This is a genomic window from Desulforamulus aquiferis (assembly GCF_030577015.1).
Lineage (GTDB): Bacteria > Bacillota > Desulfotomaculia > Desulfotomaculales > Desulfotomaculaceae > Desulfotomaculum > Desulfotomaculum aquiferis.
This window is the reverse complement of record NZ_JARPTC010000003.1, coordinates 57,298-163,717: the sequence shown is the minus strand read 5'-3', so window position 1 is coordinate 163,717 and position 106,420 is coordinate 57,298. Positions and strand designations below refer to the sequence as shown.

General features: G+C 44.2%; 101 protein-coding genes (1 of these 101 cut by a window edge). 90 read left to right on the top strand and 11 right to left on the bottom strand.

What is annotated here, in order from left to right:
* The first annotated feature begins 248 nt into the window (after nucleotides 1–248).
* Entirely contained in the window at nucleotides 249–1,184 is a 936-nt protein-coding gene (locus P6N53_RS03190) for an RluA family pseudouridine synthase (protein WP_304541127.1), read from the top strand.
* Here P6N53_RS03190 and P6N53_RS03185 read toward each other — a convergent pair.
* A complete protein-coding gene (locus P6N53_RS03185) occupies nucleotides 1,140–2,375 on the bottom strand; it encodes an NAD(P)/FAD-dependent oxidoreductase (RefSeq protein WP_304541126.1) in 1,236 nt (411 codons plus the stop codon). The two genes, P6N53_RS03190 and P6N53_RS03185, sit on opposite strands and share 45 nt — an antisense overlap.
* A 121-nt stretch (nucleotides 2,376–2,496) precedes the next feature.
* Between P6N53_RS03185 and P6N53_RS03180 the strand changes: the two genes are divergently transcribed.
* On the top strand, nucleotides 2,497–2,790 hold the full coding sequence (locus P6N53_RS03180) for a DUF5665 domain-containing protein (protein ID WP_304541125.1): 294 nt from the start codon (nucleotides 2,497–2,499) through the stop codon (nucleotides 2,788–2,790).
* Nucleotides 2,791–2,792: 2 nt separating this feature from the next.
* On the opposite strand, the gene P6N53_RS03175 is transcribed toward P6N53_RS03180, so the two are convergent.
* Both P6N53_RS03175 and P6N53_RS03170 read right to left on the bottom strand, forming a co-directional pair.
* The gene (locus P6N53_RS03175) at nucleotides 2,793–3,248 is read right to left on the bottom strand and encodes a DUF441 domain-containing protein (RefSeq protein ID WP_304541124.1); all 456 of its coding nucleotides are present in this window, start codon (nucleotides 3,246–3,248) and stop codon (nucleotides 2,793–2,795) included.
* Nucleotides 3,249–3,359: 111 nt separating this feature from the next.
* Complete coding sequence (locus tag P6N53_RS03170) at nucleotides 3,360–5,219, bottom strand: diguanylate cyclase domain-containing protein (protein ID WP_304541122.1); 1,860 nt, start codon at nucleotides 5,217–5,219, stop codon at nucleotides 3,360–3,362.
* A 338-nt stretch (nucleotides 5,220–5,557) separates the two neighbouring features.
* On the opposite strand from P6N53_RS03170, the gene mgtE reads away from it, so the two are divergent.
* The 4 genes from mgtE (at nucleotide 5,558) to P6N53_RS03150 (ending at nucleotide 12,093) form a co-directional block, all read left to right on the top strand.
* The gene (gene mgtE, locus P6N53_RS03165) at nucleotides 5,558–6,916 is read left to right on the top strand and encodes a magnesium transporter (RefSeq protein WP_304541120.1); all 1,359 of its coding nucleotides are present in this window, start codon (nucleotides 5,558–5,560) and stop codon (nucleotides 6,914–6,916) included.
* A 193-nt stretch (nucleotides 6,917–7,109) separates the two neighbouring features.
* Entirely contained in the window at nucleotides 7,110–9,800 is a 2,691-nt protein-coding gene (locus tag P6N53_RS03160; protein ID WP_304541119.1) for a response regulator, read from the top strand.
* A gap of 3 nt (nucleotides 9,801–9,803) precedes the next feature.
* The gene (locus tag P6N53_RS03155) at nucleotides 9,804–10,646 is read left to right on the top strand and encodes a CheR family methyltransferase (protein WP_304541135.1); all 843 of its coding nucleotides are present in this window, start codon (nucleotides 9,804–9,806) and stop codon (nucleotides 10,644–10,646) included.
* A 4-nt stretch (nucleotides 10,647–10,650) separates the two neighbouring features.
* The gene (locus tag P6N53_RS03150) at nucleotides 10,651–12,093 is read left to right on the top strand and encodes an ATP-binding response regulator (RefSeq protein ID WP_304541117.1); all 1,443 of its coding nucleotides are present in this window, start codon (nucleotides 10,651–10,653) and stop codon (nucleotides 12,091–12,093) included.
* 53 nt (nucleotides 12,094–12,146) lie between these two features.
* Here the strand turns inward: P6N53_RS03150 and comA are convergent, their stop codons facing one another.
* Together comA and P6N53_RS03140 are read right to left on the bottom strand one after the other, a co-directional pair.
* Nucleotides 12,147–12,959, bottom strand: coding sequence for a phosphosulfolactate synthase (comA, locus tag P6N53_RS03145; RefSeq protein WP_304541115.1), 813 nt, complete (start codon nucleotides 12,957–12,959; stop codon nucleotides 12,147–12,149).
* A gap of 120 nt (nucleotides 12,960–13,079) precedes the next feature.
* Nucleotides 13,080–14,522 (bottom strand): MFS transporter, encoded by a 1,443-nt coding sequence (locus P6N53_RS03140; protein ID WP_304541113.1) that lies wholly within the window; start codon nucleotides 14,520–14,522, stop codon nucleotides 13,080–13,082.
* Between the two features lie 129 nt (nucleotides 14,523–14,651).
* On the opposite strand from P6N53_RS03140, the gene P6N53_RS03135 reads away from it, so the two are divergent.
* From P6N53_RS03135 to P6N53_RS03080, 12 genes are all read left to right on the top strand, one after another.
* On the top strand, nucleotides 14,652–14,927 hold the full coding sequence (locus P6N53_RS03135) for a YqhV family protein (RefSeq protein ID WP_304541111.1): 276 nt from the start codon (nucleotides 14,652–14,654) through the stop codon (nucleotides 14,925–14,927).
* A gap of 197 nt (nucleotides 14,928–15,124) precedes the next feature.
* Nucleotides 15,125–15,679 carry a bifunctional pyr operon transcriptional regulator/uracil phosphoribosyltransferase PyrR gene (pyrR, locus tag P6N53_RS03130; protein WP_304541109.1) on the top strand — a complete coding sequence of 185 codons (555 nt, stop codon included), beginning with the start codon at nucleotides 15,125–15,127 and terminating at the stop codon, nucleotides 15,677–15,679.
* 221 nt (nucleotides 15,680–15,900) lie between these two features.
* Nucleotides 15,901–16,839 (top strand): aspartate carbamoyltransferase catalytic subunit, encoded by a 939-nt coding sequence (locus P6N53_RS03125; RefSeq protein ID WP_304541107.1) that lies wholly within the window; start codon nucleotides 15,901–15,903, stop codon nucleotides 16,837–16,839.
* On the top strand, nucleotides 16,823–18,109 hold the full coding sequence (locus tag P6N53_RS03120; protein ID WP_304541106.1) for a dihydroorotase: 1,287 nt from the start codon (nucleotides 16,823–16,825) through the stop codon (nucleotides 18,107–18,109). Before P6N53_RS03125 ends, P6N53_RS03120 begins: the two co-directional genes overlap by 17 nt.
* A 75-nt stretch (nucleotides 18,110–18,184) precedes the next feature.
* The gene (gene carA, locus P6N53_RS03115; protein ID WP_304541104.1) at nucleotides 18,185–19,273 is read left to right on the top strand and encodes a glutamine-hydrolyzing carbamoyl-phosphate synthase small subunit; all 1,089 of its coding nucleotides are present in this window, start codon (nucleotides 18,185–18,187) and stop codon (nucleotides 19,271–19,273) included.
* A gap of 3 nt (nucleotides 19,274–19,276) precedes the next feature.
* On the top strand, nucleotides 19,277–22,522 hold the full coding sequence (gene carB, locus P6N53_RS03110) for a carbamoyl-phosphate synthase large subunit (RefSeq protein WP_304541103.1): 3,246 nt from the start codon (nucleotides 19,277–19,279) through the stop codon (nucleotides 22,520–22,522).
* Between the two features lie 74 nt (nucleotides 22,523–22,596).
* Nucleotides 22,597–23,385, top strand: coding sequence for a dihydroorotate dehydrogenase electron transfer subunit (locus P6N53_RS03105; RefSeq protein WP_304541102.1), 789 nt, complete (start codon nucleotides 22,597–22,599; stop codon nucleotides 23,383–23,385).
* Nucleotides 23,382–24,299, top strand: coding sequence for a dihydroorotate dehydrogenase (locus P6N53_RS03100; RefSeq protein ID WP_304541101.1), 918 nt, complete (start codon nucleotides 23,382–23,384; stop codon nucleotides 24,297–24,299). Before P6N53_RS03105 ends, P6N53_RS03100 begins: the two co-directional genes overlap by 4 nt.
* A gap of 15 nt (nucleotides 24,300–24,314) precedes the next feature.
* Nucleotides 24,315–25,052: an orotidine-5'-phosphate decarboxylase gene (gene pyrF, locus P6N53_RS03095; protein ID WP_304541100.1), complete on the top strand. Its 738-nt coding sequence runs from the start codon at nucleotides 24,315–24,317 to the stop codon at nucleotides 25,050–25,052.
* A 2-nt stretch (nucleotides 25,053–25,054) separates the two neighbouring features.
* Nucleotides 25,055–25,504, top strand: a complete 450-nt coding sequence (lspA, locus tag P6N53_RS03090; RefSeq protein ID WP_304541099.1) for a signal peptidase II — start codon at nucleotides 25,055–25,057, stop codon at nucleotides 25,502–25,504.
* A 17-nt stretch (nucleotides 25,505–25,521) separates the two neighbouring features.
* Nucleotides 25,522–26,097 (top strand): orotate phosphoribosyltransferase, encoded by a 576-nt coding sequence (gene pyrE / locus P6N53_RS03085; protein WP_304541098.1) that lies wholly within the window; start codon nucleotides 25,522–25,524, stop codon nucleotides 26,095–26,097.
* Nucleotides 26,098–26,233: 136 nt separating this feature from the next.
* Nucleotides 26,234–27,721 (top strand): alkaline phosphatase family protein, encoded by a 1,488-nt coding sequence (locus P6N53_RS03080; RefSeq protein ID WP_304541134.1) that lies wholly within the window; start codon nucleotides 26,234–26,236, stop codon nucleotides 27,719–27,721.
* On the opposite strand, the gene P6N53_RS03075 is transcribed toward P6N53_RS03080, so the two are convergent.
* Nucleotides 27,705–29,483: an Rqc2 family fibronectin-binding protein gene (locus P6N53_RS03075; protein WP_304541096.1), complete on the bottom strand. Its 1,779-nt coding sequence runs from the start codon at nucleotides 29,481–29,483 to the stop codon at nucleotides 27,705–27,707. The genes P6N53_RS03080 and P6N53_RS03075 overlap by 17 nt on opposite strands.
* 165 nt (nucleotides 29,484–29,648) lie before the next feature.
* Here P6N53_RS03075 and P6N53_RS03070 point away from each other — a divergent pair, with 165 nt between their 5' ends.
* The 3 genes from P6N53_RS03070 (at nucleotide 29,649) to P6N53_RS03060 (ending at nucleotide 34,420) form a co-directional block, all read left to right on the top strand.
* Nucleotides 29,649–32,399: a calcium-transporting P-type ATPase, PMR1-type gene (locus tag P6N53_RS03070; protein WP_304541094.1), complete on the top strand. Its 2,751-nt coding sequence runs from the start codon at nucleotides 29,649–29,651 to the stop codon at nucleotides 32,397–32,399.
* Nucleotides 32,400–32,656: 257 nt separating this feature from the next.
* Entirely contained in the window at nucleotides 32,657–33,547 is an 891-nt protein-coding gene (locus tag P6N53_RS03065) for a hypothetical protein (RefSeq protein WP_304541093.1), read from the top strand.
* 123 nt (nucleotides 33,548–33,670) lie between these two features.
* The gene (locus P6N53_RS03060; RefSeq protein WP_304541091.1) at nucleotides 33,671–34,420 is read left to right on the top strand and encodes a transposase; all 750 of its coding nucleotides are present in this window, start codon (nucleotides 33,671–33,673) and stop codon (nucleotides 34,418–34,420) included.
* A 33-nt stretch (nucleotides 34,421–34,453) separates the two neighbouring features.
* Here the strand turns inward: P6N53_RS03060 and P6N53_RS03055 are convergent, their stop codons facing one another.
* Complete coding sequence (locus tag P6N53_RS03055; RefSeq protein WP_304541089.1) at nucleotides 34,454–35,242, bottom strand: alpha/beta fold hydrolase; 789 nt, start codon at nucleotides 35,240–35,242, stop codon at nucleotides 34,454–34,456.
* A gap of 381 nt (nucleotides 35,243–35,623) precedes the next feature.
* On the opposite strand from P6N53_RS03055, the gene dapF reads away from it, so the two are divergent.
* The 24 genes from dapF to P6N53_RS18710 all read left to right on the top strand — a co-directional run bounded on the left by dapF (nucleotide 35,624) and on the right by P6N53_RS18710 (nucleotide 58,705).
* Nucleotides 35,624–36,469 (top strand): diaminopimelate epimerase, encoded by an 846-nt coding sequence (dapF, locus tag P6N53_RS03050; protein ID WP_304541087.1) that lies wholly within the window; start codon nucleotides 35,624–35,626, stop codon nucleotides 36,467–36,469.
* A gap of 71 nt (nucleotides 36,470–36,540) precedes the next feature.
* A complete protein-coding gene (locus P6N53_RS03045; RefSeq protein ID WP_304541086.1) occupies nucleotides 36,541–37,719 on the top strand; it encodes an LL-diaminopimelate aminotransferase in 1,179 nt (392 codons plus the stop codon).
* Between the two features lie 111 nt (nucleotides 37,720–37,830).
* On the top strand, nucleotides 37,831–39,024 hold the full coding sequence (locus P6N53_RS03040; protein WP_304541085.1) for a pyridoxal phosphate-dependent aminotransferase: 1,194 nt from the start codon (nucleotides 37,831–37,833) through the stop codon (nucleotides 39,022–39,024).
* A 110-nt stretch (nucleotides 39,025–39,134) separates the two neighbouring features.
* The gene (locus P6N53_RS03035) at nucleotides 39,135–39,866 is read left to right on the top strand and encodes a TraR/DksA C4-type zinc finger protein (RefSeq protein WP_304541084.1); all 732 of its coding nucleotides are present in this window, start codon (nucleotides 39,135–39,137) and stop codon (nucleotides 39,864–39,866) included.
* Between the two features lie 164 nt (nucleotides 39,867–40,030).
* Nucleotides 40,031–40,912 carry a YicC/YloC family endoribonuclease gene (locus P6N53_RS03030; protein ID WP_304541083.1) on the top strand — a complete coding sequence of 294 codons (882 nt, stop codon included), beginning with the start codon at nucleotides 40,031–40,033 and terminating at the stop codon, nucleotides 40,910–40,912.
* A gap of 21 nt (nucleotides 40,913–40,933) precedes the next feature.
* Nucleotides 40,934–41,206, top strand: a complete 273-nt coding sequence (gene remA, locus P6N53_RS03025; RefSeq protein ID WP_013842320.1) for an extracellular matrix/biofilm regulator RemA — start codon at nucleotides 40,934–40,936, stop codon at nucleotides 41,204–41,206.
* A gap of 12 nt (nucleotides 41,207–41,218) precedes the next feature.
* Nucleotides 41,219–41,821 (top strand): guanylate kinase, encoded by a 603-nt coding sequence (gmk, locus tag P6N53_RS03020; RefSeq protein WP_304541078.1) that lies wholly within the window; start codon nucleotides 41,219–41,221, stop codon nucleotides 41,819–41,821.
* Between the two features lie 29 nt (nucleotides 41,822–41,850).
* Nucleotides 41,851–42,060 (top strand): DNA-directed RNA polymerase subunit omega, encoded by a 210-nt coding sequence (gene rpoZ, locus P6N53_RS03015; protein ID WP_304541076.1) that lies wholly within the window; start codon nucleotides 41,851–41,853, stop codon nucleotides 42,058–42,060.
* Nucleotides 42,061–42,077: 17 nt separating this feature from the next.
* A complete protein-coding gene (coaBC, locus tag P6N53_RS03010) occupies nucleotides 42,078–43,274 on the top strand; it encodes a bifunctional phosphopantothenoylcysteine decarboxylase/phosphopantothenate--cysteine ligase CoaBC (protein ID WP_304541074.1) in 1,197 nt (398 codons plus the stop codon).
* A 61-nt stretch (nucleotides 43,275–43,335) separates the two neighbouring features.
* Nucleotides 43,336–45,525, top strand: a complete 2,190-nt coding sequence (gene priA / locus P6N53_RS03005; RefSeq protein ID WP_304541073.1) for a primosomal protein N' — start codon at nucleotides 43,336–43,338, stop codon at nucleotides 45,523–45,525.
* 142 nt (nucleotides 45,526–45,667) lie between these two features.
* A complete protein-coding gene (def, locus tag P6N53_RS03000) occupies nucleotides 45,668–46,126 on the top strand; it encodes a peptide deformylase (protein ID WP_304541072.1) in 459 nt (152 codons plus the stop codon).
* Nucleotides 46,127–46,147: 21 nt separating this feature from the next.
* Nucleotides 46,148–47,083, top strand: a complete 936-nt coding sequence (gene fmt / locus P6N53_RS02995; RefSeq protein WP_304541071.1) for a methionyl-tRNA formyltransferase — start codon at nucleotides 46,148–46,150, stop codon at nucleotides 47,081–47,083.
* A gap of 16 nt (nucleotides 47,084–47,099) precedes the next feature.
* Nucleotides 47,100–47,906: a DUF116 domain-containing protein gene (locus P6N53_RS02990; RefSeq protein WP_304541070.1), complete on the top strand. Its 807-nt coding sequence runs from the start codon at nucleotides 47,100–47,102 to the stop codon at nucleotides 47,904–47,906.
* Entirely contained in the window at nucleotides 47,903–49,264 is a 1,362-nt protein-coding gene (gene rsmB, locus P6N53_RS02985; RefSeq protein ID WP_304541069.1) for a 16S rRNA (cytosine(967)-C(5))-methyltransferase RsmB, read from the top strand. The genes P6N53_RS02990 and rsmB overlap by 4 nt, the downstream gene beginning before the upstream one ends.
* Nucleotides 49,265–49,266: 2 nt before the next feature.
* Nucleotides 49,267–50,325 (top strand): dual-specificity RNA methyltransferase RlmN, encoded by a 1,059-nt coding sequence (gene rlmN, locus P6N53_RS02980; protein ID WP_304541067.1) that lies wholly within the window; start codon nucleotides 49,267–49,269, stop codon nucleotides 50,323–50,325.
* A gap of 27 nt (nucleotides 50,326–50,352) precedes the next feature.
* Nucleotides 50,353–51,144, top strand: coding sequence for an FHA domain-containing protein (locus tag P6N53_RS02975; protein WP_304541065.1), 792 nt, complete (start codon nucleotides 50,353–50,355; stop codon nucleotides 51,142–51,144).
* Between the two features lie 2 nt (nucleotides 51,145–51,146).
* Nucleotides 51,147–51,638 carry an FHA domain-containing protein gene (locus P6N53_RS02970; RefSeq protein WP_304541063.1) on the top strand — a complete coding sequence of 164 codons (492 nt, stop codon included), beginning with the start codon at nucleotides 51,147–51,149 and terminating at the stop codon, nucleotides 51,636–51,638.
* Entirely contained in the window at nucleotides 51,616–52,329 is a 714-nt protein-coding gene (locus P6N53_RS02965; RefSeq protein ID WP_304541061.1) for a Stp1/IreP family PP2C-type Ser/Thr phosphatase, read from the top strand. Before P6N53_RS02970 ends, P6N53_RS02965 begins: the two co-directional genes overlap by 23 nt.
* Before the next feature lie 18 nt (nucleotides 52,330–52,347).
* Complete coding sequence (locus P6N53_RS02960; protein ID WP_304541060.1) at nucleotides 52,348–53,658, top strand: FtsW/RodA/SpoVE family cell cycle protein; 1,311 nt, start codon at nucleotides 52,348–52,350, stop codon at nucleotides 53,656–53,658.
* Complete coding sequence (locus P6N53_RS02955; protein WP_304541059.1) at nucleotides 53,655–55,070, top strand: peptidoglycan D,D-transpeptidase FtsI family protein; 1,416 nt, start codon at nucleotides 53,655–53,657, stop codon at nucleotides 55,068–55,070. Before P6N53_RS02960 ends, P6N53_RS02955 begins: the two co-directional genes overlap by 4 nt.
* Nucleotides 55,071–55,110: 40 nt before the next feature.
* Nucleotides 55,111–56,970, top strand: coding sequence for a Stk1 family PASTA domain-containing Ser/Thr kinase (gene pknB / locus P6N53_RS02950; protein WP_304541057.1), 1,860 nt, complete (start codon nucleotides 55,111–55,113; stop codon nucleotides 56,968–56,970).
* Nucleotides 56,971–56,996: 26 nt separating this feature from the next.
* On the top strand, nucleotides 56,997–57,878 hold the full coding sequence (gene rsgA / locus P6N53_RS02945) for a ribosome small subunit-dependent GTPase A (protein ID WP_304541056.1): 882 nt from the start codon (nucleotides 56,997–56,999) through the stop codon (nucleotides 57,876–57,878).
* Between the two features lie 5 nt (nucleotides 57,879–57,883).
* Complete coding sequence (gene rpe / locus P6N53_RS02940; protein WP_304541055.1) at nucleotides 57,884–58,537, top strand: ribulose-phosphate 3-epimerase; 654 nt, start codon at nucleotides 57,884–57,886, stop codon at nucleotides 58,535–58,537.
* Between the two features lie 60 nt (nucleotides 58,538–58,597).
* A complete protein-coding gene (locus P6N53_RS18710) occupies nucleotides 58,598–58,705 on the top strand; it encodes an RCKP-type rubredoxin-like domain-containing protein (protein WP_373322975.1) in 108 nt (35 codons plus the stop codon).
* A gap of 72 nt (nucleotides 58,706–58,777) precedes the next feature.
* On the opposite strand, the gene P6N53_RS02935 is transcribed toward P6N53_RS18710, so the two are convergent.
* The gene (locus tag P6N53_RS02935; protein WP_304541054.1) at nucleotides 58,778–59,008 is read right to left on the bottom strand and encodes a hypothetical protein; all 231 of its coding nucleotides are present in this window, start codon (nucleotides 59,006–59,008) and stop codon (nucleotides 58,778–58,780) included.
* Nucleotides 59,009–59,184: 176 nt separating this feature from the next.
* Here P6N53_RS02935 and P6N53_RS02930 point away from each other — a divergent pair, with 176 nt between their 5' ends.
* From P6N53_RS02930 to P6N53_RS02740, 39 genes are all read left to right on the top strand, one after another.
* Entirely contained in the window at nucleotides 59,185–59,826 is a 642-nt protein-coding gene (locus P6N53_RS02930) for an adenylate kinase (RefSeq protein ID WP_304541053.1), read from the top strand.
* 419 nt (nucleotides 59,827–60,245) lie between these two features.
* Nucleotides 60,246–61,427: an ABC transporter substrate-binding protein gene (locus tag P6N53_RS02925; RefSeq protein ID WP_304541051.1), complete on the top strand. Its 1,182-nt coding sequence runs from the start codon at nucleotides 60,246–60,248 to the stop codon at nucleotides 61,425–61,427.
* A 93-nt stretch (nucleotides 61,428–61,520) separates the two neighbouring features.
* On the top strand, nucleotides 61,521–62,402 hold the full coding sequence (locus P6N53_RS02920) for a branched-chain amino acid ABC transporter permease (RefSeq protein ID WP_304541132.1): 882 nt from the start codon (nucleotides 61,521–61,523) through the stop codon (nucleotides 62,400–62,402).
* Between the two features lie 10 nt (nucleotides 62,403–62,412).
* Nucleotides 62,413–63,387, top strand: coding sequence for a branched-chain amino acid ABC transporter permease (locus P6N53_RS02915; protein WP_304541050.1), 975 nt, complete (start codon nucleotides 62,413–62,415; stop codon nucleotides 63,385–63,387).
* Nucleotides 63,365–64,132, top strand: coding sequence for an ABC transporter ATP-binding protein (locus P6N53_RS02910; protein WP_304541049.1), 768 nt, complete (start codon nucleotides 63,365–63,367; stop codon nucleotides 64,130–64,132). Before P6N53_RS02915 ends, P6N53_RS02910 begins: the two co-directional genes overlap by 23 nt.
* Nucleotides 64,132–64,836 carry an ABC transporter ATP-binding protein gene (locus P6N53_RS02905; protein WP_304541047.1) on the top strand — a complete coding sequence of 235 codons (705 nt, stop codon included), beginning with the start codon at nucleotides 64,132–64,134 and terminating at the stop codon, nucleotides 64,834–64,836. Before P6N53_RS02910 ends, P6N53_RS02905 begins: the two co-directional genes overlap by 1 nt.
* A gap of 218 nt (nucleotides 64,837–65,054) precedes the next feature.
* Nucleotides 65,055–66,806 (top strand): sigma-54 interaction domain-containing protein, encoded by a 1,752-nt coding sequence (locus tag P6N53_RS02900; protein WP_304541046.1) that lies wholly within the window; start codon nucleotides 65,055–65,057, stop codon nucleotides 66,804–66,806.
* A gap of 93 nt (nucleotides 66,807–66,899) precedes the next feature.
* Nucleotides 66,900–68,096 carry an ABC transporter substrate-binding protein gene (locus tag P6N53_RS02895; protein ID WP_304541045.1) on the top strand — a complete coding sequence of 399 codons (1,197 nt, stop codon included), beginning with the start codon at nucleotides 66,900–66,902 and terminating at the stop codon, nucleotides 68,094–68,096.
* A gap of 107 nt (nucleotides 68,097–68,203) precedes the next feature.
* Nucleotides 68,204–69,076, top strand: a complete 873-nt coding sequence (locus P6N53_RS02890; protein ID WP_304541044.1) for a branched-chain amino acid ABC transporter permease — start codon at nucleotides 68,204–68,206, stop codon at nucleotides 69,074–69,076.
* Between the two features lie 9 nt (nucleotides 69,077–69,085).
* A complete protein-coding gene (locus P6N53_RS02885) occupies nucleotides 69,086–69,985 on the top strand; it encodes a branched-chain amino acid ABC transporter permease (protein ID WP_304541043.1) in 900 nt (299 codons plus the stop codon).
* A gap of 12 nt (nucleotides 69,986–69,997) precedes the next feature.
* Nucleotides 69,998–70,768 (top strand): ABC transporter ATP-binding protein, encoded by a 771-nt coding sequence (locus P6N53_RS02880; RefSeq protein WP_304541042.1) that lies wholly within the window; start codon nucleotides 69,998–70,000, stop codon nucleotides 70,766–70,768.
* A gap of 3 nt (nucleotides 70,769–70,771) precedes the next feature.
* The gene (locus tag P6N53_RS02875; protein ID WP_304541041.1) at nucleotides 70,772–71,479 is read left to right on the top strand and encodes an ABC transporter ATP-binding protein; all 708 of its coding nucleotides are present in this window, start codon (nucleotides 70,772–70,774) and stop codon (nucleotides 71,477–71,479) included.
* 132 nt (nucleotides 71,480–71,611) lie between these two features.
* Nucleotides 71,612–73,339: a sigma 54-interacting transcriptional regulator gene (locus tag P6N53_RS02870; protein ID WP_304541040.1), complete on the top strand. Its 1,728-nt coding sequence runs from the start codon at nucleotides 71,612–71,614 to the stop codon at nucleotides 73,337–73,339.
* Between the two features lie 259 nt (nucleotides 73,340–73,598).
* Nucleotides 73,599–73,904, top strand: a complete 306-nt coding sequence (locus P6N53_RS02865; protein WP_304541039.1) for a (2Fe-2S)-binding protein — start codon at nucleotides 73,599–73,601, stop codon at nucleotides 73,902–73,904.
* On the top strand, nucleotides 73,901–74,977 hold the full coding sequence (locus P6N53_RS02860) for an NAD(P)/FAD-dependent oxidoreductase (RefSeq protein ID WP_304541038.1): 1,077 nt from the start codon (nucleotides 73,901–73,903) through the stop codon (nucleotides 74,975–74,977). Before P6N53_RS02865 ends, P6N53_RS02860 begins: the two co-directional genes overlap by 4 nt.
* Nucleotides 74,978–74,995: 18 nt before the next feature.
* Nucleotides 74,996–75,490, top strand: a complete 495-nt coding sequence (locus P6N53_RS02855; RefSeq protein ID WP_304541037.1) for a 4Fe-4S binding protein — start codon at nucleotides 74,996–74,998, stop codon at nucleotides 75,488–75,490.
* Nucleotides 75,491–75,492: 2 nt separating this feature from the next.
* Complete coding sequence (locus tag P6N53_RS02850) at nucleotides 75,493–75,780, top strand: (2Fe-2S)-binding protein (RefSeq protein ID WP_304541034.1); 288 nt, start codon at nucleotides 75,493–75,495, stop codon at nucleotides 75,778–75,780.
* Nucleotides 75,773–76,921 (top strand): NAD(P)/FAD-dependent oxidoreductase, encoded by a 1,149-nt coding sequence (locus P6N53_RS02845; protein WP_304541032.1) that lies wholly within the window; start codon nucleotides 75,773–75,775, stop codon nucleotides 76,919–76,921. The genes P6N53_RS02850 and P6N53_RS02845 overlap by 8 nt, the downstream gene beginning before the upstream one ends.
* Nucleotides 76,922–76,963: 42 nt before the next feature.
* On the top strand, nucleotides 76,964–78,508 hold the full coding sequence (pruA, locus tag P6N53_RS02840) for an L-glutamate gamma-semialdehyde dehydrogenase (RefSeq protein ID WP_304541030.1): 1,545 nt from the start codon (nucleotides 76,964–76,966) through the stop codon (nucleotides 78,506–78,508).
* Between the two features lie 222 nt (nucleotides 78,509–78,730).
* Nucleotides 78,731–78,958 carry a 4Fe-4S dicluster domain-containing protein gene (locus tag P6N53_RS02835; RefSeq protein ID WP_304541027.1) on the top strand — a complete coding sequence of 76 codons (228 nt, stop codon included), beginning with the start codon at nucleotides 78,731–78,733 and terminating at the stop codon, nucleotides 78,956–78,958.
* Nucleotides 78,955–80,088 (top strand): 2-oxoacid:acceptor oxidoreductase subunit alpha, encoded by a 1,134-nt coding sequence (locus tag P6N53_RS02830; RefSeq protein WP_304541026.1) that lies wholly within the window; start codon nucleotides 78,955–78,957, stop codon nucleotides 80,086–80,088. The genes P6N53_RS02835 and P6N53_RS02830 overlap by 4 nt, the downstream gene beginning before the upstream one ends.
* Before the next feature lies 1 nt (nucleotide 80,089).
* Nucleotides 80,090–80,905, top strand: a complete 816-nt coding sequence (locus P6N53_RS02825; RefSeq protein WP_304541025.1) for a 2-oxoacid:ferredoxin oxidoreductase subunit beta — start codon at nucleotides 80,090–80,092, stop codon at nucleotides 80,903–80,905.
* 5 nt (nucleotides 80,906–80,910) lie between these two features.
* The gene (locus P6N53_RS02820; RefSeq protein ID WP_304541023.1) at nucleotides 80,911–81,477 is read left to right on the top strand and encodes a 2-oxoacid:acceptor oxidoreductase family protein; all 567 of its coding nucleotides are present in this window, start codon (nucleotides 80,911–80,913) and stop codon (nucleotides 81,475–81,477) included.
* Between the two features lie 97 nt (nucleotides 81,478–81,574).
* The gene (locus P6N53_RS02815; protein WP_304541021.1) at nucleotides 81,575–83,509 is read left to right on the top strand and encodes a spore germination protein; all 1,935 of its coding nucleotides are present in this window, start codon (nucleotides 81,575–81,577) and stop codon (nucleotides 83,507–83,509) included.
* Nucleotides 83,506–84,627: a GerAB/ArcD/ProY family transporter gene (locus P6N53_RS02810; protein WP_304541020.1), complete on the top strand. Its 1,122-nt coding sequence runs from the start codon at nucleotides 83,506–83,508 to the stop codon at nucleotides 84,625–84,627. The genes P6N53_RS02815 and P6N53_RS02810 overlap by 4 nt, the downstream gene beginning before the upstream one ends.
* Nucleotides 84,605–85,864 (top strand): Ger(x)C family spore germination protein, encoded by a 1,260-nt coding sequence (locus P6N53_RS02805; RefSeq protein WP_304541018.1) that lies wholly within the window; start codon nucleotides 84,605–84,607, stop codon nucleotides 85,862–85,864. Before P6N53_RS02810 ends, P6N53_RS02805 begins: the two co-directional genes overlap by 23 nt.
* 4 nt (nucleotides 85,865–85,868) lie before the next feature.
* Nucleotides 85,869–86,045, top strand: coding sequence for a hypothetical protein (locus P6N53_RS02800; protein WP_304541016.1), 177 nt, complete (start codon nucleotides 85,869–85,871; stop codon nucleotides 86,043–86,045).
* An 80-nt stretch (nucleotides 86,046–86,125) separates the two neighbouring features.
* Nucleotides 86,126–87,589 carry a HEAT repeat domain-containing protein gene (locus P6N53_RS02795; protein ID WP_304541014.1) on the top strand — a complete coding sequence of 488 codons (1,464 nt, stop codon included), beginning with the start codon at nucleotides 86,126–86,128 and terminating at the stop codon, nucleotides 87,587–87,589.
* A 110-nt stretch (nucleotides 87,590–87,699) separates the two neighbouring features.
* Nucleotides 87,700–88,617, top strand: coding sequence for a thioredoxin-disulfide reductase (trxB, locus tag P6N53_RS02790; RefSeq protein WP_304541012.1), 918 nt, complete (start codon nucleotides 87,700–87,702; stop codon nucleotides 88,615–88,617).
* Nucleotides 88,618–89,053: 436 nt separating this feature from the next.
* Complete coding sequence (gene buk, locus P6N53_RS02785; RefSeq protein WP_304541010.1) at nucleotides 89,054–90,151, top strand: butyrate kinase; 1,098 nt, start codon at nucleotides 89,054–89,056, stop codon at nucleotides 90,149–90,151.
* A gap of 57 nt (nucleotides 90,152–90,208) precedes the next feature.
* Nucleotides 90,209–90,886, top strand: coding sequence for a nucleotide-binding protein (locus tag P6N53_RS02780; protein ID WP_304541130.1), 678 nt, complete (start codon nucleotides 90,209–90,211; stop codon nucleotides 90,884–90,886).
* 17 nt (nucleotides 90,887–90,903) lie between these two features.
* Nucleotides 90,904–91,128: a 4Fe-4S dicluster domain-containing protein gene (locus tag P6N53_RS02775; RefSeq protein ID WP_304541008.1), complete on the top strand. Its 225-nt coding sequence runs from the start codon at nucleotides 90,904–90,906 to the stop codon at nucleotides 91,126–91,128.
* Nucleotides 91,129–91,148: 20 nt separating this feature from the next.
* Nucleotides 91,149–92,219: a 3-methyl-2-oxobutanoate dehydrogenase subunit VorB gene (gene vorB / locus P6N53_RS02770; protein WP_304541005.1), complete on the top strand. Its 1,071-nt coding sequence runs from the start codon at nucleotides 91,149–91,151 to the stop codon at nucleotides 92,217–92,219.
* Between the two features lie 4 nt (nucleotides 92,220–92,223).
* The gene (locus P6N53_RS02765; RefSeq protein ID WP_304541003.1) at nucleotides 92,224–92,967 is read left to right on the top strand and encodes a thiamine pyrophosphate-dependent enzyme; all 744 of its coding nucleotides are present in this window, start codon (nucleotides 92,224–92,226) and stop codon (nucleotides 92,965–92,967) included.
* Between the two features lie 13 nt (nucleotides 92,968–92,980).
* Complete coding sequence (locus P6N53_RS02760) at nucleotides 92,981–93,532, top strand: 2-oxoacid:ferredoxin oxidoreductase subunit gamma family protein (RefSeq protein ID WP_304541002.1); 552 nt, start codon at nucleotides 92,981–92,983, stop codon at nucleotides 93,530–93,532.
* Between the two features lie 159 nt (nucleotides 93,533–93,691).
* The gene (gene sucC, locus P6N53_RS02755) at nucleotides 93,692–94,807 is read left to right on the top strand and encodes an ADP-forming succinate--CoA ligase subunit beta (protein WP_304541000.1); all 1,116 of its coding nucleotides are present in this window, start codon (nucleotides 93,692–93,694) and stop codon (nucleotides 94,805–94,807) included.
* A 5-nt stretch (nucleotides 94,808–94,812) separates the two neighbouring features.
* Nucleotides 94,813–95,676: a succinate--CoA ligase subunit alpha gene (gene sucD, locus P6N53_RS02750; protein ID WP_304540998.1), complete on the top strand. Its 864-nt coding sequence runs from the start codon at nucleotides 94,813–94,815 to the stop codon at nucleotides 95,674–95,676.
* A gap of 123 nt (nucleotides 95,677–95,799) precedes the next feature.
* Nucleotides 95,800–96,486, top strand: coding sequence for a metal-dependent hydrolase (locus P6N53_RS02745; RefSeq protein ID WP_304540996.1), 687 nt, complete (start codon nucleotides 95,800–95,802; stop codon nucleotides 96,484–96,486).
* A gap of 19 nt (nucleotides 96,487–96,505) precedes the next feature.
* A complete protein-coding gene (locus tag P6N53_RS02740) occupies nucleotides 96,506–96,937 on the top strand; it encodes a peptidylprolyl isomerase (protein ID WP_304540995.1) in 432 nt (143 codons plus the stop codon).
* Between the two features lie 33 nt (nucleotides 96,938–96,970).
* Here P6N53_RS02740 and P6N53_RS02735 read toward each other — a convergent pair whose 3' ends face one another.
* Nucleotides 96,971–97,312: a hypothetical protein gene (locus tag P6N53_RS02735; protein WP_304540994.1), complete on the bottom strand. Its 342-nt coding sequence runs from the start codon at nucleotides 97,310–97,312 to the stop codon at nucleotides 96,971–96,973.
* Nucleotides 97,313–97,531: 219 nt separating this feature from the next.
* Between P6N53_RS02735 and P6N53_RS02730 the strand changes: the two genes are divergently transcribed.
* The 3 genes from P6N53_RS02730 to P6N53_RS02720 all read left to right on the top strand — a co-directional run bounded on the left by P6N53_RS02730 (nucleotide 97,532) and on the right by P6N53_RS02720 (nucleotide 102,481).
* The gene (locus P6N53_RS02730; protein ID WP_304540993.1) at nucleotides 97,532–100,309 is read left to right on the top strand and encodes a helicase C-terminal domain-containing protein; all 2,778 of its coding nucleotides are present in this window, start codon (nucleotides 97,532–97,534) and stop codon (nucleotides 100,307–100,309) included.
* 92 nt (nucleotides 100,310–100,401) lie between these two features.
* On the top strand, nucleotides 100,402–100,905 hold the full coding sequence (gene pssA / locus P6N53_RS02725) for a CDP-diacylglycerol--serine O-phosphatidyltransferase (protein WP_304540992.1): 504 nt from the start codon (nucleotides 100,402–100,404) through the stop codon (nucleotides 100,903–100,905).
* Nucleotides 100,906–101,227: 322 nt separating this feature from the next.
* Entirely contained in the window at nucleotides 101,228–102,481 is a 1,254-nt protein-coding gene (locus tag P6N53_RS02720) for a two-component system sensor histidine kinase NtrB (RefSeq protein ID WP_304540990.1), read from the top strand.
* 6 nt (nucleotides 102,482–102,487) lie between these two features.
* Here P6N53_RS02720 and P6N53_RS02715 read toward each other — a convergent pair whose 3' ends face one another.
* Nucleotides 102,488–102,892, bottom strand: coding sequence for a TIGR04086 family membrane protein (locus P6N53_RS02715; RefSeq protein ID WP_304540989.1), 405 nt, complete (start codon nucleotides 102,890–102,892; stop codon nucleotides 102,488–102,490).
* A gap of 80 nt (nucleotides 102,893–102,972) precedes the next feature.
* Between P6N53_RS02715 and P6N53_RS02710 the strand changes: the two genes are divergently transcribed.
* Nucleotides 102,973–103,569, top strand: a complete 597-nt coding sequence (locus P6N53_RS02710; protein ID WP_304540987.1) for a TatD family nuclease-associated radical SAM protein — start codon at nucleotides 102,973–102,975, stop codon at nucleotides 103,567–103,569.
* Nucleotides 103,570–103,622: 53 nt separating this feature from the next.
* On the opposite strand, the gene P6N53_RS02705 is transcribed toward P6N53_RS02710, so the two are convergent.
* Entirely contained in the window at nucleotides 103,623–103,817 is a 195-nt protein-coding gene (locus tag P6N53_RS02705; protein WP_304540985.1) for an LAS seventeen-binding protein 3, read from the bottom strand.
* 122 nt (nucleotides 103,818–103,939) lie between these two features.
* Between P6N53_RS02705 and P6N53_RS02700 the strand changes: the two genes are divergently transcribed.
* Entirely contained in the window at nucleotides 103,940–104,464 is a 525-nt protein-coding gene (locus P6N53_RS02700; RefSeq protein ID WP_304540983.1) for a hypothetical protein, read from the top strand.
* 70 nt (nucleotides 104,465–104,534) lie between these two features.
* Nucleotides 104,535–106,420: the 5' portion of a heavy metal translocating P-type ATPase gene (locus P6N53_RS02695; RefSeq protein ID WP_304540982.1), read on the top strand. 520 nt of this gene lie beyond the right edge of the window; 1,886 of the gene's 2,406 nt are visible here — the first part of the coding sequence; the start codon lies at nucleotides 104,535–104,537; its stop codon lies beyond the right edge, outside the window.

Here is a 106,420-nt window from a genome sequence, read left to right as displayed (position 1 = left end):
CTGAGGATGCGAAAATGGGTGCCCGGACATGGACGTCCGGGCAAGCCTGAGGTAAACACGATGTTTACTCGAAGGCGGCCCATTTTCGCCCGAAGCGAGCGATTAGCGCTGTCCACTGCGGAGAGAGGAGTCGTGAGGGATTATTAAAACCCGAATATAGGTAGTTTCTCGACAGCCTGCAGCCCGGAATTTTTCTAAATTCCGGGCTTGTGCTATAATTTGGTATATGAATGAACCGGGGGGACATAATGGATTCTTATATCTTTGAAGTAGAAATGGATAGGGCCAAAACCAGATTGGATATTTTTATAACAGCTAAGTGTCCGGAGCTTAGCCGTAGTTATGTACAGAAGCTGATAGAAGAAGAGCTTGTTAGGGTAAATAACCAACCTGCTAAAGCTAATCATAAGCTAAGGGCAGGGGAAGTTGTGACGGTGGAGGTACCGGAAGCTGAAGAACTGAAAGTGGAACCGGAGAATATCCCCCTTGATATTTACTATGAAGATAGGGATTTAATTGTAGTCAACAAGCCCAGGGGGATGGTTGTGCATCCTGCCGAAGGGAATACCTCAGGCACCCTGGTAAATGCATTGCTGCATCATTGCCGGGACCTTTCCGGGATAAACGGTGTACTTAGGCCCGGAATTGTTCATCGTTTAGATAAAGACACCTCCGGATTAATTATGGCAGCTAAGAATGACCTGGCCCATAACTCACTGGCCCAGCAGCTCAAGGATCGAACAGTGGCCAGAAGATACCTGGCCTTAGTCCACAATGTTATTAAAGAAAATCAGGGTAAGATTGATGCCCCCATAGGTAGAGACCCTAAGGACAGGCAGAAAATGGCGGTTACCCAACGCAATTCAAAACCAGCCATTACAAACTATATTATTTTAGAAAGATTCCCTAAATACACTTTGGTGGAATGCCGCCTGGAAACAGGAAGAACACATCAGATTAGGGTGCATATGGCTTATCTTGGTTATCCGGTAGTTGGAGACCCAAAATACGGGCCAACAAAAGTCCATTTTAACTTGGACGGACAACTTCTCCATGCAGGAATATTAGGATTTACACATCCTACAACCAGAGAATACCGTGAATTTAATGCACCTCCACCTGAAATCTTTAAAAGAGTTTTAGAGGAGCTTAGGGTTGGACTGGTCAATTGTATTTCCCCTTAAGTCGGGAGATAACATCTTAAACCCTCCTATTGAATAAAGGTATTTACGGGGAATGACGGATTTTAGCAATGAAGCCGTAGTTCCCCTCAGTTTAATGGATTTTATCTCACCGACTCCCTTTTTGCGTCCGATGGAAATTATTGTGCCCAGGGAGGAGGGGTGATATATCCTTTTTTCTTTTCCAAATAAATCGGCATAAATATTGTTAGCTACCAATTCACCCTGTTGCAAGGCAGCCTGTGCAGTGGGCAGCACCGGTTTTCCTGAAGTAGGATTAACGGCAAGGGCGTTGTCACCCACAAGATAAACAAAGGGATCTTCTATATATTGTAAATATTGATTTACAGGGACCCGACCCTTTGAATCGGTTTTTAGGGAAGAGCGAGCTAGAATATTGTTTCCCCTAACCCCACCTGCCCAAATAAGCATTGAGTAGTTTAGAGAGCGACCGGATGCAAGGGCTATGGCAGTTTTAGAAACTTCTTTAATAAAATCTCCAGTAATAACCTCTACACCCGATTCCTCGAGAGCACTCAAACTATATGCGGATATATCTTCCGGGGAACCGGGCAGTAATTCCTTTGAGCCTTCCACCATAATTATTTTATAATCCCTGGGTATAAGGCCAGATTGTTTACTCATATGTCTCAAATGATAGGATAATTCGCCGGCAAATTCTACCCCCGTCAGTCCACCTCCACCTATTACAAAGGTCAGTGGCTCCTTATTACCTTCTAATGTATTCTTAGTATAGTCTGCTATTAATCTATCTATCTGCCGACGTATTTCCAGAGAAGAATACAAGCTGCGCAGACACATGCTATTTTCCTTTAAACCTGGAATGTCATAATACTCCGGTTCACTGCCTAGTGCTATAACCAGGTACTTAAAGGGAATTATCCTCGTGCCGTTATCAATAACAATATGTCTTTGCTCCAGGCTGATATCGTCCACCCAGCCCTTAATGAAGGTAATCCCCTTACCTTCTAAAACCCTCTCTATGGGTACCATTAGATCCTCAGCCTTACTGGTTCCAGTGGCAGTCTCATGTAATTGAGTCATTAGCATATGGTAGTTGTGTTTATTAATCAGAACAATACTAACTTCCTTATGCTGAGATATAAGCTCTGATAATTTTAATGTGGTCCTCAGGCCACCATAGCCAGCACCTAATATTACTATATAATGCAATGTTAAGCCTCCCCAGGGTAAATTATGTTTGGTTAATATTTTGCGCAATCTTGCCAATATTATTGGCGGGAGTGGGTTTTTATTGATTTGGCAACAATATAGCCAGGGAGGGAATCAAATTATGAATGAGATTAATCAAAGTAAAATAACTCTGCAGGATCGTATTGATCAACTGGCAGCTAATATGGAAAAGATGAAATTGGCTGAATACGTGGAGTTGTTGGGAAATACCAAACGTTTACTGTGGGTTAATTTTATATCTGGGATAGCCAGAGGTGTAGGTATTGCCGTTGGCTTTACAATTCTTGGGGCGATTCTTCTGTATTTTCTTCAGAAGTTGGTGGTGCTTAACCTACCGATAATTGGCGATTTTATTGCTCAAGTAGTACAAATGGTTCAAATCAAGATGTATTAAATTTACATAAACCAGTGTACTATCTCTAAAAATAGAGCTGCCACACCTGCAGCCATCAGAGGACCTACAGGCTGTCCATTAAAAAAGATAATGCCAATAACCGAGCCTACAATCAATCCAAAAATAATACCTGGATCTATTTGCATTAGCTTCAAGCCTTCACTATTTAAATGAGTAGCTAAGGCACCACCAATAATGGCAAAAATACCTGGTAGAGAGGTAATGTTATAAAGTAGGTCACGATTGCTAATTTTATCTGTCGCTACCGGAACTAAAATAGAGAGCAGGAGAAAGAGCAATCCAAGCTCAAGGCCATGGGTTTCTAAATAAGGAAAGATAAAGTCCAGCTTGCTAAACTGCAATATAAGCAAAATACAGGAACAAATTGAAATCAAATTGGAGCGGGCGGCAAGTCCAATAAGTAATAGCAGGATCATGGTAGTTTCCCCGGAGTGCATAGGTCTAGCTCCTTTACATAACCTTTTTCGTACATTATATGCAAATAGTGGAAGAACTAGCACGGGACAACCTTTCCATAATATTTACCCCAGATAATTAAAAGCCCCTAATTAATGGGGGCTTTTAATTATCTGGGACCTATCTTTAAATTTTCTTGTCACATGTGTAAATACCCGGACAAGTCCCGGGTCAAACTGGGTACCTGAACAGCGCTTAAGCTCTGCCACTGCTGCTTCCTGGGACATGGGGTTCCGATATGGACGAATGGTTGTCATGGCATCGTAGGCATCGGCTATGGATAAAATGCGGCATTCAGGGGGAATATCTTCACCCCTAAGGCCCAGGGGGAACCCTTTACCATTCCACCACTCGTGATGCTTTAATATCCAATCGGCAATGGGGGCAAGGTCTGGGGAGGACTTGGCAATACGATGGCCAATTTCGCAATGACGTTTCATTTCATTAGATTCCTCAGGTGTTAACGGGCCAGGCTTAAACAGAATTTTATCAGGTATACCAACCTTGCCAATGTCATGAAAATGGGCCAGCAATTGAAGATAAGCAAGCCTGTCATCTGATAGGCCTATATCCTCTGCCACGAAGGTCACAAGCTCATAAAGCCTATCAGCATGACCATCTGTAATAAAATCTCTTACCGCCAGCGCCTTCATAAGTGTTTGGACTATGGCCTTACGGGCTTCCTGTCCCCGTTCAATTTTTTCCCGATACATATTGTTGTCTGCTTCTTTAAATAGCTCTCCCATTACTGTCTGAGGGTTTGAACTAACAGCATAGCCCAGGGAAATGCTCATCAATATTTTAGGTTCTTTTTCATTATAGGCTGCGATAGCCCTGCGAATTCTTTGGCAACCACTTTCAACTGCCTGATAATCACAATTGGGTAGAAGGATGGCAAATTCATCCCCACCTATTCGAGCTACCATGTCCTCATCCCGGAAGGAATCCCTTAAAACGCTGGCAGCGGCCATGAGCAAGGTATCTCCTGCATCGTGGCCTAAGGTGTCATTAACTAGTTTTAAACCATTAACATCAGCAACTATTATGCCCACGGGCAGGAATCGACCACCCTCAATGCGGCACATTTCCTGCTCGAAATAGGTGCGGTTATAAAGGCTGGTCAAGGCATCATGAAGGCTTAAATACTTAAGCTGCTCCTCTGCTTTTTTTCGCTCAGTAATGTCACTGAGAACAATTATGAAACAGTGGCCTTCCTGAAAACTCATTTTCTCTGCAGATAGCAGAGCTACACGTTTATCACCACTTTTAGTGCTTATTACTATTTCTTTTTCCCGGAGTGAACCTTCCCGCTCTAAGTGTTCTTTAACAAAGGTATAGTCCTGCATAGTATCGTATATCTTTAATTCCTTCGCATATAAGCCTGAAATGTCAATACTGTTATAACCTATTAGGCTTAGGAAACTATCATTAACGTCCATAAATTTACCCTGTTCCGATAGCATGGCCATAGGACAAGGGCTGGCGTTGAAAGCTTTGGAAAAACGTTCTTCAGCTAAATGCAAAGACGCTTCAAAAGTATGGGATAAAACCCTGGCTGTATTTATTATCGAGGAGTGCCGCACAGTATGTTCCAGACTGATCATTTTACGGTCAGAAATATCAATGATTTGTCCTAAAATAGCCAACTCGCCTTTATATTTAACCTGAGAAAAGTGTCCTTGTACTAAGATAATTTTATTATGGCAGGTGACAATTCGAAATTCACATATAAGGGACTTTTCAAAAACCTTAAAGCTGAGGAGTTGGGGGATAATTAGTAATCTATCATCCTTATGTACTAATTTTAAAAAAGGCAAATCCACCAGATCACTGGAGGAATACCCTGTAGCCATAATCATTTTGCTATTGCCTAACCGTATAAAACCCTCCTGCAAAATAAAGAAGGGTAAGGGGGAATTATCAAAAATTTTTTTCCAATGGAGTTCAATCATATTTAAAATCCTACCCCATCATCAAATATTTAGCCATATTTTACCACATCACGGTCAAAGAAAATATATTTTATGATGAATTTACTAGATTTTTGCAATTATTTTTGTAAAAAAAGACATGATTAAGAAATTATGTCAGTTTAAATTATTTTTTAATAATATATTACAGAAATATAATCACTTATGCTTAAATTAATACCAGTTGTTTGACAAGCTGTGGGAATATGAGATATTCTAAAAATATTATCTTATAAGATATAAAACCCCTGTATCATACAGGGGTTCATTGTTGATTAAGATAATTAGATTATGGGAATATTGTCTTTGGCGGTGAAAACATGAATTATCACATGAACGATGACCAATTGCTTTTACTGGTGATTAAGAATTTAAAGGAAATAAAAAAAGATGGGCTACGACATATCATTGAGGAACTTCAACCCTATGATATAGCCCAGCTATATTTAGATCTTCCGGAAAAGCACCGCCACAAATTTTTATTATCCCTAAATTCAAGGGATATAGCTATGCTGCTCCAAGAACTGGAAAGTGATGTACAATTAGATATATTACATAAACTTGGCGTAGAGAAGTCTTCCCAAGTTATGGATATCATGCAGACCGACGATTTGGCAGACCTGCTGGGCGAACTTTCAGTGGAGAAAATTGAAGGGTTCCTGGCCATGATGAAAAAAGAGGAATCCCAGACCGTTCAGGATTTTATGAGGTATGCCCCGGATACTGCCGGTGGTATCATGACCAACAGGTACGTTTGGATTCGCCTTTACTATACGGTTGCCCAGGCAATTGAAAAGCTTAAGTCCTTTGCCAATATGGCAGAGACCATATACTACCTTTACGTATTGGATGAAGGAGGTAAACTTGTTGGGGTAGTTTCCTATAGGGATCTGCTCCTGGCCAATCATCAGGATAAAGTCAGTGAGATAATGTTCAATAGGGTTATTTCTGTTCAGGTTGATATGGACCAAGAAGAAGTGGCCCGCCTTATCCAAAGGTATGATTTTATTGCCATACCCGTTGTCAATGAAGAAAATAACTTAGTCGGTATTGTTACCGTTGATGATGTAATTGATGTGGTTATGGAGGAAGCTAATGAGGATATTGAGAAGTTCTCCGCCTCGGGTCACTCCATCGATTTTCAAACCAGTGCCTTTACTGCTTCCTTTCGAAGACTACCCTGGCTTATCCTACTGCTGTTTATTGGCCTAATATCCGGCAGTATCATTAGTGGCTTTGAGGATACCCTGGCCCAGGTGGTATCCCTGGCTTTTTTCATGCCCATGATTGCTGGAATGACCGGAAATACAGGTACACAATCACTGGCCGTGGTTATTAGGGGCCTGGTGGTGAATGATATTGACCGTAAAACCACCTTCAAACTGGTCCTTAGGGAACTGGGTGTTGGATGTATCATTGGGGTTGTCTGTGGCGCATTGATTTCAATCATTGCTTATCTCTGGCAGGGAGATCCTGTTTTAGGATTGGTTGTGGGCAGTTCATTATTTTTAACCCTAATCATTGGCACCTTGGCCGGGACAATAATACCTTTAATATTATATAGATTTAATGTGGATCCAGCAGTAGCCTCGGGTCCGCTAATCACTACCTTAAATGATGTATTTTCCTTGACCGTTTACTTTACCCTGGCAACTATTTTTATTACAAGACTAATGTAGCTTGACCCGAAAACAATATTATGAAATAAACCCTTTGCTAAATGATATGTTCCCCGGTCTACCCGATAGGGAGCGTTCAAAACATAAAGGGTTTATTTTTTATCTAAAATTTGCCAAAAATGGGCAGGAGAATAAAAGAAATGAAGAGAAAGAAGTAATATTATCAAATAATAAACAAACTAGGGGCAATATTATGAAACTTAGAACGAAATTATTTATCGGATTTGGTTCACTTTTTTTAGTAACATTTGTTCTATCCGTGCTGTATATATCCATACTGCAAGGTCTAAATAAAAATATAGACGAGGTAGTTAAGGATAGATACCAAAAGGTCAAATTGGCCGATACACTCCGCTATGAAGTAAGTAATATTAATAGTATTTTAAAAGAAATTACATTAGAGCTTGATAGTGAAAGGAATAAAGAGAATTATGCACAAATAGAAAAATCTCGTAAAATTGCCATAGCGGCCCTCAATGAATTAGATGAGCTAGAACTTGCCCCACATATGAGGGAGCTAGTAATTCAAGTAAAGGAATTATTCACTGCCTATAATCGTATTGAGGCAAATATTATTGAATTGTCCGGGAATGGCAGAAGAGAAGAAGCTACAGGTCTGCTGCTTAATGAGGGTAGGACTGTGAGGCTAGTTCTTTTTGGGGCCATAGAAGATCTTATATCCTATCAGGAAACCACCATGGATGAAATAGTATTAAATTCGGAGCAAGAATACCATAAGGCTAGAAATATTACCATATCCTTTGCCCTTGGCGGGTTCTTCCTTGGTGCCTTGATAGTCGGCTGGATTATAACGAATATATACGGAAGAATTACAAAGATTACTTCTGCCTTATCTCAAATGCCATTAACTGCTTCAGATGATAAAATGCCAAAAATTAATATTTCTTCCCGGGATGAATTTGGGGAGATAGCCCTGGCGTTTAATCAAATGTCAGCTAGTCTTGAGGAGCATAGCAAACAAGAAAAGGCCTACCTGGAAGCTATGCAGGAGCATAGCTTGTTAAAGACCAGAATGGCAGAAATTAGCAACCTCCAGCAGGGTGTCCTTAATCTAAAGGACTTGGCCCAGATACTAATCAATAAAATTACTCCATCAGTGGGTGCAAGTCATGGCATTTTTTACTTGCTGGAAGGAGAAGGAGACCAGAGGGTACTTAAGGAACTTGCTGCTTATGCTGCCGAGAGGCTGGAGGATGGACCGAGAAGGTTTCAAATAGGCGAAGGGCTAGTGGGTCAATGTGCTGTAGAAAGTAAGATTATTCATCTAACTAGGGTTACAGATAAACATATACAGATTACTACTGGAATAGTCAAATTAGCTCCCAAGAGCCTAATCCTTGTACCAGTGAAGTTTGAAAATCAGGTATTGGCGGTAATTGAACTAGCCTCCCTTGAGAATTTTAGCCAATTGCAACAAAACCTGCTTCACGAATTGGCAAACATCATTGGTGTAACTATTAACAGGGTAGCAGGACATATGCAGGTACAAAGATTGCTGAAGGAATCCCAGGAATTAACCGAGGAATTACAAATACAATCAGAAGAATTACAGCTACAGCAGGAGGAATTAAAGACCTTCAATGAAAAATTAGAGGAGCAATACCGGGAATCTGAGCAGAGGACAAAGGAATTGGAAAAAATAAAGGCTGACCTTGAGGACAAGGCTTATCAGTTAGAGCAGGCTTCTAGGTATAAATCGGAGTTTTTAGCCAATATGTCCCATGAGCTCAGGACTCCGTTGAATAGTATGTTAATACTTTCACAGCTCTTGGCCGAAAATCAGCAGGGCAACTTAACAGAAAAACAAATGGAATATGCCAGAACCATTATTACCTCCGGCAATGATCTACTTCAACTAATCAATGAGGTCCTTGATTTAGCAAAGATCGAATCAGGTAAGATGGATATTAACCAAGGGAGAATTAGATTAATTGATATAAAAGACTTTGCTGAGCGTCATTTTATTCCGGTTGCTAACAAAAAAAGACTCAACTTTGAGACTATAATAGACCACAGCTTGCCTGAGATTGTTTACACCGATGAACACAGATTAGAACAAATACTATTTAATCTCTTGTCCAATGCATTTAAGTTCACCGAGAAGGGCAGTGTTGTACTAACAATAAGATTAGCAGATGAAAAGTTACGATTAAACACTACATTGGAAGCAGAGCAATTCATGATAGCAATTTCTGTAACCGATACCGGTATCGGAATTCCCCCTGAAAAACAAGAGCTTATCTTTGAGGCCTTTTGTCAGGCCGATGGGACAACTAGTCGGAAGTATGGCGGTACCGGACTTGGCTTATCCATCAGCAGGGAATTGGCAGGGCTTCTAGGTGGGTTTATAGATGTTAAGTCTAACGAAGAGGGAAGCACCTTTACCCTGTATCTGCCGGTCCATTCGCAGGATTCAGGCCCGGATATTATTGAAAATGAATCCCAGGAACTGGTTAAGCCTGTAGAACAAAGCCAGGCCTTTCTTAAAGGGAAGAAAATCCTGATAGTGGATGATGATGTAAGGAATATTTTTGCTGTAACCACTGCATTGGAAAATCACCAGGTGGAGGTATATTTTGCCGAAAATGGCAGGGAAGGCCTGGACATGTTGGAGCTAAACCCTGATATTGACCTTATATTAATGGATATCATGATGCCCAATATGGATGGCTATGAAGCCATAAAGGCTATCAGGAATAAGCCTGAGTATGATAAATTGCCAATTATAGCTCTAACAGCAAAAACCATGAAAGCGGATCGTGAACAATGCTTTAGTGCAGGTGCCTCAGATTATATTACTAAGCCCATAAATACCGAACAACTTATGTCAATGCTTAGGGTTTGGCTATATAGGATGGTGTAGAAAATAAAAGAATCCCAAGAACAACAAACCGAGCAATTAGAGAATATCGAAATTGAGCTACTTTTGGAGGGCATATTTCGCCACTATGGCTATGATTTCAGAAACTATGTATTTTCTTCTATAAGGCGTAGAATTTTACACCGCATGCGGGAAGAACGCCTGCAAAGTATATCAGCTTTGCAGGCCCTGGTTCTGCATAACAAAAAATCAATGTCAAAGCTATTAGGTGATTTGTCCATTACCGTCACAGAGATGTTTCGTGATCCAAGCTTTTTTCTGACCTTTAGAAAAAACGTAGTGCCTCTTTTACGAAGATATCCCTTTATCCGTATTTGGCATGCAGGTTGTGCCACCGGTGAGGAGGTATTCTCTATGGCCATTCTTTTGTATGAGGAGAACCTTTACCATAAGACTACCATTTATGCCACCGATATAAATGAAGTTGCCTTAAAGGGAGCAAGTAGAGGGGTATTTCCCATAGATAAAATGCAAACCTATACCGCCAATTATCTTAAGGCTGGAGGAAGCAGATCCTTCTCTGAATATTATCGAGCTGAAGGAAGTGAAGTAATTTTCCATCCCTTTTTATCGGAAAGGGTTGTCTTTTCGCGCCATAATCTAGTAACTGACGGGTCCATAAACGAATTTAATGTAATAATCTGTCGCAATGTACTCATTTATTTTGATAAAACCCTACAGAACCGGGTCCATAAGCTGTTTTATGAAAGTTTAGGTGAGGAAGGGATCCTAGGACTTGGCAATAAAGAGAGTATTAGGTTTTCTGACCATCAAAACAGTTACGTGGAAATGGGTTCTAAGGATAAACTATATATCAAAAAAGGATAGGAATATGAAGAGTAGTGAAATAATCAACATTCTAATGGTAGATGACCGCCCCGAAAATTTATTGGCCTTGGAAGCGGTACTCTCGTCACCTGATTATAATTTAATAAAGGCCTACTCTGGGGAAGAGGCCTTAAAATGGGTTTTAAAGGAAGACGTGGCAGTTATTTTGCTGGATGTTCAAATGCCGGGTATAAATGGCTTTGAAACGGCCCAATTGATTAGGCAGAGGGAAAAATCACGACATATTCCTATAATCTTTATTACCGCCATTAGCCAGGCCTCTGAACATGTGCTTCAAGGATATTCTTTAGGTGCCATAGATTATATTTTTAAACCCTTTAATCATAAGACTTTGCAGCTAAAAATAGAGGGTTTTGTTAAGATTCACCAAAATTTAAGGGAAGAGATTAGACAGAGGAAAATAATTGCTGATCAATTAAGAAAATCCTCCCGGCAAATCACCAGTATTTTGGAGAGTATAACCGACGCCTTCTTTGCTGTGGATAAAGAGTGGAAGTTTACCTATATAAATAAAGAAGCCGAAAGGCAACTGGGTAAAAGTAAAGGACAGCTAATTGGTAAAAGTATCTGGACTGAATATGCTAATCCGCCGGAGCAAATGACCAGGGCCTTTACCCGGGCTATGGAGGAGCAGGTTCAGGTACAATTTGAGGTTTTTACCCAGGAACGGTGGAGGGATTTTCATATATATCCCTGGGAGGCAGGACTTTCGGTTTATTTAAAGGATATTACTAATCGTAAACAGATGGAGCAGGATATTGCCAGATTGGATAGGCTAAACCTTATTGGAGAGATGGCTGCCGGCATAAGCCATGAGGTCAGAAATCCGATGACAACCGTCAGGGGCTTTTTACAAATGCTATCTGAAAAGAATGGCTGTATTCAATATGAAGAATATTTTAAGATAATGATAGAAGAATTGGATAGAGCTAACTCCATAATTACCGAATTTTTATCAATAAGTAAAGTGAAATCAAAAGAGTTAGTAATGCAAAGCTTAAATCCCATTATTGAAGCACTATATCCCTTAATCCAGGCGGATGCCGTTGGTAGTGATAAGTATGTAAAAATAGAACTGGGAGTAATACCGGATTTAATGCTTGATGATAAAGAAATTCGTCAGGTCATTTTAAATTTAGCCCGGAATGGTTTAGATTCCATGGGTGAGGGAGGCTACTTGACAATTAAAACCTATCATGACGAAAATGAGGTTATCCTATCTGTAAGGGATCAGGGTAAGGGTATTAGCGAAGATATTCTGGAAAAGCTTGGTACTCCATTTTTTACAACTAAGGCAGAGGGAACCGGCTTGGGACTGGCTACCTGTTTCGGAATTGCGGCCAGGCACAATGCGGTAATTACCTTGGAAACTAGTCCTAGGGGCACAAACTTCCTTTTTAGATTTAATAATCCTGCAGGGATATAAATAAAAAACCCCTTGATGTTATACACCAAAGAGTTAATCATTAAATTATTATGCTACTTATATCTCCGGAGGACTGATTTAAGGGTGTCTGCTCTTAATCCAACACGGAGTGCTTCGAGGGCAAGGACCTCATGGGGGTTTATATTTACAATACTAACATCAGGGCCGAAACGAATAATTAGCTCCTGCTGCTGATCTTTAATGGGAGCTTCCCAGATTAGTTTGGATGGGTCGGTCACACTGTGGACTAACTCTTCAAGGTCAGATAGGATTATATTTCCTTGGTTGTCGTATAAGCCCACACCCTTACCGGACTCACGCCCTTCAACAATGACGTAGGATGCACCGTTAGACAGATCATCACTAACTAACTTAACAATATCTTTAATTTCAAAGTCATCGTGGGGATCCTTTTTCCCTACCTCCGTTAAAACGGTAAAGCCCATCTCGACAGCACGGGTAACAGCTTCTGCCCGGATTTTTGGGTTCAGATCCATGGTGCCATCGGAAACCTCAATAGCAGTAAATCCAAAGTCCCTAGCCATTGCCAAATATTCCCTTAGCTTGTCCTGTAATATTGCTACTTCTAAAAAAGTGCCTCCTGGATAGATCTCAACCCCATGGGAGGTTACCAAATTAATTTTTTCCTCAAGGACATGATTGTAATATAGTGCAGAAGTGCCAAAGCCCAGCTTAAAGAAGTCAATATAGTCTCCAGCTAGATTTAGCAAATCCCTGGTTTCACCCAGTCCCAAGCCCTTATCAATAACCATTGTTAACCCCTTTGTCCTTGGCTTTTCACATCTGGTTCCCATGGGGAAACTAAGGATTTCCTGCCACGTCTTTTTGAGCCCATCCTTGTTCATGCTGACAACTCCTTTCACGGTCCCGCTTAATAACGGGTCCGTCACAAACACCTCCCCTTTATCCCCCGTGATGAGATTAATTCGGTCATGACTTAAAATATGCATTTGATAAAACTGGGGTTACTCCTTTTGTTCATCACCATTATTTACCTGTCCAACCGTATTTAACCTATCCTCTTTTGGCATTGGCTTACGGGCCACCATACTAACATTATTTAAAGGGCGCCAGGCCAATGTATTATACATAAAAGTTGGCTGAGTTGCTGGCTCTAGAGTTATTTTTTCAGGCTTATGAGAATGTTGTCCCTTTGCTGCTGTTCCAGGGGGAGACTCTTTTATGGCTTTAACTTTTATGAAAAGGAATGCAGCTACGGCAGCCACCGCTGCCAACCCGGCTGATGCCCAAAACATTACATCAGGGCCAATGCCCACCAACCATCCAAAGAGAGGAGGGCCTGCAGCTACACCCAGAAATCTGACACTACCATATAGTGAAGTAACCAAACCTCTCTCGTCCTTTTCAGCAGAGCCGGTTATTAGGGTATTTAAACAAGGTAAAACTAAACCCGTACCCACTCCCGCTGCTGAAATACCGGCAAAGAAGGCATAGACATTATTAAAGAGAGGTAGGGTTACCAGAGAAGCCCCAATAATAACATGGCCAATTACCACCAGCCACTTCATTAAATTTATTTTTTTCTTAATAAGTGCACCGGTAAGATAGGAAGTAGTACTCATAAATAAAACTGGAATCGCTAAGGCTGCTCCTTTAATTACGCCATCAAGGCCGTACCTTTTTTCCAGAAAGTCTGAAAGGTAAAACAATACACCAAATAAAATCAGCAGGGCAGCAGAACCGGCAAAGAAGCTTGATAAAAGCAAAGGAGATTTCTTTTTAAATATCTTTTTAATGGAACCTATATATTCTTTAACTTTTTTAGGCTCTTTCTTGGCTTCAGGTTCCTTTGTTAAAAACCAAACCGCCAAAATAACAAAGGCTATTACAATGGGAAAGAAAAAGAAAATAGCCCACCAGGCAATTAGTCCCACAACAGCACCAAGGATAGGGCTTGTCACCTTACCCATTCCATTTGAGGCTTCAATGACCCCAAGGGATTTAGCCCTTTCTTTTCCCGCCCATAAATCCCCGCAAAAGGCCATGGCAATGGGGGCTGTGCCAGCTGCACCAATACCTTGAAGAACCCGACCTCCTAGGATCCAAGGATAAGCGTTTTCCCTAAAGATTAGAGCAGCTGCTCCAGCTAGGAGACCACCTAGGGCATAAAGAAACAGAGCTGGAATGATTACCTTTTTTCTACCGAATCGATCCGATAAAAAGCCGGCCAAAGGAATAACTAAACCTGCAGGAACAGAGAACATGGTTATAATAAGACTTATTTCCATTTGTGAAACCCTTAGTGCTGTTGCCATTTCGGGAAGTACCGGGATTAACATGGAGTTTCCCAAGACCATTATTAGCGGTACACCGGCCAGGGCTGCAAGTGTAAAGCCATTGGCATTATTTCCTTTGTTATTACCACCTGCTGCAGCGGCTTGTGACATTATAACCACGTCCTTTGGTTTACTTTAAATAAAAGGCACAATGTATTTTGTCTCTTTAACAGGCACTATATGCATTAGTCTTGTCTAACCAGCATACTTTTTAAAGTATAACGAAAGCGGGGGGATAACATGTTTTTTATTACTGATAGAATTGTTTTTGCCATGGCCATGCTTCGTTGCCTATCTGCAACCATTGAATTTTCTGCAGCAATGCTAATGTTGAAATTTGGCAGAGTGGAATCTGCATTAAAAATTAACGCTGTTTTAGCCATGGTTGGACCCACGGTAATGGTTTTGGTAACAACCTTAGGTTTAGTTGGGTTGGCCGGAAAGGTATCCATTTCAAAAATGGCTATCATATTTTCTGGCGTACTACTTATTTTTTATGGAATAAACAAGTCCTAGTAATACTGATAAGCACGAACAAATTTGCCTTGACACTCGCCCAAATGAGATGGTAGACTTATACAGATAAAACCTTTAATTGGGTCCCGAGAGGCCGGTAAGGAAACATAGAATTAATCATTTAGGGTTAAACTATGCCTGCTTACCGAATAGGGTAAGCATTTTTAGTATGTATTGTTATTTTTGGAGGTGGGTTAATGAACGAGAAGGATCTAAAAGAAAAAGCCCAGATACTTGATGACAAGGGTATGAGAAGAGCCATGGTTCGGATCGCCCATGAGATAATTGAGCGCAATAAGGGCGTCGAAAACTTAGCCTTAATTGGTGTTAGACGTAGGGGCGTTCCCTTAGCCCAGCGCTTGGCAAAATACATTAATGAAATTGAAGGCACTACAGTACCTGTTGGTATTCTTGATATTACCCTGTATCGTGATGACCTGACCACCCTGGCTAACCAGCCTCAAGTTCACCAAACAGAAGTTACCTTTTCTGTCACTGACAAAAAATTAGTTTTAATAGATGATGTTTTGTACACTGGTCGTACTGTTAGGGCTGCCTTGGATGCAATTATGGATTTAGGCAGACCTGAGGTGGTACAACTGGCAGTTTTAATAGACCGTGGTCACAGGGAGATACCAATCCGGGCAGATTATGTTGGTAAGAATGTTCCTACCTCCCGTAAAGAAGTTATCTCTGTTAGGTTATCGGAGATAGATAATGAAGAGCGGGTAATAATTTTAGAGGGGAATTAAATATGGGTTCCTGAATGATACCTTTAAAATCGGTCCTGTGAGGCCGGCAAGGTAATCCCGATAAAAAGGGATTCAGGCAAAGAAGGGCTTATGGTTAATTTTTAAGCCTTGCCAGACTGCCGGCCTCAGTGGGGTATTATTACCTTGCTGGGGCTATATTTTTTGTGACTAGTAATAATGGAAGTAATTTAAGTAGAAATTATTAAAAGGGGGTTATATTAATGGGATGGCAAAGGAAGGACCTCCTGGGTCTGCGTAATCTTACAGCAGAAGAAATTAAGCTGGTGCTGGATACAGCAGTTCCCATGAAGGAAATTATCGGCAGAAAGATTAAAAAAACTCCCACCCTGCGGGGACGTAGCGTGATAACACTTTTTTATGAGAACAGCACCAGAACCAGATCCTCCTTTGATTTAGCGGCAAAATACCTTAGTGCAGACACAGTGGGACTAACTGCTTCAAGCAGTTCAGTGTCAAAGGGAGAAAGTTTAAGGGATACTGGTTTGACACTAAATTCCATGGGAGTGGATGTTGTGGTAATGCGTCATCCGGCCAGTGGAGCTGCTGAATACCTGGCAGGTTGCATTCCAGCCTCGGTGGTAAATGCGGGGGATGGGACCCATGAGCATCCAACCCAGGGACTATTAGATATGTTTACCATTAGGGAGAAAAAGGGCAATTTTGCTGGCCTTAAGGTGGCTATTGTAGGGGATATTCTCCACAGCAGAGTGGCTAGGTCAAATATTTGGGGATTAACTAAAATGGGGGCGGAGGTAAGGGTGGTGGGACCAACCACCTTGATGCCACCGGAAATTCAGCAGATGGGGGCTAAAGTATATCATAAATTGGACGAAGCCTTAGAGGGGGTAGACGTGGTCAATGTGCTGCGTATTCAATTGGAAAGACAGCAGCAGGGTTTATTCCCATCACTCAGAGAGTACAGCAGGTTGTTTGGAGTTACCCAGAAGCATCTGGGGCTTTTGGCTAAGGATGCTCTAATTTTGCATCCAGGGCCAATGAACCGGGGCGTGGAAATTAGCCCGGAGGTTGCCTACGGTAATCATTCAGTGATAACTGAGCAGGTCACCAACGGTGTGGCAATAAGAATGGCTGTATTATATCTGTTAACCGGAGGTGAAGCCAATGCGCTATCTAATTAAGGGCGGAATTATTGTGGACCCGGTTAAGGAGACCTTGGCACAGCAAGATCTGCTAATAGATCAAGGACTTATAGTAAATATAGGAGCAGATATCTCTGATCAGGAGGCTAAGGTGATTGAGGCCACCGGTCGCTATGTTTGCCCGGGGCTGTTGGACATGCACGTACATCTGAGGGAACCTGGTTATGAGTATAAGGAAGACATAGCCAGCGGAACCAGGGCTGCGGCCATGGGAGGCTTTACGGCAGTGGCCTGCATGCCAAACACCAATCCGGTGGCAGATAACGGGTCAGTAATTAGTTATATCCTGCAAAGGGCCCAGGGTATGCCCTCTAAGGTTTACCCTATTGGTGCCCTTACCAAGGGATCAGCTGGTAAAGAACTTACAGAAATGGCAGATTTAAAGGAAAGTGGAGCGGTGGCATTCTCCGATGACGGTCAGCCTGTAATGGATGCGGGAATGATGTACCGGGTTATGCAGTATGCTGCTATGCTTGACCTGCCGGTTATTTCCCATTGTGAAGATTTGAGTCTGGCCGGTGGCGGGTTGATGCATGAGGGTCCAATCTCCGCTATGCTGGGATTAAAGGGTATACCTGCCGCTGCCGAAGAGGCTATGGTGGCTAGGGATATATTGCTGGCTGAGGCCACTGGCTGCAAGTTACATTTAGCCCACATTAGTACAGTGGGAAGTGTCCGAATGGTACGTCAGGCAAAGGAGCGGGGTTTAAAGGTCACTGCTGAAGTAGGACCACACCACTTTACCCTAACCGAGGAAGCTGTGCAGGGCTTCAACACAAACGCCAAGGTTAATCCACCCCTGCGAAGCATGAAAGATGTTGAGGCCATCAAAGAGGGGCTAAAGGACGGGGTAATAGATGTGATAGCCACAGACCATGCACCCCACGCCTTTCATGAAAAGGATGCAGAATTTCAATATGCTCCCAATGGCCTGATAGGCTTGGAAACTGCTGTGGGACTGGTATTTACTGAGTTGGTCCATACAGGTATATTATCGGTGCCCCAGGCAGTGGCAAGATTATGCACTAATCCACGTAAGATATTAGGTCTGCCGGGAGGTTTTCTGGATATCGGAGGAGTGGCGGATATCACCATCATTGACCCGGAGCTAAGTGATGTAGTGGACCCAGGTAAGATGCAGAGTAAGAGTAAAAACACACCCTTTGGGGGTCGCAGGCTTACGGGTTGGCCGGTTGCTACCCTTTGCGGTGGAGTGCTGGTCATGGAAAATAGACAGCTCCAGGAGTAAATTTACACTAGATAAAAATGCAGCATGATGTATAATTATACAATGGAAGTTTATTGACGGAGGTGTCTTATCATAATGCAAGCTTTACTAGTACTAGAAGACGGAACCGTATTTACCGGCAAGGCCTTTGGGGCCACAGGGGAGCAATGGGGAGAAGTGGTTTTTAATACTGGAATGACCGGCTACCAAGAAGTACTAACAGATCCATCCTATTGTGGACAAATAGTGGTCATGACCTATCCCCTAATTGGCAATTACGGTATCAATAAAGATGATTTTGAAGCCAAACGTTCCTTTGTAAGGGGCTTTGTGGTCAAGGAAGAGTGCGATAGACCCAGCAACTGGCGTGTTAGCAATAAAATAGATGAGTTCTTAGCCCGGGAAGGTGTCATTGGTATATCTGGAATTGACACCAGGGCTTTAACCAGGAGAATACGTAATCACGGTACCATGAGAGGTATTATTAGCACCCAGATTACCGACCCGGCAATACTTATTGAAAAAGCTAAAAATACCCCGGGAATTTCCGGTCAGGAGCTCGTTCCCACAGTGGCCACCAAGGAGATATATACCGTGTCCGGCGAGGGGCATCGGGTAGTCCTTATAGATTTTGGGGCTAAGGCTAATATTGTAAGGTGCCTGAATAACCGTCAATGTGAGGTGGTGGTGGTTCCACCCACCACAAGCCCGGAAGAAATCCTGGCCATGAATCCCAAGGGTTTAATGCTATCTAACGGACCTGGAGACCCCACGGACGTTCCTTATGCCGTTAAGACTGTTAAAAGTTTAATAGACAAACTGCCGGTTTTTGGTATTTGCCTGGGTCACCAAATTATAGGTCTGGCAGTGGGAGGTAAAACCTATAAGCTTAAGTTTGGCCATAGGGGTGCAAATCACCCTGTTAAGGATTTGGCCAGTGGCAGAGTTTACATTACCTCACAAAACCACGGATACACAGTAGATAAGGATAGCTTGCCTTCGGATATGGAGGTTTCCCATATCAATCTTAACGATAATACCGTAGAGGGCTTACGTCACAAGAGCCTGCCTGTATTCTCGGTACAGTACCATCCTGAGGCTGCACCTGGCCCCATGGATTCTGAATATCTTTTTGATCGCTTCCTAGACAATATTAATAACTTTGTAGCCAGTGAGGGGAGGTAACCCATGCCTAAAAAGCAGGGTATAAAAAAAGTATTAGTAATAGGTTCCGGCCCCATTGTTATCGGTCAGGCCGCTGAATTTGACTATGCCGGAACCCAGGCTTGCCGTTCCCTGAAAGAAGAGGGACTTGAGGTAGTGCTGGTAAACTCTAACCCGGCTACCATCATGACAGATGCCAATATGGCTGATCGGGTATATATTGAGCCTTTAACACCAGAGTTTGTTACCAGGGTAATTCGTCAGGAGAAGCCCGATGGTCTTTTGCCAACCCTGGGTGGACAAGTTGGTCTAAATATAGCTATGCAATTGGCTGAGAGGGGCGTGCTGGATGAAGAGGGTGTAATCCTGCTGGGAACTCCCCTGGACGCCATACGTAAAGCAGAAGATAGAGAAATGTTTAAATTAATGATGGAGCAAATAGGTGAACCTGTACCTGAATCAACCATTGTTTGTTCTGTTAGGGAAGCAATTGAGTTTGCAGACTCCATCGGATACCCAGTTATCGTTAGACCCGCCTATACCATGGGAGGTACAGGGGGAGGCATCGCCAAAAGTAGAGAGGAATTAACAGCAGTAGCCATTCGTGGACTTAAGCACAGCCTAATTGGGCAAATCCTGGTTGAACGCAGTGTAGCTGGCTGGAAAGAAATTGAGTATGAAGTAATGCGTGATGCCGCTGATAACTGCATCACAGTTTGTAATATGGAAAACCTAGATCCTGTAGGTGTGCATACAGGAGACAGCATCGTGGTAGCACCCTCCCAGACCCTTAGTGACCGGGAATACCAGATGCTGCGCAGTGCTTCCTTGAAAATTATCCGGGCCTTGGGTATCGAAGGCGGCTGCAATGTGCAATACGCCCTTGACCCCCACAGCTATAAATATATCGTTATAGAAGTTAATCCAAGGGTTTCCAGGTCCTCGGCCCTAGCCTCCAAGGCAACTGGTTATCCAATCGCCAAGGTGGCCTCTAAAATTGCCATTGGCCTTACCCTGGATGAAATACGTAATTCGGTAACAGGCAAAACCTATGCTTGTTTTGAGCCAACCCTGGATTATTGTGTAATAAAGTTCCCCCGCTGGCCCTTTGATAAATTTATAAGTGCAGATAGGACCCTGGGAACTCAAATGAAAGCCACCGGGGAGGTCATGTCCATTGACCGAACCTTTGAGTCAGCCTTGATGAAGGCCATTCGCTCCCTGGAGATTGGCTTATTTGGTCTGCAAATTCCAGAATTTCAGGCTCTGTCCCAGGAAGAGCTAGAGCAAAAATTAGTTAAGGCTGAGGATCAGAGGCTCTTTGCTGTGGCTGAGTTTTTCAGAAGGGGAGGTACAGTTAATCAGGCTGCCAGCTTATCGGCCATTGATGTATTCTTCCTGGAGAAAATTTATCAGGTTGTAGCCTTTGAGGAAACCCTTAGACGGGATGTACCATTAACCGGCTTGACCAGGGAGAGGTTGTTGCAGGCCAAGGCCTACGGATTAGCTGATAGGTATATTGGCCAGATAACCGGATTATCCGAAGGAGAGGTCAGGGAAGCTAGGCAGGTTCAGGGAATTAATGCTGTCTATAAGATGGTTGATACCTGTGCTGCAGAGTTTGAAGCCATTACCCCATACTATTATTCCAGCTATGAGTTTGAGGATGAGGCTACCCCCACCGACAGGCCCAAGGTTGTGGTGCTGGGCTCAGGGCCCATTCGCATTGGGCAGGGTATAGAGTTTGACTACTGCTCGGTACATTCGGTCTGGGCCCTCAGGGAAGAGGGTATTGAGGCCATCACCATCAACAATAACCCGGAAACTGTAAGTACAGACTTTGATACTGCCGATAGGTTGTATTTTGAACCACTTGTTACAGAGGATGTACTAAATATATTGGAAAAGGAGAAGCCCCAGGGAGTTATAGTACAGTTTGGCGGCCAAACTGCCATTAACCTGGCCAAGCCACTGGAGCGGGCAGGAATAAAGATTATCGGCACCTCGGTGGATGCCATTGACGTGGCCGAGGACCGTGAACGCTTTGACAAGCTGCTGGTGGAGCTTGCCATACCTAAGCCCCCTGGCAGGACTGCCTTTTCTGTTCAAGAGGCTGCTAAGATTGCCGATGAGGTGGGCTTCCCGGTACTTGTACGACCTTCCTACGTATTAGGTGGACGGGCCATGGAGATTGTTTACTCCCAGGAGGAACTTCTTTCCTACATGCAAAGGGCTGTGAAGGTTACCCCGGATCACCCTGTGTTGGTGGACCGTTATATGGTTGGCCAGGAGTTTGAGGTTGATGCCATCTGTGACGGAACCACTGTGCTGATTCCGGGTATCATGGAACATGTTGAGAGAGCAGGGGTTCACTCAGGTGACAGTATTGCAGTCTATCCCGCCCAAACCTTAACCCAGGAACAAGCAGACCAGATGATAGAATATACCGAACGACTTGCCCTGGCTTTAGGGGTAAGGGGACTGGTTAATATACAGTATGTTCTGCATGAAGGACAGGTTTACGTTATTGAGGTTAACCCACGGTCCAGCCGGACAGTACCATACCTTAGCAAAGTAACAGGTATTCCTATGGTCAGCCTCGGCACCAAATGTGCCCTGGGTAAAACCTTGGTTGAGATGGGCTATCAAGGGGGACTTTACCCGGATAGCGGTCTTGTGGCGGTTAAGGCCCCGGTATTCTCCTTTGGTAAACTCCTGGATGTGGACGTATCCCTAGGACCAGAGATGAAATCTACGGGTGAAGTATTAGGTGTTAACGGTGACTTCTCAACGGCCCTTTATAAAGCGCTGCTGGCCGCAGGAACCCAGTTTCCAAGACAGGGAACGGTCCTTGCCACCATTGCCGATAGGGATAAGGAAGAGGCACTGCCGGTCATTGAAGGACTTGTGGAACTGGGTTATAAGGTTTGTGCCACCCGGGGAACAGCCAGCTTCCTGCAAAGCCGTGGTATCCAGGTGGAAGCAGTCAATAAAGTAGGCGAGGGCGGGGAGACAATTGTCGACCTGATTAAGGCTAATCGCATCAATTTGGTAATTAATACAATCAGCCGGGGTAAAGAACCTGAGCGGGACGGTTTTAAGATTAGGAGATCTGCAGTTGAGCACGGTATACCCTGCTTAACCTCTATGGATACAGCCTGGGTCATGTTGGAGGTACTTTACGGCATTCAGGAAGGTGAAGTGCCGGATTTAATTCCCCTCCAGAATTATCTCGATAAAAGGGAGAAAAAGTTGCCAGAGTTGGGTTAAATGGGTAAACTAGAGTTATTATCGGACACAGGGGTTAGCCCCTGTGTCTAACCGAATTGCTGGAGGGGATATACATGTCTAAGATAATGGATGCCAAGGTGCTTGGAGTTTACCCGGTGGCACCGGCTACCTACTATATGGAGCTGGAAGCTCCTGACATTGCCCGGCTGGCTGTGCCGGGCCAATTTGTGCACGTCCGCTGCAGTGATTCCCAGGACCCGCTGCTTAGGAGACCCATCTCTATTCATATGGTTAGCCGTCCAAAGGGTGTACTGGCCCTGCTGTTTCGGGTGGTGGGTAAAGGGACAGAACTGCTAGCCCAGAGCAAGGTGGGAGATATCATAAACCTAATGGGTCCCTTAGGCAAGGGCTTTACCATGCCGCTGCCAGGTTCCCGTGTGGCTGTGGCTGCCGGGGGTATTGGTGCCGCACCCCTGGTATTTTTAGTCCAGGAACTGGCCCATATGAAGTGTCAGGTAACTGTCTATCTTGGTGCCAAAGACAAGAAGAGCTTACTTTGTGATGGACAGTTTGAGCAGATGGAAGCCGAGGTGGTAATTGCCACCGACGATGGCTCCCTGGGTTATAAGGGCACAGTGCCAGGGGTGATGAGCAAACACGCGGACTGGAAAAGGACTGCCATCACTTATATGTGTGGACCTAAGCCTATGATGCGGGATATAGCTTCTATGTTGGCAGAGGCCGATGTGCCGGGGGAAGCTTCCCTGGAAGAGCATATGGGTTGTGGTATAGGGGCTTGTCTTTCCTGCGCAACTAAAATTAGTCATCATGGGGAAGTAACTAATAAAAGGGTTTGTGCCGATGGACCGGTATTTCCCTCCTGGCAGGTGGTTTGGGAATGAGGCCAAATCTGCAGGTAAACATCGGCGGTATAATTATGAAAAATCCGGTGACCACTGCTTCTGGAACCTTTGGTTTTGGTCCGGAGTATTCACCCTATCTGGATATTAATAAGCTGGGTGCCATAGTGGTTAAGGGCACTACCCTGGAGCCAAGGGAGGGTAATATTACCCCCAGAATGGCAGAGACCCCGGCTGGTATGCTGAATTCCATAGGTTTACAAAACCCTGGGGCAGATTACTTAATAGAAAAATACAGTCCCTATTTTGCAGGGCTGACAACTAAAGTCATAGTAAATATTTCAGGCAATACTGTGGAGGAATATGCCAAATTGGCAGCAAAGCTTGACGGCGTACCTGGGATAGCAGGCCTTGAGGTGAACATCTCCTGCCCCAATGTAAAAATGGGCGGCATGGCCTTTGGGGCAGATGCGACCAGCGCCGCCGAGGTCACCAGGGCAGTTAAGGGGTCTACAAACCTGCCTGCCATTGTAAAGCTATCTCCTAATGTGACGGACATTGCCGGGATCGCCAGGGCAGTTGAAGGAGCCGGAGCGGATGCACTATCCCTGATAAACACCCTACTCGGCATGAGCATTGATATTCATCGGAGAAAACCTGTCCTGGGCAACATTATGGGGGGACTTTCAGGACCGGCAGTTAAGCCTGTGGCGGTTAGGTCAGTTTGGCAGGTGTACCAGGCAGTAAAAATTCCTTTGGTGGGAATGGGTGGTATTGTAACTGCACAAGATGCCCTGGAATTTATTTTAGCCGGGGCCACTGCCGTGGCTGTGGGTACAGCTAATTTCATTAATCCTTTAGCCACCCTGGAAGTTGTGCAGGGTATTGAAGATTATTTAATTAAACAGGGAATTAGTGATATTACTGAATTGGTGGGAGCTGCCCACAGGTCATAATAACTGGAGGAAAAAATGGACAATAAAATGCAACTGGCAAAGGATAAGCTAATAGTAGCCCTGGATGTGGATACCATAGAACGTGCCGAGGCTTTGGTCAAACAGTTAAATGGTACTGTGGGCATGTTTAAGGTGGGAATGCAGCTATTTTATAGTGCCGGACCTGATATCGTCCGACGTTTAAAGGAGCAGGGGGTTAAAGTATTCTTGGATCTTAAACTGCATGATATTCCCAATACTGTGGGACAGGCAGCCAAGGCCCTTGCCGGCTTAGGTGCGGATATTATTAATGTCCATGCCTCAGGTGGCTCTGCCATGATGAGGGCAGCGGCCGAGGCCCTTCAAGAAGGTGCCGGAGTATTGAATATTCCTGCCCCCAAATTGATCTCAGTAACGATTCTTACCAGCATTGACCAAAACACCTTTAGTGGAGAGATTGGACTTCCCGGAGATATTAAGGATAAGGTGAGGGATTGGGCACTGTTGACCAAAGGTGCAGGCTTACAGGGTGTGGTTTGTTCTCCGCGGGAGATTGAAATAATTCGTGAAGCTTGTGGCCAAGAATTTGAAATAATAACTCCAGGCATAAGACCAAGTTGGTCTGTTACCGGGGATCAGAAGAGAATTATGACCCCAGCTGAGGCAATAGGGCTGGGTGCCAGCTATTTAGTGGTTGGCAGACCGATTACAGGTGCAGCAGACCCGTTTGATGCTGCTGGGCGTGTACTGGTTGAAATGACAGAGGGGATTTAATTATGATTCGATTAGCTATCGTAATGGGTGTTACTTTATTTCTGGATTATTACACAAAGCTTATTGTAATCAACAAGATGGCACTGGGGGAATCGATACCGGTTTGGCCAGGTGTATTTCACCTAACCTATATCCAAAATCCTGGTGCTGCCTTTGGTATGCTGGCTGGAAAGACATGGTTTTTTATTGCAGTGACTTCCTTGGTGTTGCTGGGCATGCTGGTGGCCTACCGCTGGATCAATAGGGCAGGTCCTATGTACCAATGGGCCTTGGGCTTAGTGGCCGGTGGTGCACTGGGAAACTTAATCGATCGCATAAGATTTACCAAGGTAATTGACTTCCTTGATTTTCGTATTTGGCCTGTCTTCAATCTAGCTGATACAGCAATTTCCATCGGGGTTGCTTTGATTTTGCTGGATGCCTTTAGGGAGTTTAAACGTGGTTCTCATTAAAAGGAGTGTAGCTTAATATGACCAGAGAAGAGGTTCTTGATATTTTTTCCAAAACAGAGGCAATGCTTACCGGGCATTTTAGGCTGACCTCTGGAAAACATAGTAACAGATATTTTCAGTGTGCCCAGGTACTTCAACATCCACAGTACACAGGAATGCTTTGTCAGGAATTGGCCAAGGATTTTGCTGACCAAGGTGTACAAACTGTAATTGGTCCTGCCATGGGTGGAATTATCGTTTCCTATGAGGTAGGGCGAGCCTTGGGAGTACGCAGTATCTTCACTGAAAGGGAAAACGGCAAGATGGCCCTAAGAAGGAATTTTCACATCGAACCAGGGGAAAAGGTTTTAGTAGTTGAGGACGTAATCACCACAGGTGGTTCGGTGGCTGAAGTTATAGAGGTTGTTAAGGCTCTTGGCGGAGAAGTAGTAGGGGTTGGCGTCCTGGTGGACCGCAGCAACGGCAAAGCTGACTTGGGCGTACCCACCAAAGCACTGCTTACCGTAACAGTAGAAACCTACGAGCCCGATAACTGCCCCCTGTGCGCCCAAGGCCTCCCTGCCATCAAACCCGGCAGCCGCCAAGTCCCTTAGAATGAGTCACGGTTCTCTGACTCACTGAATTCTGGTAAAACTAGTGGTATCAAATGAGACAAAGAACCGTCCACGCTTATGGGTAGATTTCCCCCCTTTAGCATATGCTAAGGGGGAATTTTATTTTGTGGGAGTGATGCCATTGGCCAGTAAGGGAGTTATTTATATTGTAATAGATTCTTTCCACCCCAGGGCTTTGCGTCATTGCCGGGAAAAGGGAAAGCTGCCGGCCTTGTCCTTTTTAATTGAAAGGGGACATTTAGATGAAAGTTGCATTTCAATTTTCCCCACCGTGACTCCTTCTTGTACCAGTACATTAGCTACAGGTGACCATCCGGCTCAGCATGGGATTCCGGGAATGGTTTGGTATCATCGTGGTGAGAGGCGCATTATTTGCTACGGTGCCAACTGGCTGTCCATCTTAAAAAGTGGCGTTTATCAGTCAAGTATGGATTTCTTTTTTAATCTCAACCATAAACATCTTGGTTGGGATGTGCGTACTATTTACGAGGATTTAGAGTCCCAGGGTATCACTACTGCAGCTGCCAATCCATTTATTTACCGGGGTAACGACGAATATGATGCAAAAATCCCCCTAAGTATTAAACTTACTACACTTTTTGAGTTGGATAAAGGTAAGATACATGGACCAAAGAAGCTTTGTCTTGGACAGCTTCACCAGCCCCCGGGAAACCTGGATTTGGTAACTGAAGATGTTCGCTATTGGAAGAATTTTGGTATTAATGATAAGGTATCTGTGGCCGCAGCTACTTGGTTTTTACAGCAAGATGAAAGACCGGATTTGTTAACCATATACTTCCCGGATACAGATAGTGTGGCCCATTCAGAGAATGCAGATTGCTGTGAACCATGTCTGACAAATGTGGATAAGCATCTTTCAAAAATACTGGATTGCTTTGATTCTTGGGAACAGGCCTTGGAAGAATATGTATTTGTATTGGTTGGGGATCATGCCCAGTCAACTTTGGAAAAGGGCAAAAGGGCTTTTATCAAGATTCCAGAAATATTAAAGCAATATTCCCAGGCCAGACTTGGTGAAAACCCTGTTGAGGGTAAAGATATAGCAATTTGCTCCAACGCTCGTACTGCCTATATCTATATACTTCAGCACAGGCAAGGCATGAGAAAAGATATAATGAAAAAATTGTTGGCCGAGCCTAATATCGATCAGGTGATTTGGAAAGATGAAGCATGGTATCATGTGGCAAAGGCGGGAAAGGAGATGCTTTCCTTCTCCCGTGGCAATGATGCGGGAGACGACTACGGTAACAAATGGACCCTTAGGGGTGATTTGGGTTGCCTTGACATGGGGATAATGGATGGGGCCATAAAGTATGGTTGCTATCCTAACGCACTGGAACGAATAACTGGCTGTCTGGATAATCCCAATGCCGGAGATATGATTGTCACAGCGGAGCCTGGTTATATACTGGGGGGTGAGGGAGGAGCGTTCAAGGTTAAAATTGGAAACCACGGCTCCCTCCATAGGGAGGACTCACTGGTGCCCCTAATAATTAGCGGAACCCCCCAAGGTATAGAGAGGCCCCGCTTGGTTGATGTGGTTCCCTTTGTAAAATCACTCTTGCTTACTCCCCAGGTGTAAGCTTTTCGACTAATTCCTCGTTGGGAGTCACTGAAAGGGTGCGCTGATTATCGTAAATGACCATGCCGGGCTTGGCTCCCCTCGGCTTACGAACATTACGTCTTTGTGTATAGTCCACTGGGACTTTGCCGGATTGACGGGCCTTGCTGAACCAGGCTGCTAGGCTTGCAGCCTCTAAAAGGGTCTGATCCGGCACGTCAGGATTTGCCTGGCATCTAATAATAACGTGGGAACCGGGTATATCCTTTGTGTGCAGCCAGATGTCCTCGTCCCGAGCCAGACGTAAGGTTAAATAATCATTTTGTTTATTGTTTTTACCCACAAAGATTGTAAAGCCGTCGGTTGAAACAAAAGAAAGGGGCTGTGGTTTTTGCTGCTCCTTTTTTGCTTTTTTCCGTGCTCCCGCCCTAGGCTTAAGATAGGCCTGCTCCTCTAATTCCCCTCGAATCTCCTCAAGATCTGCTATTTCCGAGGCATTGCTCAGGGCATTTTCCACTGCTTCAAGATAGGACAGCTCTGATTCTGCCTGCTCCAATTGACCCAGTACAGCCTCCCGGGTATTTTTCGCTTTAAGATACTTTTTAAAATAAGATTGAGCATTTTCCGAGGGAGTTCGGGAAGACTCCATAGGAATAATAACTTCTGCACAATCAGGATCATAAAAATTTTCCACCCTGGCCTCGGGTCCCTGCTCCAGGTTATAGAGGTTGGCAGTAATTAGTTCTCCGTAAACCCTATAAATATCGGCCTTTTCAGCAGCAGCCAAGCTTTTTGTGTATATTGCAGTTTTCTTTTGTAGACGGTCAATCTCCCTTTTTACCGTTTGCAATATAGACTGTCGAGCAGATTCCAGGCTGCGACGATGTCCCAGGCTTTGATAGTAGCGATCTAATACCTCGCTGATGGTGCCATGCTCTCGTTTGTGAGCCGTAATATGGGATAAGTCCAGGGCGGCAAACTCAAGGGGGGTCCCCCTTCTATCTAATAATAAAGTGGGCTGGAAGTTACCGGCTTCAATCATTTGCCCTAGCCAATTGATTTGCTGCCATAGCTGCCTAAACTCATATTCACCGCAAAACTCCAGTGCATAGTCCGGGCTAAGTCCAGCCCGGACCACCAGTTCCCGGCAGGTTTGGGGTCCAACTCCTGCCATAAGTCTTAACAGGGCAGACATAACAGAGGATGACAAGTCACCAGTCTGGATAATTAGTGAAGGGAACTGTTCCTCAGTTATTTTCCTAGGGTCAAGTTTACTTTGCTCAGGCGGTGGCAGGTAAGGACGATTGGGGAGAACCTCCCTATAGCGGGACACTGAGTGGGAATAACGATTAACACCATCGACGATGCTATTGCTCTCAGGATCAACCAGTACAATATTACTATGCTTGCCCATAACCTCACAAATAAGGAGTTTTTCTGATGGTCGTCCTAGCTCATCTCTTGAATCTATGGACAACTCCAGAACCCTTTCCAGCTCCACCTGTCTAATAGAACGAATCCGGCTTCCCTCCAGATGTTTGCGCAGCACCATACAAAAAATTGGTGGGGCCAGGGGATTTACATAAGACTTATCTGATAGATGAATCCGGGCGTCCCGGGAATCTGCTGATAAAAGAAGTCTCTGTTTTCCCAGACCCCTGGTATGAATTACTAAAATTACTTCGCTAGGTCCAGGTTGATGTATTTTTTCTATTCTTCCGCCAATAAGCTTGCTTTCAAGTTCCTGGGCCACAGCTGACATAACCAAACCATCGAAGGCCATAATATCTTCTCCTCTCCATTACCTATTGTAACTAAAAAACAACTGGTAGCCAATGGAAAATCTTTAATGCTTACCATAGTTAAATCTTAAATTAGGGTCTTTTTTAGGGACAGGCAGAATAAGTTTTTATATATAAAGGACAAACCTGTTTGGAGGGGTGACACAATGACCACGCGTTGGTTTGAAATGGGGAGGCAAGAAGTAATAGAAAAACTTGGCACCTGTGCTGAAAAGGGGTTGGACGAGCAGTCTGCCAAAGAAAGATTAGAGCAATATGGGCCTAATAAACTGGCCTCAGCAGGTAGAACACCGCCTTGGCTCATGTTTGTAAACCAGTTTAAAGATTTCATGGTTTTAATACTGTTGGCGGCTACCCTGGTGTCCGGGTTGTTAGGGGAATGGGCCGATGCCATTACCATCATGATTATAGTGGTAATTAATGCCATCTTAGGTTTTGTTCAGGAATTTAGGGCTGAGAAATCCATGGAGGCCCTAAGGGCCCTTACTGCACCGGAAGCAAGGGCGATAAGAAATGGTTTGGAAAGAAAAGTGAGGGCGTCGGATATTGTTCCAGGAGATATAGTATTGCTTGATACGGGGGATAAGGTACCGGCTGATTTGCGGCTTTTATCCCTTTCAAATCTGGAAGTGGAGGAATCAGCCCTGACAGGAGAGTCCAATCCCGTTAAAAAACGAGTTGCCAACATGGCTGGTCAAGAAGAGGTAAGCCTGGGTGATACCCGTAACATGGCCTATATGGGAACGGTGGTTGTCAGGGGGAGGGCTAAAGGTGTTGTAGTATCCACAGGTATGCACACAGAAATGGGCCATATCACAAAAATGATTCAGGAGGCAGAAGATGATCAAACGCCCCTGCAGAGACGTCTTGAGCATTTAGGTAAATCATTAGTTATCTTTTGCTTAGGAGTATGTGCCCTTGTGGTGGTTCTGGGTATCTGGCGGGGCGAGCCCATGTATCATATGTTTCTAGCCGGTGTTAGTCTTGCTGTGGCAGCAATTCCCGAGGGACTGCCGGCCATAGTAACCATCGCCCTGGCCATTGGCGTACAGCGTATGATCAGACGAAATGCTATAATCAGGCGGTTGCCCGCGGTAGAGACTCTGGGTTGTGCTACGGTTATATGCAGTGATAAAACCGGAACCTTAACTGAAAATCAAATGACAGTTCGCAGTGTTATGGTAGGAAACAGTACTGTCAGGATAACGGGAGAAGGGTATGACCCTAAGGGAGAATTTCATTTCGACGGTTCAAAGGGAAGCGAATTTAATAAGCTATTAAAATGTGCAGCCCTCTGTAATAATGCGGTACTAACCAAAGGTGAAGTATCAGTGGGAGGGATGTTCCGAAATCTAAAGACCGGCAATTTGGGCAGAATCTGGGGCGTTAATGGAGACCCCACCGAAGGTGCCCTGATGGTTTTAGCTGCTAAGGGTAAGATTTGGCGTAATGAGCTGGAGAAAAAGGAAAACAGACTATTTGAAGCTCCCTTTGACAGTGATCGTAAACGCATGTCTGTAGTTTATCAAGATGCTTCGGGTTCCTTGACGGGCTATGTAAAGGGTGCACCTGATGTAATGCTGGAGCTCTGCACCCATATATATAGGGATGGCCGGGTGGTACCCTTAAGTGGATCTGCCAAGGAAGAGATATTAAAGAGAAATTCTGAGATGGCTAGAGATGCCCTACGGGTATTGGCCCTGGCTTACTCAGAAGTAAGTCCTTTAAAACCAGGTGAAGAACTGACTGAGGAAGCGGTAGAAAAGGATCTGGTCTTTTTAGGACTAGCAGGAATGATTGATCCGCCACGTCCAGCAGCTATCCAAGCTATTCAAACCTGCCGTCGGGCTGGTATTAGAACTGTCATGATCACAGGGGATCATCAACTTACAGCCCAGGCTGTGGGCAAGGAATTGGGCCTAATTACATCAGGAAGTAAAGTTCTTACCGGGGCTCAATTAGATAAGATGGATGATCAAGAACTTCAATTGGAGGCAGAGAAAGCCTCGGTTTATGCCAGGGTGACACCAAAACATAAACTTCGAATCGTGCGGGCACTGAAGAGAAACGGACACGTTGTGGCCATGACCGGGGACGGAGTAAATGATGCACCGGCTGTGAAAGAAGCTGATATTGGAATTGCCATGGGCAAATCAGGGACAGATGTTACCAAAGAGGCCTCAGCTATGGTGCTGGCCGATGATAACTTTAAGACAATAGCAGCAGCCATTGAAGAAGGTCGAGCTATTTATAACAACATCAGAAAGTTTATCCGCTATCTGTTATCTTGTAATGTTGGTGAAGTGCTGGTAATGTTTCTGGCAGTCCTAATGGGAATGCCGTTACCACTGGTTCCCATACAGATTTTGTGGATGAACCTGGTCACTGACGGATTGCCGGCCATGGCCCTCGGGGTGGACCCGGCCGAGAAAGATATCATGTATCGGAGACCCAGGGACCCACAGGAAAGTGTATTTTCAGACGGTCTCTCCTGGCGGATTCTTGGTACAGGCACTCTATTCGCCATAGGGACCCTAATGGCCTTTGCCCTGGGGCTGATGCTGGGTCCAGTGGAGCTAGCAAGAACTATGGCCTTTAATACCCTGGTGTTTTTCCAACTGTTCTTTGTGTTTTCCTGCCGCTCAGAGCGTCACTCTATTTTAGAAGTAGGACTGTTCGGTAACCCACAGCTGGTGCTGGCAGTAATGATATCGGCCGCACTACAGTTAAGTGTCAACTATATCGGTTTCCTTCAGCCAATTTTCCAAACAGTACCACTGGAGCTTAAACACTGGGTAATCATTATCTCAATAGCCCTGGTGCCCCAGGTTTTAGGGGTTACTTTTAAGGCAATCAAGGACAGGGCTAAGGAAAAAATAATGTACATTCGGGCATAGTCGTACAATAAATAAAGGCTCACTGTTACTTTGCTAATAGTGGGCCTTAAAATATTGCCAAAAATTTCTTGTGACATTTTACAAACTAAATCGTTATTTAAGGTGAAGGGTATATAAATTTCCATGATTTAAGATAGCCGGGAAGAAGGTGCAAATAAATAATATAGGCAGTGCATTGACTTTAGTTTGTAGATATCATAGGAAATCTTGTTTTTGTGTACTTGATAAGTGAGTAAATGATTAAGGGAGGATTAAATTTGTTTAAGAAACTAGCATTTATATTTATTAGTTTTGGTCTGGTGTTATTTGCCAGTGGATGTGCCGCAGAAAAGCAGGTTGACAAGCCAATAGAATCAAAGCCAAATGCCATTATGAATGATTTTAATAGCTTGGTACAAAAGGACTCCGCTGTTGATGAGATTGCCAATTTTATAAACAATAACATATCTGATGTATCTAAAGAAGATGCTTCAAGGATGGTAGACAAATTTGAAATAATTCATAAAAAGAATCTTTCACAGCTAGAAAATATGTTTTTTGAAGACAGCGTACAAAACAAAATTAATCTTGAATATAAAGCTATTATTGCGCAAACTGATATTAAAGACGCCGAACTCAAAGAACTGTTAGCTAAAACAAAAAATAGCGGCTACAAAATTGAAACAGCCGAGGGGTCCTATTTCCCAATTATTGATTATGACTTTTATAAAAATTTCAGCTCCTATGTAACGTCCGATATGAAAGATTATATTGATATAATGGCTGTGGAGTCCAACAAAGTCCCGGCGAAAGACGGGGCGCTAGTTATTGAGTGGGATGAGGTATTGAAGAGGGCATTGAATCAGGAGAAATTTATTCAAACCCACAAGGATTCTGTGAAAATTAATGAAATAAAGCAACTGCACAAAAAATATGCTACCTTTGCCCTATATGGTTTAAACAATACACCCCTTTTTAGTTATGACACTAAAACCCTAGACCCAAAGGCCAGAGAAGTTTATCTAAACACGGTAACAAATGCCGGCGACAGTGATTTTTTGAAGACATTAGATGGCTTTTTGAATTTGGTCAAGGATAATAACTTTATGCTAACTAATGAAGCCGAAAAATATCGAGAGAACGTTGTCGAAAAATTAGATCAAAGCTAAAAAGTTACAATACACGAAGAATACACGAAGGAACCCCCCCCGCGGTGGTTTCCTTCGTGTCATGGGGACGTTTCCTTTGCCACACTACTATTTGTGGAGTATAATCAAAATGGGTGACATTTTATGGCAAGGAAAGCAAGGGAAAAAAGTACCACAGGGATTTATCATATCATGCTTAGGGGAATTGATAAGAGAGATATATTTTTAGATGATGAGGATCGCGAAAAATTTTTAGACTATTTAGCTAAGGCAAAAGAGAAGGCAACATGTCTTATTTATGGGTATTGTTTAATGGATAATCATGTTCATTTATTAATCGAGGAAGGGCATGAACATATTGGGGAATCAATAAAAAGAGTAGCCGTCGGGTATGTATACTGGCATAATGAAAAATACTCAAGAACTGGTCACTTATTTCAGAATAGGTATAAAAGTGAAGTGGTTGAAGATGATACCTATTTTATTACTGTTCTACGATATATTCACCAAAATCCCATAAAGGCAGGTTTAGTGCAGGATATTTCCCATTACAAGTGGAGTAGTTATATTCACTATATTGAAGGGTCTGAAGATCTAATTAATCTAGATATAGCAATGAACTTTTTCATTAGCCAGGATAAATTCATAGAGTTTATGAGAACACCTAGCAGCGAACAGTGTCTTGAAGAAAACATCAAAGTTAGATACTCAGACAAACAATTAAAAGAAATAATTTTAAAGCTTTACCCTAAACAAGACTTGATTTCTAACCTAACCAAGGAAAAAAGGGACGAATTTATAAGAAGAATAAAACAATACACAAACGCAAGCAATCGCCAAATTAGCAGGGTGTTAGGCATTGGGAGGGGAATAGTCGAACGTGTTGACAAGTGATGTGGCAAACGAAACGTCCCCCTGCCACCAAGGCTAGTTTATATTAATCTTATTGAGAAATGTTTGTATCTCTTGATTTACAGTTGCTGGATTATCAAGATTGGTACTGTGTTGAGCATTGGGAATTGTTTTTAATTCAGAACCTTTAATATGTTGATGAATATAGGGTTGTTGATAATTGGTCATATAATCGTGATCACCAATTAGTATCAAAGTAGGACATTTCACTTTATGAAGATCATATTTACTTTCCATTCTTGTAACAGCAGACCATATTCTGATCCAATTATTATGCGGTATCATAGAAAATGCCTCAACTATATATTGGTAATTTGAAGAGTTAAATTTGGATAACATTTTTGCTTGTAGTTTAACACTAGTTTTCATAGATAACCACTTGCTGCAAAATCGGTTAATCGGAACAAATATCCTTTCGTATAAATTAAATGTATTACTACATGGAGTACCAATAAGTATTAAGCCTTTAACTCTATCTGGATATCGAATTGCTGTTTGTAAGGAGATATGCCCTCCCATTGAAAGTCCACATAAAATGGCCTCTTTTACATTTAGATGATCCATCAATGTAATCAAATCAGCACTGAAATCCTCTGAATCTACAGGACCTTCTGGTAGAGAGGAATAACCATGCCCTCTGACATCCCATGTTATTACCATGTTGTAATTTTTAAAATAATTGACTTGATTTTTCCATTGAAAGTGGTTCCATGATGCACCATGCGTGAAAAGAATAGGGTAGCCTTCTCCAGATATTTCATAATATAATGTTGAATTATTGCTGTTAAAATATGGTATTTGCATTACCTCCTCATTATCTATTGAATAAGTTTAATGGAAAGGGTTTGAAACCGCCATTTATTTTTACCTTTATTATTCCTTGAACCTGTTAATGGGAGTCAAATACTCATACAATTTTAAAATATTTTTTAAGATTTGTTGTAAAGGTATTAGACATTGGAGGAGTAGTGTGTCTAAAAAAGATGTGGCAAAGGAAACGTCCCCTTGCCACGCACCCTTGCCACGCACCCCACGTGATTGTTTGTTGTTAAACAGATATACAATGTACATTGGGAAGATGGCAGGAATTTGATATTCTTAGTAGAAATCTACCGAACGAGGGACATACTACATTAAAATATCCCGGACATATGATGTGATAATAAGCTTCAAGGAGGTAGTATATTGCATTTTACCAAGGTTCACGGTTTGGGTAATGATTTTATAATAGTTAATGTAGGTATTGGTGAGGGATTTCCCGATGATTGGAGTTCCCTGGGGCGTGAAATGTGCGACCGAAAATTCGGTATTGGTGCAGATGGTCTGGTACTGCTCCTTGATTCAGGACAGGCTGATGTACGTATGAAGATAGTTAATTCAGATGGCAGCGAAGCGGAGATGTGTGGCAATGCTATTCGCTGTGTGGCGAAATATCTCTATGAGCGGGGGATAGTCAAAAAAGAGGAAATTAGGGTAGAGACCCTGGCTGGAATTATGGTGCCTAAGATCATACAAAATAATGGTGTTGTTGAAGCTGTCAGGGTTGATATGGGGGCACCTAGATTGGAGAGGGAACTGATACCTATGGTTGGCCCGGTGGGTCAGGTGATTAATGAGGCCCTAGAGGTTAATGGACAAATTATTAATATTACTGCTGTATCCATGGGCAATCCCCATTGCGTAATATTTGTGCCTGACCTGAAGGATATTCCCTTTAGCCAGTTGGGACCGATTATTGAAGCCCATCCTGCCTTCCCCCGCAAGACTAATGTTGAATTTGTCCAGGTATTAAGTCCCACTGAGGTAAGGATGCTGGTTTGGGAGAGGGGTGCCGGTCCTACCATGGCCTGTGGTACAGGAGCTTGTGCCGTTGGAGTAGCTGGGGTGTTAAATGGCCTGACAGACAAAGCAGTAACTGTACACCTGCCCGGCGGTCCGCTATACATTGAATGGGATGGTGTAGGGTCGGTTTATATGACCGGTCCAGCCACAGAGGTATTTAACGGTGAATATACAGTATACAAACACTAATACTGTTGAATAAAACTGTTTCAATTGCTATACTTTTCACGAATTGGACCAAGTAAAAGGAGGAGAAAGAATTGCGCTTTGAAGAAGCTAGCAGGATAAAAAACTTACCACCCTATTTATTTGCCCGTATTGAAAAGGTTATCGCCCAGAAGAAGGAAGAGGGAATTGATGTAATTAGTCTGGGTATAGGTGATCCTGATATGCCTACCCCGGAACATATAATTGAAGAGGCTAGAAGGCAGGTTGGCGTAGCGGAGAATCACCAGTATCCCTCCTCAGTGGGAATGCTTTCCTACCGCCAGGCAGTGGCTAATTTCTATGCTAAGAGATTCAATGTGGAGCTGGATCCCAAGACAGAGGTTGTTTCCCTAATTGGCTCCAAGGAAGGTATCGCCCATATTTCCTGGTGTTATCTAAATCCCGGCGATGTAGTGTTAGTTCCAGATCCAGGCTACCCGGTATATAGCGGTGGGGCCATTTTAGCAGGTGCGGAGCCTTATTACATGCCCCTTACTGCTGAAAAGGGGTTTTTACCTGATTTTGCAGCCATTCCTGAGGATATTGCTAAAAAGGCAAAGATGATGTTCTTAAATTATCCCAACAACCCCACCGGGGCTGTTGCTGATGAGGAATTTTATAAAGAGGCCATAGCCTTTGCAAAGAAATATGAAATACTCCTTTGCCATGATAATGCCTACTCTGAGGTTGCATTTGAAGGATATAAACCCCTTTCCTTCTTGCAGATTCCGGGGGCGAAGGAAGTTGGTATTGAGTTTAGCTCGGTTTCTAAGGCCTATAACATGACTGGCTGGCGTATCGGCTGGGCAGTGGGTAATCCAGATGTTATAGAAGCCCTTGGTCGTTTTAAAACCAATATTGACTCAGGCCAATTCCAGGCAGTTCAATGTGCTGCCGCAGTTGGATTAAACGGTCTCCAGGATGCTGTGGAAGCTAATAACGAAATATATCGCGAGCGCCGTGACATCGTGGTGGACGGACTAAATGCCATGGGTTGGAATTTACCAAAGCCTAAGGCCACCTTCTACATCTGGGCACCTGTTCCCAAGGGTTTTAACTCTGCATCCTTTGCTGAATTCGTCATTGAAAAGGCTGGAGTGGTTGTTACGCCTGGTAACGGCTACGGTGATCAGGGTGAAGGCTACTTCCGCATTTCTATTACCATGCCCAAGGAGAGAATTGCTGAGGCATTGGAACGCATGAAGGAGAAGATTGGTAAGGTTGAATTTTAGCGGAATGCAAAGACCGGAGAAACTTCTAATTGCTTTTGAGTAAGGTAGGCGGTTTTCCAGAAGTTACTCCTTCAAAATATATTAATTTAAAAAAGTTGGGAGAGACAAAGTATGAGATTAGCCGAACGGGCAGCAGGTATTAGCCCTTCGCCAACCCTGTCCATTGATGCCAAGGCCAAACAAATGAAAGCCTCCGGAGTTAAGGTGATTAGCTTTGGGGTAGGGGAGCCGGATTTTGATACTCCGGAACATATTAAAGAAGCGGCCATTGAAGCCATAAAAGGTGGGGATACCCGCTATACTCCTGCCGGTGGAACTTTAAAGCTGAAACAGGCCATTATTGAGAAGTTTCGTCGGGAAAACGGGTTGGAATACCAGGCTAATCAAATTGTTGTATCGGTGGGTGCAAAGCACTCCCTGTATAATGCCTTCCAGGTGCTCTGCCAACCGGGAGACGAAGTTATCCTTCCTGCACCCTACTGGGTTAGCTATCTTGAGCAGATTAAGCTGTCCGGTGCGGAAGCTATAATTGTTCAAACCAGAGAGGAAAACGGCTTTAAATTAACACCTGAAGAATTAAGGGCTGTGATTACTCCAAAATCCAGGGTATTCCTACTGAATAGCCCCAGCAACCCCACAGGCGGTGTTTATTCTAGAGAAGAATTGGCTGCACTGGGAGATGTACTGCTGGAAAACAACCTAACCATTGTTTCCGACGAGATTTATGAAAAGTTGATGTATGATGGCCTGGAGCATGTGAGTATTGCTTCCATAAGCCCTGAGTTAAAAGAGAATACAGTGGTAATTAACGGTGTATCTAAGGCCTATGCCATGACTGGCTGGCGTATCGGCTACGCTGCCGCACCTGCTCCTGTGGCCAAGGCCATTACCGACCTGCAATCCCATTCAACTTCAAATCCTACCTCCATTGCCCAGGCAGCAAGTGTAGCGGCCCTGAATGGACCCCAGGAACCGGTGGCAGCCATGGTGGTTGAGTTTGTTAAGCGCAGGGACTATATGCTGGAAAGGTTAAATGCCATTCCGGGAGTAACTTGTCCCAAGCCGGGCGGAGCTTTTTACTTATACCCCAATGTAAGCTCCTACTTTGGTAAGGTCTATCAGGGAACACCTGTAAATAATGCCACTGATATGGCAAATCTGTTGCTAGAGGTAGCGGAAGTGGCTGTAGTGCCAGGCATTGCCTTCGGCGGCGATGATTTCATTAGATTATCCTACGCAACCTCTATGGAAAACATAAAAGAAGGCATCGACCGTATCGAGAAATTTTTGTCAGAATTAGCTTAGACAAAGTAATGTAATAGAAAATATTATTGATAGCACCTGGGCAAATTATATTTAAATTTGCTCAGGTGTTTTTTTCATACTTAATCTTAATTTAGAAAAGGGGAATAGCGGTGCTAACAAGACAGCAGTTAGATGACTATAAATACCGCCTAATGAATATGCGCGACCATATGCTGGACAGAATCGAGAGATTTAATGATACTGGTTTAGGTGATTCCATGAGTAAATCCACCTCTGAGCTCTCAACCTATGATAATCACCCGGCAGATGTAGGCACAGAGATGTTTGAGCGCAGTAAAGACTTTGCCTTAAGGGAGCAGGCCATGCTTACTGTGGGTGCCATAGATGACGCCCTGGAAAAAATGAATAACGGTCAATATGGAAAATGCGAAGTTTGTGGAAAGGACATTAACCCTGATAGGCTTGATGCCGTACCATATACCACTCAGTGTGTAGCTTGCAAATCCCAGGACGAAGATTTGCCTAAATCCCATGAACGAACTGCCGAAGAAGATGTATTAGAAAATCCTTTCAGCAGATCCTGGAAGGATAAGGATGAGGATGGTTATACAGCCTTCGACGGGGAGGATTCCTGGGAGGAGGTAGCTGGCTGGAATGAACATGCTGCACGCTCCCAAGCAGGTGCCTACTATGGTGATACGGAGGTTGAGGAGGAGGAAGATGTAGGATTTGTGCAGGAAATCGAAAACATTCCCTATGAAGTGGGGGACGATGGTGTCTTTTATAAGGATTTCAGGGGAATTGATGATGATAAGTCACCCTATGAAAAAATAGATATTGGTTATGAACATCATGAGCCGGGCGAACCAGTAAAATATTAACTTTATATTCTAATTTAGGGCTAGGTCGGGCATAACTATGAAATAGGAGGTTATGGGTAGAACCTAGCCCATATTGTTTAAATTTCTAGATTTTAGGCTAAATTTAAAGGAATAATCCCATTCCAGGTAGAAGAAGATTAGAAACTAATATAGGTGGTGGGTACTTGATTAGAAGTATGACCGGTTACGGACGGGGAGAGGCTTGTACGGATGGTCGCAGGTTTACTGTGGAGCTAAAATCAGTTAATAATCGTTTCTGTGAGGTGATTCTGCGCCAACCCCGGGTCTTAACACAAATTGAGGATAAAATTAAAAGACGCATACAAGATAAGGTGAACCGGGGAAGGGTCGATGGATATATTTCCATTGAAGAAACCGGAGAGGTAACTCCTACGGTAAAAGTTGACAAAGCCCTAGCTGTGGCGTATCATAATTCAATGGAAGAATTAATGGCAGATCTGTCAATCACTGATAAGATTGCCATTAAGGACTTAATTTCCTTGCCAAACGTTATTTCCCTGGAACAGCCGGAGGAAGATATTGAAAAGTGGTATCCTGCAGTTGAACAGGCATGCGTTGAAGCTTTAACCGGTCTTTTGTCAATGCGTGAAAACGAAGGGGCAAGGCTAAAACAGGACATACTGCAAAGGGCAGACCAAATCCGAGATTTAATCCTTGGACAAGTAGCAGAGAGAGCACCCCTGGTGGTTCAGGAGCACCGCGAAAAGCTCTCCCAGCGGTTAGCAGAGTGGCTTGACTCAGGGGTAATAGACGAAAGTAGATTGGCTGCTGAGGTGGCTATCTTTACTGACAGGGCTGATATTTCTGAGGAAATTGTTAGGTTGGCAAGCCATTTGGAACAGTTAGGGCAAATATTAGGTGAGGGTGGCCCGGTTGGCAGAAAACTAGACTTCCTAGTACAGGAAATGAACAGAGAAATTAATACTATTGGCTCTAAGGCTAACGACTTAGTAATTACCAACTCAGTGGTAAATGCTAAAAGTGAGCTGGAAAAAATAAGAGAACAAGTGCAAAATATTGAATAACCTATTTAGGGGGAACTGAATATGGATATTAAGCTTATAAATATTGGCTTTGGCAATATTGTTTCGGCTAACCGGATCATCGCCATTGTCAGCCCCGAATCTGCTCCCATCAAGCGTATTATTACTGAAGCAAGGGACAGGGGAATGCTAATTGATGCTACCTACGGACGCCGCACCCGCGCAGTAATTATTACTGATAGTGACCATGTAATCCTCTCTGCCGTGCAGCCGGAAACCGTTGCCAACCGTTTGGTCAGCAAGGAAGCAGCACAGGTTGATGATCCTACGGATTAGGTGGCGTAATAAATGTCAAAAGAGGGACTGCTATTAGTTATTTCCGGACCTTCCGGAGCCGGAAAAGGTACTATCTGTCAAGGCTTGTTAAAGAGGGACGAATCCATATGTTTGTCCATATCCTGCACCACCAGACAGCCTAGAACCGGCGAGCAGGATGGGGTTAATTACTTCTTTTTAAAAAAAGGTGATTTTGAAAAATTGATAGAAGAGGATCAGCTTCTAGAATATGCACAGGTTTATGATAATTACTACGGCACACCACGCAGTTATGTATTAGATAAGCTGCAAAGGGGAGAAGATGTGATCCTGGAAATAGATATACAAGGGGCAATGCAGATTAAGCAAAAGTTTCCCCAGGGAGTGCTGGTGTTTATTGTTCCCCCATGTTTATCTATATTGAGAGAAAGATTAACTAAAAGAGGCACAGACTCTATGGAATCAATAGAGAAACGCCTGCATAGTGTATGTGAGGAATTAACCCATACCGAGCGCTACGATTACCTTGTTGTGAATGATAATTTAGAACAGGCACTAGACCAGGTCGAGGCTATTATCAGGGCAGAAAAAAGTCGACCTTACAGATTTGATCTAAAAAAATTTATGAAATGCTAAAAATATAAACAGCGGAGGAAACAATTCCTATGATGAATAAACCTTCCCTGGATGAGTTAATGGGCAAAGTAGACAGCCGTTACACCCTGGTGGTGGCTGCAGCCAAAAGGGCTCGTATGCTAACCGAGGATGAAATGAAAACCAACCAGCCCCTGAGGGTAAAACCAGTAACCTTAGCTTTAGAAGAGATTTCTGACGGTTATGTATGTTACAAGCGCATTAAAGCTGGACAGAAATAGCAGGAGGTGTTAGCAGATTGCCGGCAGGAAAGCGAATAACAGTTGGGGTAACCGGCGGCATTGCAGTATACAAGGCTGCAGAAATTGTCAGTACCCTTGTTAAAGCCGGTGCGGATGTACAGGTGGTGATGACTCCTTCAGCCTGTGAATTTGTAACACCTTTAACCTTCGAAACTCTTTCCGGCAACCCGGTACACACCAAAATGTTTCATGCCGGAACTGATGGCGGAGTACTTCATATTGACCTGGCTCAAAAATCTGATTTAATATTAATTGTACCTGCTACTGCCAATATCATTGGCAAAGCAGCAGCGGGTATAGCCGATGATCTTGTAGCTACCATAATTATAGCGGCAACTTGTCCGGTGCTTTTTTGTCCGGCAATGAATACAGCCATGTATGCAAATCCTGTGGTACAACGCAATCTAGCCCTTTTAAAGGAACTTGGTTACAACTTTGTCGACCCAGGTTCTGGCAGATTAGCCTGTGGGGCCACAGGTCAGGGCCGACTGGCGGAAATAGACGTTATATTACATAGCATAAAAAAACTTCTAACCCCCCAGGATCTGGCGGGGTTAACCGTTCTTGTTACCGCGGGACCCACAAGGGAACCCCTTGACCCAGTTCGCTATCTAACCAACAGGAGTTCTGGGAAAATGGGCTATGCCCTGGCAGAGGCAGCTAGCCAAAGGGGGGCCAAGGTAATCCTCGTAAGTGGTCCAACCTCCCTCAAGGCACCTCCCATAGAGGAAGTTATCCAGGTTGAAACAGCCATTCAAATGTATCAGGCGGTGGCGGATAGATTTTCCCGGGCGAATATTCTGGTTAAGGCAGCAGCAGTGGCAGATTACCGCCCTGATAATATTTGTGATCAAAAGATAAAAAAAGCTGCAGGGGAAATGAACATAGAATTGGTGGCCAACCCTGATATTCTCGCCCATATGGGTTCACGGAAATCAGACAAGCAGTTTTTAGTAGGCTTTGCTGCAGAGACAAATGACTTGGATAAAAATGCCCTTAGCAAATTAGAGAAGAAGAACCTAGATCTTCTCATTGCAAATGATGTGACACAACCAGGAGCTGGCTTTGACTATGATACCAATGCGGTTCGCATTTTTTCAAAAACAGGTACAATAAAGGAAATACCTGTAATTAGTAAAAATATTGTTGCTCACAAAATCTTGGATGCTGTGGTCGAATTTAGGAATTGTTAAGGGAAAATGACAAACTCGAAGAACTAGGAATATTGTGCCGAAAGGTGTGCTTGGGGGAACTATGCAATTTGCGGAAGTAGCAGTATCAGTTCCGGTGCGTGGGAACCAAAGTTTTCATTACAGGGTGCCTGAAGCCCTTGCTGAAGAAATAATTAGATTCAGCAGGGTAGAGGTACCCTTTTCAGGTAGATTGGTACAAGGCTTTGTCTTAGCTTTTAACAATCCACCTGATTTGAAAAAGATCAAAGAAATCAAAAGGGTTGTTGAACAACAACCCTTCTTAGATGATCAATTACTGGTTCTGGCCCAGTGGATGGAACAGAGATATCTTTGTGGTCTAGGGGATGCCCTGCAAAGTATAGCCGGCTCTGCCATCGGCAAAGCCACTGGAACCAAAGAACAGGATGTAATTATAGCAACCCCACCAGATAATGCAATAGAGGGTTTGGCCAGAGCTCCCAAGCAAAGGAAGGTTCTGGAGGTAGCTCTGTCGAGACCTGAACACACGAAAACTGAATTGGCAAAACTTGCAGGAGTGAACCTGCAGGTGGTTAATTCGCTGATAAAGAAAGGATATTTATCAGTTAAAGCCACCGAGCCAAGGGTAGAGCTTACCCCTTCACTACCTGTTTTGACCAAAGAACAGGAACATGCCCTTGCAAAAATACGGGATGCCATGGAAAAACAAAAGCCCCAGGCCATACTTTTGCATGGAGTCACTGGTAGTGGTAAAACAGAGGTGTACTTACGGTCAATCGCAGATACCATGTCAAAGGGCAGACAATCGATTATTCTAATTCCAGAAATATCTTTAACCCCCCAAATGGTGGCTAGATTTAAAGATCGCTTCGGTAATTTAGTGGCAGTTCTGCACAGTTCCATGTCTAATGGTGAGAGATATGCAGAAAAGAAAAGAATTAGGGATGGATTAGCCCAGGTCATACTAGGAGCCCGCTCGGCTATATTTGCTCCAACCGAAAGATTAGGGCTGATAATAATAGATGAGGAGCATGAACCCTCTTATAAACAGGATGAGAATCCAAAGTATCATGCCCGGGAGGTAGCCCTTAAAAGGGCTGCCCAAAATGATGCTGTTGTTATATTGGGAAGCGCAACTCCAGCCTTGGAAAGCTATTGCAGGGCCAGGGAAGGAGGGCCTTACCAGCTTGTAACCTTGGCCCATCGTGTTGACAATCGGAGACTTCCCCGGGTGCAGATTGTGGATTTGCGGGAGGAATTGGCCAAGGGCAACTTAAACATATTTAGCTCGCCCTTAATATCCGCCCTGTCAAAGCGTATTGAACAGGGAGAAAAAAGTATACTTTTCCTTAACAGGAGGGGCTTTGCCACTACGGTCTTGTGCCGCCGGTGTGGACAGGTAATGAAATGTCCCAGGTGTGATATTTCCCTAACCCTACATAATGACCAAAGGCTAAAATGTCATTACTGTGGTTATGGGATAAGCTCGCCCTTAACCTGTCCTGAGTGCAACAGTAAATATATACGTGGTTTTGGTGTAGGGACCCAAAGGGTGGAAGAAGAGGTTAAAAAATTATTCCCAGGCTGCAAAGTATTTCGGATGGATGCAGACACCACCTCCCGCAAGGGGTCCCATAAAGAAATATTGGAGCAGTTTATTAATGGGGATGGACAGATCCTTATTGGCACCCAAATGATTGCAAAGGGACTTGATATTCCTGAAGTAACCCTAGTGGGAGTAGTTAGTGCGGATGTTTCCCTCAATATACCGGACTTTAGGGCTGCCGAAAGAACCTTTCAACTGCTAACCCAGGTTGCTGGTAGAGCAGGGCGGGGGGAAGCATCGGGAGATGTAATCGTCCAAACCTATGATCCAGAACATTTTAGCATTTTAACGGCCAGGGACCATGACTTCATCAGTTTCTACCATAGGGAAATGTCAGTAAGAAAAGCCCTTTGCTACCCACCCTTTAGCCACTTGATCAGAATTTTATTTTCCGGTATAAGCGAAGCCGATGTAATGGCTGCTGCTGAGTGGTGGCAGGAAAGCTTAAAGGGCATTGTAGAAGAAACTAAAATTACAGGGGTAGAGGTACTAGGGCCTGCCCCTGCGGGAATACCAAAAATAAAAGAACGTTTTAGATGGCAGCTAATTTTAAAGGGTGCAGTTAGCACAGACCTGAGGAAGGTTGCCGGGACCCTGTTACAGCGAGCTGGAATAAGGTTTAAGAAGGTTACCGTAAGTATTGATGTAGATCCCTTAAGTATATAAGGGTATAATATAAGGGTACAGGATACCTCCAATAATCCAAAAATTACTGGATTATTGACTAATAATTACGGAAATCGACTCAAATGAATAGATAATTGGCATTAAATTGACATTTCTTATATTACTAAGGGGGATTATAGCGGTGGCTGTGTATAAGATTGTAGAAATAGGCGACGATGTATTGAGAGAGAAGGCCAAGCCGGTTAAAGAAATTAATCCTAGCATTATCAAACTGCTGAATAATATGGCGGACACCATGTACCAGGCCCGGGGTGTTGGGTTAGCTGCTCCACAGATCGGAGTCTCCAAAAGAGTAATAGTTGTTGATATCGGAGAAGGATTAATAGAGCTTATTAATCCCAGGATCTTAGAGTCCTCAGGCAGTGAAGAGGATACAGAGGGTTGTCTTTCAGTGCCCGGTATGGTTGGCGAGGTAACCAGGGCTGAGAAAATAGTTATAGCCGGTCTAAATCGAGAGGGAGAAGAAGTTGCCTACAAGGCCCGGGGACTCATGGCTAGAGCCTTCCAGCATGAACTGGATCACTTAGATGGAGTGATCTTTGTAGATAAGGCCAGCAATATCAGAAAAGCGGAGCAATAAAAAAACAAGAGGAGATTATAGATGCGTATCGTTTTTATGGGAACGCCGGATTTTGCCGCAGCCTCCCTTAAGGCATTGATTGAAACACAGCATCAAATAGTTGGAGTGGTTACTCAGCCAGATAAGCCAAAGGGACGGGGAAAGCAAGTTCAGCCTCCCCCAGTAAAGGTTTTAGCACTGGAGAATAGTTTGCCGGTATATCAACCTGTCAGCATAAAGACGGATGAATTTCTTGAACAATTAAAATTATTACAACCCCAATGTATTGTTGTGGTGGCCTATGGCAAGATACTGCCCAGGGAGATTTTGCACTTGCCGCCCCTGGGCTGTGTCAATGTACACGCATCCCTTTTACCTTATTATCGAGGGGCAGCTCCTATACACTGGGCAGTTATTAATGGAGAGAAGGAAACCGGCGTAACCACCATGTATATGGACGAGGGTATGGACACCGGTGATATGATTTTAAAAGGAACTATTCCCATTGGTCCTGACGACACAGTGGGGATGATTCACGATCGGCTAGCTGCCCAGGGGGCAAAGCTGTTGGTGGAAACCCTTGGACTTATGGGACAGGGAAAGGCCCCCAGGCAATCACAGAATCATACTAGCGCTACCTACGCTCCCATGCTGCGTAAGGAACATGAGCCTATTGATTGGCAGGGTCAGGCCAAGGATATTCATAATCATGTTCGTGGCATGGATCCCTGGCCAGGAGCCTTTACTACCTGGGAGGGACAAGTACTAAAGATTTGGAAAACCGGTGTTCCCGCACCATTAATGTTGTCAGCATGCCCGGGAACGGTTTTAGAATTGCAAACTGGTGGAATACTGGTGCAAACGGGCTATGGGCAAATCTTGATTAAAGAATTGCAATTGCAGGGCAGCAAAAGAATGGAAGCAAGTCGCTTTTTGCGGGGTAAACAAATCACGCCGGGCACAGTTTTGGGTCAATGAAAGGATTGAGGGTAAGTTGATTTCTCCCGGTCAAGCTCAGGCTCCCCATGTAAGAAAAAGGTTATTTTTAGGATTGCTGGCAGCCAGCATTATTGTGGTAGGTCTATTGGTATTTACTGTTTGGTATCTTATGTATCATCCCACCACCATTTATCATCAAGTAATACTAATTAGTGTTGTTGTCCTTGTAATTTTGGCTATTCTGTTAGTTGCCTTTGGTGTTGGGGGAATTGTTCTGACCATTTGGCTGGCACAAACCATAACACCGCTGCAACCTTTGATGCGGGTGGCCATGACCACTCTTTTCCCCTTTGCCATAGTTCTGGGTAGAATATTTAAAATAGATGCTGATAAAATTAAAAACTCATTTATAGAAGTAAACAATGAATTAGTAAGGGCAAATCAAAAGCCCCTAAAGCCAAATCAAATATTACTGCTGGCACCCCATTGTCTGCAGGATAACGGTTGTCCCCATAAGGTAACCAATGACATAAACAACTGTAAACGCTGTGGCAAGTGTCACGTGGCTGAACTGCTTAATTTGAGAGATCACTACGGGATTAACGTAGGGGTGGCCACAGGGGGAACCCTAGCTAGAAAGTATGTCAAAGAATGTAGACCTAAGGGTATTGTGGCCATAGCCTGTGAGAGGGATTTATCCAGTGGTATTCAGGATTGCAGCCCGATCCCAGTGTTAGGGGTGCTGAATGAGAGGCCCTTTGGACCTTGTTTTAATACAAGGGTAACTACTCCTAGGGTAGCTAAGGCCATTGAATTTTTTCTAGGAACAGAAGCCACTGGAAAGGAAAGGGATACCAATTGAAGAATGTTACCGCCAGGGATCTGACTTTACAAGTGCTGAAAGCGGTGGAAGAAGAAGGGGCCTATGCAAATCTAGCCTTAAATAAGTTTCTTGAGCAATACCAGCCCGGCAAGTTAGACCGGGCTTTTGCCACTGAGATAACCTATGGTGTAATGAGAAAGCTTAACACCATAGATTGGATTTTGGCTCATTTTCTTAAACAACCTTTGGCCTCACAGACCGTTTGGGTAAGAAATATTTTAAGGATGGGCACCTACCAAATTATTTTCATGCCCCGGGTCCCTGATTCAGCAGCCTGCAACGAATCCGTGGAATTGGCCAAGAAGTATGGTCATGCCGGGGTGGCCAAGTTTGTCAATGGGGTCCTGCGAAATGTAGCCAGGCAGCAAAACAATCTGGATTATCCAGATTCCCAGAATGACCCGGTGGACTATGTCGCCCTAAAGTACTCTCACCCCACCTGGTTAGTGGAGAGGTGGCTTAAGGACTTTGGTTTTGACCAAACCATTGAACTATGTGAGGCTAATAATCGACCTGCACCAAATACCGTTAGGGTAAATACCTTGAAAATATCAAGGCAGGAATTGATAGAGAGACTTCAGGAGGAGGGAGTGGAGGCCAGGGAGACTAGATATGTGCCCGAAGGACTTCACATTAACGGTTTTTTATCATATAGATCCCTAAAGGCCTTTCAGGAGGGGCTTTTTCAAGTTCAAGACGAAAGTTCTATGATGGTGGCCCATGTTTTAAATCCGGCCTCTGGTGCCAGGGTTCTTGATGTGGCTGCCGCCCCAGGAGGAAAGACCACCCACATAGCACAGCTAATGGGAGATCGGGGAGAAATAGTTGCCGTTGACATGTATGCCCACAAGCTGGAATTGATCAAAGAGAATTGCCGGCGACTTGGTATTACCTCTATTCGTGGAGAGGTTTCCGATGCCAGGGAGTTGTATAAAAAGTATCAAGGCTGGGCCGACTATGTTTTAGTAGATGCCCCTTGTTCAGGCTTGGGAGTTTTGAGAAGAAGGCCTGATTCAAGATGGCGCAAGGACCCAAGCCAACTTCCCGGTGTAGTAAGACTGCAAAAGGAAATACTGCAGTCAGCAGCCAAGTGCTTACGCCCGGGTGGAGTTTTGGTCTATAGTACCTGCACCCTTACCAGGGAAGAAAATATGGGAGTGGTTGAGGATTTCCTGTCTAATCACCCTGAGTTTAGCCTTGGTGATTTAAGACAACTGCTACCACCTGGACTGGATAATGAGAGTTCCGCCGAAGAGGGCTATCTCCAACTGCTTCCTCATATTCATGGTATGGACGGGTTTTTTATTGCCCGACTGAGAAAAAAAGGGTTTGAATAGAAATGTGTAGAAATTCTTTGGGAAAGTTAAATTTAAAGGATTTAACCCTTGCTGAAATGAAGCAGTTTCTTCAGGAACTGGGCGAAAAGCCATTCCGTGCCGAGCAAATTTGCAACTGGGTATTGGCCAAAGGAGTGACTTCCTTTGATGAAATGACTAATTTATCCAAGGATTTACGGGAAAAGCTAGAGCGGGTTGCTAAAATCAATTCTGGTAAGATTTTGACCAGGCAGCAATCAGCTAAGGAAAATACTATCAAATACTTATTTGGGCTGGAAGATGGACATGCGGTGGAGAGTGTTTTAATGAAGCATTCCTATGGCAATTCCGCCTGCGTTTCTACCCAGGTCGGCTGCCGCATGGGCTGCATGTTTTGTGCATCCACCATGGAGGGACTGGTGAGAAATCTCAGCCCTGGTGAGATTTATGATCAGGTGCTGGTAATTCAGAAGGATTGCGGTGAAAGGATAAGTCATATTGTGATTATGGGGGCGGGAGAACCCCTGGATAATTATGACAATGTCATGAAATTTCTAGAGAATATTAATGCTGGGTATGGCTTAAATATTGGATACCGACATATAACTTTATCAACCTGTGGTTTAGTTCCCAAAATCCTGGAGCTGGCACAAAGGAAGCTACCCATAACCCTCGCTATTTCCCTTCATGCGCCGGAGGATTCCCTGAGGGATCGACTTGTTCCAATAAATCGCCGTTATAAACTGGGCGAGTTGATGGACGCATGCAGAAGGTATATAGAAATAACAGGTAGGAGAATAACCTTTGAATATGCGCTGCTTTCCGATGTCAACGATCATATGGAACAGGCCAAAAAATTGATAGGACTACTAAAGGGACTGCTTTGTCATGTGAACATTATTCCAGCCAATCCCGTAGAGGGCAGGGGTTTTGAAAGAACTTCTCAGGAGAAGGTTCAAGCCTTTAAGGAGGTCTTGGAAAAGGGCGGTCTGGCTGTAACGGTTCGTCGTGAACTAGGCACAGATATTGACGCCGCCTGTGGCCAGCTTAGACGTCGATATGAAGGGCGGGAAAATAGTTAAGTAATTGGTTTTAGTGAGGTGAAAAGCATGGGGATGTTTTCCGGACTGGAAGATAAGCTAGAAAAATATATTGAGGGTTTCTTTAAAAATAAATTCAGCACCGGCGCCCGTGTACAGCCTACCGATATCGCAAAAAAACTTTTTCGGTCTATGAAAGACAAGCGTAGGGTGAGTGTAGCTAATATTTATGTGCCAAATGAATACTTTGTTTATTTGCACCCGACTGATTACGAAACCATTGTGCCAATGGCTCCGGCTTTATCATCGGAATTGGTTGATTATTTAATTCAAAAGGCCAAGGAAAAGAATTTTACCCTGGTGGCCAGACCGACAATACAATTTGCCGAACTGGATAGCATTAAGTCAGGGGATATATTAATTGAATGTAAATATGGTCAAGCTGAGCCTGAAGAAGTCAGGGATATTTGGCAAAAAGCTGTGGATGAAAGTAAGTATGAACAGATAGAAAACACCATGAATTTTGAGCCAATCAGGGATACGGCACCCATACCAAAGATTAAGTCGGCAATATCCGCTTCACTGTTCGTAGAAGAGGGACCCGACACCGGCAGAGAATTTTTACTTGGAGATTATCGTGTTGTTATGGGGCGAAGGGATTCGTGTGATATAGTGCTTTTAGATTCAAGTATTTCTCGTAGGCATGCCCAGTTGGAACCGGCTGGTGGACGCTACTGGTTAACGGATTTGGGCAGCACCAACGGTACATACCTAAATGGCCTATTGGTTGAGAAGGTTGAATTAACCTCGGGGGATGTAATATCCCTGGGCAGTACCGTATTAATATTTAAGGAGTTTTAGCTGTGCTGGGCCTAGCTGTAACGGTTTTGAGATATTTATTCTTAATATTACTTTTCCTCTTTATTCTTAGGCTTACTGCCAGCATGATAAGTGAGCTAAGGAGAGGTGCCCAATTGGAAGAACAGCAGTCTAATAGGCTGCGTACGCCGCCGGCTTCTGCCGGTGGAGATGGGGCAAGACTGCAGGTGGTTTCCCCAGGGGAAGAGGACCTTGAACAGGGCGAAGAGTTTCAATTAGGAGAATTAACTAAGCTTGGACGAGGTCTAGATAATCATATTATTTTTCATGGAAATTTTGCCTCTCAGGATCATGCCCGCATAATTTTTCGCCAAGGGCAATATTGGCTGGAGGACCTGGGAAGCTTAAATAAAACCTATTTAAATGACCTAGTGGTCAAAAGGCCGACGGTTTTAGCCAATGGTGATCGTATTAGGATTGGTGAAGTAAATTTTCGGTTTGTGAGGTGGGCCTATGAAATGGAGTCAGATAACTGATGTGGGGCGGGTCAGATCCTCCAATGAGGATAGTGTATGTGTTTGTCCGGAGATCGGTCTCTATGGGGTTGCTGATGGCATGGGAGGACATAAGGCTGGTGAGATAGCCAGCAGCACAGCACTCAAGTACCTGGAAGATAACTTACCTATTTACCTTAAAGAATCTCCAGATAAGGCCGAAGCACTACTTAGGTCCTTTGAGGAGGCAAATTTAAGGGTATTTAGGATGTCTACTGAATTTGCTGATTTTCGAGGCATGGGTACCACTGTGACAGTCGGCTTATTGGTGGATGATGAATTGCTCATTGCCCATATAGGTGATTCAAGGGCTTATCTTATAAGACAGAATCAGATTGCTCAGATTACAGATGATCATTCCCTGGTGGCTGAGATGCTCAGAGGGGGAGGTATTACTGAGGAGCAGGCACAACACCACCCCCAACGCAATGTACTTACCAGAGCCATGGGTACTGCACCTACAGTAAATCTTGATTCCTATCGAGTTAAGCTTCAGCAGGGTGATAGGATATTGTTCTGTACTGATGGATTAAGCAACCACCTAAATCCTGAGGAAATAAAAGATGTTATAGCCCGGGGAAATTTGGAACAGGGGCTTTACACTCTTTTAAACATGGCATTGGACCGGGGTGGTCTGGATAATATTACTATGGTCCTGATAGAAATGGACTAGTGGCTCGGGGGTGTTGCTATGACGGCACTTCTTCGTAAAGAAGAGCGGGCCTTGCTATATTATGTGGCGGCCTACCTGGCAGTTGGAGTTTTGACACTCTATCTTGGTGAACCTGAACTTAATACTGCCTATGATCTAGCACTGGCCTCCGGTACAACTTTACCCTTTTGGTGGTTTGTGATGTTTTTAAGCATGGGAACAATGGCAGCCTTTATAAGCATTAGTGTTTATTGGAGGTTGGCCGGGTTCAAGTGCGATCCTTACTTAATGCCTATTACCGCCGCTCTAACTGCCTCAGGTCTGGTGTTTTTATTTCGCTTACGTCCGGAGTACGCAGAACGGCAATTTGCTTGGCTGTTAATTGGATTGCTTGCTTTAGTAGTCATCACCACCATATTAAGAAATCTCGATTGGCTGGCAGAGTACAAATATCTTTATGTTGCTGCAGGGGTGTTGCTGCTTATATTGCCGGTATTTTTTGGCCAAGAGCAATACGGTGCCAGAAGTTGGCTCAACATAGGGGTATTCCAACTACAGACCTCTGAATTTGTGAAAATATTGCTGGTGCTTTTTTTAGCTAGTTTTCTGGCAGAGAATCGACGTATGCTTTCAGCCGCAAGTAATGAAATACTTTGGGTAAATATACCGGCAATCCGTGAATGGGGGCCCCTGGCAGCCATGTGGGGAATTTCCCTGGTTATCCTGGTCTTTCAAAAGGACCTAGGGACAGCCTTGATTTACTTTTCCACCTTTTTGGCCATGGTTTATGCTGCAACTGCCAGGATGTTTTATATCATAACAGGATTAGGTTTATTCTTATTAGGAGGCACCGCAGCCTATCACCTATATGGGCATGTCCAGGCTAGGGTAGATATTTGGCTTGATCCCTGGCCCTTGATGGGAGGGAGCGGGTATCAAATTGTTCAGTCTTTATTTGCCCTTGGTTCAGGCGGCTTGTTTGGCTCGGGATTAGGTCAAGGTATCCCTAGTTTAATTCCAGCGGTGCATACTGATTTCATTTTTTCTGCCATTGGAGAGGAACTGGGACTTTTAGGAGCCTGCGCGGTAATCATATTGTACATGTGTTTTGTCTTCAGGGGATTAATGATTGCCCTGGCCGCAAAGGATGATTTTACTGCCCTATTGGCCACTGGTATAACCTCCCTGATGTGCTTGCAAACCTTTATTATTATTGCGGGGGTTATTAAACTCCTACCTTTAACAGGCGTAACTCTACCCTTTATTAGTTACGGGGGCAGCTCCCTGGTGGCAAACTTTATTTTATTAGGTTTACTGCTCAATATTTCCCATGAGGTAAACGGGCAATGAAACATAATATTAAAAGACTAGGCTACCTTTTATTGTGTAGCTTTATAGTATTAATAGTATATCTTACCTATTTAATTATGCAGCAGGGCGAGGCCCTGGCCACACACCCACAAAACCGCCGCATGGCAGCCAAAGAGGCCGAAATATTGCGGGGCACTATCTATGATCATAAAGGAGTAGTGCTGGCTGAGACAAAGTGGGTGGGTGAGCGGGGCCAGAGGGTTTATCTTAAGGATGATAATGTTGCTCCCTTTGCTCATCTAGTGGGTTTTACTTCCGAACGATATGGCTCCTCTGGTCTGGAGGCTACCTACAGCAGGGAACTGCTTGGTCTAACTGATGCTGATGTCCTTGAGAACTTCATGGACAAATTATTTAACCGAAGACCCCAGGGGAACGATTTGCTTCTCACCCTTGATGCTGCTGTTCAAAAGACCGCCCAGCGAGCCCTTAAGGGTAAACGCGGGGCGGTGGTGGCCATTGACCCTGCAACAGGTGCTATACTGGCGATGGTTAGTTCCCCAACCTACGATACCAATGCCATTACTGAGCAAAAGGTTTGGGAAATGCTAGCCACAGATGAGAAAAATGCCCCTTTGCTTAATCGTGCAACCCAGGGTGCTTATCCCCCTGGTTCTGTAATAAAGCTGGTTACAGGGGCAGGAATTTTAGCCCATCATACGCCGGAAAGTTTTGAGTGTCCAGGATACTTGATGGTGGATGGACAGAAACTTGTTGATAACCGGGCCCATGGAGAAGTGGATTTGATCGAAGCTTTAGCAGTATCCTGCAACACCTTTTTTGCACAGGAAGGGTTAAAACTGGGTTGGCCCGGCTTTATTAAAGGCGCTGAGCAATTTGGGTTGACAAGCTCGCCGGATATAGGTATAAGCATCCGAAGGGGAACCTTGGCTACAGAAAGCCGACAAAACAAAAGTCAATTAGCAGAGTCCTCCATAGGACAAGGCGATACCCTGGTTAGCCCCTTGCATATGGCCCTGGCCTGCTCTGCCATTGCTAACCAAGGGGTTATTATGAAGCCCTATTTAGTAAATGAGGTACGCAAGCCCGACGGTAAACAAATTAGCACAACAAAAATATCACCCTGGCTGACGGCAACAAGTCCTGAAATTGCTGAGGTTATTACCCAGGGCATGCTGGCCGCAGTGGAGCGGGGTACAGCGGGTAATGCAGCCATCAAGGGTGTAAAGGTTGCCGGAAAAACAGGTACTGCAGAAACCAAGACTGAACAAGATCCAAACAGTCTGCCCCATAGCTGGTTTGTTGGCTTTGCCCCTGCAGAGCAGCCCAAGGTGGTGGTGGCTGTTATAGTAGAGAAATCCGGTGCCGGATCAGCAGTTGCGGCACCTATTGCCAGGCAGGTTATGGCAGCAGCACTGGCTGGTAAGTGATAAAAATGGTTGATCTGGAGTAGTGAGGAGTGGACAGTTGATGAACGGCAAAATTCTGGGTAACCGATATGAAATATTGGAACAATTAGGCGGTGGAGGAATGGCGCTGGTTTGGAAAGGGAAAGACACCTTTTTGAACCGTTTGGTTACCGTCAAGGTGCTCAGGCCGGAATATGCCAGTGACGAAGATTTCGTTCGTCGTTTTCGCCGAGAAGCTCAGGCTATTGCCAGCCTTTCACACCCCAATATTGTTAGCATCTATGATGTAGGGCAGGAAAATGATAGCTACTATCTGGTAATGGAATATGTTGAAGGTGAGAATTTAAAGGATTTAATCCGGAGGGAAGCTCCCTTAGAGCCAGCCAGGGCTATTCAGATAGGCCGGCAGATTGCCGATGCGTTGGAGCATGCCCATGAGAATAATATCATTCACCGGGATGTTAAGCCCCATAATATACTGATAACTAGAAGCGGCAGGGCTAAACTTACAGATTTCGGCATAGCCCAGGCCAGTGCTTCCACCCTCACTCATACAGATACAATTGTGGGGTCGGTACATTACATTTCCCCGGAACAGGCCAGGGGAGAACCGGCTGGCCCAAAATCCGACATCTATTCTCTGGCGGTTGTCTTGTACGAGATGTTAACGGGTCAAGTACCCTATCAAGGTGACGGTGCCATAGGTGTGGCCCTAAAACACATCCAGGAGCAGCCCCTGTCATTAACACAGATTAACCCAGGGGTCCCTCAGGACCTGGAAAAAGTAGTTCTTAGGGCTATGAATAAGATTGCTGACAGAAGACATAGAAATGCCAAAGCACTGGGTGACGATTTAGTATCAATAAGTGAGGAAACCAAAACCCTAGCACCTATAAATGATGACGACGAGCATACAAGAATTCTCCCTTTGGCGGGCATTAATAAAGAGGATAATAGAATACCTAAAAATGAAGCAAAACCTAAGGGCAAAAAGTTGAAACCTGCTGCCTGGGTAATGCTGGCGGTTGTGGTAGTGGTTCTGATGAGCGGACTTATATTTGCCTTTAACAGTTATTTAAACGTGGCAGAGGCTAAAGTACCTCCTGTAGTGGGGATGAAGCTAGAGGATGCCGAAAGTCTATTAAAGGAGCGGGGACTTATTGTTAAAGTAAGTCGCCAAAACCATAAAACAGTACCTAAGGATGAGGTTATATCCCAGGAACCGGAGGCTAATAAGGTTGTAAAAAGGGGCCGGACGGTTGTCCTACTGGTAAGTAATGGGCCGGACTTAGTCGATGTCCCTGACGTTACAGGCGTTAGCTATGACGAAGCCCGCCTTACCTTAATATCCAACGAGTTCCAGCCCGAGGTGCCGGAATACATTTATCATCCTACCATAGACGATGGAAAGGTTGTAGAGCAGGAGCCAAGGGGTAAAACCCAGGCACCAAGGGGAAGCAGGGTTAAGCTTAAGGTTAGCAGGGGTCCCGAGCCGCAGATTTTAAAGATACCCAGCCTTATTGGTTTGACCCAGGAAGAAGCAAGATCAAGACTTACAGGTATGGGTCTTAACTTAGCTGAAATTTCAGCCCAGCCTAGTCAGGATTACCTTACCGGGCAAATAATAGCACAAAATCCTCAAGCCGAGACAGAGGTAGAACAGGGAACCGGGGTTAATGTAACTATAAGTACCGGGCCAGGTCCTACCCCCAGGGACGTATTAGTTTCCATAACTGTTCCCCAGGATGGCAAGGTGCATGAAGTGAGGATTAAAACCATTGATGTGAGAGGAGAAAACTTCGCCTATGTTAGCTCACATCAGCCAGGTGACGAGATTTCCAAAAATATTCGCTTTTATGGCAAGGGTACAGTACAGGTATTAATTGACGGCAACTTGGTGGACAGTAAAAGTATTGAATAAGCTCTTAATCTGAGGTGAAGGAACAATTGTTTGAAGGGGTATTAATCAGGGCTTATGGCGGCTTCTACTATGTAAAAAAGGGAGAGGAAGTATGGGAGTGCTCCCTCAGGGGTAAATTTCGTCTAGAAAAAAACACTTCAACTGCCCTGGTGGGTGATCGGGTTAAAGTTACGCCCATAAGAGGAAAGACAGGCCGTATTGATGAGGTCCTCCCGAGAAGCACAGAGTTATTCCGTCCTCCGGTGGCCAATATAGACCAGGCAGTCATTGTTTTTGCAGTCCAGAGCCCTGACCCAAACCTTACATTATTGGATAGATTTTTAGTTCTGGCCGAGCATGCCAACATACTCCCAGTGATTTGTTTAAACAAGGCTGATTTGCTGTCTGGTCGCCGAGGGCCTGAATGGCTTAAACCATATCGCAAGATAGGCTATAAAACAATCATTGCCAGCACCAAGCTGCAGGAAGGTATAGAGGAGCTTAGGGAAGTACTTACAGGTAGAGCATCTGTATTTGCCGGACCCTCGGGTGTAGGAAAGTCAAGCCTACTTAATGCTATTCAGCCGGGACTGGAGTTAAAGACGGGTGAGATAAGTCATAAGCTAAAAAGGGGTAAGCATACCACCAGACATGTAGAGCTACTTCCCCTCCTGACAGGTGGCTATGTAATGGATAGTCCAGGATTTTCCAGCCTGGACTTGCCAAAAATGGAAAAGGCAAACCTTGGTTTCTTTTTCCCAGAGTTTGAAGGCTTTATTACAGATTGCAAATTTAATGGCTGCCTGCACAGTCATGAGCCCCATTGTGGAGTAAAAAAGGCCGTGCAGCAAGGTTTAATCAGTGGGGATAGATACCAAAATTATCTAGCTTTTCTAGAAGAGGTTACCCAGCAGGAGAGGAGATACTAAGTAATATGGTAAAGATCGCACCCTCAATTCTTTCAGCGGATTTTGCTAATCTGGCCAGTTCGGTTCAGGTAGTGGAGCGGGCAGGGGCAGAATATCTTCATATAGATGTTATGGATGGGCATTTTGTCCCTAACATTACCATTGGACCACTAATAGTGAAGGCATTAAGACCCCAGAGCAGCATGTTTTTTGATGTGCATTTGATGATCGAAAACCCTGATCGCTATATTGAAGAATTCATAAAGGCAGGAGCAGATTTGGTATGTGTACATGCCGAAGCCTGCACCCACCTGCACAGGTGTGTTAGTCAGATAAAGGAAGCAGGAGTTAAGGTGGGAGTTGCCCTGAACCCCCATACTCCTTTAAACATAATTGAATATGTATTACCCATGCTGGATCTGGTACTGCTCATGACAGTTAATCCAGGCTTTGGGGGACAGAAATTTATTCCAGAGGTAATTCCCAAAATCAAGATACTGGCTAATAGTATAAAGGAAAAGGGGCTATCTACTGAAATACAAGTAGACGGAGGAATCAACATAGAAACTGCCAGGCTAGTTACAGCCGCAGGTGCCAATGTCCTTGTGGCCGGCTCTGCCATTTTCGGCGCCCCGGATCCCGCCCAAGCTGTAATCTCCATCAGAGCTGCTGCAAACTGAGTCAAAGAACCCTCCCCGTGACTCAGTTTTATAAGAAGTATATTAAAGGGGGTGACTAGAATGGCCGTTTGGAAATGCCAAAAATGTGGTGCCACAAAGGAAGGTCGCTGCCGTCCACAGAAATGCGTATGTGGAGCCACTAAGGAAGATTTTGTAAAAGAGAGTTAACCTTATACCGTATTCCATGGGTCCTGTCGGCAAACCACAGGACCCATAATTATTGCCCGGATAATCTATAAACTACTGGCTTTCATTGACCATATCAGCTGCCAGCCGCAGGGTGGTGACGGTGTTTGTAAGTATTATTTCATAAAGCATAATAGGTAGAACATCCTGGAGGGTTGCTCCAACTTCACCAGCCTGCACCCGCTTGTTAACAATATCACCTGCCCGGTTTAAACTGTGGTTTACAAGGGTTATTATTTCTTCCTGATGTTCTTGCACAAATTTGTCCACATCAATTTTCTTCATTATAATCACGTCCTTTATTGACAAATATTAAATATACAATAAGTATTATAAACCTGAAAAGAAACTAATTCCAAGGTAAACATTTTTTGTTTCTTGCTAAACCCATCTTGACCAGTTTGTGATATAATATACAATATTACATAGACAAGCTAATATAAAACTCAGGAGGGATAGTTGTGAATTTGTTAATTATGGGACCCCCTGGTGCCGGTAAAGGTACCCAAGCTGAAGTACTGGTAAAAGAAATGAATATCACCCACATTTCCACCGGCGACATGTTTCGTGCCGCTATTAAAGAAGGTACCGAAATGGGCAAAAAGGCTAAAGAATACATGGACAAGGGTGCCCTGGTTCCTGATGAAGTTGTTATTGGTATGGTTAAAGAGCGTTTATCTCAACCTGATTGCCAGAAAGGGTTCCTGCTTGATGGTTTTCCACGTACAGTAGAACAGGCTGCTGCCCTGGATGCAACCCTTCAAGAAATGGGTATTAAGCTTGACGGAGTTATCAATATAGAAGTTCCCCTGGAGAAATTAATGGCCCGCTTAACCGGACGTCGTGTATGTAAAGGCTGCGGTGCTTCCTATCACGTTATCTTCAACCCACCTAAAGAAGAAGGTCAGTGCAACAGCTGTTCAGGTGAACTCTATCAGCGCAGTGACGACAATGAAGAATCCGTTGGAACTCGCCTAAACGCCTACATAGAAAAAACTCAGCCCCTTATCGACTACTATGCTGCTAAAGGCATCCTGAAGCCAATCAATGGTGATCAGGAAATCGGCAAAGTACTTGAAGATATCCTGGCTGCTGTAAAATAATTAAGAAAACCTCCCGCTAAGGGAGGTTTTCGGTTTTGGAATATTAATTACCCTTTGGAAAAAAATAAAGTCCTTGTCTGATGGACAAATGTAGTATAATACTCTTTAGTACAACTGTCGAAAAATTTAAGCGATTATATGCTAACTTCAACAGTCAAGATGCTTATGGGACCGGGATGCTTCTAAAAAAAATGAGGGTGTCAGTACATTGTACATATATTGATAATTTAATTAGTTACAAAAAACAAACATTTTGTCGTTAACCTGAAGGAATTTATCTTGTGTTGTGGAATATGTTTTCCGTAGAAATTTTTAATCAACTCTGCTTTTTCTAAATGGTAGGGGGTGATCAAAGGTCCGACAGTTCCTAAAGGTGGATGTGCAGATTTAAAAGATTAAGAAATTTGAGGAGGATTAGAATGAGAAAGAATTATCGTCTACTGGCCGTTTTTGTAGCCTTGGTCATGCTGGCCGGTTTAGTAACCGGTTGTGGCGGCGGCGGAGAGCAAAAAGCTGCTGATGCAAAAGAAATCGTAATTGGTGGAAACTTTGAAATGAGCGGTAACGTTGCTACCTTTGGTACCGCTGCTGTTAACGGTGCTAAGTTGTATTTTGAAGAAGTAAACGCTGCCGGTGGCGTACTTGACAAGCAAATCAAGTTTGTTACCCTTGACAACAAATCCGACGCAACCGAGTCTGCTAACGTAGCAACCCGTTTGATCACCCAGGACAAAGTAGTAGCAATCCTTGGCGCAACCACTTCCGGTAACACCCTGGGCTATATCCAGGTTGCTGCTGACAATAAAATCCCTGTACTTTCCAGCTCTGCTACTAACCCTGATGTAACTGTTGACCCCAATACCAAAGCAGTACGTGACTATATCTTCCGTGCCTGCTTCATCGATCCCTTCCAGGGTACTGTAATGGCTAACTTCTCCATGCAGGATCTGCAAGCGAAAACTGCTGTAATTTATGTAGACAACCAGTCCCCTTATTCCAAGGGTCTGGCCCAGTTCTTTGAAGAATCCTTTGTTAAGCAAGGCGGCACCATTGTAGGTAGAGAAGCTTATGTTCCTGAAGACCAGGATTTCAAAGCTACTCTGACCAAAATTAAAGGTATGAATCCAGATGTTATCTACCTGCCTGGTTACTATGAGCAAGTTGGTAAAATCGTTAAGCAGGGTCGTGAACTTGGTATTGATGTTCCCTTCCTGGGCGGCGACGGCTGGGATTCCCCCAAATTGGCTGAAATCGCTGGTCCTGCTGCTCTAGCCGGAACCTTCTTCAGCAACCACTACTCCTCCGAACAGGATGACCCCAACGTAGTAGCCTTTGTTGAGAAATATAAGGGCAAGTATGGCGAAACTCCTGATTCCATGGCTGCTCTTGGTTATGATGCTGCTGTTCTGATTGTAGAAGCTATCAAGAACTCCGGCGATGGCACTCCTGAAAAAATCAAGGAAGCCCTGGCTGCCACCAAGGACGTTCAAGCTGTAACCGGCAAACTGTCCCTGGATGCTAACCACAACCCAATCAAGGGTGCTGCTATCCTTGAAATGGTAGATGGCAAGCAGGTTTACAAGACCTACGTTAATCCCTAGTATTTAAAGTTACCAGTTAACACCGTTGAAAGGGGGCTTCCCCCTTTCACGGTATTTTAAATCATCTGATTGGGGTGGCCCTCTTTGGAAGTCATGGAAGTATTTCTACAACAATTAATTAACGGAGTTTCCCTAGGGAGTATTTATGCTCTAATTGCCCTAGGCTACACCATGGTTTATGGTATTGTGCAGCTTATTAACTTTGCCCACGGGGATGTCTATATGGTTGGTGCGTATCTTGGATTTTTTGCCACAGCCATCCTAGGTTGGTCTTTCCTACCGGCACTGCTCATGTCCATGTTTGTTTGTGCCTGCCTTGGTGTGACAATTGAAAAGCTGGCCTATAAGCCTTTGCGTATGGCTCCAAGAATTGCAGCACTTATTACTGCTATCGGTGTTTCACTGTTTCTTGAATATGGTATGATGCTTCTGGTAGGTCCGCAGGTTAGGACCTTTCCCCAGGTATTGACTGAGGTTCAGTGGAAGCTGTTTGGCAGTATTACCGTAACAAACAGGCAGGTAATCATTCTTGTGGTAACCATTGCACTTATGCTATTGCTTCAATATATTGTGCACAAAACAATGATTGGTAAAGCCATGAGAGCGGTGTCCCATGATAAGCAGGCGGCCCAATTAATGGGTATCAATGTAAACAACACAATTTCAGCTACCTTTGCCATCGGTTCTTCCCTAGCAGCCGCTGCAGGTGTTCTGGTAGGTATTTATTACAATGCCATCAACCCGCTTATGGGTATCATGCCAGGTTTGAAGGCTTTTGTTGCCGCAGTATTAGGCGGTATCGGCATCATTCCAGGAGCTATGACTGGTGGATTCTTACTGGGTATTGTTGAGGCAATGGTAAGTGGTTATGGAAAGTCACTGTATCGTGACCCGGTTGCCTTTATAATCCTGATCATTATCCTCATAGTCAAGCCCGCCGGACTGTTCGGTAAGAACATCCGGGAGAAAGTGTAGGTGATGTCCGATGTTTGAACGGAAGCTCGGTAAACAATTTGGCATTTTACTTTTGCTGGTAGCCTTCTGGGGCGTTGTAGAATTTATGCTTAAAACCGGCATTTTAAACCCCTTTTATGAGTTGAACCTAATTCTTATTGGAATTAATATTATCCTGGCAGTTAGTTTGAACTTGATTAACGGCTTCAATGGTCAATTTTCCATCGGTCACGCTGGTTTTATGGCGGTGGGTGCTTACGGTGCAGCTATCATTACCCTTAAGGCCCAACTACCCTTTGCCATGGCACTGTTATTCGGAGCAGTTTTAGCTGGTATCTTTGGCTTGTTGGTTGGATTGCCTACTCTTCGTCTGCGGGGAGATTATTTAGCCATTGCTACCCTTGGCTTCGGTGAAATTATTAGAGGTATGATCGTTAACATTGATTATATCGGAGGTGCCTATGGCCTTTCTGGCATCCCAAAATTAGCTAACTGGACTTGGATTTTCGCGTTAACTGTATTAACTGTTATTGTTATTGCTAACTTTGTTAACTCCACCCACGGTAGAGCAACTATTTCTATTAGGGAAAATGAAATTGCCGCAGAGGCCATGGGCATTAATACCACAAAGTATAAGGTTATGGCCTTTGTTATCGGGTCATTCTTTGCTGGTCTGGCAGGTGGTCTGCACGCCCACTATTTTTACACCATTCAGCCTAATACCTTCAACTTCCTTAAGTCCTTTGATATATTAGTTATGGTTGTATTGGGAGGTCAGGGAAGTATTACAGGTTCTATTATTGCAGCCGTTGGCTTGACCATCTTGTCTGCTTCCTTGCAGAGCCTTGCTGCGTTACGTTTGGTGATTTACGCACTACTGCTTATCGTCATCATGTTGTTTAGGCCACAGGGCTTAATGGGGACCAAGGAGTTTAGCTTAAAAATGTTTAGAAAGAAATCGAAAGATAAGGAGGGTAAACAACATGGCTCTGCTGTCGGTCAATAATTTATCCATATCTTTCGGTGGTTTAAAGGCTGTATCCGATTTAAACCTTTCCCTTGAACAGGGCGATTTGGCCGGTTTAATCGGACCTAACGGTGCTGGCAAGACAACAGCTTTTAATATGCTAACCGGGGTTTACTTACCAACGTCAGGAGATATTTTGCTTGACGGAAAGTCTTTGGTAGGATTAAAGCCTTATCAGATCAACCACCGGGGGGTGGCCCGGACCTTCCAAAACATTCGCTTATTTTCCGATCTAACAGTTATTGACAATTTAAAAATAGCGTACCATAGTCACGCCAAATATGGTTTGCTTGGGGCCATCGCAAGACTACCTGGATTTTATTCCGGTGAAAAAGAAATGCATGACAAATCTATGGAATTGCTAAAGATTTTCAAGCTGGATAATAAGGCTGAAGAATTAGCTAAAAACTTGCCCTACGGTGAACAGAGGCGTCTAGAAATTGCCAGGGCCATGGCCACTCAGCCCCGGGTTCTGCTGTTAGATGAACCTGCAGCCGGTATGAATCCCCAAGAAACCCATGATTTAATGGAGCTTATTCGATGGATTAGACATGAGTTTGGCCTGACCATCCTGTTAATTGAACATGATATGTCCCTGGTTATGGGTGTCTGTGAAAAAATCTATGTACTAGACTATGGTCAAATTATTGCTGTAGGAACCCCGGATGACATCAGAAATAACCCAAGGGTTATCGAAGCATATCTGGGAGAGGAGGCCTCCTAATGCTAAAAGTTGATGATATACATGTTTATTACGGAGCTATTCATGCAATCAAAGGTATTTCGCTGGAGGTACCTCAAGGGAAAATTGTAACACTAATTGGAGCTAACGGCGCAGGGAAAACAACCACCCTAAACACCATTTGTGGCTTAATCAAGCCGAAGACAGGCAAGGTCTACTTTGAAGACAAGGACATTACAGGTGTTGCCACCCAGGAAATTGTAAAAAGGGGATTAACCCAGGTTCCTGAAGGCAGAAGAATATTTGCCAACATGCCCATCTATGAAAATTTAGAATTGGGAGCCTATTTGAAGAAGGATAAAAAAGAAGTAGCAGAGAGTATGGAAAGGGTTTATAAAAGGTTTCCCAGGCTGCTGGAGAGGAAAAACCAATTGGCCGGAAGTCTTTCTGGTGGTGAGCAGCAAATGCTGGCCATGGGACGAGCCCTAATGTCTAAACCAAGGCTGCTGCTGTTGGACGAGCCTTCTATGGGTCTGTCACCTATTTTAGTTAAAGAGATATTTTCTATAATTAAGGAATTGAATGAACAGGGAACCACCATATTGCTGGTAGAGCAGAATGCAAAAATGGCTCTATCCATTGCCCACAAGGGCTATGTAGTAGAGACTGGCCGAATAGTTTTAGCCGGAGATGCCAAAGAGCTTTTGGAATCTCCCGAAGTTAAGAAGGCATATCTTGGCGGTTAAAGCGCAAAGGGTAAAAAAATGATATTCACTGACCTCCCATCGAAAATCTAATAGTTCCTTGGGAGGCCTTTTTATAATGCTAGCTATATGTACCATGTCGATTAATTGAACAAACCATGTTCAAATATTTATTTCAACATTCAAAACATATTGCAGGAATTTTAATGAATGTTGTTGAACTGTTTGTCAATAAATAAATTATTTGGATGTGATCCTTTATGGGTAGGTATCATAAGTTCTACCCCAGTGCCAATGAATTATACAGCCTACCTGTCCAGGAAGTTGACCACTCTATTTCCGTCCAAGATGGACAGCGCTTACTGCAATCTGGGTTGCTGGGAGGACTATTGATAAAAAAAGAAAATGAACATAGTGTCATCCTTCCTGAAGATCTTGCGGGAGCTTCTGATGACAATTTATCAATTGTCTCTGTAGCTAGGAGACCAGCTATTTATTTTGCGGCGGAAACACCTGTTTCTGAACTGTTTGAGAAATGGACTTTGACTCAGGATTCTGTTCCGGTGGTAACCGGACAAAATGATCAGCCTTTAGGTATCGTCGACCCTCTAGCGGCAGCAGCATTAATGCACCAGGAATTTGTTAAGGTAAGGTCATATTTAGACAGTGTTTTGAATCTGGTGAATGAAAGTGTTTGCGGTATTGATCTAGGACACAAGGTAGTGATCTGGAATTCTAAGGCAGAAGAACTATATGGGGTTAAGTCTGAAGAAATTCTTTCGGGACGGATTGAAGATTTCTTCTCGAATATACGAATTACCAATTGTATGCATGAAAATAAGGAACTCAGGGGTCACTATCATCAACCCTGTGATGGAACCCATGTATTGATTAACTCAGGGCCTGTTGCAGCTGCCGATGGCATTCTTGGCGGAGTGTCGGTAGAAAAGGATATTACAGAAGTAGTTCAACTTAATCAGGAGTTATCCAAGGCCAGTTCCCAGGTCAAGCTTTTGGAGCAAGAAATCAGAAAAATGTCAGGTCAGGATTGTGCTTTTAGAAAATTAACAGGTCGCAGTCTGGCCATACAAAATTTAATTAACTTTGGGAAAAAGGTTAGCTCAACGGATGCAACAGTCCTCCTGAGGGGGGAAAGTGGCACAGGGAAAGAATTATTTGCCAGGGCTATTCATCAAAATAGTACAAGGCATCTACGGCCATTTATTGTTGTAAACTGTGGGGCCATTCCCAACAATCTCTTTGAGAGTGAGTTGTTTGGTTATGAGAGTGGAGCCTTTACCGGGGCAGACCGTAAAGGGAAACCGGGCATGTTTGAGTTGGCTAATGGCGGCACTATATTCCTTGATGAAATTGGGGAAATGCCCCTGGAAATGCAGGTAAAACTACTCAGGGTACTGCAGGAAGGAAGCTACTACCGGGTTGGTGGCTCTGAGTCGGTTCAGGTTAACGTAAGGGTATTGGCAGCTACACACCGGGACTTAGAATCCATGATTAGTCGAAGACAATTTAGGGAGGATCTGTATTACAGATTAAATGTTGTAACCTTGGAAATACCTCCGCTGAGGGAAAGGCGGGAAGACATTCCGGAACTGGTGCATCTTTTTGTGCAGGAATTTTGCCAAAAATACGGAAAATCGGTGGTTAAGATAGAACCTTCGGTTATGACTTCCTTTTTAGACTATTCTTGGCCCGGAAATATCCGTGAATTAAAGAATGCCGTTGAACGACTGGTGGTGTTAACCGAGGGTGATATTATTGATGAACAGTCACTACCGGAGAATCTTAGAAGAAACACCTACATTTCCCTGGTTACTGCCCCTGCGGCTCAGGGTAAGCTGATTGATGTGGCAGTGGAAGCAGAAAAGCAACTAATTATCAAAACTTTACAGCAGGTACGGGGTAATCGTTCAGAAGCTGCTAGAGTGCTTGGTATACCTAGAAGCACACTATATTATAAACTTAGGCAGCTAGGAATTCCTGCAAAAGGATAATTAATTTTTATCAAGATCGGGAGGTGAGCAGGCACTCAAGGTCGAATATTAACTATTTAGTGAATAATACGGTGGGGAGGTAAAGAAAAAGAAATGAAAAAAGGTAAGCTTTGGTCATTAGTCACCATGCTGGTAATTGTAGCTATGTTAGCTGTGGGCTGTGGTGGCGGCGGAGAAGAAAAGAAAGAAAATGGTGAAGATAAAACTCCAGCTGCAACAGAAACCATTAAGATTGGTTTCCTGGGTGCTAAGACCGGTGGACACGCTGCTTACGGTGTGGAAACCCTTAAGGGCATGAAAATGGCCGCTGAAGATATTAATAATGCCGGTGGTCTGTTAGGCAAAAAGATTGAAATTATTGAAGAAGACCATGGTAGCAAGCTGTCTGAGGGCGCAACAGTAACACAGAAGCTTATTACCCGTGATAAAGTAGTTGCTATCGTGGGTGACCCCACAACAGGTATTACTAAATTGGCTGCACCCATTGCCCAGCAAAACAAGGTAGTATTAATGTCTGCTGGAGCCGTAGGTACCGGCGTTGTTGAAATTGGCGATTATATCTTCCGTGACACCCTGCTGGATGCAGTTGCTGCACCTGCAGTTACCAAGTACTTAAAGGAGCAGCTTGGTTGGAAAAATGTTGCAGTAATCACCTCCATGAACAACGACTATAGTGTTGGCTTATCCAAGCTCTTCAAAGATGCATTAACTGCCAATGGTGTTGAAATAGTTGCTGAGCAGAGCATCCAGGACGGCGACCAGAACTTTGCCGCCCAGATTACTGCTATTAAAGGTAAGAATCCCGATGGTATTGTCTTCACCGGCTACTACACCGAGGGTGGCCTGATTATGAAGGAAGCCCGTAAGCAGGGTATGGAAGCTCTGATGATCGGCGGCGACGGCCTGCTATCTGACGTATTTATGAAGATGGGCGGCGAGTCAGTTGAAGGCAGCATGCTTTATGCAGGATTTGCTGCTGACGAAGCCAGAGCAGGAGAAAAGACCAAGAAATTTATCGAAGCCTACAAAGCCGGTAACAACGGTGTTCTCCCCGATATGTTCTCTGCCCAGGGTTATGATGCAGTTATGCTGATTGCTGATGCAATCACCGCTGCTAACAGCGATGTTCCAGAAAGCTTCCGTGCAGAATTAGCCAAGACCAGTGATTGGGAAGGTGTTTCCGGAACCATTACCTTCCAGGAAAATCGCGAGCCCATTAAGAGCCCAGTTTATATTCTGGAAGTTAAAGATGGAAAATTTGAGCTTAAGGACACTGCAGACGTTAAGTAATTTGGTTAGCTAGATAGGAATCACATGGTCGCAGCCATTGCGATATGAACCGTAATGGCTGCTAACCATGTTTACTTGTTAATCCCCCGCAGGAAGGATGTTTTCTTATGCTGTCGCAACAGATACTAAATGGAATAACCCTTGGGGCTACCTATGCCCTTATTGCTTTAGGTTATACCATGGTGTACGGTATTATCCAGTTAATTAACTTTGCCCACGGAGAAATTTACATGATAGGGGCCTTCGTCGGGGTGCTGATGGTTACAGTATTTCAGCAAGACTTGATCGTTTCATTATTTGCTGCCATGATGACTTGTATGATTTTGGGTGTAACCATAGAGAAGGTAGCCTACCGTCCTTTGCGAAGGTCTACTCGCTTGGCACCTTTGATCTCAGCGATTGGAGTTTCGATATTTATTCAAACACTGATGACGAAAATCCAAGGGCCACAGCCAGTGGGTTTTCCTCCTGTTATTGCGGATGCAATTTATAAAGTTGGTCCTATAGAAATTACCAAGGTTCAAATTATTATTTTGATAGTTGCCAGCACGTTGATGCTTGCATTAAACTTCATCGTAAAATATGTAAAGATAGGCAAGGCCATGCGGGCTGCTTCTGAAGATTACGACACGGCAGCTCTTATGGGTATAAACGTTAACCGTGTTATATCCTTTACCTTTGCCATAGGGTCATCCCTTGCTGCAGCGGGTGGTGTGCTGGTAGGGATTTATTTTAACGCCGTATCACCCTTTATGGGGGTTTCAGCTGGTCTGAAGGCTTTTTGTGCTGCGGTGCTTGGTGGTATCGGCAGTATTCCTGGAGCTATGCTGGGAGGATTGTTCCTGGGTGTAGCGGAAACCTTGGGAATTGCCGCGGGCTTTGACCTATATAAAGATGCCATAGCCTTTACCCTATTAATTATTGTATTACTTTTCCGTCCAACAGGGTTGCTGGGACGACCAATCCAAAGGAAAGTGTAGGTTATAGCCATGGATATTATTTTCAGCTCATTTTTAAACGACTACTATATCCAGGTATTAACTATGCTGGGTATCTATATTATTGCTGCCCTGGGGCTAAATTTGATTACAGGTGTTACCGGCCAATTATCATTTGGGCATGCTGCCTTTATCAGTATTGGTGCTTATACTGCTGCCATATTTAGCTTAAGGTTGAACATGCCCTTTGGAGTGGCTTTAATAGCGGGTGGCCTAATGGCCGCGTTTTGGGGAATATTACTGGGGTATCCTACCCTAAGATTGACCGGGGATTATTTAGGTATTGCTACTTTAGGATTCGGTGAAATTGTCAGGGTTGTCTTTTTAAACATGAGTATTACTGGCGGTGCTCTGGGTATGGCTGGCATACCTAGAACAACAACATTAACTATTGTTGTAATATTGGTGGCATTAGTTGTTTGGGCCATGTATCGCATTGAAAATTCTCGCTTTGGGCGGTCATTAATTGCTATCCGTGAGGATGAAATTGCGGCCGAAGCCATGGGCGTTAATATTACCACTAGTAAAATTACTGCCTTTGCCATAGGTTCCTTTTTAGCTGGTTTAAGCGGGGGACTTTATGCCCACTTACTACAATATTTGAACCCATCTGATTTTGGCTTTAGTAAATCCTTCGAATTTTTAACCTTTATTGTATTAGGCGGGCTAGGAAGTATACCAGGCGTTATACTTGGTACCACAATCCTTGCCCTGGCTCCAGAGTTTTTACGTTTCATAGCCGATTATCGTATGATGGTTTATGGCCTGCTGATGGTTATTATGATGATAGTACGACCCAGGGGTTTACTGGGTGGAGTTAAGCTTAGCAGGCTTTTTGCTAAAAATAAGATAGAAAAAACTGATTCCACCGCTGCTGGCGGGTCCAACTGATGGAGGTGTAATATGTCAACAACAATATTGGAAATGGACAATGTCACCATCCGCTTCGGGGGACTTACTGCGGTTGATAGTGTTAACTTAAATATCCAGGAAGGAACCATACGTGCACTAATTGGTCCTAATGGTGCTGGGAAGAGTACCATTTTCAACCTAATTACCGGAATTTACCCTCCCACATCGGGGGAAATAAGATTCCTAGGACAGAAAATAAATGGACTAAAACCCCATTTGATAACAGAAATGGGAATTGCCAGGACCTTTCAAAATATTAGATTGTTTGGCGATATGACAGTGTTGGAAAATGTAATGATAGGTCAGCACTGCCGTACAAAGGCGAATTTTATAGGTGCAATATTAAGAAGTCCAGGTGTCAAGGCAGAAGAGAAGTCTATTGTCGAAGCTTCACTTAATGCCTTGGAAGTTATGGAGCTTGGCCATAAAAAGGATGAATTGGCAAAAAACTTACCCTACGGGGAACAACGGAGATTGGAAATTGCTAGAGCATTGGCAACAAATCCTAAATTAATTTTATTGGATGAGCCAGCTGCAGGTATGAACCCCCAAGAAAAGCAGACACTTATGAGTATGATCAATAAAATAAAGTCAATGGATCTTACCATATTCCTTGTTGAGCATGATATGAAATTCGTTATGAGTTTATCCGACCGCATTGCTGTATTGGATTACGGCAAAAAGATTGCCTCAGGCACCCCGGCGGAAATCAAAAAAAATCCCGCAGTAATTGCTGCATATTTGGGAAAGGAAGTGGTTTAAGCCGTGCTGCTTGAGGTAAAGGATCTGCATGTCTCCTACGGTGCCATCCGTGCCCTCAAAGGGGTTTCTTGCGGTGTTAAAGAAGGTGAAATTGTCGCTTTAATTGGTGCCAATGGTGCTGGCAAAACAACCACCTTGCGGACAATATCAGGACTAATAAGACCTATATCAGGTGACATAACCTATAAAGGGAAATCGTTAATAAAAATGCCCCCCCATCAAATAGTAAGTCAAGGGATCTCTCAAGTTCCAGAGGGAAGACGTGTATTTACCAGAATGACCGTATTAGAAAACCTTGAAATGGGTGCTTATATTCGTAATGATAAAGCAAATGTCAAGGCAGACATTAAAAAGGTATTTGCACGATTCCCGAGGTTAGAGGAAAGAAAGGCACAGTTAGCTGGGACACTATCTGGTGGAGAACAACAAATGCTGGCCATGGGTAGAGCCTTAATGTCACAACCTACGGTTCTGCTAATGGACGAGCCTTCCATGGGGCTGGCACCCATGCTGGTTCAAGAAATCTTCTCCATTATTAAGGAGATAAATCAGGCTGGCACTACTATCCTGCTGGTGGAACAAAACGCACACATGGCTCTGTCTATTGCCAGTAGGGCTTATGTTTTAGAAACAGGAGAAGTAGTACTAGCAGGTCAGGCTTCTGATTTAGCAAAGGATCCTGAGGTTCAAAAGGCCTATCTAGGTGAATAATGAAAAGTATCAACAAAAAGTAGGAGTATTCCTACTTTTTGATTATAATAAATACAAAGCAAAAATCTTTCTCTTAAACAAGCTGGAAGCTTTTAAACTAAAATATTTTTGTGGATACTGGGGTGGAGATATATGCATAAGGGATTTCTAACTGTTAAGGAAATGTTATACAGGGATCTCCTGCCCGTCGGTCCTAACAGTACCATTGGTGAAGTAAGGGAAAAGGGTATTCCTAATCGCCCCGTGGTGTTGATTACAGAAGAGGACAGACTTATCGGGGTTCTGCTTTGGAAAGAAGTTATCAATCGCAATTTAGAATCTGATGTTAAGGTTAGTAAAATTATGCGGCGAGATTTTTCATCATTGGATGAAGAAGATTTAGACCGTGAAATATTAACCTTCCTTCCTGAGCTGCGGTATCATGCATTGGTATGCCGCAATAAAGAAGGGAAGGTTCTTGGTGTTCTCTCCTATGATCAGGTATTCCATGATTTAACCTTAAAGGTTTGCGAGGCCGATGCCAGGTTAAATGCAGTGGTTGAAACGGTGGATGAGGCCATCTGTATTGTAGATGCTAATGATACAGTGCTGGCCTGGAATAGCAGGGCGGAATCGCTATATGGTATTAAAGCCACCGATATCTTGGGTAAGCCAATAAATCAATATTTCTCTAATCTGGTTATAACTAGAATCAATAGGGAGTGGCAGGAAATAAGATCCCTCCCCCACCAACCGGTGGAGGGAACTCATGTCTTGATTAACGCAACACCAGTAAGGCTGGGGCCCAAAATTATTGGTGGGGTTTCGGCCGAAAGGGATGTTACAGAAATTGTTCAATTAAATCAGAAGCTTAGCCAGGCCAGTTATCAGGTTCAGAGGCTAGAGCAGGAGATTATTCAATTTACTGCCGACAGAAATCCCTTCGCATCAATTAAAGGGCATCATAGGCGCCTAATGGAAGTGATTAATGTCGCCAGAAAGGTGGCAACCACCAACGCAGCAGTACTAATCAGGGGTGAAAGCGGTACTGGTAAAGAGCTGGTGGCTAAGGCCATCCACCAAACTAGCACCAGAAATGAAAAGCCTTTTAATGTAATAAACTGTGCAGCTATACCAAGAAGTCTTTTTGAAAGCGAAATGTTTGGCTATGAAGGTGGTGCCTTCACAGGTGCCGATAAAAGGGGTAAGCAGGGAATATTTGAACTATCCGATGGCGGAACATTATTTTTAGATGAGATAGGTGAGCTTCCCCCTGAAATGCAGGTTAAACTTCTTCGGGTAATTCAGGACGGGATATTTTTCAGGGTAGGGGGTTCTGTGCCTGTCAAGGTAGATGTACGCTTAATCGCTGCAACAAACCGTTATTTAGAAGAAATGATCAATAAAGGAGAGTTTAGAGAGGATTTATATTATCGCCTCAATGTAGTATCCTTGGAGCTGCCTCCCTTGAGGGAAAGAAGAGAAGACATTCCTGAGTTGGTGTATCTATTCCTGCAGGAATTCAGCCAACTGTATAATAAACAAATCACCAAGTTGGAACCAGGGGTTATGGCGACCTTTTTATCCTATTCTTGGCCAGGAAATATCAGGCAGCTTAAGAATGTCATAGAGCGGATGGTGATATTGTCAGAGGGTGATACAGTTCCAGAAAGTGCCATACCTGATTCCCTTAGGGTAACAAGTCAACAGGATCAGATAGGAACTACCATTGGACTTGCCTCGGTGACAGAGCAAACAGAGCGGGATTTGATTGTAAGAACATTAAAACAAGTAAATGGTAATCGCTCTGAGGCTGCAAGAATGCTGGGTATACCAAGGAGTACACTATATTATAAAATGCATCAGCTAGGGATAATGTAAGGGGTAATGTCAAGGACATTATTAATTTTTGATACATTTTGTGGAGTGTCAATAATATGACACGTTGTACAATATGTTGAACGTCAAGTATAAACAAAAACACGTCTAAAGACGTGTTTTTGTTGTTTCTACAAGGTATAAAATATTATATTATGTGACAGTATTAAGGGCTTATAAGGAATATTCCCTCAGTCATAGCAATCAACTGACAAAATGGCATTAATATTGCAAGTAACTATTAAACGAGGAGGTATTTCCTATGCGCATAATAAAACACCCTATTTTAGACTTTAAGCCTGGCAATAAAATTAGGTTTACCTATGATGGCAAAGAAATAGAGGGTTTCGAAGGTGAGACCATTGCGGCTGCACTTCATGCTGCCGGGATTAGAATAATGAGGGAGAGCGGTCACCTGCATCGCCCCAGGGGATTGTTCTGCAATATTGGAAACTGTTCTTCCTGTTTGATGGTGGTAAACGGTGAGCCAAATGTCAGGGTTTGTGTAGAACGCCTGGCTGAAGGTATGGTTGTTGAGACCCAGAAGGGGAAGGGTGAACTCAAGTGATACATACTGAAATAGCAATTGTGGGGGGCGGCCCAGCAGGATTAGCGGCAGCAATCAAGGCGGCAAGGCTAGGTGCAGGAGTAGTTTTAATTGACCGTAATGATTATCTAGGCGGTCAGTTAATTAAACAAACCCATAGGTTTTTCGGTTCAAAGCAGCAGCGTGCCTCGGAAAGGGGTATTGACATAGCCCGGGAGCTATCTGATGAAGTAATGGCCAATGAAAAAATAGTGATAATGGCTGAGGCTACTGCCCTGGGTTATTATGAAGACGGTGTTCTGGCGGTAGAGCAGCAAGGTAAAATCACCACCATTAAGCCGCAACGCCTTATTGTTGCAACAGGTGGTGCAGAAAAATCCTTACTTTTCCCCAATAATGATTTGCCTGGCGTTTATGGTGCTGGAGCTGTTCAAACCTTGGTAAATGTTTTCGGTGTCAAGCCTGGTAATCGAGTATTGATGGTTGGGGCCGGTAACATAGGTGTTATTGTCAGCTATCAGCTTCTCCAGGCGGGGGTCGAAGTGGCAGGAATTATTGAGGCAGGGCCTAAAATTGGAGCCTATTGGGTGCATGCGGCTAAGGTTGTTCGGGCGGGAGTTCCTATATTTACCAGGCATACTATTAAGTGTGCCCATGGTGAAAGGGAAGTTACGGGAGCAACCATTGTTCAACTGGATGATAATTGGCAGCAGATACCAGGAACGGAACGGTTAATAGATGCAGATGTGATTTGCCTGTCAGTGGGTCTAACACCATTGACTGAGATCCTTTGGCAAGCAGGGTGTAAGATGACCTTTGTGCCGGAACTGGGAGGGAATGTTCCCCTTCGTAGTGAAGGTCTGGAAACCTCTGTGCCGGGAATTTATGTGGCTGGTGATGTGGCGGGAATTGAAGAGGCATCAGCAGCTATGATGGAGGGTGCCCTGGCAGGACTTAACTCAGCCTCCAGTCTTGGTTATACGGGTCCTGATCTTAATGAGGACAGGGCAAATGTATTAGAGCAACTGGAGGCACTGCGCTCTGGTCATGTGGGCGAAAAAATCCGTAAAGGCCTAGCCCAGGCCGCTCTATAGTCGGAGGAGTGAAAATATATGCTGCCATTAAACGGCATTCCTACACCGGAAGATATTGCAGCGGTCATGCCAACTGAGGAACGACTGTCCAAGGGTCCGGTGGCTATAACAGAATGCTTTCAAAATATACCCTGCGATCCCTGCTACCACAGTTGTAAAAGGGGAGCAATTAAAGCCTTTACAGATATAAATGAACGTCCACAAATAGATTTTGATAAATGTAATGGCTGTGGTTCCTGTATGAGCCGCTGTCCAGGACTTGCCATATTTGTGGTGGATGCTACCTATTCCGATAGTGAAGCTTTAGTGAAAATACCCTACGAGTTTTTACCCCTGCCACGGGTTAATCAAATTGTAACCGCCGTTAATCGAGCTGGGGAAGAGTTGGGAAACGCTAAGGTCGTTAAAGTACAAAATACTAAAGCCCAGGACAAAACGGCCCTGGTCTGGTTGGCAGTGCCAAAGAATTTAATGATGGAAAGCCGTCACTTCTTAGTTAAGGAGGTGCGGTAAATATGTGCCAGGGTTCGGAGAGTCTTACAGTTATCTGCAGGTGTGAAGATATCACCCTAGATGAAGTCAGAGCTTATATTGATAAGGGCATCACCGACCTGGAGCAGCTTAAAAGATTGCTCCGGGTCGGCATGGGTCCTTGCCAGGGCAGAACCTGTACACCCTTGATAGTTAACGAATTGGCCAGGGCTACAGGTAAAGCTGTTAAGGACATTCCCCTTACCGCCTTTCGCCAGCCTACTTCACCAGTAAAACTGGGTATTTTGGCAGGAGGTGAAGGAGATGATTAAAAGGGCAGATTATGTGATAATTGGTGGCGGTGTTATTGGCTGTGCCATAGCCTATAACCTGGCTAAAAAGGGTGCTAAAAACATAGTTTTGCTGGAGAAGAAGTATCTGACCAGCGGAGCAACCGGAAGATGTGGCGCCGGGGTCAGAATGCAGTTTGGAACAGAGACCAACTGCCTACTTGCTAAGAATAGCATAGAAATGTTTGAAAGTTTGGAAGAGGATCTGGAATATGAAGGCTCCATTGAGTTTAAGCAGGGGGGTTATCTGCTCCTTGCCTACACAGAAAAAATGGTGGAGCAGTTTCATAAAAATCTGGGGGTTCAGCACCAACTGGGCATACCTTCCCGCTGGGTGACACCTGAAGAGGCCAAAGAAATTGTACCCCACTTAAATACCCAAGGGTTACTTGGAGCCACCTTCTGTGCTAAGGATGGGCATTGCAACCCTTTTAAGACTACCGATGCCTATGCTCAGGCGGCCCAAAGGCTTGGGGTTGAAATAATAACCTACACCGAGGCCACTAAGCTCCTTACAAAAGGGGATAAAATTTGCGGTGTGGAAACAAACAAGGGAGTAATTGAATCACCTGCGGTTATTTGCTGTGCCGGTTCCTATTCCCGTGAATTGGCAGCGACCATAGGCATAGATTTACCCCTTACCCCGGAAAGGCACCAAATACTTGTGACCGAGCCGGTAGAAATGATGCAGGGTCCCATGGTGATGAGTTTTTATCATGGACTTTATTGCCAGCAGGTACCCCATGGCAGCTTTATCATGGGCCTAGGAGATCCCAATGAATTAAAGGAATATAATCATAATGGCACCTGGCAGTTTTTGCACGAAATGGCTGCCAAGGTAACATTTCTGCTGCCACCCCTAGCTAACCTGCGGGTTGTGCGCCAGTGGGCCGGTTTATACGATTTGACACCTGATAAGCAGCAAATTCTGGGCAGTGTACCAGGAGTTGAAGGTTTCCACTTGGCAGCAGGTTTTTCCGGACATGGATTTATGATTGCCCCCATGACCGGCAAATTGATGGCCGAGCATATTTTAGGTGAAAAAACCAGCTTGCCTATCAGTATGTTTGACTTTACCCGTTTTGCCAGGGGTGAACTCTATGTAGAGCCCTCTGTGGTATAAAAAACTAAGCCTTAACAATAAATATTTAATGGGAGGATTCACATGAAGGCATTTGCAAACGAACCCTTTACTAACTTTTCTCTACCTGAGAATGCCACTGCAATTAAAGAAGCGTTAGCTCAGGTAAGACAGGAACTGGGAAAGAAGTATCCATTATATATCGGTGGGGAAGCCATATATACCGATGAAGTTATAACCTCCACCAATCCGGCCAATGAAAATGAAGTGATAGGTTTTGCTTCAAAGGCAGATCTTGTTTTGGCTGAAAAAGCCATGGAGTCTGCCAATAGCACCTTTGCCTATTGGTCAAAGGTTTCTCCTGAAGAAAGGGCCATCTTTTTATTTAAGGCTGCGGAATTAATGAGGCAGCGTAAACATTATTTTTCAGCCTGGTTAATTTTAGAGTCAGGGAAAAATTGGGCTGAGGCCGATGCAGACACAGCTGAAGCCATAGACTTTATGAATTTTTACGCCCACGAAATGTTAAGATATGCAAATCCACCGGCCTTGGTTCCCATTAGTGGTGAGTACAATCAAATGAAATATATCCCCCTGGGGGTTGGCCTGGTAATTCCGCCCTGGAATTTCCCCTTGGCCATTATGGCCGGCATGACCGTCGCTTCAGTGGTTACAGGTAATACCGTGGTTCTCAAACCTGCCAGCACCACACCAATTATTGCAGCAAAGTTTATGGAATTACTGCAGGAGGTTGGTCTGCCTGGTGGAGTTGTGAATTACTTGCCTGGTTCTGGCGGTGCCATAGGCGACTTTTTGGTAAGCCATAAACTGACTCGTTTTATTAATTTTACTGGTTCCAAAGAAATTGGTCTACGCATCAGTGGCCTCGCATCAAAGGTTGCCCCCGGACAGAAATGGATTAAAAGGGTGGCTGCTGAAATGGGTGGTAAGGACTCAATTATTGTAGACGAGACTGCTGACCTGGATAAGGCGGCCCAGGGTATTGTAGCCTCCGCCTTTGGCTTCCAGGGACAAAAATGCTCAGCTTGCTCCCGGGCAATTATTGTGGAAGGTGTATATGAACAGGTAATTGAGAAAGCAGTGGCATTGGCACAAAAGCTAAATCAGGGATCTCCTGAAGAAAACTACAATATGGGCCCCGTGATTGAAAAGAGAGCCATGGAAAAAATCCTGGAGTATATAGAAATTGGCAAGCAAGAAGGTAAGCTGCTTATGGGCGGAGAGAGATTGGGAGAGGTTGGTTGGTTTATTAAACCTACCATTTTCAGAGACATTGCGCCTGATGCCAGATTGTCTAAAGAAGAGATCTTTGGACCTGTATTAGCTATGATTAAAGTTAGCGATTTTAATGAAGCCCTGGAAGTGGCAAATAACACTGAATATGGCTTAACAGGCTCCCTTTACAGCAATAGCAGAGAGAATATTGTCAAGGCAAAAGAGGATTTCCATGTAGGCAATCTGTACTTTAACCGTAAATGTACAGGAGCCCTGGTTGGTGTTCATCCCTTTGGTGGTTTTAATATGTCGGGAACATGTTCCAAGGCTGGTGGCTTTGACTATCTGGGGCTATTCCTGCAGATGAAAATAACCTCGGAAATTATCGGTTAAATTTACCTAAGCTAAAAATGAGATGTATCCCCTGGGTACATCTCATTTACAAAGTCTAAATATCAGAATATACATAATAATTTGTAATTAGTTCCCTAAATACCATTAGTTTAACAAATCCCGGTCAGGAGTGAAGTTGACGGAAATACACATTAGGGTTAACCTGGAGGTAATTATCAAAATAGTTAGAAAATAAGGCGTGTAGAAATGGGAGTTGATACCGTGAAAGGAAATACTCCGGTTCCCAGGCTCAAAAACCATCGTATTGTAGTTAATCAGGCCTGGTGTAAAAAATGTGGAATCTGTATAGCTTTTTGCGCCAAGGGTGTGCTAGCCCTGGGGGATGGAGGGATGGTGGAATCTGTCAGGTCAGATAATTGTGTGGGCTGTGGTATTTGCGAGAGCCTATGTCCAGACTATGCCATAACCCTGGAGGAGGAGGAGGAATGAGCCAGGAACCACGATTAGTGCAGGGCAATGAAGCCTGTGCCGAAGGAGCTATATACGCGGGTATGAGCTTTTATGCAGGCTACCCCATAACACCATCAACGGAAATTGCTGAAATACTGGCTAGAAGATTACCCCAGGTGGGTGGGAAGTTTATTCAGATGGAGGATGAAATTGCCAGTATGGCAGCGGTGGTAGGTGCCTCCCTTACCGGGGCAAAAAGCATGACCGCCACCAGTGGACCAGGCTTTTCCCTGAAGCAGGAGAATATTGGCTTCGCCTGCATGGCCGAAATACCCTGCGTGGTGGTGAATGTCCAGAGACTAGGACCCAGCACAGGAGTTGCCACGGCACCTGCCCAGGGTGATGTGATGCAAGCCCGCTGGGGTACCCATGGGGATCATCCCATTATTGCCTTAACCCCATCCTCGGTGAGGGAGGCCTTTGATTTGACGGTTAAGGCCTTTAACTTAGCTGAGAAATTCCGTATACCTGTAATAATATTGATGGATGAAGTGGTAGGTCACATGAGGGAGAAGGTTATCTTACCTGAGCCAGGTGAACTGCCAATTTATGATAGAAACAAACTAAGTTGCCAAAGGGAGGACTATTATCCCTACAGGGCTGAATTAAACCAGGCACCTCCAATGGCTGCCTTTGGTGCAGGCTATCGTTACCACGTCACCGGTCTATATCATGATGAAGATGGCTTTGCCACAGAAAAGCCTGAAATTATTGATAGGCTATTAAAGAGACTTCATCAGAAAGTGTTGAGTAACCTGGATGAAATAATAGCTTACCAAAGGGATAACATTGAAGCTGCAAGGTTAGTGGTGATCTCCTACGGGGGTACCTCCAGGGCTGTAAACCGGGCCGTCAAGCTGGCCAGAGAGGAAGGTTATCAGGTAGGAACCTTTAGGCCCCAGACAATTTGGCCCTTCCCTGGGGAACAGGTCGCGAGGCTGGCTGAGGAAGGAAAAAAACTGCTGGTGGCAGAGATGAATTGCGGACAAATGCTTTTAGAAGTGGAGCGGGTTATTCGGGGCAGGACTGAAGTATACAGCTGTTTGCAAGCTGATGGAGAGTTAATCAGACCGGAAACTATTTTGAAGAAAATCAGGGAGGTGTATTAACATGCTCCCAGAGATTGAACAGTATTTTAGATTGGAAAAATTGCCCCATATGTGGTGCCCCGGCTGTGGCAATGGTATTATACTTCACTGCCTTGCTAAAGCAGTGGGAAAGCTATCCATAAACCAGGAGCGGACGGTAATGGTTTCCGGTATTGGCTGTGCTGCAAGGGCTTCGAGTTACCTGGATTTTGATACACTGCACACCACCCATGGCAGGGCTTTAGCCTTTGCCACAGGAGTGAAGTTTGCAAAACCGGAGCTAAACGTTTTTGTGTTAACAGGAGACGGTGATTGTACTGCCATAGGAGGTAATCATTTTATTCATGCAGCCCGTCGCAATATTAACCTTACCACCATAGTATTTAATAATAACATTTACGGTATGACTGGAGGTCAGTACTCTCCCATGACCCCCAATGCCTGCCGTGCCACCACCTCACCCTATGGCAATCTGGAGCGTCCCTTTAATATGGCGGAGTTGGCCATCGGGGCAGGGGCCACCTTTGTGGGTAGAGCAACCAGTTTTCATACAAAAATTCTAACGGACCTGATCATCGAAGGCTATAAAAATAGTGGATTTTCCCTCATAGAGGTAGTGACCCATTGCCCCACCTCCTTTGGTAGGCAAAATAAAATGGGTTCTCCGGCTGACATGCTGAAGTGGCAGCGGGATCATGGGATAACAGTCATGAAATATAACAAATTAACTGATGAGGAACGGGCAGATAAGTTTATTGTGGGTATTTTACACAGTTCCAAAGCACCTGAATATACGGCAGAATACCAGAAACTGGTGGAAAAATTCCAGGGGAGGTAGATAATATGCCAGGAACATGGGAAGTAAGATTAAGTGGCTCTGGAGGTCAAGGACTTATTTTGGCCGGAATTATCTTAGCCGAGGCCGCCATTATAGAAGGTCAAAATGTAGTGCAAACCCAATCCTACGGTCCCGCTGCCAGGGGTGGTGCCAGTAAGGCCGAAGTAATTATCAGCGGCCAGGGGATTGACTATCCCAAGGTTGAAAAACCGGATCTATTCCTGGGCCTAAATCAAGAGTCGGTCCTTAAGTATATAGGGGATTGCAAGGATACCTGCCTGGCTGTGGTGGATTCAGGATTGGTGAAGCATATACCCAATACCAGAACCAGAGTTTTCCCTCTGCCCATCACGGAATCAGCACGTAAGCAGATTGGCAGGGAACTGGTGGCTAATGTAGTAGCCCTAGGGGCCCTTACAGCCATCTCCAGCATGGTAAGCCGGCAGTCGGTAACTGCCGCCCTGCTGGGCAGGGTCCCCAGGGGGACCGAAGACATGAATAAAAGGGCCCTGGAGCTTGGCTTTAAAATAGGCCAACAGGCCCTAGAGACGGCAACAATACAACAAAGTTAATATATTCCACTAAAAATGGGAACCATCCCCTCACGGTCATGTGGGTCAGGGGATGGTTCTTTGCTTCATTTAAGAGTATTACTGGATAAACTTCTTTTTGCCGGCTAAGACTAATATCGGTGATGATATGAATATTTGGAAAGAATTAAAAAAAGTGTTCTCCTTTGAGTCAAATATTGATCAGGAAGGTTTTATTTTAGAAGAAACCCCGGCAGAGAAAAAATTTGAGGAAAAACAGAAGAAATCCGGGGAATCAAATGAAAAGATAGAGGGTTATGAAGAGACTAAGCAGGAGTTAAACCAGGACAAAAAGGATAGTAAGAAACCCCAGAGTAAGTTAAAAAATAGAAAACACATTAGAAAAGGTCTAGATAAAAGGGGTTTAGAAGCTAAGCAAGGGGAGCAGACAGAAGAGAGGCTTAGCGGTGAAGGACAGGAGCAGGAGGCTAAGCACCAGAGAATAAAGAAGCCCTTAAAGGTATCTGAGTCCCAGGGGCACCATGATCCACGAAAAGTAAGCATGATTTTAGAGTATAACAAAGAACGCATTAGGGATATTTACGATTTGCCAACTAATAAAGATCTGATTATTAGGGAATTGACCATTGCTACGGAACCACCGGTACAGGCCTTTGTGGTCTTTATGGAGGGACTAAGCGATAAAACCATAATTAATAGGGATATTTTAAAACCATTGATGCTTTTGTCAAATATACAGGAGACTGTAAAGGCACACCTGCTAATTGATTATGTGCAAAAAAGTCTACTACCTGGCAACCAGGTGACCTCCCACAGTACCTTTAAGGAAATTACTGAAGGTGTTAATTATGGTTCAACGGCCTTGTTCATTGAAGGCTGTAATCAAGCCCTGGTGGTGGAGACCAAAGGCTGGGAGCATAGGGGTGTAGATAAGCCACAGAACGAGATGGTGGTCAGGGGACCCCAGGAAGCCTTTACCGAAATGCTCAGGGTAAATACCGGACTTATTCGTAGATATGTCCGTTCCTCTGATCTAACAACTGAAATGATTAAGGTTGGCAATACCTCTAATACCGATATAGCTGTTATGTATATGAAAAATATAGCTAATGATAAACTGGTAAAAGAGGTAAAAAGACGCATTAATTCAATAAAAACAGACGGTATAGTTGATATTGGAATATTAGAACAGTTTATTGAGGATAGCCCCTGGAATGTGGCCCCTCAGGTAATGGCTACAGAAAGGCCGGACCGGACAGCATATATGCTTTTAAGGGGTAAAATTGCTATTTTAATGGACGGTAATCCCTATGTGCTGCTGGTTCCAACAACCCTATTCGATCAGCTTCACTCCCAGGAAGACTATTATTTAAGGCCGATTTACGGGTCCCTATTGAGGTTGGTTAGAGGTTTTGCCTTTTACGTGGCCTTCCTTACTCCTGGGGTTTATCTAGCCATTGTTCTTTTCCATAGGGAAATGATTCCCACAGAACTGTTGCTTTCCATCATGGGGGCCAGGGAAAGGGTGCCATTTCCAAGCATTATTGAAGTGATCGTGATGGAAGTGTCCTTTGAATTGATCCGGGAGGCAGGTGTCCGGGTGCCAGGGGTCATGGGAACCACCATTGGTATTGTAGGTGCATTAATCCTTGGTCAGGCAGCGGTACAGGCTAATATTGTCAGTCCTATTTTGGTAATCATTGTGGCCGTCACAGGATTGGCTAATTTTGCCATACCCTCTTATTCCATGCAGTTTTCTTTACGTATAATGAGATTTGCCTATATTATTCTAGGCTACATGTTGGGCTTTGTAGGCATAGCCTTTGGCCTTTTCGCACAAATGCATATGATGGCTCACCTCAAATCCTTTGGGGTGCCCTATCTTGCACCAATGGCCCCCACCACCAGCACAACAGGTGATGTGGTGCTGCGCAAACCCGTTTTTTCCTGGGAGAAGAGACCGGATTTTCTCAATACCAAAAGTCCTCAGTTCCAGCCTAAGATTTCCCGGCGTTGGGTTCTAGAATCGTCAAAAAGGGAGAAGAAACGTTGATTAGGGAAGGTAAAATAGGTTTTGCGGAGTTGTTTGCACTATTATTTATATCTAACATTGGAAGAATATTTTTAACCCTGCCGGCAACCGCCATCAATGAGGGCAGGACCTTGGTCTGGGCCATGATTATTGTTGGAACCATCGGTTCTGCCCTTGGCTTCTGGATTGTTGCCTCCCTAATGAGGAGGCATAGCAACCAGACCATTGTGGAGGTAAGTGAGTCCCTACTAGGTCCATATTTAGGCACCCTGGTAAATCTACTGATATTTTTTTATTTTGTTGCCGTTATGTCTTTGTTATCCAGGGGCTTTGCCGAGGCCATTTTAGTAACAACCCTGCCCAGGACTCCAATCAGTGCGGTACTTTTATTTTTATTTGGCGGGGCTATGCTTAGCTGTCATTATGGTCTAGAGACTATGGCCAGGGTTGCACGGACTTCCTTGACTTTTATTCTTGCAGGCTTAGTAATTCTTTTTTTAGCAGTGGTTGAAACCATGGAAATTAGCTTTCTTTTTCCCCTTTATAGCAGGGAGCCCAGCTATATTTTCTTTCAGGGACTGACGGAATATTCCCTGGTAAGTGAAGGCTTACTGGCAGCTGTGATTATACTAAGTGTCAGCGGCGGCTGGCAGAAATTTCGCAATGCCACCATGCTGGCCATAATATTTGGCGGAATGTTGCTGCTGATAACATGTATGGCCATTCTGCTGGTATTTGGGGTGCCATCCTCCAATGAGCTGCTTATTCCCTTTTTTAATCTCAGTCGCCTGATAGAGCTGGGACGTTATTTCCAGCGGATAGAGGCCATCTTTTTACTAAGCTGGGTTATGGTGGGCTTTGTCAAGCTGGCTGTAACCCTATATGCAGCCACAATTGTGGCTGCCAGAATATTTAAGGCACCAGACTACCGTCCATTATTATGGATAGTAACAATGCTATGTGCAGTGGTAAGTATTTTGCCGCCGGACTTACCCACCAATTTATACTTGGAAACTCAGTTTCTCAGGCGCTATCCAGGACTTGCTGTTACTGTGGGTCTGCCGTTATTATTGCTGGCTGTGTCTAGAATAAGAAAAACAGGGGAGCTAGAGGGCGATGATGCAAGGGCCAAGGAGTAAATATGCCATTAAAATATTAGCTGCACTGCTGATGGTTTTTTTGTGTGGTGGGTGCTTTGGCGGCAGGGAAACCGACGAGGTGGCCCTGGTTATAGCAGTGGGACTTGATAAGGGCAAAAAAGAGGCACTGGAAATGACGGTAGTAATAGCAAACCCCCAAGTATTTGCTGCCGGTGAGGGTGGCGGCGGCGGTAATATGGAGCCCTTTTTTATCACCAGCGTAGAGGGTCCAACCATATGGGAGTGTTACACACTTATGAATACCTATGTTACCCGGGAGATATCCTTTCATCATACTAATGCCTACTTTATCGGTGAAGAACTGGCCAGGGATGGGATCAAGCCTTATCTCCTGGGCCTGATACGCCACCGGGAAGTGAGGAGAGACAGCTATATGTATATTGCCAACGGTAGAGTAAAGGACTTCCTTACCGAAAACAAGCCAATTCTGGAAATTTTTCCCGGAAAGGTATTTCATCTAATAAGAATATTATCCCAAAGAACCGGATTTTACAGCACCGTTGATATGCATCAGTTTTATCTAACCTTGAATAATCTGCACAGCAGCCCTACCCTGCCGCTGGTAGGAATTAACACACCGGAGGGACAAGGAACCGATAAAGATGCCAGCGAATCACTGAGGGCACCCTACCTGGCAGGTGAAGTGCCAAGGGAGGGTGGTAATAAAGTGGAGTTTGCCGGGGCGGCCATTTTTAACAATGATAAAATGGTAGGGAGGTTAACCGCTGATGAAAACCGTACCATGATGATTTTACAGGGCTGTTTAACCGCCTCCAACTTTAGTTTTTCGGATCCGGAGCATCCGGATAAAATGATTGCGGTAGCCCTTAATCAGGCTAAACAGCCTGAAGTTAAATTCAGGGTGGAGAACAATCGTCTAATTATTGATCAGACCATATTTCTGGAGGGTGAGTTTTTTTCCATTCAAAGTGGTGAAAATTATGAGGATCCAGATAAAAAGTTGGTTGCCCAGAGGGCCCTGGAAAGGGCCCAGGAAAGTCTGGCCCGTAAGCTGATACAAAAGACTAAGGACAATAACTGGGGTGATATATTTAACTACGATACCCATTACCGTAATAAAGTTAGCACCTGGGAGGAATGGGAAAAGCTTCCCTGGAAGGAAATCTACATGCAGGCAGATATTAGGGTGAAGGTTAAGGCCAATTTCCGCCGAACCGGATTGCTGCGTTATACCGAACCCATGATAAGGGAGTAGTGGTATGATAGATTATCTTATTTCTCTGATACCTTTAGCTGTTGGCCTATACACCTTATCCTTTGCCCGCTGGCTGTGGAAGGAAAAGAATAATAAAAGGGGGGCTATAGGTACCACCTTATTAACTGTGATAACTCTAGCCCTGACCTTTTATGCCATTTTCATTAGGGAACCCTTTTGATTGACAAAAATATAAAGGATATATTTGACATGATGTGGAATATCTTTCCTTAACAGCAATTTCGCAGGAAGTGGTTTTATTTGGATATTAAGCTAAAGCTGGGTCGAGCAGCAGAAGAAGAGCAGTTGGCAAAAAACTTGGAGAAGCTTTTTCTTGAAGAATGGGGTGGGCCAAAAAGCACCCTTGCTTTGGCATTTCTAAATGAAACAGTGATCCCTGCCTTAACATATGTACTGTCCAAAAATTGGCAGTTTCTTGATAATCCAACCTTTAGTGATATTTTAACTACTAAACTAAATTCACAATTTGCCTACCCGCCGGTATTTGCCCAGGGCTTGACTGTGGATATTCTAAATTGTGCCAAAGGAGTCTTGGGGAGGAGTGCCAGACCTCAAAATCACCCCTGGCAACCCTGGGAGATCATCCTTCGTTTATTGACCATTGGCTACAGGTTGCCTGATATAGCTCAAAAAACTGGCTATCCTGAGGTTTATCTAGAGCTTTTTAGAAAACAATACTATAGGCTGCAGGAAATTGTGGACAGTGGTATTAGCTCAGAGGAACAGCTATTGGCCCGCAGGGAATTGGCAGGGATAGATGTAAAGCTAATCCCATTTATGGTGGATTTTCGTAATCGCTTTAATATATTTAAAAACTACTACGAACGACTTCAAGCAGAACAAATTATTATGGATGCCAATCTTGAGATGGAGCCTGATGTCCTAATCAGAATCTTTGAGGGTATAAACCAAGTAGATAAGCAGGTTAACGCAGCTCAATTTGCTGATATTCTAAAGGGCAGCAGAACTGCCTGGCTTACCAGCGATAGTTATTATGCCAGAACCGTTGGCTATGGCTTGCTGTCCAATTGGCCTAAAAAACACATTTCAGATCTAATAGGGTACCTTTTGGAAAACAACTTGCTGATCAATGATTTTCCAGCAGACACCTTAAGTCTCTCGGAGCAGGCCTCAGGCTTAATTATTCCGCTAGTTGTGCCTGAGCTTGCCGATGAGGTGCAGGCGGTCTTGCGCAGCAAGTCCAAGGACAGAATATCCCGCTGCCTAGCTCTATTCCAGGGTAAAAACCCCGAAATAGTAGTACATCTGGTAAGGGAACTTGTGCAGCGACGGGATACCAGTATACTGCTCTGCTTTAAGGCTTTGCAGCGCAGGGTGCCAAAGAAGGTGTATTTGCAGCTGATTTGGGCCTGTGGGCAGTTGGGTGGTAAGGATGCTGTTAGTCTTTTAAGTAAGGCTGTTCAGGATCGGGATAGTGCCATTAGGGTTAAAGCATGCCAAGCCATGGGTAAAATGGCGGATCAGGCGTTCTATTTTGCACTGATTTCTGCCCTCGAAGACCCGGTGGCTTTAGTTAGGGAGAATGCAGTCCTAGCATTGGGCAAACTAAAGATGGTTAGCGCATTAAAAAGATTGGAGCTAATGATTGGCAACCCGGTGGAGGAACCACAGGTTCTCCGTGCTGCCAGGGAAACCAGGTCTATTTTGGTAAGGGAGAAGGAACAAAAGGAAATATATGAATAATTCATTACAATTATTCTGGCTTGACTTGACGGACAATTTTCATTAATGAGATAATATGCAAGTGATGTAAAAATTTGACGATAAATCACTAAATATCTGGAGGTGTAGGTGTGTTAGAAAAAGAACTTGTAATTATCGGTGGCGGGCCAGCTGGCTATGCTGCCGGGCTATATGCTGCCAGGGCCGATATTGATTGCATTTTGGTGGAAAGGGGTATGCCGGGGGGCCAGGCAGCATCAACTGAATGGATTGAAAACTACCCTGGTTTTCCCGGAGGGGTTGGTGGGATAGACCTGGCTATGAAAATGGATGAGCAGGCCCGTTCCTTTGGACTTGAGGTTTGGTTTTCTGATACGGAAAAAATTGAGCAACAGGATGATAAATTTATTGTTCATACTGCCCAAGAACCAGTACTGGCTAAAACCGTTATTTTAGCCACCGGGGCTAAGCCCCAGTTCCTTGGTGTGGAGGGAGAAAGTAAATTTCATGGACGGGGTGTTTCCTACTGCGCTACTTGTGACGGAGCCTTCTTCCGGGATAAAGTCGTGGCAGTTGTAGGCGGTGGAGATGCAGCGGTAGAGGAGGCCCTCTTCCTGACCAAATTTGCCTCTAAGGTATATATTATTCACCGCAGGGGTGAATTGAGGGCAACCAAGCTCATTCAAAAGAGAGCCATTGAAAATGATAAGGTTGAGTTTTTATGGTTTTCCGTGGTGGATAAGGTAATCGGAGAAGATAAGGTAGAGGCTGTGAGAATAAAAAATGTAGCCTCCGGAGAAATGACAGATATCCCGGTAGACGGTGTCTTTGTTTATGTGGGTACCAAATCTAATTCGGATTTGGTAAAAGATTTGGTTCAAATGGATGAGCGGGGCTATATCAAAACCGATGAAAATATGTCAACAGGCATAGCCGGTCTTTATGCGGCAGGTGATATACGTCAAAAGCATCTAAGACAAGTGGTTACCGCGGTGGCAGATGGTGCTATTGCTGCAGTAGAGGCGGAGAAGTACTTGACCTCTAAATAGCAAAGAAATAAAAAAAGGCTGTATCTTTGGTAGATACAGCGAGAAAGGGAGAGGAGATTAGGTTGAAATAAATTCAACCTCTGAGATAGTATAACCAAAAGGAATAAAAATACTATTGTCTCCCCGGCTAATTTTATATTAGTTTTTGTCATGACCCCAGTGCATCTAATCCACTGGGGTTTTGTGATCCTTAAAACCTTATTAGGGTATTGTTACCTTTGTTTTTATCACTACGCTACAAATATTGTTGACAATTATTTAAAAGTGTTATATTTTGCATTGCAGGAAAATACCACATAATGTCGAAAAACAAAGAAAAGTGTACAGTTGACGCCAAATCCTGGTATTAACTTTAAGTTATTTGTTTGTACAAGGAAATGGGATACAATAATACCTGGAGTACAACTTTTTTGCGAAATATGGAGTGATTATTTTAATGATGATACTAGCCGTAAATCCTGGCTCAACCTCGACAAAAATTGCGGCTTTCAATGATGAGCTTTGCCTGTGGAAAAAAACAATTGAGCATCCTACCTACGAAATCAGCTCTTTTAATAGGGTTAGCCAACAGTATAATTATCGTGTCAAGGCTATTCTAGAAATCCTTGGGGAAATGGCCTGCCAGCTAAATGAGTTTGATGCTATGGTTGGCCGGGGAGGCTTGCTTAAGCCCATTCCAGGTGGGACCTATTTAGTGGATGAGGAACTGGTTGAGGAACTTCATGACCCCCCAGGAGGAGAACATGCCTCAAATTTGGGTGGCGTTATTGCCTATTACCTGGCCAAACAGGTAAACATCCCAGCATATATTGTTGATCCCGTTTCGGTGGATGAGTTGGACCCTGTGGCAAGATTATCAGGACATCCTGAGCTTCCAAGGACGAGCCTATCCCATGCCTTAAATATGAAGGCTGTTGCTAGAAAAGTAGCCGAGGAAATAGGTTCAACCTATGAACAGGTAAACTTGATTTTGGCTCACCTGGGCAGTGGATTTTCTGTTGCCCCCCACAGAAAGGGAAAAATGATTGATGTTAACAATGCTGTAAATGAAGGCCCATTTTCTCCCGAACGTTGTGGGACCTTGCCTGCAAGGCTGCTGATAAAACAATGCTTTAGTGGAAAATACAATGAGGAACAGATGCTGACCTATCTTAACAAAGAAGGGGGCATGTATTCCTATCTAGGTACTAAGGATGTTCGCAAGGCTCTGGCAAAGTTGGCCGAGGGTGACCAGAAGACCAAGCTGGTGCTGGAAGCCATGTGTTATCAGATTGCCAAAGAAATCGGAGCCATGTCCACCGTCCTTTATGGACAGGTGGACCGTATAGTGCTTACAGGCGGACTGGCACATTCCCAATATATCACAGACAAAATAATTGAGAGGGTTTCCTTTATCGCTCCCGTTATGGTGGCTCCAGGAGAGGAAGAAATGGAATCCTTAGCCCTTGGTGCCCTAAGGGTACTAAGGGGAGAGGAACAGCCAAAATTCTATCATAGCATTGACCACCTTAAGGTGGCTGCCGGTGATAGATAGCTTTCCATAATGTGAGTAATGTTTTGGTTAGGGGCCCGGAAAGGAACATCGCTTTTGATGCCGAAAAGTAGGTTAACAATTTTGGTAGGCAATTACGGTAGTGGAAAAACCGAGCTGTCCCTTAATTTGTCCCTAATGCTGGCCCAGGAAGGAAAAAAGGTGGCCCTGGTTGACTTGGATATTGTTAATCCTTATTTCCGCAGCAGGGAGAGGGCTGATATTCTGGTAAGACACGGGGTGGAGCCAATCTTGCCCCAAGGCGAGTATATTATGTCCGAGGCACCTGCTTTACCCCCGGAAATAACCGGGTATCTAAGAAACCTTGATTATCAAGTGGTGGTTGATGTTGGTGGAGATAATACTGGTGCCACGGCTTTAGGCAGATTTTCAGAAATAATCGCCGCAGGGTCCCATGAACTGCTCATGGTGGTTAACGCTTACCGACCAGACACGGATACCCCTGAAAAGGTAGTTGCTATGCTTTCTTCCATAGAGGAAGCAAGTGGTCTAAAGGTTACCTCGCTGGTAAATAACACCAACCTGGCCTGGGAAACGGATCTTTCGGTGGTACTTCAAGGACAATGGCTGGTGGAACAGGTTCACCAATTGACTGGTTTACCAATTGCCTTTACGGCAGTGGAAAGTTCACTCCTGGAACAGGCCCGGGCTAATTTACCCGGCACAATTATCGTTCCAGTTGATATAAAAATGCGCCTTAACTGGGCGCAAACCTAAATAGGAGGTGGACAAGTATGGCAAAGGGTTCTGTAGAAGTGGATAGCATCCGCTGCAAAGGTTGCAGCATATGTATAGAAATTTGTCCCAAGAAGGTTCTGGGTCTGTCCAAGGAGTCAAATCCCAAGGGCTATTATTTTGTCCGGCCGGAGCAGGCAGAAGAATGCACCGGCTGTGCCATGTGTGCCCAAATGTGCCCTGATGTGGCCATAAAGGTATGGCGCCAGGCAGCAGCACAATAAACAGAAAGAGAGTGGTAGCTTTGAAAAAATATTTATTGAAGGGTAATGAGGCCATTGCCGAGGCCGCTATCAAGGCAGGCTGCAGGCTGTTCTTTGGTTATCCCATTACGCCTTCTACTGAAATAATTGAGTATATGGCCAAGCATCTGCCCGCAGTTGATGGTACCTTTGTTCAGGCAGAAAGCGAAGTTAGTGCCATAAATATGTGTTATGGCGCCGCCGGGGCAGGAGTACGGGTAATGACAGCTTCCTCCAGCCCCGGCATGAGCCTGATGCAGGAGGGGCTTTCCTATATTGCGGCCAACGAGCTTCCTGTGGTATTGGTAAATATTGTTCGTGCAGGCCCCGGCTTGGGGGGATTAGGTCCTTCCCAGGCTGACTATTTTCAGGCCACCAAAGGCGGTGGACACGGAGACTACCGGCTGATTGTCTTGGCACCCAATAGTGTACAGGAGCTTGTCGATCTAACCCGGGATGCCTTCGACCTGGCAGATATGCATCGTAACCCTGTGCTGCTTATTGCTGACGGCATACTGGGTCAAATGATGGAGCCGGTGGTATTTAAGGAGCTGGAGGCCCCTAGTCTGCCAGATAAAACCTGGGCCACCACCGGGGCCGAGGGTCGTCCGAGGAATATTATCACCAGCTATGCCCTGCAGAATGAAATCGGTGAGGCCAACTGCCTTCGCTGGGAAGCAAAATATAAGAATATTGCTGCCACTGAGCAGCGATGGGAACAATATATGATTGATGATGCAGACTATGTAGTGGTAGCCTACGGCACAACGGCCAGGATTGCCAAGGCGGCAGTACAGCAGGCCCGTCAGGAAGGTATTAAGGTGGGACTGCTGCGTCCCGTGACCCTGTGGCCCTTCCCCGTTAAGGCATTTGCAGCACTGGGGGGAAAGGTTAAGGGCTACCTGACGGTTGAACTCAGTGCCGGTCAAATGATTGAGGACGTGCGACTGGCTATAAACTGTGCTGTGCCGGTTCATTTGTGCAACCGTCAGGGTGGCATGGTTCCCTCGCCCGAGGAAGTACTAGCCCGGTTTAAGGAAGTTTTCCCGAATTCCGTAGAAGGGGGAGTGTGAGCAAATGAAGGAAGTATTTACCCGTAGCAAAGCGTTAACCGAGGCTCCCTTCCATTACTGCCCGGGCTGTACCCATGGCATTATTCATAGGTTAGTTGCCGAGAAAATTGAAGAAATGGATCTGCTGGGCAAAGCCATCGGAGTTACGCCCGTTGGTTGTGCAGGTTTTTGCCAGCAGTATTTTAACATTGATATGCAGGGTGCGGCCCATGGCCGTGCTCCGGCAGTGGCTACAGGTATTAAGAGGGCCCTGCCTGACAAATTTGTCTTTACCTATCAGGGAGATGGTGATCTTGCCTCCATTGGCATTGCTGAGATTATGCATGCGGCGGCAAGGGGGGAAAACATTACCGCCATCTTCGTAAACAATGCCATCTATGGCATGACCGGTGGGCAGATGGCCCCCACTACACTGCCGGGTCAAAAAACTTCCACCTCACCCTTTGGCCGTGAAGCTAGCTTGGCCGGGTTCCCCCTGGACATGCCCAGGATCATGGCACAAATAGAGGGGGCAGCCTATGTGGCTTCTGTTTCTGTGGATAGCCCTAAAAATGTAATCCAGGCTAAAAGGGCTATCGGCCAGGCCTTTGAGTGTCAACTGGCAGGCCGAGGCTTCAGCTTTGTGAGTATCCTTTCCACCTGTCCCACCAACTGGGGCCTGTCTCCGGTTAAGTCCCTGGAGTGGCTCCGGGAAAAGATGATGCAGCAATTTGCCCTGGGCATCCTTAAAGATGTCTCTGCAAAATAAAGGAGAGTTGGCTATGACTGAGAAAATTGTTATTTCTGGTTTTGGCGGCCAGGGCGTAATGTTCATGGGAAAAATCTTGGCCTATGCCGGAATGCTTGCTGATAAGGAAGTAAGCTGGATTCCCTCCTACGGTCCTGAAATGCGCGGTGGTACTGCCAACTGCTCGGTAACAGTATCAAACCAGGAGATTAACTGCCCGGTAGTAACTAAGCCATCCATTGTGGTGGCCATGAATACCCCTTCCCAGGAAAAATTCCTATCCACCCTAATCCCTGGTGGCCTGCTGGTGGTAAACAGTTCCATTGTAAAGGAGGAGGCTAACCGGACAGATGTAAAGGTGCTAAGGATACCTGCCCAGGAATTGGCAGCCGACAAGGTTGGCAAGGCCAGCCTGGCCAATGTAGTTATCCTGGGAGCCATGCTGGCAAAAATGGACCTTCTTTCAATCCAGGACGTAGTCTTGGCCATCAAGGAAGTAGTGGCCGCCAAACGCCCAGAAATGCTGGCTATCAACCAGCAAGCCCTGGAAGTAGGCATGAGCTACGTAAAGGAGAATAACCTCTAACCCACCAACTGTCCCCTGACTCATTTTTGAGTCGGGGGACAGTTCTTTGACTGATTTTTAGTAGATGTAAAGTAATTAGGATTACATAAAAGGAATCTCTAAGTTATATAACGAATATTTTAAATAATATGTCAATTTAATGGGAGTTGATCTTTACGAATGAAACTATATGAATATATGGGTAAAGAAATATTCCTTAGAGAGGGTATTGCGGTGCCAAGGGGAAGGGTGTTTCATAGTTCTGAAGGTGTTGCAGAATATGTGGCGAAGCTTGGAGCCGTTGTGGTCAAGTCACAAATTCTGTCGGGTGGGAGAGGTAAAAACGGAGGAATACGTTTTGCCGCAACCCCTGGGGAGGCTGAAAAGACTGCTGGGGAATTGCTAAACTCCTTTGTTAAGGATTTTTCCGTGCAGTCAGTCCTGGTAGAAGAACAACTTACAATTGAACGAGAATATTACCTGGCTATAACCGTGGATGGTGCTGTGGGTAAACCACTGATCATTGCATCTACCTATGGAGGAGTAAATATTGAGGATGTAGCCGAAGAATTCATAGTAAAAATGCATGTTGATGTTCACGCGGGGGTTCAACCCTATTTAGGCAGGGAAGTGGCCCGGCGAATGGGTTTAGCGCCGGGCGATATGAAGCAATTTGCAGCCTTCCTGTGTAAAATTTATGAGCTTTTCCGTAAATATGATGCGGAATTGGTGGAAATTAACCCCCTTGTGGTCTGTGGGGGGAGTATGCTTGCCGCTGATGCAAAAATTACCCTTGATCATGATGCCCTCTATCGGGTTCCCCACTGGATACCGAGGGTGGAGACCAGAAATCAAAGGGAATTAAGTGCAGCGGAAATAGGCATTTCCTTTGTTGAGCTAGGGGGAGAAATTGGGGTGATGGCCAATGGGGCAGGTATTACCATGGCCACCCTTGATATCATAAATCATTTTGGCGGAACCCCAAAGAATTTCATGGATGCAGGTGGTGGGGCCAGTATCGAGGCCACGGCAAAGGCATTAGAATTACTTCTCTCCAGCAATCCCAAGGCGGTACTTATAAATATTTTCGGAGGAATTACCAGGTGTGATGATGTAGCCAGGGCCTTTGTTCAGGTTAAAGAAAAAATGGAGCTCGATGTACCCATTGTGTTCCGCTTATGTGGTACTAATGAGCAGTTTGGCGTGGATATTTTAGAGCAACATGGTATCTTAGCCTTTAAAACCATTCAAGAGGCAGTTGCCAACGTCTTGGAATTGGCTCAGGGTAGGAGGTAGTTAAAATGGCCATAATTGTTGATAAAGACAGTGTAGTCCTTGTCCAGGGAATAACCGGAAAACAAGGTAGTTTTCACACTTCCCAAATGTTGGCCTACGGAACAAGGGTAGCTGCCGGCGTATCACCTGGCAAGGGTGGTCAAAGGATACAGGGGGTTCCTGTTTTCAATACAGTGGCTGAAGCTAAGGAGCATTATCCAATTTCGGCCTCTATTATTTTCATCCCCTCATCAGGTGTAAAGGATGCAGCCTTTGAAGCAATGGCAGCAGGTATTAAAACAATAGTTATTATTACCGAGCATGTACCACTGCACGATGCTTTAGATATCATGGCTTTCGCAGAAAAATATAGTGTAACTGTGATCGGTCCCAATACCTTCGGGGTAATATCACCCGGACAGAGTAAAATGGGCATTATGCCAAACATCATTTATACTCCTGGTATTGTTGGGGTTGTATCCCGCAGTGGCACATTAAGTTATGAGATAACCTATCATCTAACCATAAATGGAATTGGGCAGTCCACTGTTGTGGGTCTTGGTGGTGACCGGGTGGTGGGTCAGTCCTTTACTGATGTGCTGCGGTTATTTGAAAATGATTTGGAGACCCAGGCAGTGGTGCTGGTTGGTGAAATTGGCGGTAGTGCCGAAGAGGAAGCCTCTCTATATATCAATGAAATGACCAAGCCGGTGGTAGCCTTTTTAGCAGGTAGCTCTGCACCACCCGACAAACGCATGGGACACGCCGGGGCAATTATTGAGCGAGGTAAAGGAACCTTCGACAGTAAAGTTTCTGCCCTAGAAGCCGCCGGCGCTAAGGTGGCAGGCTTGCCTTGGGAGGTAGCCGCCCTACTAAAACAATGTCTATAGCAAAGTTTTGCGTTTGAAGAGGCTTTTTAGTGGACAATTGAGGAAATCAATGGTAATAATATTAGTATATACTGGCATAGCCCGGGGGAAGCTAGTAATATGTAATTCAGGGAGTTGGTTTCTGTGCGGTTAACGTTTTTAGGACATGCAGCCTTCCTTCTTGAATCAAAGGATATTGCTATAGTTATCGATCCTTTCTTGACTGGTAATCCTGTAGCCCCTGAGGGATTGGATATCAAGGCCGATTTTATCCTTGTTTCCCATGGGCATGGGGATCATTTTGGAGATGTCCTAAGATTGGCTAAGGAATCTGATGCCACCGTGATTTCCGTTTATGAAGTGGCCAACTATTGTGCAAGGCAAGGTGTAAAAACCCATGCCATGCATATTGGGGGGAGCCATGACTTTGGAAAATTTAAGGTCAAGTTAACCCAGGCGCTTCATGGAAGTTCTACCGGGGGAGTAGACGGGCCCGCTGAGTATCTTGGCAATCCCTGTGGGTTCCTTATTTTCATTGAAGGAAAGACATTGTACTATTCGGGCGATACCGGTTTGTTTGGAGATATGAACCTTATTGGCAAGCTAAATCCCATAGATGTGGCACTGCTGCCCATTGGTGATAATTTTACCATGGGTCCTGATGATGCCCTGGAGGCTGTCAAGCTGCTAAACCCCCGTCAAGTGGTGCCGATGCACTATAATACCTGGCCCCTTATTGTCCAGGACCCAGAGGCCTTTAAAGGGGCAGTAGAGAACCAGACAGGGGCTAAGGTCTTAGTATTAAAGCCCGGAGAGTACAAGGATATTTAAAAAGAGCTGGAGGAGAAAAATGAAAAAGGCAATTATCGAAACAGACAAGGGAAAAGTTGTAATCGAATTGAAGGAAAAGGATGCACCAAATACTGTAAAAAACTTTGAAGATTTAGCCGCAAAGGGATTCTATGACGGATTAAACTTTCACAGGGTTATTCCAGGGTTTGTTATCCAGGGTGGTTGCCCCCACGGTACTGGCACAGGTGGCCCCGGTTACACCATCAAGTGTGAAACCCAGGGTAATCCCAATAAGCATGTTAAAGGTGCCCTATCCATGGCCCACGCCGGCAAGGACACCGGCGGCAGCCAATTCTTCATTTGTCACGATGCCTTCCCTCACCTGGATGGAGTACATACTGTTTTTGGTCAAGTCCTTGAGGGTCAAGAGGTAGTAGACAACATTAAGCAAGGCGACAAAATGAATAAGGTTACCGTTGTAGAAGAATAAAGGAACAAAGTGAGTCAGGGGACGGCCTCTGGCTCACTTTTGTTTTAAGCTTTGGATGGTTTGTTCCCAGGTGGAAATGTTCCTTAGATCTTGAAGGATTTGTGTGTAGTTGGGGTTGGAGGACAGGTTTTCTAACAGGTTGCCCAGCTCTAGGGTTTCTTGAACCCAGCCGGAAATTGGCAGGCTACCTGTAAGTTCCCCAAGGGCTAAGTCTTCACGACATTTGTACCATAGGAGGACTAGTGGATGTAGATTTGGTGCTCCTTCGGGATTCCAGCCGTCAATTTTGTGTACCTCCTTCTTGATTAATTCTTGGCCCAAGGTATTTTCCAGTAGATTAAGGGCAGAAGATAAGTGATTGATTTTATTAGTCATAGTAATTTAACTCCCTACATATTTTTTCTAGACACCTTATTATATCAAGATTATATCAAACCTTAGACAAATACCAAGGGCAAGGGGGCGGGGAATGAACTAATTTTGGCAATATAGGCAGGATATCAACATAAATAAATCGAAATTTACATTAAATAATTAGCACCACGAATGTCTAAGGATAATTTATAATTGTTTTGAAAGCGGGTTGTTGGATTGATGCTTACTTTTGTTGCCCTGGACCTTGAGACCACCGGACTTGATTACAGAATAGACGATATTATTGAAATAGGTATGGTTAAGGTTATTGATGGTACGGAAGTGGCCAAGTATCAATCCTTAGTACGCCCAAGGGGTAAGCTATCTGTTAAAATTAAGCGCTTAACCGGCCTAAATGATAATGATTTTCTCGAAGCCCCAGAGCTAAGGGATATTTTGGCTGAGGTGCTGGACTTTGTCGGGGATATGCCCGTAGTGGGACATAATATTGCCTTTGATCGGGATTTTTTAAGGGAAAATACCGATAGGTTTACAAATGAGATTTTTGATACCCTTGAATTATCCAGACTATTGTTGCCAGCTGCCGCCAACCATCGTTTAGCGGATCTATGTATATTACTAAACATTGCAATAGATACTCAACACAGGGCATTGGATGATGCCCGGTCGTCAGCAAGGTTACTCCTATCTTTGCTGGCTCGTCTTGAGAAAATAGAACCGGAGCTAATCTGGCAGATAACCAATTTGCTTAAGCAATCCAAGTCAGCTTGGTTTACAGTGTTCCAGGAGCTAACCTTCAAACTAATAAAGCAATTTCCCAACAGGAAAATCACCGGTGCCCTTCCCGGTGCCCCTCAGATGGAGAATGTCCTCAGGGAGAAAGCCCCAGTAACGGCCACACCCTTAACCGATGAAGAATGCTTAGCCATACTTGGGATTGATGGAAACCTGTCTAAAACGCTGGAGAGGTTTATTTTCCGACCACAACAATGTATTATGATGTCTTTAGTAATAGAGGCTTTCAACAACCGGAAAATACTATTGGCAGAGGCCGGTACAGGAACAGGAAAATCCTTGGCTTATTTGGTGCCTAGTATTATCTGGGCCAGAAAAAATAATGAAAAGGTTTTAATAGCTACCCATACAATAAATTTGCAAGAGCAGCTATGGAAAAAGGATATACCACTGTTAGATCAGCTTGAAGGATTGGGCTTTAATTCAGCACTGATGAAGGGAAGGAATAACTATCTTTGCCTTAGACGTTGGCTTTCTCTGATGGAAGAAGCTAATCATCCCCCTGAAGAAGCCCAATTCCTAGCAAGATTACTTATTTGGCTACATGAGACAAAAACCGGTGACCGGACTGAACTATATATTCCTTACCAGGAGCTGGAATACTGGTATCGCATTTGCTCCGAAAGCGAAAGCTGCTTAGGAAGTCATTGCCGCTACCATAATGCAAGATGTTTTTTTTCTGCTGCCAGACGGCAGGCAGAACGGGCAGATATCCTAATCGTTAACCACTCTTTACTTTTGAGTGATGCCAATAGCGAGAACAAGGTGCTACCTTCCTATGGACCTTTGGTTGTTGATGAGGCACATCACCTGGAAAAATGTGCAACCGAACATTTGGGAAAGGCTATCGGTCGAAACGAAGTAATGCGTTGGTTAGCAGCCACTGGAAAACTATTGCATAAGTTGGAAAACATTAAAATGTTTTCATTTCCAGACAATTGGCAAGAACTTCTAAGGGAGACCTCTGAAGTTAGATATAAGTCTAAGGAAACTACAACTACTTTTTTTGAAATGGTGCTTAGATGGATGGAAAGTACAGCTGGTAATGAATTCGGACGTGCTACCATGAGATTTGGTGTTGATGGCAATCCGGACGGCTTACCTAGTTTTCCCTCTGCCCTGGACAGTGAATTAGATAACCTACTATTTCATTTGAAAACCCTTTCCCAGTTGCTAGTTAGGCTTATTTCCAGTATTGAGGAAATAGCCCCCATATCTGATGAGCTGGCTGGTTTAGTAAGGGATTTAATGTTTAGGGCTACAATTGGTGAAGAAATTCGTGGCAATTTAGAATTTATCTGCAGGTGCCGTCAGGAAGAACAGGTCTACTGGGTCGAAGGAGCGCATGATAGTGAAGTTGTATTGAGGTTTGCCCCCATTGATGTGGGGCCCATATTACAAGAAAAGTTTTTTGCTGAAGAGCGAACTGTAATCCTTACTTCTGCAACCCTTTCAGTAGATGGAAAGTTTGGACATTATAAAAAAAGTATCGGTCTTGACTTAATATCCAATGATAATATTATTGAGATTAGGGTTGATTCACCCTTTAATTATGGCGAGCAAGTACTTATGTGTGCTGCCAGGGATATTCCCCAACCTGCACAAATTGGGGATAAGCAGTATCATGACCTACTGTCGGAAACAATCTTAAACCTTACTCTGGCCACAAAGGGACGGACATTAGTTCTTTTTACTTCCCATCGTTCACTGAGGGAAGTATATCAGAGATTAAAGGAAGAGTATGAAAATAATGATATTTGTCTGTTGGGACATGAATTGGATGGCAGCAGGAATAGATTGGTAGAACAATTTATGGAAGGTAAAAGAACGGTTCTTTTTGGCTCCTCCAGTTTTTGGGAGGGTGTAGATATCCCTGGAGACTCATTATCCAGTGTTATCATTGTTAAGTTACCTTTTATGCCACCTAACCAGCCTGTGCTGGAATCCCGGATTCAGCGTATTGCCAGACAGGGAGGGAACGGATTTCAAGATTACCAAATACCCCAGGCTGTAATCAAGTTTAAACAGGGCTTCGGCCGATTAATTAGGGATCAGCAGGACAGGGGAGTGGTAGTTGTACTCGATTCCAGACTAATAGAGAAAAGATACGGTTTAAAATTTTTTAATTCGCTCCCATTGGCAGAACACTTTCGAGGCAATAGAGAGCAGATAATAGCTAAAGTTAAATCTTGGCTGGTATAAGAATAATTTGGTATTGCTCTTTTACTTATGTCCAGGGGATGATAAAATGGAGTATGGTGGTACTTTAAAAAATACAGGCTGGGAGGTTCCCGATGAAGGGTAAACATATACCAAATTTATTTACACTGGGCAATCTATTACTTGGTGTTTTTGCTTTGGTCCTTGCTCTAAATGAGGAGTATGGACGTGGTGCAATTATGATTTTGTTGGCCGGAGTAATGGACTACCTAGATGGTAAAGTGGCTAGAAAATTACAAGTTTCTTCTGATTTTGGAAAGGAACTGGATTCCCTGGCGGATCTTGTTTCCTTTGGAGTTGCCCCAGCCATCCTTGCCTATGCCTTAAAATTATCCGATTGGGGATATCTTGGCTTGGCCATCGCCTTAGGTTTTGTAATGTGCGGGGCCCTAAGATTGGCCCGATTTAATGCCACCACCTTTTCTGGCAACTTTATGGGCGTGCCCATAACGGCAGCTGGAGGTATTGTGGCAATTGTAATAATATATCTGGGGAATATCCCGGATTTAGTTTTGCCAATGATCATGATGCTGCTATCCTGGTTGATGATTAGTAAAATTAAAGTACCTAAATTCTAATAAGTTGGTATTTTTTGCTCTAAGCTGTCATATTGTTACACAGATGCACAAATCCGACCCCAGCCGGAATAATATAAAAGGAAATCAAAAACCAACGAGGGGTGAGAGGAATTGCGCGTGTATTTTGTGCGGCTTCCAAACTTTTTAAGATCATTATTACTTAAGATTTGGAGTTAGTTTCAGGGCAGGCCGAGGGGCTTGCCTTAAACTATTTTAATAGGACTTTAGTACTAAAGAAGGATTTCCAAAAATTGTGTCGTATTGACAATAAATAGCATATAACAGTAAAATTTACCAGTTGATATTTTGTTAAAGGAAGAAGGTGGCTGTTGTTACGGGCAAAATTGTGTTTTCTGTCCTTGGGCTACTTTTGGGAGCTGTTTATTGGTATTTTTATAACCAGAGCATAGAATTATGGGCTTCTATTTTTATTAATCTAGTAATATTGGCAGCTGGTATACTGGTAGGTTATTCTTTAAGAGATAGGAAAAGGGACAGGATTTGTAACCCTAATATAAATAATCAAGCAAGTACCCAAACAATATCTGAGCCATTGTTAAAAAGTTTGCCAGTAGCTTTGCTAAGTGTAAACATGGAAGGGCAAATTACTAACATAAATAAATTAGCAGGTATTATATGTGACATTAACTCCTCAACTTATAATATTTTTGAGCTGAAATCGACAGCAGGCAGCCCGGTAGGCCAATTAATAAAAACCTTAAGCCTAAAGCAGGTACATAGGTGTGAAGTCAATTATTACCAACATAACGATAAAAGATATTTGTTTCGTACAGAAAATATAATTGAAGGAGGACAAGCTGTTGGTGCTGTTATGATAGCTTGGGAAAGTACAGAAGGGGTATTGGTGGAAAAATACCTGAGCCAAAAGGATAAAATGGCCATGATTGGAGAACTGGCTGCAGGAATTGCCCATGAAATTAGGAACCCACTTACCTCCGTTAGAGGATTAGTTCAAATAATGGTTCAGAAATGCAAAATAAATGATCCCGCAAGGGAACATGCTGAAATAATTCTCTCTGAGATTGATTCCATTAATAATATAATCAAGGAATTGCTGCTGCTGGCCAGACGTTCTAGTCCTAATTTAAGCTTTGCCTCACTACCTGCTGTTCTTGACCATGTTCTATTGCTGCTTGAAGGTGAGGCCAGCTGCCGAGGTATAGAAATAACAAGGGATTATCAAGACAATTTACCTCTGGTTGTGCTGGATGAAGATCAAATAAGACAAGTATTTTTACATTTAGCTACCAATGCCATTAATGCAATGCCAACGGGAGGAAAATTAACTATTTCTGTTAAGTATAATGAAACAATGGGAGTTGTTCAAACCGTATTCCAGGATGAAGGTATTGGTATTAGCGAGGAAAACATCTCTAGGATATTTCACCCATTTTTCACAACTAGGGCAGAAGGTACCGGCTTAGGTTTGCCGGTTAGCTGCCAAATAGTAGATAATCATGGGGGTACGCTGTCAGTACAATCTATATATGGCAAAGGCAGCGCTTTTACAGTTCAACTTCCTTTAGTAAACTATAATAATACAAAAGCTTCCTAGCATATGCTAGGAAGCAATGGCAACACCTATTACGCCGCCTAGGCCGCCTGCGGCCAGAGTTAAGGTCAGCTTTCCTAACGCCCCGGCCAGTAAGATGCTGCTGGGAAGAAAGAGGCCGGAGATAATCCATATTAATATAAAGCTTACTATACCTACCCCTAGACCATTAAAGAGACCCCTGCTGCGTGCCCTTTTTGCAGCGTAACCACTTCCCGTTGCAACACTAAGGAAGAGGATAGAAGCAGCTACCCAGGACATAGTATTTTCCGATAAACTGGTGAAATAATAGGTCAATCCGGCAATAATACTAAGACCCACGGTAACACCAAGGGATACTAGGGCACCACGATAGATGGATGAAAAATGAAATATCGGTGTACCAGGATTTTCTGGTTTAATAAGAGGTGACATTTTTTAAACCTCCTTACACTATTTAACATATTTCTATTGAGTTATACCTTCCTTTATGACACAAAAGATAGGAGAGACTGATGGATAGTCAATTTACCATAAGTTACCAAATAGGAGACGTCCTATATTTAAATCTTACTAATCGATGCTCTAACAAATGTGTATTTTGTATTAGGGAAAGTCAAGCTGGAGTTGGTTATAATCTTTGGCTAGAAAAGGAACCAACAGTTTTAGAAATCTTGGACGCAGTTATGGAGCCGGCTCAATATAAGGAAATTGTGTTTTGTGGTTATGGTGAGCCATTATCCAGGCTGGATGTAGTAAAAGAAGTGGCCTCTAACCTTAAAGGCAGGGGTGCCAAGTCCATTCGAATCAATACAAACGGCAAGGCTAATATATTTTATGGAAGAAATATTGTTCCAGATGTGGGCGGCATTATAGATACCATGTCCATATCCTTAAATGCTCACAATGCCGTGACCTATAATGAGCTATGTAACCCTGTAGAAGGGGAGGAGGCTTATTATGCCATCCTGGACTTTGCCAGAAAATGTATTGGAGTTATTCCCAAGGTTATCCTTTCGGTGGTGGAATGGCCAGGGGTTAATATTGAGGCCTGTGAAAAAATTGCCCTTGAAATTGGCGCTGATTTTAGACTAAGAAAACCAACCTTATAGATAATAAATAAAGTTAACCCTGAAGTGGGTTAACTTTTTTCTACGGTGCACAATTATTCTGCTAAGGGGTTGTCGCCGGTACCGCCTGAACGATTCTTACTTTTGTTCTTGTCATAAAAATCATGTTCCCACTGACCGTCCAGGTTTATGCTGGTTGCGGAGCCGGTAGGTTCTTGGACAAAATTTTTACCGATCTGGTAGTGCTTTTCTTCTTCCTTTTGATAGTTATTTCTATTATCTTTAGCCATATTTGCCTCCCTAGAAGTTTTTCTTAGTTTTGCCTGGCAGCTTGTTGTTATACCCGATCAAATTATAAAAATAGAGTCTCGGGTTACAATAAGTTAAATAAAAAATCCAGGAGGTCTATAAAATGAATTTATGGAGGCTATCAGCTTTTGGAGGAACCTTGGTATTAGGATTATTATTAGGCGTTTGGCTGGCTCCAGCCCTGGGCTTCGGCATCGGTGGGCCCCAGGCAAAACCTCTCCCTCCACAGGAATATACCTTTGGACCCAATGAAGTGATGGCTTATCTGGTAGATAATCGTAATCACGATGAAATGGTGGAAATAATGAGTTCGGATCGGGCCTACCAAGCGATGACTAGAATTATGAGTTCTACGGATATGCAGGTGGCCTACATTAGAATGATGCAAAATCCCAGTATGCAGCAGGCCATGGCCCTTCAATTACAAAGACCCCAGATGCAGTCAGCCATGGCAAGTGTGTTTGCCCTTCCCAATGGTCAAAATTCAATAGAAAGAATTCTAAGTGATCCGGCAGTTAGGCCCAATTTAATTCAGGCCTTTAAAAATCCGCGATTGAGGGACGCACTTAATGATATGGCCGATGATAGTGCTCTGAGGACAGCCATGGAAAGGGCCCTTAGTCAGTAAAAATACATTGACCAAACTATATTTAAGAGGTAAAATCTCGGTAACATTTCCCAATAGAGGGGTGGAAGATATGATACAGACCCGACTCAAAGTAACGGGCATGAGCTGCGCTGCGTGTTCAGCAAGAATTGAACGAACCCTCGGAAAGCTACCGGGAGTGGAAAAGGTCCAAGTAAACCTGGCAGGGGAAATAGCTACTGTAGATTTTGATCAGACTGCTGTTTCCACCGATGATATTATTAATTCCATTGAAGAATTAGGATTTAATGTTATCCAGGAATCCGTTGACATAAAAGTCAGAGGGATGAGCTGTGCAGCTTGTTCAAATCGAGTGGAAAGGGTTTTGAACAAGCTGCCTGGTGTTTATCAAGCAAACGTCAACCTGGCCTTAGAAAATGCATCAATTAAATACAACCCCGCCGAAATATCTCAGCCTGAGATTCGCAGGGCCATCATTGACGCGGGGTTTGAACCTGAAATGGAAACCCGGCAGGATGATGGGGATAGGGAGCAAAGGCGGAGAAGGGAAGAGATCTCCCGTCAGCAAAAACTATTTTTATTTTCCGCGGTGTTTTCATTACCCCTGGTGCTATTTATGGTGATTATGCTTGTTGAGTGGCATGATGCCATGAGATGGGGAATATTTCATCCCTATGCCCAATTTGGTTTTGCAACCCTGATACAATTTGGGCCTGGCCTTCACTTCTACAAGGACGGCTGGCGTTCCTTAAAGGGTGGAGGAGCCAATATGTCTGTTTTAGTTGCTTTGGGAACAAGTGCTGCCTATTTTTATAGTGTAGCCGCTACCTTTTATGGTGAGGCTATTGGGCAGACCGAGGTCTATTATGAAACAGGCGCAGTGATTATTACTCTGGTCCTGCTGGGGAAAATGCTAGAGTCCTCCGCCAAGGGCAAAACTTCAGAGGCAATTCGTAAACTGATTGGCCTGCAGGCAAAAACTGCAACAATTTTAAGGGATGGGCAGGAGCAGGAAATTCCCATCGAGGATGTTATTGAAGGTGATTTACTGGTGGTTCGCCCGGGAGAGAAAATACCTGTAGATGGAATAATTGTAGAAGGCTACTCCACAGTGGATGAAAGTATGTTAACGGGTGAAAGTGTTCCGGTGGATAAACAGCAGGGTGACAAAGTCATTGGGGCAACTATAAATAAGCTGGGTAAATTTACTTTTAAAGCTACTAGGGTTGGGAGAGATACTGCCCTTGCACAAATTATACACATTGTGGAACAGGCCCAGGGCACTAAGGCACCAATACAAAGGTTGGCTGATGTTATAGCCTCCTACTTTGTGCCTGTTGTAGTGGCAATAGCGGTGATAACCTTTGGTGTTTGGTACCTATTAATTCAGCCAGGAGATCTGTCCCAGGCAGTATTAACTTCCACGGCAGTATTAGTGATTGCCTGCCCCTGTGCCTTGGGCCTGGCTACCCCCACATCCATCATGGTAGGTACAGGTAAGGGTGCTGAGATAGGAGTATTAATTAAGGGTGGTGAGTACCTGGAAAAAACCCACAAGCTAAATACTATTATCCTTGACAAAACCGGAACTATCACCCATGGTAAGCCTAAGCTTATTGATTTAATAGCTCTTAACCAGTTTGAGGGGCAGGAGCTGCAGGTCCTTAATTTGGCCGCTTTAGTGGAGAAAAACTCAGAACATCCTCTGGCTAAAGCCATAGTAGAAGCCGCCTCACCCGAGGATAAAGTAATTACCGAGTTCCAGGCAATTCCGGGTTTTGGTGTTAGGGCGGTGGTGGATAATACAGAGGTATTGCTCGGGACAATCAAGCTGATGAAGCAGCATAATATAAGCTTTAGTCAATGGGAAGTCAGAAAGAATGAATTGGAGCAACAGGGAAAGACCGTCATGCTTATGGCTGTTGGAGGTAATCCTGCCGGTATGCTGGCGGTGGCTGATACTGTAAAGGATGAGTC

What these genes read in the sequence shown, in the direction of transcription:
- P6N53_RS02885 (WP_304541043.1), top strand. Translation starts at nt 69,086, where the DNA reads ATGGATATTATTTTCAGCTCATTTTTAAACGACTACTATATCCAGGTA.
- P6N53_RS02925 (WP_304541051.1), top strand. Translation starts at nt 60,246, where the DNA reads ATGAGAAAGAATTATCGTCTACTGGCCGTTTTTGTAGCCTTGGTCATG.
- P6N53_RS03080 (WP_304541134.1), top strand. Translation starts at nt 26,234, where the DNA reads ATGCCATTGGCCAGTAAGGGAGTTATTTATATTGTAATAGATTCTTTC.
- P6N53_RS02760 (WP_304541002.1), top strand. Translation starts at nt 92,981, where the DNA reads ATGACTGAGAAAATTGTTATTTCTGGTTTTGGCGGCCAGGGCGTAATG.
- P6N53_RS03160 (WP_304541119.1), top strand. Translation starts at nt 7,110, where the DNA reads ATGAAACTTAGAACGAAATTATTTATCGGATTTGGTTCACTTTTTTTA.
- P6N53_RS02710 (WP_304540987.1), top strand. Translation starts at nt 102,973, where the DNA reads ATGGATAGTCAATTTACCATAAGTTACCAAATAGGAGACGTCCTATAT.
- P6N53_RS03100 (WP_304541101.1), top strand. Translation starts at nt 23,382, where the DNA reads ATGAGGCCAAATCTGCAGGTAAACATCGGCGGTATAATTATGAAAAAT.
- comA (WP_304541115.1), bottom strand. Translation starts at nt 12,959, where the DNA reads ATGAACAAGGATGGGCTCAAAAAGACGTGGCAGGAAATCCTTAGTTTC.
- priA (WP_304541073.1), top strand. Translation starts at nt 43,336, where the DNA reads ATGCAATTTGCGGAAGTAGCAGTATCAGTTCCGGTGCGTGGGAACCAA.
- P6N53_RS02965 (WP_304541061.1), top strand. Translation starts at nt 51,616, where the DNA reads ATGAAATGGAGTCAGATAACTGATGTGGGGCGGGTCAGATCCTCCAAT.
- P6N53_RS02915 (WP_304541050.1), top strand. Translation starts at nt 62,413, where the DNA reads ATGTTTGAACGGAAGCTCGGTAAACAATTTGGCATTTTACTTTTGCTG.
- P6N53_RS03040 (WP_304541085.1), top strand. Translation starts at nt 37,831, where the DNA reads ATGAGATTAGCCGAACGGGCAGCAGGTATTAGCCCTTCGCCAACCCTG.
- P6N53_RS02735 (WP_304540994.1), bottom strand. Translation starts at nt 97,312, where the DNA reads ATGACTAATAAAATCAATCACTTATCTTCTGCCCTTAATCTACTGGAA.
- P6N53_RS02830 (WP_304541026.1), top strand. Translation starts at nt 78,955, where the DNA reads ATGAGCCAGGAACCACGATTAGTGCAGGGCAATGAAGCCTGTGCCGAA.
- sucD (WP_304540998.1), top strand. Translation starts at nt 94,813, where the DNA reads ATGGCCATAATTGTTGATAAAGACAGTGTAGTCCTTGTCCAGGGAATA.
- P6N53_RS02870 (WP_304541040.1), top strand. Translation starts at nt 71,612, where the DNA reads ATGCATAAGGGATTTCTAACTGTTAAGGAAATGTTATACAGGGATCTC.
- P6N53_RS03055 (WP_304541089.1), bottom strand. Translation starts at nt 35,242, where the DNA reads ATGCAAATACCATATTTTAACAGCAATAATTCAACATTATATTATGAA.
- P6N53_RS02820 (WP_304541023.1), top strand. Translation starts at nt 80,911, where the DNA reads ATGCCAGGAACATGGGAAGTAAGATTAAGTGGCTCTGGAGGTCAAGGA.
- P6N53_RS18710 (WP_373322975.1), top strand. Translation starts at nt 58,598, where the DNA reads ATGGCCGTTTGGAAATGCCAAAAATGTGGTGCCACAAAGGAAGGTCGC.
- rlmN (WP_304541067.1), top strand. Translation starts at nt 49,267, where the DNA reads ATGTGTAGAAATTCTTTGGGAAAGTTAAATTTAAAGGATTTAACCCTT.
- P6N53_RS02765 (WP_304541003.1), top strand. Translation starts at nt 92,224, where the DNA reads ATGAAGGAAGTATTTACCCGTAGCAAAGCGTTAACCGAGGCTCCCTTC.
- mgtE (WP_304541120.1), top strand. Translation starts at nt 5,558, where the DNA reads ATGAATTATCACATGAACGATGACCAATTGCTTTTACTGGTGATTAAG.
- buk (WP_304541010.1), top strand. Translation starts at nt 89,054, where the DNA reads ATGATGATACTAGCCGTAAATCCTGGCTCAACCTCGACAAAAATTGCG.
- P6N53_RS03060 (WP_304541091.1), top strand. Translation starts at nt 33,671, where the DNA reads ATGGCAAGGAAAGCAAGGGAAAAAAGTACCACAGGGATTTATCATATC.
- P6N53_RS03105 (WP_304541102.1), top strand. Translation starts at nt 22,597, where the DNA reads ATGTCTAAGATAATGGATGCCAAGGTGCTTGGAGTTTACCCGGTGGCA.
- P6N53_RS02975 (WP_304541065.1), top strand. Translation starts at nt 50,353, where the DNA reads ATGGGGATGTTTTCCGGACTGGAAGATAAGCTAGAAAAATATATTGAG.
- pyrF (WP_304541100.1), top strand. Translation starts at nt 24,315, where the DNA reads ATGGACAATAAAATGCAACTGGCAAAGGATAAGCTAATAGTAGCCCTG.
- P6N53_RS02890 (WP_304541044.1), top strand. Translation starts at nt 68,204, where the DNA reads ATGCTGTCGCAACAGATACTAAATGGAATAACCCTTGGGGCTACCTAT.
- P6N53_RS02855 (WP_304541037.1), top strand. Translation starts at nt 74,996, where the DNA reads ATGCTGCCATTAAACGGCATTCCTACACCGGAAGATATTGCAGCGGTC.
- P6N53_RS02895 (WP_304541045.1), top strand. Translation starts at nt 66,900, where the DNA reads ATGAAAAAAGGTAAGCTTTGGTCATTAGTCACCATGCTGGTAATTGTA.
- P6N53_RS03140 (WP_304541113.1), bottom strand. Translation starts at nt 14,522, where the DNA reads ATGTCACAAGCCGCTGCAGCAGGTGGTAATAACAAAGGAAATAATGCC.
- P6N53_RS02775 (WP_304541008.1), top strand. Translation starts at nt 90,904, where the DNA reads ATGGCAAAGGGTTCTGTAGAAGTGGATAGCATCCGCTGCAAAGGTTGC.
- P6N53_RS02730 (WP_304540993.1), top strand. Translation starts at nt 97,532, where the DNA reads ATGCTTACTTTTGTTGCCCTGGACCTTGAGACCACCGGACTTGATTAC.
- rpe (WP_304541055.1), top strand. Translation starts at nt 57,884, where the DNA reads ATGGTAAAGATCGCACCCTCAATTCTTTCAGCGGATTTTGCTAATCTG.
- carB (WP_304541103.1), top strand. Translation starts at nt 19,277, where the DNA reads ATGCCTAAAAAGCAGGGTATAAAAAAAGTATTAGTAATAGGTTCCGGC.
- P6N53_RS03070 (WP_304541094.1), top strand. Translation starts at nt 29,649, where the DNA reads ATGACCACGCGTTGGTTTGAAATGGGGAGGCAAGAAGTAATAGAAAAA.
- P6N53_RS02705 (WP_304540985.1), bottom strand. Translation starts at nt 103,817, where the DNA reads ATGGCTAAAGATAATAGAAATAACTATCAAAAGGAAGAAGAAAAGCAC.
- P6N53_RS03175 (WP_304541124.1), bottom strand. Translation starts at nt 3,248, where the DNA reads ATGCACTCCGGGGAAACTACCATGATCCTGCTATTACTTATTGGACTT.
- P6N53_RS02935 (WP_304541054.1), bottom strand. Translation starts at nt 59,008, where the DNA reads ATGAAGAAAATTGATGTGGACAAATTTGTGCAAGAACATCAGGAAGAA.
- P6N53_RS03190 (WP_304541127.1), top strand. Translation starts at nt 249, where the DNA reads ATGGATTCTTATATCTTTGAAGTAGAAATGGATAGGGCCAAAACCAGA.
- P6N53_RS03120 (WP_304541106.1), top strand. Translation starts at nt 16,823, where the DNA reads ATGCGCTATCTAATTAAGGGCGGAATTATTGTGGACCCGGTTAAGGAG.
- P6N53_RS02780 (WP_304541130.1), top strand. Translation starts at nt 90,209, where the DNA reads ATGCCGAAAAGTAGGTTAACAATTTTGGTAGGCAATTACGGTAGTGGA.
- P6N53_RS02740 (WP_304540995.1), top strand. Translation starts at nt 96,506, where the DNA reads ATGAAAAAGGCAATTATCGAAACAGACAAGGGAAAAGTTGTAATCGAA.
- pknB (WP_304541057.1), top strand. Translation starts at nt 55,111, where the DNA reads ATGAACGGCAAAATTCTGGGTAACCGATATGAAATATTGGAACAATTA.
- P6N53_RS03170 (WP_304541122.1), bottom strand. Translation starts at nt 5,219, where the DNA reads ATGATTGAACTCCATTGGAAAAAAATTTTTGATAATTCCCCCTTACCC.
- fmt (WP_304541071.1), top strand. Translation starts at nt 46,148, where the DNA reads ATGCGTATCGTTTTTATGGGAACGCCGGATTTTGCCGCAGCCTCCCTT.
- sucC (WP_304541000.1), top strand. Translation starts at nt 93,692, where the DNA reads ATGAAACTATATGAATATATGGGTAAAGAAATATTCCTTAGAGAGGGT.
- P6N53_RS02905 (WP_304541047.1), top strand. Translation starts at nt 64,132, where the DNA reads ATGCTAAAAGTTGATGATATACATGTTTATTACGGAGCTATTCATGCA.
- P6N53_RS02955 (WP_304541059.1), top strand. Translation starts at nt 53,655, where the DNA reads ATGAAACATAATATTAAAAGACTAGGCTACCTTTTATTGTGTAGCTTT.
- P6N53_RS02825 (WP_304541025.1), top strand. Translation starts at nt 80,090, where the DNA reads ATGCTCCCAGAGATTGAACAGTATTTTAGATTGGAAAAATTGCCCCAT.
- P6N53_RS02850 (WP_304541034.1), top strand. Translation starts at nt 75,493, where the DNA reads ATGTGCCAGGGTTCGGAGAGTCTTACAGTTATCTGCAGGTGTGAAGAT.
- P6N53_RS02910 (WP_304541049.1), top strand. Translation starts at nt 63,365, where the DNA reads ATGGCTCTGCTGTCGGTCAATAATTTATCCATATCTTTCGGTGGTTTA.
- P6N53_RS03075 (WP_304541096.1), bottom strand. Translation starts at nt 29,483, where the DNA reads ATGGCCTTCGATGGTTTGGTTATGTCAGCTGTGGCCCAGGAACTTGAA.
- P6N53_RS02805 (WP_304541018.1), top strand. Translation starts at nt 84,605, where the DNA reads ATGATGCAAGGGCCAAGGAGTAAATATGCCATTAAAATATTAGCTGCA.
- pssA (WP_304540992.1), top strand. Translation starts at nt 100,402, where the DNA reads ATGAAGGGTAAACATATACCAAATTTATTTACACTGGGCAATCTATTA.
- carA (WP_304541104.1), top strand. Translation starts at nt 18,185, where the DNA reads ATGCAAGCTTTACTAGTACTAGAAGACGGAACCGTATTTACCGGCAAG.
- P6N53_RS03150 (WP_304541117.1), top strand. Translation starts at nt 10,651, where the DNA reads ATGAAGAGTAGTGAAATAATCAACATTCTAATGGTAGATGACCGCCCC.
- P6N53_RS02800 (WP_304541016.1), top strand. Translation starts at nt 85,869, where the DNA reads ATGATAGATTATCTTATTTCTCTGATACCTTTAGCTGTTGGCCTATAC.
- gmk (WP_304541078.1), top strand. Translation starts at nt 41,219, where the DNA reads ATGTCAAAAGAGGGACTGCTATTAGTTATTTCCGGACCTTCCGGAGCC.
- P6N53_RS02700 (WP_304540983.1), top strand. Translation starts at nt 103,940, where the DNA reads ATGAATTTATGGAGGCTATCAGCTTTTGGAGGAACCTTGGTATTAGGA.
- remA (WP_013842320.1), top strand. Translation starts at nt 40,934, where the DNA reads ATGGATATTAAGCTTATAAATATTGGCTTTGGCAATATTGTTTCGGCT.
- lspA (WP_304541099.1), top strand. Translation starts at nt 25,055, where the DNA reads ATGATTCGATTAGCTATCGTAATGGGTGTTACTTTATTTCTGGATTAT.
- P6N53_RS02920 (WP_304541132.1), top strand. Translation starts at nt 61,521, where the DNA reads ATGGAAGTATTTCTACAACAATTAATTAACGGAGTTTCCCTAGGGAGT.
- P6N53_RS02845 (WP_304541032.1), top strand. Translation starts at nt 75,773, where the DNA reads ATGATTAAAAGGGCAGATTATGTGATAATTGGTGGCGGTGTTATTGGC.
- rpoZ (WP_304541076.1), top strand. Translation starts at nt 41,851, where the DNA reads ATGATGAATAAACCTTCCCTGGATGAGTTAATGGGCAAAGTAGACAGC.
- P6N53_RS03180 (WP_304541125.1), top strand. Translation starts at nt 2,497, where the DNA reads ATGAATGAGATTAATCAAAGTAAAATAACTCTGCAGGATCGTATTGAT.
- P6N53_RS03125 (WP_304541107.1), top strand. Translation starts at nt 15,901, where the DNA reads ATGGGATGGCAAAGGAAGGACCTCCTGGGTCTGCGTAATCTTACAGCA.
- P6N53_RS02900 (WP_304541046.1), top strand. Translation starts at nt 65,055, where the DNA reads ATGGGTAGGTATCATAAGTTCTACCCCAGTGCCAATGAATTATACAGC.
- pruA (WP_304541030.1), top strand. Translation starts at nt 76,964, where the DNA reads ATGAAGGCATTTGCAAACGAACCCTTTACTAACTTTTCTCTACCTGAG.
- pyrR (WP_304541109.1), top strand. Translation starts at nt 15,125, where the DNA reads ATGAACGAGAAGGATCTAAAAGAAAAAGCCCAGATACTTGATGACAAG.
- P6N53_RS03135 (WP_304541111.1), top strand. Translation starts at nt 14,652, where the DNA reads ATGTTTTTTATTACTGATAGAATTGTTTTTGCCATGGCCATGCTTCGT.
- pyrE (WP_304541098.1), top strand. Translation starts at nt 25,522, where the DNA reads ATGACCAGAGAAGAGGTTCTTGATATTTTTTCCAAAACAGAGGCAATG.
- P6N53_RS02715 (WP_304540989.1), bottom strand. Translation starts at nt 102,892, where the DNA reads ATGTCACCTCTTATTAAACCAGAAAATCCTGGTACACCGATATTTCAT.
- P6N53_RS02865 (WP_304541039.1), top strand. Translation starts at nt 73,599, where the DNA reads ATGCGCATAATAAAACACCCTATTTTAGACTTTAAGCCTGGCAATAAA.
- P6N53_RS02880 (WP_304541042.1), top strand. Translation starts at nt 69,998, where the DNA reads ATGTCAACAACAATATTGGAAATGGACAATGTCACCATCCGCTTCGGG.
- P6N53_RS02960 (WP_304541060.1), top strand. Translation starts at nt 52,348, where the DNA reads ATGACGGCACTTCTTCGTAAAGAAGAGCGGGCCTTGCTATATTATGTG.